The 115343-nt window shown below is 63.7% G+C and carries 94 protein-coding genes, 2 tRNA genes and 6 pseudogenes (2 of these 102 running past the window's edge); 48 read left to right on the forward strand and 54 right to left on the reverse strand.

The window, feature by feature from the left end; translation table 11 throughout:
* Positions 1–463: the end of a hypothetical protein gene (locus Pla108_RS06395; RefSeq protein ID WP_146444038.1), read on the forward strand. 536 nt of this gene lie to the left of the window's left edge; only the last 463 of its 999 coding nucleotides appear in the window; the start codon falls outside the window, past its left edge; the stop codon is at positions 461–463.
* A 3-nt stretch (positions 464–466) separates the two neighbouring features.
* On the opposite strand, the gene Pla108_RS06400 is transcribed toward Pla108_RS06395, so the two are convergent.
* On the reverse strand, positions 467–1081 hold the full coding sequence (locus Pla108_RS06400; RefSeq protein WP_146444039.1) for an ECF-type sigma factor: 615 nt from the start codon (positions 1079–1081) through the stop codon (positions 467–469).
* Positions 1082–1245: 164 nt separating this feature from the next.
* Entirely contained in the window at positions 1246–3180 is a 1935-nt protein-coding gene (locus Pla108_RS06405) for a DUF4914 family protein (RefSeq protein ID WP_146444040.1), read from the reverse strand.
* Positions 3181–3408: 228 nt separating this feature from the next.
* On the opposite strand from Pla108_RS06405, the gene crtI reads away from it, so the two are divergent.
* The 7 genes from crtI (at position 3409) to Pla108_RS06440 (ending at position 11253) form a co-directional block, all read left to right on the forward strand.
* Positions 3409–4926: a phytoene desaturase family protein gene (crtI, locus tag Pla108_RS06410; RefSeq protein ID WP_146444041.1), complete on the forward strand. Its 1518-nt coding sequence runs from the start codon at positions 3409–3411 to the stop codon at positions 4924–4926.
* A gap of 23 nt (positions 4927–4949) precedes the next feature.
* A complete protein-coding gene (locus tag Pla108_RS06415; protein WP_146444042.1) occupies positions 4950–5843 on the forward strand; it encodes a squalene/phytoene synthase family protein in 894 nt (297 codons plus the stop codon).
* Complete coding sequence (locus Pla108_RS06420; protein WP_146444043.1) at positions 5840–7315, forward strand: aldehyde dehydrogenase family protein; 1476 nt, start codon at positions 5840–5842, stop codon at positions 7313–7315. The genes Pla108_RS06415 and Pla108_RS06420 overlap by 4 nt, the downstream gene beginning before the upstream one ends.
* Complete coding sequence (locus Pla108_RS06425) at positions 7312–8865, forward strand: phytoene desaturase family protein (protein WP_146444044.1); 1554 nt, start codon at positions 7312–7314, stop codon at positions 8863–8865. The genes Pla108_RS06420 and Pla108_RS06425 overlap by 4 nt, the downstream gene beginning before the upstream one ends.
* A 113-nt stretch (positions 8866–8978) precedes the next feature.
* The gene (locus Pla108_RS06430; protein ID WP_146444045.1) at positions 8979–9785 is read left to right on the forward strand and encodes a lysophospholipid acyltransferase family protein; all 807 of its coding nucleotides are present in this window, start codon (positions 8979–8981) and stop codon (positions 9783–9785) included.
* 95 nt (positions 9786–9880) lie between these two features.
* Positions 9881–11017, forward strand: coding sequence for a glycosyltransferase family 2 protein (locus Pla108_RS06435; protein ID WP_146444046.1), 1137 nt, complete (start codon positions 9881–9883; stop codon positions 11015–11017).
* Entirely contained in the window at positions 11014–11253 is a 240-nt protein-coding gene (locus Pla108_RS06440; RefSeq protein ID WP_146444047.1) for a hypothetical protein, read from the forward strand. The genes Pla108_RS06435 and Pla108_RS06440 overlap by 4 nt, the downstream gene beginning before the upstream one ends.
* Positions 11254–11270: 17 nt before the next feature.
* Here the strand turns inward: Pla108_RS06440 and Pla108_RS06445 are convergent, their stop codons facing one another.
* From Pla108_RS06445 to Pla108_RS06480, 8 genes are all read right to left on the reverse strand, one after another.
* On the reverse strand, positions 11271–12449 hold the full coding sequence (locus Pla108_RS06445) for an ABC transporter permease (RefSeq protein ID WP_146444048.1): 1179 nt from the start codon (positions 12447–12449) through the stop codon (positions 11271–11273).
* Positions 12450–12468: 19 nt separating this feature from the next.
* Positions 12469–13422: an ABC transporter ATP-binding protein gene (locus Pla108_RS06450; protein WP_146444049.1), complete on the reverse strand. Its 954-nt coding sequence runs from the start codon at positions 13420–13422 to the stop codon at positions 12469–12471.
* 219 nt (positions 13423–13641) lie between these two features.
* Positions 13642–14841, reverse strand: coding sequence for a PEP-CTERM sorting domain-containing protein (locus Pla108_RS06455; protein WP_146444050.1), 1200 nt, complete (start codon positions 14839–14841; stop codon positions 13642–13644).
* A gap of 256 nt (positions 14842–15097) precedes the next feature.
* Complete coding sequence (locus Pla108_RS06460) at positions 15098–16579, reverse strand: hypothetical protein (protein WP_146444051.1); 1482 nt, start codon at positions 16577–16579, stop codon at positions 15098–15100.
* 52 nt (positions 16580–16631) lie between these two features.
* A complete protein-coding gene (locus Pla108_RS06465) occupies positions 16632–18665 on the reverse strand; it encodes a DUF1559 family PulG-like putative transporter (RefSeq protein WP_146444052.1) in 2034 nt (677 codons plus the stop codon).
* On the reverse strand, positions 18662–20857 hold the full coding sequence (locus Pla108_RS06470) for a double zinc ribbon domain-containing protein (protein ID WP_146444053.1): 2196 nt from the start codon (positions 20855–20857) through the stop codon (positions 18662–18664). The genes Pla108_RS06465 and Pla108_RS06470 overlap by 4 nt, the downstream gene beginning before the upstream one ends.
* 183 nt (positions 20858–21040) lie before the next feature.
* Complete coding sequence (locus Pla108_RS06475) at positions 21041–22351, reverse strand: type II secretion system protein (RefSeq protein WP_146444054.1); 1311 nt, start codon at positions 22349–22351, stop codon at positions 21041–21043.
* Between the two features lie 140 nt (positions 22352–22491).
* Positions 22492–23586: a DUF1559 family PulG-like putative transporter gene (locus tag Pla108_RS06480; protein ID WP_146444055.1), complete on the reverse strand. Its 1095-nt coding sequence runs from the start codon at positions 23584–23586 to the stop codon at positions 22492–22494.
* Between the two features lie 484 nt (positions 23587–24070).
* On the opposite strand from Pla108_RS06480, the gene miaE reads away from it, so the two are divergent.
* The 6 genes from miaE (at position 24071) to Pla108_RS06510 (ending at position 29725) form a co-directional block, all read left to right on the forward strand.
* Positions 24071–24646: a tRNA-(ms[2]io[6]A)-hydroxylase gene (miaE, locus tag Pla108_RS06485; RefSeq protein WP_146444056.1), complete on the forward strand. Its 576-nt coding sequence runs from the start codon at positions 24071–24073 to the stop codon at positions 24644–24646.
* Positions 24647–24852: 206 nt separating this feature from the next.
* Positions 24853–25794: a UDP-2,3-diacylglucosamine diphosphatase gene (locus Pla108_RS06490; RefSeq protein ID WP_146444057.1), complete on the forward strand. Its 942-nt coding sequence runs from the start codon at positions 24853–24855 to the stop codon at positions 25792–25794.
* Between the two features lie 225 nt (positions 25795–26019).
* Positions 26020–27399, forward strand: a complete 1380-nt coding sequence (locus tag Pla108_RS06495) for a DUF3419 family protein (RefSeq protein WP_146444058.1) — start codon at positions 26020–26022, stop codon at positions 27397–27399.
* On the forward strand, positions 27338–28075 hold the full coding sequence (locus Pla108_RS06500; protein ID WP_146444059.1) for a class I SAM-dependent methyltransferase: 738 nt from the start codon (positions 27338–27340) through the stop codon (positions 28073–28075). Before Pla108_RS06495 ends, Pla108_RS06500 begins: the two co-directional genes overlap by 62 nt.
* Positions 28076–28166: 91 nt before the next feature.
* Positions 28167–29279 carry a glycosyltransferase family protein gene (locus Pla108_RS06505; protein WP_146444060.1) on the forward strand — a complete coding sequence of 371 codons (1113 nt, stop codon included), beginning with the start codon at positions 28167–28169 and terminating at the stop codon, positions 29277–29279.
* Positions 29279–29725 carry a hypothetical protein gene (locus Pla108_RS06510; RefSeq protein ID WP_146444061.1) on the forward strand — a complete coding sequence of 149 codons (447 nt, stop codon included), beginning with the start codon at positions 29279–29281 and terminating at the stop codon, positions 29723–29725. The genes Pla108_RS06505 and Pla108_RS06510 overlap by 1 nt, the downstream gene beginning before the upstream one ends.
* Before the next feature lie 142 nt (positions 29726–29867).
* Here Pla108_RS06510 and Pla108_RS06515 read toward each other — a convergent pair whose 3' ends face one another.
* Together Pla108_RS06515 and Pla108_RS06520 are read right to left on the reverse strand one after the other, a co-directional pair.
* Positions 29868–30449 carry a GNAT family N-acetyltransferase gene (locus Pla108_RS06515; RefSeq protein WP_146444062.1) on the reverse strand — a complete coding sequence of 194 codons (582 nt, stop codon included), beginning with the start codon at positions 30447–30449 and terminating at the stop codon, positions 29868–29870.
* Positions 30450–30703: 254 nt separating this feature from the next.
* The gene (locus Pla108_RS06520) at positions 30704–31660 is read right to left on the reverse strand and encodes an endonuclease III domain-containing protein (RefSeq protein ID WP_146444063.1); all 957 of its coding nucleotides are present in this window, start codon (positions 31658–31660) and stop codon (positions 30704–30706) included.
* A 114-nt stretch (positions 31661–31774) separates the two neighbouring features.
* Here Pla108_RS06520 and accD point away from each other — a divergent pair, with 114 nt between their 5' ends.
* The gene (gene accD / locus Pla108_RS06525; RefSeq protein WP_197526378.1) at positions 31775–32689 is read left to right on the forward strand and encodes an acetyl-CoA carboxylase, carboxyltransferase subunit beta; all 915 of its coding nucleotides are present in this window, start codon (positions 31775–31777) and stop codon (positions 32687–32689) included.
* Positions 32690–32759: 70 nt separating this feature from the next.
* Here accD and Pla108_RS06530 read toward each other — a convergent pair whose 3' ends face one another.
* Complete coding sequence (locus Pla108_RS06530) at positions 32760–34010, reverse strand: plasmid pRiA4b ORF-3 family protein (protein WP_146444065.1); 1251 nt, start codon at positions 34008–34010, stop codon at positions 32760–32762.
* Between the two features lie 169 nt (positions 34011–34179).
* Here Pla108_RS06530 and Pla108_RS06535 point away from each other — a divergent pair, with 169 nt between their 5' ends.
* Together Pla108_RS06535 and Pla108_RS06540 are read left to right on the forward strand one after the other, a co-directional pair.
* Positions 34180–36075 carry an ABC transporter ATP-binding protein gene (locus Pla108_RS06535; protein ID WP_197526296.1) on the forward strand — a complete coding sequence of 632 codons (1896 nt, stop codon included), beginning with the start codon at positions 34180–34182 and terminating at the stop codon, positions 36073–36075.
* A 148-nt stretch (positions 36076–36223) separates the two neighbouring features.
* Positions 36224–37099 (forward strand): ion transporter, encoded by an 876-nt coding sequence (locus Pla108_RS06540; RefSeq protein WP_146444067.1) that lies wholly within the window; start codon positions 36224–36226, stop codon positions 37097–37099.
* A gap of 77 nt (positions 37100–37176) precedes the next feature.
* Here Pla108_RS06540 and Pla108_RS06545 read toward each other — a convergent pair whose 3' ends face one another.
* Positions 37177–39321: a retropepsin-like aspartic protease gene (locus tag Pla108_RS06545; protein ID WP_146444068.1), complete on the reverse strand. Its 2145-nt coding sequence runs from the start codon at positions 39319–39321 to the stop codon at positions 37177–37179.
* A 130-nt stretch (positions 39322–39451) separates the two neighbouring features.
* Complete coding sequence (locus Pla108_RS06550) at positions 39452–40378, reverse strand: DUF1559 family PulG-like putative transporter (protein ID WP_146444069.1); 927 nt, start codon at positions 40376–40378, stop codon at positions 39452–39454.
* A gap of 719 nt (positions 40379–41097) precedes the next feature.
* Between Pla108_RS06550 and Pla108_RS06555 the strand changes: the two genes are divergently transcribed.
* Positions 41098–41170: transfer RNA gene (locus tag Pla108_RS06555), tRNA-Lys, on the forward strand.
* A 127-nt stretch (positions 41171–41297) separates the two neighbouring features.
* Here Pla108_RS06555 and Pla108_RS06560 read toward each other — a convergent pair.
* From Pla108_RS06560 to Pla108_RS06580, 5 genes are all read right to left on the reverse strand, one after another.
* Positions 41298–42206 (reverse strand): ImmA/IrrE family metallo-endopeptidase, encoded by a 909-nt coding sequence (locus Pla108_RS06560; RefSeq protein ID WP_146444070.1) that lies wholly within the window; start codon positions 42204–42206, stop codon positions 41298–41300.
* 23 nt (positions 42207–42229) lie between these two features.
* Positions 42230–42718 carry a helix-turn-helix domain-containing protein gene (locus tag Pla108_RS06565; RefSeq protein WP_197526297.1) on the reverse strand — a complete coding sequence of 163 codons (489 nt, stop codon included), beginning with the start codon at positions 42716–42718 and terminating at the stop codon, positions 42230–42232.
* Positions 42715–43341 carry a hypothetical protein gene (locus Pla108_RS06570; RefSeq protein WP_146444072.1) on the reverse strand — a complete coding sequence of 209 codons (627 nt, stop codon included), beginning with the start codon at positions 43339–43341 and terminating at the stop codon, positions 42715–42717. The genes Pla108_RS06565 and Pla108_RS06570 overlap by 4 nt, the downstream gene beginning before the upstream one ends.
* Positions 43338–43553, reverse strand: coding sequence for a ribbon-helix-helix protein, CopG family (locus Pla108_RS06575; RefSeq protein ID WP_197526298.1), 216 nt, complete (start codon positions 43551–43553; stop codon positions 43338–43340). Before Pla108_RS06575 ends, Pla108_RS06570 begins: the two co-directional genes overlap by 4 nt.
* Before the next feature lie 359 nt (positions 43554–43912).
* The gene (locus tag Pla108_RS06580) at positions 43913–44686 is read right to left on the reverse strand and encodes a tyrosine-type recombinase/integrase (protein WP_197526299.1); all 774 of its coding nucleotides are present in this window, start codon (positions 44684–44686) and stop codon (positions 43913–43915) included.
* 214 nt (positions 44687–44900) lie between these two features.
* On the opposite strand from Pla108_RS06580, the gene Pla108_RS20885 reads away from it, so the two are divergent.
* The 5 genes and pseudogenes from Pla108_RS20885 to Pla108_RS06600 all read left to right on the forward strand — a co-directional run bounded on the left by Pla108_RS20885 (position 44901) and on the right by Pla108_RS06600 (position 50314).
* The gene (locus tag Pla108_RS20885; RefSeq protein WP_197526300.1) at positions 44901–45188 is read left to right on the forward strand and encodes a hypothetical protein; all 288 of its coding nucleotides are present in this window, start codon (positions 44901–44903) and stop codon (positions 45186–45188) included.
* Positions 45185–45952: an IS21-like element helper ATPase IstB gene (istB, locus tag Pla108_RS06585; RefSeq protein ID WP_146444074.1), complete on the forward strand. Its 768-nt coding sequence runs from the start codon at positions 45185–45187 to the stop codon at positions 45950–45952. The genes Pla108_RS20885 and istB overlap by 4 nt, the downstream gene beginning before the upstream one ends.
* Before the next feature lie 262 nt (positions 45953–46214).
* Positions 46215–47207: a C45 family autoproteolytic acyltransferase/hydolase gene (locus Pla108_RS06590; RefSeq protein ID WP_146444075.1), complete on the forward strand. Its 993-nt coding sequence runs from the start codon at positions 46215–46217 to the stop codon at positions 47205–47207.
* 1031 nt (positions 47208–48238) lie between these two features.
* The gene (xerA, locus tag Pla108_RS06595; protein WP_146444076.1) at positions 48239–49093 is read left to right on the forward strand and encodes a site-specific tyrosine recombinase/integron integrase; all 855 of its coding nucleotides are present in this window, start codon (positions 48239–48241) and stop codon (positions 49091–49093) included.
* A pseudogene (locus tag Pla108_RS06600) lies at positions 49090–50314 on the forward strand (IS91 family transposase). The gene xerA and the pseudogene Pla108_RS06600 overlap by 4 nt, the downstream one beginning before the upstream one ends.
* Positions 50315–50695: 381 nt before the next feature.
* On the opposite strand, the gene Pla108_RS06605 reads toward Pla108_RS06600, so the two are convergent.
* Positions 50696–51700 carry a tyrosine-type recombinase/integrase gene (locus Pla108_RS06605; RefSeq protein ID WP_231934304.1) on the reverse strand — a complete coding sequence of 335 codons (1005 nt, stop codon included), beginning with the start codon at positions 51698–51700 and terminating at the stop codon, positions 50696–50698.
* 73 nt (positions 51701–51773) lie between these two features.
* Positions 51774–51847: transfer RNA gene (locus Pla108_RS06610), tRNA-Val, on the reverse strand.
* Between the two features lie 212 nt (positions 51848–52059).
* On the opposite strand from Pla108_RS06610, the gene Pla108_RS06615 reads away from it, so the two are divergent.
* A complete protein-coding gene (locus tag Pla108_RS06615) occupies positions 52060–52242 on the forward strand; it encodes a hypothetical protein (RefSeq protein WP_146444078.1) in 183 nt (60 codons plus the stop codon).
* Positions 52243–52361: 119 nt separating this feature from the next.
* On the opposite strand, the gene Pla108_RS06620 is transcribed toward Pla108_RS06615, so the two are convergent.
* Complete coding sequence (locus Pla108_RS06620; RefSeq protein WP_146444079.1) at positions 52362–53183, reverse strand: CAAX prenyl protease-related protein; 822 nt, start codon at positions 53181–53183, stop codon at positions 52362–52364.
* A 385-nt stretch (positions 53184–53568) separates the two neighbouring features.
* Between Pla108_RS06620 and fusA the strand changes: the two genes are divergently transcribed.
* The 3 genes from fusA to Pla108_RS06635 all read left to right on the forward strand — a co-directional run bounded on the left by fusA (position 53569) and on the right by Pla108_RS06635 (position 57137).
* Positions 53569–55683 (forward strand): elongation factor G, encoded by a 2115-nt coding sequence (gene fusA, locus Pla108_RS06625; protein ID WP_146444080.1) that lies wholly within the window; start codon positions 53569–53571, stop codon positions 55681–55683.
* Between the two features lie 173 nt (positions 55684–55856).
* The gene (locus Pla108_RS06630; RefSeq protein ID WP_146444081.1) at positions 55857–56627 is read left to right on the forward strand and encodes an NIPSNAP family protein; all 771 of its coding nucleotides are present in this window, start codon (positions 55857–55859) and stop codon (positions 56625–56627) included.
* A gap of 90 nt (positions 56628–56717) precedes the next feature.
* Positions 56718–57137 carry a hypothetical protein gene (locus Pla108_RS06635; RefSeq protein WP_146444082.1) on the forward strand — a complete coding sequence of 140 codons (420 nt, stop codon included), beginning with the start codon at positions 56718–56720 and terminating at the stop codon, positions 57135–57137.
* Between the two features lie 47 nt (positions 57138–57184).
* Here the strand turns inward: Pla108_RS06635 and Pla108_RS06640 are convergent, their stop codons facing one another.
* Genes Pla108_RS06640 through Pla108_RS06650 form a run of 3 tightly spaced genes read right to left on the reverse strand, consistent with a single transcriptional unit; the run spans position 57185 to position 59438 of the window.
* Positions 57185–58510, reverse strand: coding sequence for a M48 family metalloprotease (locus Pla108_RS06640; protein WP_146444083.1), 1326 nt, complete (start codon positions 58508–58510; stop codon positions 57185–57187).
* Positions 58486–59178: a TIGR00266 family protein gene (locus Pla108_RS06645; protein ID WP_146444084.1), complete on the reverse strand. Its 693-nt coding sequence runs from the start codon at positions 59176–59178 to the stop codon at positions 58486–58488. The genes Pla108_RS06640 and Pla108_RS06645 overlap by 25 nt, the downstream gene beginning before the upstream one ends.
* Positions 59179–59222: 44 nt before the next feature.
* Positions 59223–59438, reverse strand: coding sequence for a hypothetical protein (locus Pla108_RS06650; RefSeq protein ID WP_231934305.1), 216 nt, complete (start codon positions 59436–59438; stop codon positions 59223–59225).
* A 237-nt stretch (positions 59439–59675) separates the two neighbouring features.
* Between Pla108_RS06650 and Pla108_RS06655 the strand changes: the two genes are divergently transcribed.
* Positions 59676–61037 carry a PQQ-binding-like beta-propeller repeat protein gene (locus tag Pla108_RS06655; protein ID WP_146444086.1) on the forward strand — a complete coding sequence of 454 codons (1362 nt, stop codon included), beginning with the start codon at positions 59676–59678 and terminating at the stop codon, positions 61035–61037.
* A gap of 13 nt (positions 61038–61050) precedes the next feature.
* Here Pla108_RS06655 and Pla108_RS06660 read toward each other — a convergent pair whose 3' ends face one another.
* On the reverse strand, positions 61051–61980 hold the full coding sequence (locus Pla108_RS06660; RefSeq protein WP_197526301.1) for a mechanosensitive ion channel family protein: 930 nt from the start codon (positions 61978–61980) through the stop codon (positions 61051–61053).
* A gap of 220 nt (positions 61981–62200) precedes the next feature.
* On the opposite strand from Pla108_RS06660, the gene uvrA reads away from it, so the two are divergent.
* The 6 genes from uvrA to Pla108_RS06690 all read left to right on the forward strand — a co-directional run bounded on the left by uvrA (position 62201) and on the right by Pla108_RS06690 (position 71834).
* On the forward strand, positions 62201–65206 hold the full coding sequence (gene uvrA, locus Pla108_RS06665) for an excinuclease ABC subunit UvrA (protein WP_231934308.1): 3006 nt from the start codon (positions 62201–62203) through the stop codon (positions 65204–65206).
* 192 nt (positions 65207–65398) lie between these two features.
* Positions 65399–66820 carry an alkaline phosphatase PhoX gene (locus tag Pla108_RS06670; RefSeq protein ID WP_146444088.1) on the forward strand — a complete coding sequence of 474 codons (1422 nt, stop codon included), beginning with the start codon at positions 65399–65401 and terminating at the stop codon, positions 66818–66820.
* Positions 66821–66950: 130 nt separating this feature from the next.
* Positions 66951–69119, forward strand: a complete 2169-nt coding sequence (locus tag Pla108_RS06675; protein ID WP_197526302.1) for a hypothetical protein — start codon at positions 66951–66953, stop codon at positions 69117–69119.
* A 188-nt stretch (positions 69120–69307) separates the two neighbouring features.
* Positions 69308–69928, forward strand: a complete 621-nt coding sequence (locus tag Pla108_RS06680) for a sigma-70 family RNA polymerase sigma factor (protein WP_146444090.1) — start codon at positions 69308–69310, stop codon at positions 69926–69928.
* Entirely contained in the window at positions 69925–70716 is a 792-nt protein-coding gene (locus tag Pla108_RS06685) for an anti-sigma factor (protein ID WP_146444091.1), read from the forward strand. Before Pla108_RS06680 ends, Pla108_RS06685 begins: the two co-directional genes overlap by 4 nt.
* Positions 70717–70913: 197 nt before the next feature.
* Entirely contained in the window at positions 70914–71834 is a 921-nt protein-coding gene (locus Pla108_RS06690; protein ID WP_146444092.1) for a hydroxypyruvate isomerase family protein, read from the forward strand.
* Between the two features lie 21 nt (positions 71835–71855).
* Here Pla108_RS06690 and Pla108_RS06695 read toward each other — a convergent pair whose 3' ends face one another.
* Positions 71856–73073, reverse strand: a complete 1218-nt coding sequence (locus tag Pla108_RS06695) for a baeRF3 domain-containing protein (RefSeq protein ID WP_146444093.1) — start codon at positions 73071–73073, stop codon at positions 71856–71858.
* A 175-nt stretch (positions 73074–73248) separates the two neighbouring features.
* Here Pla108_RS06695 and Pla108_RS06700 point away from each other — a divergent pair, with 175 nt between their 5' ends.
* A complete protein-coding gene (locus Pla108_RS06700; protein ID WP_146444094.1) occupies positions 73249–73968 on the forward strand; it encodes a 4'-phosphopantetheinyl transferase family protein in 720 nt (239 codons plus the stop codon).
* Here the strand turns inward: Pla108_RS06700 and Pla108_RS06705 are convergent.
* Positions 73965–74798: a hypothetical protein gene (locus tag Pla108_RS06705; RefSeq protein WP_146444095.1), complete on the reverse strand. Its 834-nt coding sequence runs from the start codon at positions 74796–74798 to the stop codon at positions 73965–73967. The two genes, Pla108_RS06700 and Pla108_RS06705, sit on opposite strands and share 4 nt — an antisense overlap.
* A gap of 678 nt (positions 74799–75476) precedes the next feature.
* Between Pla108_RS06705 and Pla108_RS06710 the strand changes: the two genes are divergently transcribed.
* From Pla108_RS06710 to Pla108_RS06725, 4 genes are all read left to right on the forward strand, one after another.
* On the forward strand, positions 75477–76922 hold the full coding sequence (locus Pla108_RS06710; protein WP_146444096.1) for a DEAD/DEAH box helicase: 1446 nt from the start codon (positions 75477–75479) through the stop codon (positions 76920–76922).
* 473 nt (positions 76923–77395) lie between these two features.
* The gene (locus tag Pla108_RS06715; protein ID WP_146444097.1) at positions 77396–79024 is read left to right on the forward strand and encodes a hypothetical protein; all 1629 of its coding nucleotides are present in this window, start codon (positions 77396–77398) and stop codon (positions 79022–79024) included.
* Positions 79025–79045: 21 nt separating this feature from the next.
* Entirely contained in the window at positions 79046–80236 is a 1191-nt protein-coding gene (locus Pla108_RS06720) for a hypothetical protein (protein WP_197526303.1), read from the forward strand.
* A 520-nt stretch (positions 80237–80756) separates the two neighbouring features.
* Positions 80757–81311 carry a dihydrofolate reductase family protein gene (locus tag Pla108_RS06725; protein WP_146444099.1) on the forward strand — a complete coding sequence of 185 codons (555 nt, stop codon included), beginning with the start codon at positions 80757–80759 and terminating at the stop codon, positions 81309–81311.
* A 102-nt stretch (positions 81312–81413) separates the two neighbouring features.
* Here the strand turns inward: Pla108_RS06725 and Pla108_RS06730 are convergent, their stop codons facing one another.
* From Pla108_RS06730 to Pla108_RS21225, 3 genes and pseudogenes are all read right to left on the reverse strand, one after another.
* On the reverse strand, positions 81414–82154 hold the full coding sequence (locus Pla108_RS06730) for a class I SAM-dependent methyltransferase (protein WP_146444100.1): 741 nt from the start codon (positions 82152–82154) through the stop codon (positions 81414–81416).
* 535 nt (positions 82155–82689) lie between these two features.
* A pseudogene (locus Pla108_RS21220) lies at positions 82690–83668 on the reverse strand (IS256 family transposase); the annotation flags it as partial.
* A gap of 45 nt (positions 83669–83713) precedes the next feature.
* Positions 83714–83851 (reverse strand): annotated as a pseudogene (locus tag Pla108_RS21225) (transposase); the annotation flags it as partial.
* 51 nt (positions 83852–83902) lie between these two features.
* On the opposite strand from Pla108_RS21225, the gene Pla108_RS21590 reads away from it, so the two are divergent.
* The 4 genes from Pla108_RS21590 to Pla108_RS06765 all read left to right on the forward strand — a co-directional run bounded on the left by Pla108_RS21590 (position 83903) and on the right by Pla108_RS06765 (position 86773).
* Entirely contained in the window at positions 83903–84175 is a 273-nt protein-coding gene (locus tag Pla108_RS21590) for an EndoU domain-containing protein (RefSeq protein WP_390615422.1), read from the forward strand.
* Between the two features lie 12 nt (positions 84176–84187).
* Entirely contained in the window at positions 84188–84445 is a 258-nt protein-coding gene (locus Pla108_RS06750; protein WP_146444103.1) for a MafI family immunity protein, read from the forward strand.
* Between the two features lie 127 nt (positions 84446–84572).
* On the forward strand, positions 84573–85985 hold the full coding sequence (locus tag Pla108_RS06755; RefSeq protein WP_146444104.1) for an IS4 family transposase: 1413 nt from the start codon (positions 84573–84575) through the stop codon (positions 85983–85985).
* 332 nt (positions 85986–86317) lie between these two features.
* On the forward strand, positions 86318–86773 hold the full coding sequence (locus Pla108_RS06765; protein WP_146444105.1) for a hypothetical protein: 456 nt from the start codon (positions 86318–86320) through the stop codon (positions 86771–86773).
* On the opposite strand, the gene tnpC is transcribed toward Pla108_RS06765, so the two are convergent.
* From tnpC to tnpA, 3 genes are all read right to left on the reverse strand, one after another.
* Positions 86764–88314, reverse strand: a complete 1551-nt coding sequence (gene tnpC, locus Pla108_RS06770; protein ID WP_146444106.1) for an IS66 family transposase — start codon at positions 88312–88314, stop codon at positions 86764–86766. The genes Pla108_RS06765 and tnpC overlap by 10 nt on opposite strands.
* Before the next feature lie 42 nt (positions 88315–88356).
* On the reverse strand, positions 88357–88686 hold the full coding sequence (tnpB, locus tag Pla108_RS06775; protein WP_146444107.1) for an IS66 family insertion sequence element accessory protein TnpB: 330 nt from the start codon (positions 88684–88686) through the stop codon (positions 88357–88359).
* Positions 88687–88808: 122 nt separating this feature from the next.
* Complete coding sequence (gene tnpA / locus Pla108_RS06780; protein ID WP_146444108.1) at positions 88809–89018, reverse strand: IS66 family insertion sequence element accessory protein TnpA; 210 nt, start codon at positions 89016–89018, stop codon at positions 88809–88811.
* An 83-nt stretch (positions 89019–89101) separates the two neighbouring features.
* Here tnpA and Pla108_RS21230 point away from each other — a divergent pair.
* Positions 89102–89308 (forward strand): annotated as a pseudogene (locus tag Pla108_RS21230) (transposase); the annotation flags it as partial.
* A 21-nt stretch (positions 89309–89329) separates the two neighbouring features.
* On the opposite strand, the gene Pla108_RS06790 reads toward Pla108_RS21230, so the two are convergent.
* The 7 genes from Pla108_RS06790 to Pla108_RS21595 form a co-directional block, all read right to left on the reverse strand.
* Entirely contained in the window at positions 89330–90238 is a 909-nt protein-coding gene (locus Pla108_RS06790; protein WP_146444109.1) for a DUF1559 family PulG-like putative transporter, read from the reverse strand.
* Positions 90239–90286: 48 nt separating this feature from the next.
* Complete coding sequence (locus Pla108_RS06795) at positions 90287–91234, reverse strand: carboxylesterase family protein (RefSeq protein ID WP_146444110.1); 948 nt, start codon at positions 91232–91234, stop codon at positions 90287–90289.
* A gap of 2 nt (positions 91235–91236) precedes the next feature.
* Positions 91237–91584, reverse strand: coding sequence for a hypothetical protein (locus Pla108_RS06800; RefSeq protein WP_146444111.1), 348 nt, complete (start codon positions 91582–91584; stop codon positions 91237–91239).
* Between the two features lie 101 nt (positions 91585–91685).
* The gene (locus tag Pla108_RS06805) at positions 91686–92561 is read right to left on the reverse strand and encodes a glycosyltransferase family 2 protein (protein ID WP_231934310.1); all 876 of its coding nucleotides are present in this window, start codon (positions 92559–92561) and stop codon (positions 91686–91688) included.
* Complete coding sequence (locus tag Pla108_RS06810; protein ID WP_146444112.1) at positions 92558–93469, reverse strand: DoxX family protein; 912 nt, start codon at positions 93467–93469, stop codon at positions 92558–92560. Before Pla108_RS06810 ends, Pla108_RS06805 begins: the two co-directional genes overlap by 4 nt.
* A 377-nt stretch (positions 93470–93846) precedes the next feature.
* Positions 93847–94647, reverse strand: coding sequence for an IS5 family transposase (locus tag Pla108_RS06815; protein ID WP_146444113.1), 801 nt, complete (start codon positions 94645–94647; stop codon positions 93847–93849).
* A 431-nt stretch (positions 94648–95078) separates the two neighbouring features.
* Complete coding sequence (locus Pla108_RS21595) at positions 95079–95168, reverse strand: transposase (protein ID WP_390615310.1); 90 nt, start codon at positions 95166–95168, stop codon at positions 95079–95081.
* Positions 95169–95680: 512 nt separating this feature from the next.
* On the opposite strand from Pla108_RS21595, the gene Pla108_RS06820 reads away from it, so the two are divergent.
* From Pla108_RS06820 to Pla108_RS06835, 4 genes are all read left to right on the forward strand, one after another.
* Positions 95681–97294: an ArnT family glycosyltransferase gene (locus Pla108_RS06820; RefSeq protein WP_197526304.1), complete on the forward strand. Its 1614-nt coding sequence runs from the start codon at positions 95681–95683 to the stop codon at positions 97292–97294.
* Between the two features lie 133 nt (positions 97295–97427).
* Positions 97428–98378, forward strand: coding sequence for an Ig-like domain-containing protein (locus Pla108_RS20890; RefSeq protein WP_390615312.1), 951 nt, complete (start codon positions 97428–97430; stop codon positions 98376–98378).
* 301 nt (positions 98379–98679) lie between these two features.
* Positions 98680–99585, forward strand: coding sequence for a hypothetical protein (locus Pla108_RS06830; RefSeq protein ID WP_146444116.1), 906 nt, complete (start codon positions 98680–98682; stop codon positions 99583–99585).
* 591 nt (positions 99586–100176) lie between these two features.
* Positions 100177–100812: a transposase gene (locus Pla108_RS06835; protein WP_231934314.1), complete on the forward strand. Its 636-nt coding sequence runs from the start codon at positions 100177–100179 to the stop codon at positions 100810–100812.
* Here the strand turns inward: Pla108_RS06835 and Pla108_RS06840 are convergent.
* The 12 genes and pseudogenes from Pla108_RS06840 to Pla108_RS06905 form a co-directional block, all read right to left on the reverse strand.
* A pseudogene (locus tag Pla108_RS06840) lies at positions 100787–101573 on the reverse strand (IS256 family transposase); the annotation flags it as partial. The gene Pla108_RS06835 and the pseudogene Pla108_RS06840 sit on opposite strands and share 26 nt — an antisense overlap.
* 150 nt (positions 101574–101723) lie before the next feature.
* Positions 101724–102820: pseudogene (locus Pla108_RS06850) on the reverse strand (IS3 family transposase); the annotation flags it as partial.
* Positions 102821–103453: 633 nt separating this feature from the next.
* Positions 103454–104071 (reverse strand): hypothetical protein, encoded by a 618-nt coding sequence (locus tag Pla108_RS06855; RefSeq protein ID WP_146444119.1) that lies wholly within the window; start codon positions 104069–104071, stop codon positions 103454–103456.
* Positions 104072–104167: 96 nt separating this feature from the next.
* Positions 104168–104767: a sigma-70 family RNA polymerase sigma factor gene (locus Pla108_RS06860; RefSeq protein ID WP_146444120.1), complete on the reverse strand. Its 600-nt coding sequence runs from the start codon at positions 104765–104767 to the stop codon at positions 104168–104170.
* Positions 104768–104835: 68 nt separating this feature from the next.
* Positions 104836–106344 carry a serine/threonine-protein kinase gene (locus tag Pla108_RS06865; protein ID WP_146444121.1) on the reverse strand — a complete coding sequence of 503 codons (1509 nt, stop codon included), beginning with the start codon at positions 106342–106344 and terminating at the stop codon, positions 104836–104838.
* A 35-nt stretch (positions 106345–106379) separates the two neighbouring features.
* Positions 106380–107420: a vWA domain-containing protein gene (locus tag Pla108_RS20895; protein WP_197526306.1), complete on the reverse strand. Its 1041-nt coding sequence runs from the start codon at positions 107418–107420 to the stop codon at positions 106380–106382.
* A 117-nt stretch (positions 107421–107537) separates the two neighbouring features.
* Positions 107538–108464 (reverse strand): hypothetical protein, encoded by a 927-nt coding sequence (locus Pla108_RS06880; protein ID WP_146444123.1) that lies wholly within the window; start codon positions 108462–108464, stop codon positions 107538–107540.
* Between the two features lie 11 nt (positions 108465–108475).
* Positions 108476–109153 carry a hypothetical protein gene (locus Pla108_RS06885; protein WP_146444124.1) on the reverse strand — a complete coding sequence of 226 codons (678 nt, stop codon included), beginning with the start codon at positions 109151–109153 and terminating at the stop codon, positions 108476–108478.
* A gap of 97 nt (positions 109154–109250) precedes the next feature.
* Positions 109251–110159, reverse strand: a complete 909-nt coding sequence (locus Pla108_RS06890) for a MotA/TolQ/ExbB proton channel family protein (RefSeq protein WP_146444125.1) — start codon at positions 110157–110159, stop codon at positions 109251–109253.
* A gap of 49 nt (positions 110160–110208) precedes the next feature.
* A complete protein-coding gene (locus Pla108_RS06895; RefSeq protein ID WP_146444126.1) occupies positions 110209–111066 on the reverse strand; it encodes a GYF domain-containing protein in 858 nt (285 codons plus the stop codon).
* Between the two features lie 30 nt (positions 111067–111096).
* Positions 111097–113967, reverse strand: a complete 2871-nt coding sequence (locus Pla108_RS06900) for a hypothetical protein (RefSeq protein WP_231934316.1) — start codon at positions 113965–113967, stop codon at positions 111097–111099.
* Positions 113968–113971: 4 nt separating this feature from the next.
* Positions 113972–115343, reverse strand: the 3' portion of a protein-coding gene (locus Pla108_RS06905) for a GAP1-N2 domain-containing protein (RefSeq protein WP_231934318.1). Its footprint extends 1322 nt past the window's final position; the window shows 1372 of its 2694 coding nt (coding positions 1323–2694); the start codon falls outside the window, past its right edge; it ends in the stop codon at positions 113972–113974.

Consider the following 115343-nt stretch of genomic DNA (forward strand, 5'->3'; position numbering starts at 1 on the left):
GGTCGATTTGCACCTGCAGATCGGCGATCGGGGCGTCGCCGAGCGGACGCTGGCGCCGGGCGACTACGATCTCGAGGGAGAAGTCGCGATGCCGGACCACGCCGTCTGGGCAGCCGGCTACGGGGCCAAGGGAATCCACGCCGCCGACGGCAACCTCGACGGCGTGGTCAATGCGGCGGATTACACGATCTGGCGAGACCACGTGGGCGACTCTTCGGTGCTGTTAGGCGTTTCGGCGACGGAAGTCCGGTTCGGCGCCGACGCGATGGCGGGCGACGAGCCTGCCCACAACGCGTTGACCGATCGGGAAATCAATCTGCCGGGAGACGACGCCGACGCGACGTTCACGATCGCGGCGCCGGCGCAGTCGGTCCCCGAACCCGCGGCGGACTTGCTGACGGCCGTTGCCCTTACGCTGCCAATCAGCAACGGCCGGCGCCGCCCGACAGGTCGCTCGAGATAAGACTCAAACCTCGGCCGCCGGGGCCCAACTGGCCCGGATCAGCGCCAGCTTCCGCTCGACGGTTCGCTCGACCACGCCGATCTCGTTGGCGATCTCGGCGCTCGAATAGCCCTCCAGCTTGCGGCCGGCGATCAGGCGGAGCGTGTCGTCGGGGAGCACGCCCATCAGCCGCCGCATTTCTTCCTGCATCGCGACGACGAACTCGGGGCCCAGGTCGTCGTCCGAGGGGTCGCAGCCGGCTAGGGAGTCGTCGCCTCCCGATGGGCCGACGGTGATCCGCGGCCTGCCGCCGCCGCGTTTCTTCGCGTTCTGCTTGTGGCGTTCGTTAATCGCCTTGCGGGCGGTGATCTTCGCCAGCAGCGACCAGAGGTTGTGGCGGTCGCACAGGTCGGGGAAGCGGTCGCGTTGGAAGCCGTGGAAGAGGCTCTGCATGGCGCTGATCGCCACGTCCTCTTCGTCGGCCGGGCCGCGGGGGAGGGCGCCGAGCTTGGTCCGCGCTAGCGCCACGATCCGCCGGAAATAGCGGTCCCACAGCTCACGCTGCGCGTCGGCCGTCTCGCCGTCCCGGAGTTCGGCGATCCAGTAAGTGACGGAGCCGTGGGACGTGTCGTCGTCCATCGCTCGGGCTCTCAAGGGGGGGACCGCCAAGACAAGCGGATTGTAGGAGGCGTCTGGACGCCGATTACGGCATCCTTACCGCAAAGGGATTGAATGCGTAATCGGCGTCCCAGACGCCTCCTACAGCTTATTCGATCCCTGCCGCGATTGCCGCACTTGGGTGACTAAGTTCCCAGCTTGGCGTAGTCGTCCGGCGTCGCGCCGCCGAGGCAGGCGTCGATAATCCGCTGGCCCAGGGGCTGCAGGTCGGGCACCGTGAACTCCCGCAGCTGCTGGTGGAAGAACTCGGTGAGGATCCGGGCGCCTTCGTCGTAGGCTTCCTCGCCGACTTCTGGCTGCTGCGAGACGTCCATAAACCACTTGCCAATGATGTGGCCTTCCACCTGCAACGTTTCCTTGTGGTAGCCCAAGAGCGAGCAGCGCGCCGATTTCAGGTCGCCCGGCTTGAACTTCGCCGAGCCGCGGCGAGCCAGATACTCGCGGGCCACCCATTGCGGAGCGAACCCGACCTTCCAGCACCCCAGGTTCTGATTCGGGATCAATACGAACTGGGTCTGGTCCGTCTGCATGATCTGGTCGAGCAAGATGTTCGCCTGATCGACCTTACGGCCGGTCGCAAACGGCCAGAACGAGCCAACGCCTTCCGACTGCATGCCCCCCTGGTCGACGATCGACGGGTTGCCGTGGCCGCGCGGGGCGACGAGGCGCCACAGCCACGCCAGCGAGGGCGGCAGGACGTGGAAGAGGCCCATGATGCCGTACGTCGGGTTCTCGCGCGTGCAGGGGGGACAACGGACGCCGAAGCTGCGGATGTCGACCGTCACCGGTCCGTTGATAACGTCCGGCACGTACTTGCGGGGCACGACGACGCGGGGGTTCGGACACGGCTTGCCCGGCGCGTCCATCGTGTGCTCCCAGATCAGCGCCGTGGCGCCCGGGTGCGCGTCGATGTTGAGGAACAGCAGGGGGCCCGGGGGATCGACCGTGAGGCGCTCGTTGTAGGGGTCGGTGCCGTACCGGTCGATGTGATTGACGCGGAGGAACCAGGCGTTCTCGGCGTCGATCAGCGACAGCTTCCGCTGCTCGGTCTTCTGCAGCGACGGGTGGCAGAGCGCCATGTCGTCGGTCACCGGCCGCAGGTCGCAACCACGCGGCAAGACGAGCTTCCGGGCGTCGCCCGTGACGGTGTTGGTCCCCAGCAGGAGGGTGCCGTCCGCCTCGCGGTGCATCTGTTCGAGCATCTCGCTCTTGCCGCCGCCCGAGGCGCCCTCGTGCATGATGACGGTGGCGTTCTCGTAGGGGGTCATCACCTCGACCGTCGAGCAGTGAGCCGTTGTCCAAGGCTGCTCGTGCTGCTCGCCCAAGGTAAGCAGCATGCCGTAGACGCCCTTCTTGGCCGAGGGGCCGGGGTAGAGGTTGTAGCTAAACAGCTCGTGGAGCCCGATCTCTTCCTCAAGACGGCGGTTGTGTACGACCACCTGCTTGCCGTCGAAGTGGGTGTGCCGGAACGGGGGGGCGACATAGACCACGGCGCCGTGGTGGTAGTCGGGGCCGTCGAGGCGGATCTCGTCGAGCGGCACAATGCCTTGCAGCATCGCGAGGCCAAGGGCGAAGAAGCCGGCGTTCGCGGGGGCGATCGCCACCGCGTCGAGCGGCTCGTCGGGCAGGCCGGTGCGGAAGAAGAAGCAGGCGATCGGCTGGGACTTCAGCCAGTCGAGCGTCTCGCTGCGGAGCTTGTCGAACGGCTCGCCAAAGCGGCCCTCGAAGGTCGGCTTGTCGGTCGCCCGGTGGTCACCGACGACCATGCAGTCGGGGTCGCGGCGCCGCATGTAGGCTTCGAGGTAGTTGGCGGCGACGCCGTTCTTGACTTGGCAGACCTCGGCTTCGGGGACGAAGCCGCGGCCCGGCACGTCGTAACCGACGGTGTAGAAACCGTTTGGGGCGACTTCGCCCAGGCCGAGCGAGGCGTCGGGCGTCGCCAACGCCACCAACTCTTCGACGCTGCCGGCCAGGTGCAGGCGGCCTTCCGCCTCGGCCGTCTCGAGGATCGACATCGCGCTGTGAGAAAGGGTCAGCCCGGGAAGCTGCTTCAAAGGCATAGCGGAATCTCGAAGAGCGGGGAAAACGGCGCCTGGTCTGCCCCAAAGGCTAATCGGCTTTGGCCTTCTGGTGAAGGATGCGAGGGGACAACTTGGTGGCAAGAGGCCCCTCCGTGCCGTAGTTTCGGCATTCTGACCTGTGCATCTGGCTGGTAGGTTCTACGAATACCGTAAGCTCGACGTGCTGCGGTGGCCTGCCGAGCGCCTTCCTCCGAGGTATTTCGATTGGTGAGCCGTCCTTCCCAGCGTGAAGTCGCCGTCATCGGCGCCGGCCCAGGGGGCCTCGCCGCCGCGATGCTGCTCGCCAAGGCGGGCTGCCGGGTCCGCGTCTTCGAGCGCCACGCCACGCCGGGGGGCCGCACGTCGAGCCTCCGCGAAGGAGGCTACCGCTTCGACCTCGGTCCGACCTTCTTTCTGTACCCACGGGTCCTCAGCGAGGTCTTCGCCCAGTGTGGCTACGACCTGGCGCAAGAAGTCCCGATGAAGCGGCTCGATCCGCAGTACCGGCTGGTGTTTGGCGACGGCCCTCGCCAACAAGGGGGCCAGCTCGACGCGACGCCCGACATCGACCGCATGGAGGCTGAGATCGCCCGGCTGTCGCCCGGTGATGAGGGGGGCTTCACCCGGTTCCTGCGAGAAAACCGCGGCAAGCTCGACGCCTTCACGCCGATCCTCGAGTCCCCCTTCGACCGGCTGACCGACCTCCTGCGGCCCGAGGTGCTGCGTTCGGCCCACCTGCTGCGGCCCTGGCGGTCGCTGCACAGCGAGGTCGGTCGCTTCTTCAAAGACCCGCGACTGCAGTTGGCGTTCACGTTCCAGGGCAAGTACCTAGGGATGTCGCCGTTCCAGTGCCCCAGCTTGTTCTCGATCTTGGCGTTCCTCGAGTACGAGCACGGCGTCCACCATCCGATCGGCGGCTGTGGGCAGGTCTCCGAGCGGATGGCTGAGATTGTCGGCGAGTTGGGGGGCGAGGTCCGCCTCGGCGAACCGATCGAACGGCTCGTCTTCGAGGGGCGCCGGGTGACGTGCGTCGTCACGGGCAAGGGGACCTACAACGCGGACGCCCTGGTGATCAATTCCGACTTCGCCCAGTCGATGACCGAGCTGGTGCCCGACAACCTCCGGCGGCGGTGGAAAGACCGATCGCTGGCGAAGAAACAGTACAGCTGCAGCACCTTCATGATGTACCTCGGCCTGGAAGGCGACCTCCCCGGCCTGGCGCACCACACGATCTACCTGGCCCCGGAGTACCAGAAGAACCTGGACGACATCGCCGCGGGTCGGCCGCTGGCCGACGACTGCAGCGTCTATGTCCAGGCCGCCACGCAGACCGATCCGTCGCTCGCCCCGGCTGGTTGCAGCACGCTCTATGTCCTAGTGCCGACCGCAAACCTCGGCGCCAGCGAGGGCAGGGTCGATTGGCAAGAAGAGTCGGCCCGCATGCGGAGTGTCGTCTTTCAACAGCTGGAACGCCTTGGCGTTCGCGACGCCGAGAATCGGGTCCGGGTCGAACGCGTTGTGAAGCCGACGGATTGGCGAGACGAGCACCATATCTATCGCGGCGCCACCTTCAACCTCGCCCACAACTTGGGGCAGATGCTCTGCTGGCGGCCGCACAACCGCTTTGAGGACCTGTCGGGCGTCTACCTCGTCGGCGGTGGCACCCATCCCGGCAGCGGACTGCCGACGATCTACAGTTCCGCCCGGATCGCGACCGACGCGTTACTCAGTGACCTCGCCGCCTAACCGTAGTATTCCGCCCTTTTGACGTGAACGACCGTCGCGAGCACATCGCCGACCTGCTCCAACGCACCAGCCGCACCTTTGCGCTGGCGATCCCCCTGCTGCCCGAGCCGTTGCGGCACGAGGTGGGGGTCGGCTACTTGCTGTTCCGCATCGCCGACACGCTCGAAGACGCCGAGCTGCTTGGCCGCGACTCGCGGATCCGCGAACTGGGCCGCTTCATCGAGTTGCTCGGTGACCCCTCCGACGCCGCCGCCGCAGAGGCGGCGCAGGTTTGGCGAGAGAGTCCCGTCTCGACCGAGACCGAGTACAACCGCCTGCTCGCCGAGACGGGCGCTGTCTGCGCCGAGCTACGCGGGCTCGACCCGGGCGCTGCCGAGCTGCTCAAACGCCACGTCGTCCGGTCGACGCTCGGCATGGCCGAGACGCTGCGACGCGCCGACAATGACGCGGCGTTCGAGTTTGGTACGCTCGACGAATTGCGGACCTACTGCTACTACGTCGCGGGGATTGTCGGCGAGATGCTCACCGGATTGTTCCATCGAAGCCTCAAGCCGTCGCCGGCGCGGGACGCCCTCGCGGCCGACGCCGCCGCTTTTGGCGAAGGTCTCCAGCTGGTGAACATCCTCAAGGACGCCGCCGACGACGCCCGCGACGGCCGTGTTTATCTCCCCGAGGCGATCGATCGCCGGCAGGTGATCGCGATCGCCCGCGAAAACTTGGCCGCCGCCGAGCGCTATGCCGATCATCTCACGGCCGCCGGCGCCGAGCCGGGCGTCGTCGCGTTCGTCACGCTGCCACGAATCTTGGCCGATGCGACGCTCGATCTGATCCAGCAAGGCGAGGGGGTCAAGGTTTCGCGCGACGTGGTCGCCGCGAAGGTCGCCGAGGCCCTCGCCGCGGCGGGAGCGGCGCCGTGACCGATGCGACGAAGAACGTCGCCGAAGTGATCGCGGCCGCGCGTCGGGCGCAGGCCGACTGGGCGGCGCTTGCGCCCCGGGTCCGCGTTAAGCCGATTGGCGGATTGCGTCACGAGTTGGCGGCCGACCCCTCGGGTTGGGCCTCGCTGATTCAAACGCCTCAGGACCGCACGACGGCCGAGAGCCTCGCCAGCGAGGTGCTCCCCTTGGCGGACGCTTGCCGCTGGCTCGAGCGTCACGCCGCCCGGACGCTCCGACCCCGTGTCGCATGGCGGTTTTTTCAGAGTCTTGCGTTGCGGGTCGAGAGAAAGCCCGCCGGCGTGGTGCTGGTGATTGGGGCGTCCAACTACCCGCTGTTCTTGCTGGCCGTGCCGGCGATCCAGGCGCTGGCGGCGGGGAACGCCGTGCTGCTCAAACCGCCGCCGGGCGGCGAAGCGATTGCGCAGCGACTCGCCAACGTGCTGGTCGGCGGCGGCGACTCACGGTTGTGCGTCGCGCTCGATAGCTCCACCGAGAGCGCTCAAGCGGCGATCGCCGCCGGGGTCGATCACATCACCGCCACAGGCTCCTCCGCCACCGGCCGCGCCGTTGCCCGGGCCGCCGCCGAGACGCTGACCCCGTGCACGCTCGAGTGCTCTGGCAGCGATGCGGTGATCGTCCTCCCGGGCGCCAACCTGCGACGCGTCGTCGACTGTGTCGCTTGGGGGCTGACGTTCAACGCCGGGGCGACCTGCATCGGACCGCGGCGTCTGATCGCGGTTGGCGACGCCGACGAAGTGCGACAACGCCTTGCCGATCGGCTCGCGAACGCCCCGCCACGTCGGGTCCCGAAACAAGCCGCCGAAGCCCTCCGCCGGGTGCTGGGCGACGAGCTCGCGGCTGGGGCGATGGCTAGCTGTCCCCACGGGTTCGACCGCGTGGCGCTCGACGCCGCGTGCGACGCCGCACTGATCCCGCCGATCTTGCTCACGTCGGCCTTGGCGTCGCCGCTGGTCGCTCAATCCGACCTCTTCGCTCCCGTGCTATCGCTCGACGTCGCCAAAGACGCCGAGCAGGCGATCGAACTCGCAAACGCCTCGTCCTATGCGCTGGGCGCGTCGGTCTTCGGGCCGGCCGGCGAGGCGGAGGAGGTCGCTCGGCGTTTACGGGCGGGCTGCGTGACGGTCAATGACTTGATCGCACCGACGGCCGACCCCCGCGTGCCGTTTGGCGGGGCGGGGGAGAGCGGCTACGGCGTCACCCGTGGCGCCGAAGGCCTGCTGGCGATGACCCGGCCGCAGGCGGTCGTCCGTCGCCGCGGCGGGTGGCTGCCCCACCTCGACGAGCCCACCCCGGCGCTCGACGATCTGGTCACCGGGCTCATCCAAAGCCAGCACGCCGCCAGCTGGTCGGGACGCTTTGCTGGACTGAAGAAAATCATCTCCGCGGCGACGCGTCGCCGGACAGAATCGTCACCGACGAGGGAACCATGATCGCACAAGCCACTTCAGGGAAGCGAGTCGCCATCGTTGGCGGCGGGCTCGGCGGGCTCGCCGCCGCTTGCACGCTGGCCGCCCGCGGCTACAAGGTCGCGCTCTTTGAGCGCAACGCCACCGTCGGCGGCAAGGCGGTGCAGCTCCGTCGTGACGGCTACCGGTTCGACATGGGGCCGACCATCCTCACGTTGCCGTCGGTCTTGCGTCGTATCTTCGCTGAGGCGGGTCACGACCTCGACCAGCGGCTGGAATTGGTCAAGCTCGACCCGCAATGGCGTTGTTTCTTCGAGGACCGCTCGGTGCTCGACCTTGTGGCCGACGTGCCGCAGATGAAGCAGACGCTTGACGCCTTCTCCGGGCGGCCCGAGGTCGCCGCCGGCTACGAAAAGTTCATTTCGACGAGCGCCCGACTGCACGAAATATCCGACCGCTTCTTCTTCTGGAAGAGCGTCGGCGGCATCGGCGACACGATGGATATGTCGACAACGTTCGACGCAAAAGTCTTGAGCGATCTCATGGCGCTGCGGATGGGCCGCACCGTCGCGGGGACGGTCCGTTCCCACGTGCCGGATGAACGGGTCGCCCAGATGATCGACCACTTCACCCAGTACGTCGGCTCCAGCCCCGAGGCGTCTCCGGCTGTGCTGTGCGGCATCGCCCACATGCAGACCGAAGAGGGCGTTTGGTACCCGATGGGAGGGACACGCGCCGTCCCCGAGGCGCTCGCGAAGCTCGCCGGTGAGCTGGACATCGAGGTCCATACCGACACGCCGATCCGCCGCATTCTCACCCAAAACGGGCAAGCCGTCGGCGTCGAGACCGAGTCGGGCGAGCGGCACGACGCCGACGCGGTCGTCAGCAATTGCGACAGCGTTATTACGCACAAGGAGTTGCTCGGCGAGGGCGCCGACTCACCGTTCTTACGCCGCCGCAAGTACGAGCCGGCCTGTTCGGGGGTGGTGCTCTATCTCGGCCTCAACCGGCGGTTCGACCAGCTGCTGCATCACAACTTTGTCTTCTCCGAAGACCCCCACGAGGAGTTCGACGCCATCTACCACCGCGGCGTCCCGGCGCCCGACCCGACGGCTTACCTCTGCGCGCCGGCCGTCACCGAGCCGGGCGTCGCTCCCGACGGAGGTGAGGCGCTCTATATCCTGGTCCACACCCCCTACCGGCGCGACGGCCAGGATTGGCGAGAGCTGTTGCCCGCCTATCGAGAGACGATCCTCGACAAGCTGCAGCGGACCGCCGGCATGGAAGGCCTTCGCGACGCGATTGTCGTCGAGGAAGCCCTGACGCCGGCCGATATCGAGAGCCGCTACAACGTGCTCCGCGGCGCCATCTATGGGCTGGCGAGTCACGGCCGGTTCTTCGGCGCCTTCAAGCCCGCCAACCGCAGCCGCGACGTGAAAGGCCTTTACCTCGCCGGCGGCGCCGCCCACCCGGGCCCCGGCATGCCGATGGTGCTGATGAGCGGCTGGATCGCGGCCGACTCGCTCGACGCCGACTACGAGCAGGTCGGCGAGCGGGCTTTGGCAGGCGTTTGAGCCGACTCTAACCGTGCCTTACTCTGGAACCACAAAGGAACGAAGGAACTTAGGCGGGTCCTTGTCGTTCCCGGTCCTTTGTTCCGTCGTTCCTTGGTGGTTCAAGCTGATCGATGAGTAAACGTGTCTCCGACGCTCCGCCCCGCGTCTCGGCGTTCTGGCTGCGCTGGTTTCGTTGGTACCTGCGGCGGTACTTGCGCAAGTCCTTCCATGCCGTCGCGGTGGGTGGTCCCGAGCCGGCGATCCCACGCGACGCGCCGCTGGTGGTCTATCTCAATCACGCCTCGTGGTGGGACCCCTTGGTGGCGATGCACTTGGCGGAGCGGATCACGCCCGCACGGACGCTCTACGCCCCCTTCGACGCCGCTGCGCTGGCCCGCTATCCGATCTTCGAGAAACTCGGCTTCTTCGGTGTCGAGCAACAAACCCGCCGCGGCGCGGCGCAGTTCTTAAGAACGGCGCGTAGTGTCTTCGCGACGCCTGACACGAGCATCTGGATGACGCCCGAGGGGCGGTTCGTCGACCCGCGGGAGGAGGCGCCTGCCTTCCAGCCCGGCTTGGCTCATCTGGTCGCCGATCTAGCGGAGCGGGCGCCCGACGCGGTCGTTCTGCCGCTGGCGATCGAGTACGTGTTCTGGGAGGAACGTCTCCCCGAGGCGCTCGTCTGGTTCGGCGAGCCGGTCCGCTTGAGAGAATCGCGGGGGGGCCTCGACAAAGCGGGTTGGGACGACCTCTTACGGGCGCGGCTACGGGCGGCGCAGGGGGAACTTGCGGCGCGGTCAATTGCTCGCGACGCGTCCGCGTTCCGTGTGGTGTTGGGGGGGACGGCCGGCGTCGGCGGGGCGTACGAACCGGCCCGTTGGCTTCATGCTAAACTGACGGGGCAAGCCTATCGCGCCGCCCATAGCGAGAAGTTTTGACGACGTGTTCGTTCATGTCGTCAGCGCTTATCCCCCGCCTTGAAAAGGAGGGGAACGGTTTCGCCGCTATCGATTTTGCCTACCTACACGCTGCTATGCCGGATGCCCTTACGCTCTTCGCCGCCCTTGGCCTCGTCGGTTCGGCGGTCCCGGCGTATTTCTATGGGCGGAATCGAACGGTCTTCGGGCGGGCACCTAACGGACTCGCGAGCGGCGCCTTGTCGGTCCTGATCCCGGCCAGGAATGAAGCGGCGAACATCGAAGCCTGCATCGCCGCGGTCTTGGCGGCGGGCGAAGGAGTCGATGTCGAGGTCGTCGCGCTCGACGACGCGTCGGAGGATGACACGGCGGCGATTGTCGAACGACTCTCCTTGGCGGATTCGCGCGTCCGGTTCGTGCGGGGTCGCCCCCTGCCCGTCGGTTGGAATGGCAAGCAACACGCTTGCCAGCAGCTCGCCGACGCGGCGACGCACGAGACGCTGCTGTGGATCGACGCCGACGTGCGGCTCGAACCCCACGCCCTCGGCCGCCTCCTCGCCGAACAGACCAGGACCGGCGCCGACCTGTTGAGCGGCTTCCCTCGCCAAGTCACCGTGACTTGGCTCGAGCGTCTGCTGCTCCCGCTGATCCACTTTGTGTTGCTTGGGTTTCTCTCGCTGCGCGCGATGCGGAAGTCCTTGGAGCCGAGCTTCGCCGCCGGGTGCGGCCAGCTCTTCCTGACCCGTCGCGACGCCTATCGACAGGCCGGTGGCCACGCGGCGATTCGCGCTTCGCGTCACGATGGGGTCACCCTGCCGCGGGCTTACCGCCGCGCTGGGCTCAAGACGGACCTGTTTGACGCGACCGATGTCGCCCACTGCCGCATGTACGACAGCGCTGCGGGGGTATGGAATGGCTTGGCGAAGAACGCGACCGAGGGCGTTGCGACGCCGGCGTTGTTGATTCCGGTCACGGCGCTCTTATTGCTCGGCCAGGTCATGCCGCTGCCGATGGCGTGCTTCGCTTGGTGGCGTGACGAGCCGCTCACGCTGGGGCTGTCGTTGGCGGCGATCGGTTTGTCGATCGGGCCGCGGATCGACGCCGCGTTGCGGTTCCGGCAGCCGTTTGAAGGGGCGCTCGCCCACCCGATTGGCGTGCTGTTGTTCCTTTTCATTCAATGGGAAGCGCTTGTGCGCGACCGCGTTGGCAAGCCGGTCGCCTGGCGCGGCCGCGGGGCGGTGAGCACGCCATGAACGACGACGAAGACTGGCAGGACGACCTCGACGAAGACGACGTCTTCGACTGTCCCGAGTGCGGCGCCGAGGTGCACGCCGAAGCGGAGGCGTGCCCCGCCTGTGGCTACTGGATCACCGACGCTGAGCACGAGGCGGGCTGGCGGGCCGGTTCGGCGTCGCAGCGGATCCGTTTGGTGGGTCTCTGGATCCTCGGCTTGGCGGCGATTGGCACGCTACTACTGTGGTGGGGATGAGACGACGCGTCGTTCGATCACGCCGACTCCCACCGCGTCGCCAGCCCGCGCGCCACGACCAGCATCACCACTGCCGAGCCCGCCATTACGGCCAACTCGGGCCACAACTCGACCGTTGGCTGATCGCGCCAGAAGAGTTTCGTGTAGCCGTCGATCGCCCAAGCGTTGAACGTGACCCGGCCGTACTGCTGCATCGACTCGCTCATCAGGTAACGCGGAATCATGCTGCCGCCGAGGGCGGACATCGTCAGCACCAGAATCACGGAAACCGCGTTGAGCTGCGCCCGCGTGCGGCACGCCGCCGCTAGAAGCAACGCCAGCGCCGCTGCAGCGGCCGCCGTCGTGACGGTCATTATCAGGAAACCATCGAGGCGTCGTAGCACGTCGAGCCCAAACGCGATCTGCGCCCAAGCAAACATCACCGACACCTGCACCGCCCCCACGAGCGTTAGCTGCAGCCACTTGCCGGCCAATACGTGCGACATGGTTAGCCGCGACGCCAGGAGGCGTTCGAGCGTTTGCGTCTCTTCTTCCTCCAGAAGCGACCCCGCCGCGCCGGTGGCGCTGAAGAGCAGAAACATCACCGCGATGCCGGCGGCGTACATCGCGACAGTTGGGTTCGCCTTGCCTTCCGCCAAGAGATCGATCGCATCGACTGCCGGAAGAGGCGGGGGCGTCGGGGCGCGCACCCCCTGGGCGGCGAGCGTTTCGGCCCGCTCGGCGGCGCGGTCGGTCAGGATCGCGCCGATCGTCTCTTGCACCAAGGCGGTCATGACTTTGGGCGCCACCTGGTCGGAAGAGTCGTAAAGCAAGAACAGCCGCTCCGGCGCGCCCGCCTCGAGCGAAGCCGTCCAGCCCTCGGGAACGACGAGCGACACCGCTGCCTGGCCGTGGAGCACCGCGTCGCGCGCCCGATCGAGCGGGTCGTCGGCCCCTTCGAGGCCGTCGACGATTCGCACCGCGTCGCTCGCCGCAAGCCGTTCGGTCAGCTGCTCTCCTACCGCGCCGCGATCGAGATTCTCAACCGCTAGCTTGATCTTAGTGGTCCGCCCCGAGCCAACCCCGCCGGTGAAGATCATCGCGAAGATCGTGAAGAAGACGACCGGCACGACGAACACGAGCAGCAGCTCGAGCTTGGCGTGCCACATGCGGCGCAGGCCGATGAGGGCGACTTCGGTGATGAGGCGTGCGGTCATTATCGGCGTTGCTGTGCCTTTACTCGCGGAGCTCGCGGCCGGTGAGATGGAGGAACACCGACTGGAGGTTGGGCGATTGGACCTCGACGTCGCGCACCTCGCCGCCGAATCGCGCGACCGATTCGAGCATCCGAGGAAGTTCGTCGGCAACGCTGGTGATCTGGGTCCGGAGAACCCTGGGCTCGGCGCCGTGACCGTTCGCCGAGCCGTTGACGGGCGACCACTCGAGTTGGATCGACTCCGTTGCGTGGAGAGGGAGCGGCTGGACGAGCCGCACCGTCGCTAGGCGGTTCGGACCGACCGTGGCGTCGATCAATTCATTGAGAGTCCCTTGGGCGATGACGCGGCCGTGATCGATGACGACGATCCGGTCGCAACGCTGCTCGGCCTCTTCGAGGTGGTGCGTCGTGAGCAGGACCGTCGTGCCCGCTTCGCGGAGGGTCTCGATCATCGCGAAGATGCGCTCGCGGCTCTGCGGATCGACGCCGACGGTCGGCTCGTCGAGCAGCAGGACCTGGGGTTCGTGCAACACACCACAAGCGATGTTGACGCGTCGCTTCATCCCGCCGGAAAAGTTTTTCGGCAGGTCGCCGGCGCGGTCGGCGAGGCCGGTCCATTCGAGCGCCCACGTAATCCGCTCACGCAGTCGCACGCCGCGGAGGCCGTTGAAGACGCCGAAGGCGTGGAGGTTCTCGCGCGTCGTGAGATCGGGGTAAACCCCCAGCTCTTGCGGCACGAAGCCGAGCCGCTCGCGACCGCCGCGGCGGGGCAGGGGCCTGCCTAGCAGGGTGATGATCCCGGCGTCGGGCTTCACGCGGCCGGTGAGGCAGCGGATGAGCGTCGTCTTGCCGGCGCCATTGGGGCCGAGCAAGCCAAGCAGTTCTCCCGGTCCGGCCTCGAACGACACGCCGTCGAGCGCTCGCCGCGAGCCATAGCTCTTGGCCAACTGTTCGACGGCTAGGACGTGCGACATCGAGGTGGATCGGCCGAACGGGGGAGAGGCGAAGGCGAGCCCCCCATCCTAGGCGATTCGGCGGACCGAGTCCGGGTCAGATCGTACGGAAGGGATCGCCGCCACCGTGGACCACCCTGCCTACGCACTTTGTGCAATCGCCAAAAAGTGAACCGGGCCGACCCGCGAGGGGTCGGCCCGGTTGCTGTCGTTGTGATTGACGATGATTCGTCGCGGGACTCAGCCCAGCCGGCGCCGCATCACGGCCATCGCCGCCAGACCGGCGCCGAGGAGGCCAAGGCCGGCCGGCTCGGGAACGCCGGCGATCGACTCGATCGCGTTGATGTCGATCACGCCGCTGAACTCGTTGGGGCCGACGCCGCCAACCCGGAGCGAGCCGAGGGCGTAACCCTTGTCCCAGCTGTGGCCGCCGTGGTCGAGGAAACTGACCGAGCCGCTGCCCTCCATCACAAACAACTCGCTACCGGTGGCGTAGTAGCCGGTCGAATCGGACGTGTCGACAATCTGGCGGATGCTGAAGATCAGGATGTCGCCGGCGTCGTTGCCAGACGGATCGCGGTCGAAGGTGTCGATGTCGCCGAACGTGTCGAGGACCATCATCGCATCGACGTTGATCGCGTTGCGGCTCTCCTGATTGTCGAAGGGGAGGTAAGCCGCCCCCGGGATTGGGCCGAGGAGGCTCTCGACAGCGCCAACGATCGCGGCGTGCGACAAGTAGGAACTTCCCGAGCCGTTCCACACCGAGACACCGCTGAGGAAGTCGAGATCGAGCGAGTACTTGTCGGTGTCGCCGTCCTTTGCCGGCTCGGGACCCCACACCTCGAGGCCATCGATGTCTCGCGGGAGCGGCATTCCGTTCACTTCACTCTGCGAAGCCCAGAGGCCTTGCGTCTCCGACCCGGTGTAAAGGCCGGAGGTCTCGATCGAGACCTCGCCGGCGCCGCCAATGACGTTGCCGTTGGACAACAGAACGGGGCCTCCGGCGGGTGTGCTCCCGGGGATGAAACCGCCGGCGGCGGTGCGGAAGGCGATCTCGTCGTCGTGCGAGAAGACGAGGTGCGACTCGTCACGGAGCACCTGACGGGTGAGGTAGTCGGCGTGGTTGGCGATCGCGTCGATCTCTTGATCCGGAGTCCAGCTGGGCCGCGTACCGGTGAAGTCGACGCCGTCCATGGCGCCGCCGATGCCGTCCCAGGCGACTACTTGCTGGCCGTCGGGGACGCCGCCGACGCCCGCCGTGCTGTGGTCAAAGTCGTGCGAGTACTCTTTGCCGATGACGCTGCTGGGAGGCAACACGGTGGGGCCGATGAGCGAGGGGGCGTACGGGACCGGAGTGTAAGGGATCGTGGCGAATGCGGTGGCGGGGAGCGCGAGGGCGAAACCAATGGCGACAAGCCAAGCCGTGCGAGTGACAGACATCTCAGTACCCTTTGTGACCGGGTGACAACGCCCCTGATGTCGACGGACGGGGGAGGGCGTCGGACCCCCGCTGACAAAGGGCCCATCAGCGGTCGGTCGCCACGCCCGACAGCAGTCCACCAAAAACCACAAGAAATCGAGACGCCCTGCTTTCGCGTAGGGGACGACTCGGCGCCGCGGGCGCTAGCCGCGGGCAATCAGCAAGATGGCGGCTCTCCAGGACCGCATCCGCTGGGGTTCGCAGACAGGCGGTTCGTCAGCTGGCGCGTTGCCGCCAGAGGGTTCCCAGGGTGACGACGAGAAACGCCGCTGCGCCGCCGGTTGGTTCCGCGACCGCTGTCGTCGCTGGCGAGGGGAGGACGGCGCCGTAGTTATCACGCCAAACGCCGTAGTCCTCGGGAGCGAAGTCTCCCGCGGCGTTGTCACGCCACACGGTGTAGTCCGCGGCGTTGACCGTGCCATCGCCGTTGTAGTCGCCTGGGAGGGTGATCTCGTCGTAGAGCAGCGTGACGTGATTGGCGTCAACCTCGAGTGACCAGAAGAACCCCGCGGCCGCGGTCGGCAGCACGACGGTGTCGAACGCTCCGAGGACCCCGCCGACGGCCGTCGCGAGCGGGAACACATCGCCCGCCGTGGGAGCGAAGGGACCCGACCCGCCGCCGGGCGTTGCGAGCGACACGGTCAGCGTTCCGTCAAGTGACAACGAACCGGCAATCGCCAACGAGCCAAACTCCGCGACGCCCGCTACCGGCAACTGCAGGTTGGCCGACGCTGCCAGTGCGACATCGCCGCCGAACGCGACCGTCTCGGCGCCCGGGGCGTAGCGGTTGTTGAAGCGGGCCTCGCCGGCGCCGGTGAATCCGCCCGCGCCGGAGACCACGCCATCGAAGACGGCGTCGCCGTCAACAAGGTCGGCCGTACCCGAGTGAGTCAGCGGACCGCGGAATCGTAGCGTGCCGCCATCGACGACCAGGTCGCCGGTGTTGTCGACGGCGCCGAGTAGTTCGAGCGCGCCCGACTCGACGCGGATCGCGCCGCTGTTCTGGACGGCCCAGCGCGAACTCAACGAACTGGTGTCGGTCCCGCCCGACTTCTTGAAGACGCCCGCATTGTCGAGCAGCCCGTTGGCGCCGACCGAGCCGAAGTCGGCGTTGCTCTGCAAGTCGAAGACACCGCCGGCGCTCGTTCGGACCGTGGCGCCTCCGCCGGTCGCTTGGAACGCGCCGACACCGATCAAGTTGGCGACGCCCTCGACCGTCAGTTCGACGGGGTCGCTGCTGCCGGGCTGGCCGAGGTTGCGTTGGCCCGAGCCCGTAATGTTGAGCGTCGCGCCGCTAGCGACCGTGACGCCCCCCGTGTTGCGGAACTCGGCGTTCTGTGTCGCGGCGCGCCACGATGAGACCGCCAGCGGGTCGCTCGGGTCCCCGACAAGCGTCAAGGAGCCGGCGCCGCTGACGAATGCGTCGGTGAAGGTCAGGTTGTTGAGCGTGACCCCGCCCGCGATATCTTGGACCACGTTTCCCGCCCCGATGACGGCGTCGTAGGTCGTGGCGTCGTTATTCGGCGGATTGACGGTCGACCACCGGCTCGCGTTCGACCAGTTCTCGACAAACGGCAGACTCACACCGTCCCACACCGCCACCTCGTCCGACGCCTCAGCGACCCCCGAAAGGCACGACACCAGGACAACAGCGACTCGCCGCGCGGCGCGCAAGGCGGTGAAAATTCGGTGGCGCATAAGGTGAGACCTCATCGGAGCGATGCTTGGAGGAGCGTGAGAAGGATTCAACTCAATCGTCGTCAACGGCGGCGACGCGCGCCTGGTTGCGGGCCGCTTCTTCAACCAGCTGCTCGGGGTCTTGCGGAGGGAGCCAGTCGCGGAGCACTCGCTCCCGCTTGCCCGCGTCGCCGAGCACGAGCGCCATCGCGCGTTCCTCGCCGAGCAGCTCTCGAAGCGCTAAGAGCACCTCCTGCGCGTCGACCAAGCGACGGCTGCGGTAGTAGCCGATCTCGCTGATGGCTCGCGGCGGGAACGGGTCGTTCGAGGCCCCGAGGGCGGTGACTCGCTTAGCAGCGATCGACTCCCGTAGGGTGACCGGCCACTCGCCCGGCGAAAGCCCGTCTTCGAGCAGATCGCGCCAGCTCCAGACGAGCTCTTGGTACGCCTTGCTGTCGCGGAGTTCTTCCCCCGGCTCGAGCGTCACCCGCGGCGCCCTTAACAGCGACTCGTCGCGGACGAGGTCGGTCACCGAGACGCGGAACTGCTGGCGTGGTTTTCCACCCCGCGTCGAGACCGACTTCTCCAGCACTACCAGCACGTCGCAGCCTTCGAGTTCGGCCAGCCGCTTCATCTCAGCGAGCGTTCCGCCGCCGAAGTAGGTGACCACCCGTGGCGTCTCTCGATTGCCACGACGCGGAGCTTGCCCCACCGCCGACGCGGGCGGAGCCAGTCGCACGAGGGCGACCCCTTCGGCGCTCCGTTCAACGGCTTCGAGAATCTCTTCGCCGAAGGGCGCCGTCCGGCGCAAGAACTCGGTGCGAGTTCGCGCGTCGGTCTTGACGATGGTCGGTTCGCGGTCGCCGTTGCGAGTGGCCCGTTCGGGCTCGATCAGGGCGACGCCGTAGTGCAGTCCGAAGGCGGGCCGACGCAACGCGGGGTACCACTCAAATAGGTCGGGCGCGACGTCGCCGAGGGCCGCGGCGCCATAGAACCAACGCCACGCGGGGCCGTGGTCCCCCCGGGTCAGGGCGAGCGAAGCGGCGCGACGGTACACGCCACTCAGTTTCGTGACTTCCGACGACGCGCTCGGCGGACTCGCGTCGCCGCCTGGTCGTCGTTCCTCTGGGTCGGCGACGGCGCTCTCAGGTTCGATGGCGGCCACCTCAACGGCGCCGGGGTCGATCGGGTGGTTCACGCTGGCGAAACCAAAGGGCTCCCCCGAGTCGGGGGTGAACATCGCCTTGAGGTCGGCCTGCCGCGTGTCGTCGGCGACGCTGCCGACCATCCCACTCGCCCAGGCGAGGTAAATCGATCCCGAACGCAGCGCGCCGAGTCCCGCGCCGGGATTCGCCAAGTCGATTTCCATCTCATTCGGCTCGGTCCAGGCGACCGCTTGATCGGCTTCGAGCAGCATGACCGTATTCGCCAGCCCGTCTTCGACACGCTGGGGCAGCAGACTCTTCCTCTCGGGAAAGAGGGTCCCGGAGCCGATCGGCAGGCGGTAGCAAGTCTTCTCGTCAAATCGCTCGGGCGCCTGAAAGACGGCCGGGATGTACTTCAGCAGCCGCTTATTAGCGGGCGCGTACCACGGCTGCTTCAGATCGAAGAAGCTGTAGAGACGTTCGTGACCGAGGTACGGCAGCAGAGCGACCCGCCAGCTCAACAGCGGCGCGCCCGAGGCGTCGTAGACGGCAGCGGGGGGGTAAACCCCCTTCGCATCGCGATACGCGACCATTGCCTCGGCGATTCGCTCGAGATTCGCCTCCGAGCGGCTCGCTCGTTCGACGGCCGACAGCGGCGCCGTTGGCGGTGGGACGGTGTCGCTGATCGCTTGGTCGTCGGTCGCGGCGACTTGCGACGGCCCCGCGGGTGCAGTCGCCGACGCCACTGGTAAAGCCGCCGGCTGGGAGTTCGGCTCTTCCTTCTGGGTCGCCGCCGCGGGCGGGCGTTCCTCGTCCTCTTCCGGATCGTCTACACGTCGAATGCCGAGCGCGCGGACGTCGTTCTGCGACCAGCCGCCACAACCGACGACGCCCGACAGAGCGACCGCGCCCAGCAACGCATACGTCGTGATCGCACTTGGCCTTCGTGGTGTTTGGCTCATTGCCCCGTCCTCAAGTAGCGGACTAACCCGTACGACTCGGCGCCGCCGCCGCACAATTGCAATCGCTCGATTGGGCGTCCGATTTCTTTCTGGAAGGAATCGATCGCGAGGAGCAGCCGCCGGGTGAACTCTTCCAGGGCAGGCGCCATCGCCTCGTCGACGAGGTGGGGACGCGGCGCCCGATGCAGCTGACGACGCAGGTTCGACGCGGTCTTGTTGTCGGTGGCGAGGCCTTTGGCGATCGCTCGGTCGAAATCGGCGGCCCCGCCGTACAGCGCCCGGAACCAGACGCAGCCGCGGTCGTGGACCGAGACGACGGTGACGGTGTGCCCCACATCGACGAGGGCTGTGACGGTCTCCGGGTCTGTCGGCGCCACGATCGGCAGCAGTAACGCGGGGCTGCCGAGCGTGAGGCTCGACGCGCCGCAGAGCTCCGCCAGTTGGCGTCGGTGTTGGGCGTCGATCCGCTTCGCCGCGAGGAGGGCGACGTACCGCCGATCAACGCCGGTCCGGTCACCCGCTTCGACGACGGGCCGATCGACGTAATCGATCACCGACTCCTCCGGCTTGAGCGGGATCCGCGATTGGGCCTCGAACTGCACGGCGCCGTCGAACTTCGCCCGCTTACCTTCGGGCGCGGGTAACTCGAAGAAGCGGCCGAGCGTTTGGATGGGGGGCATGCCAACAACGACCGCCGCCCCCTTCAGGCCGAGCTCCCCGGCCAACGCGGAGACGGCGGACGCCTCCTGGTCGGGCTCGAACTCCCGGACGATGGCCCGCACGACCGCCGGCGGTTCGCCCTCTGCTGCCGCCGACAAGCCAACCGCTTTGATCGCCTGCGAACCGATATCGAGACCCCAAGCAGGGGCCGAACGCTTGCGGCCGATACTGAAGTTCAGTCGCTTCGACCACGAGTTTCCGGTGCGGGGCGTCAGATCGACCGACAACGGCGCGGCGCCGAGCGCCTGTAGCGCCAAGCCGTACGCCCCCCAGAACTGGCTCGCCGAAGCCTTCTCGGCCCGCGCCGCCGCGTTGAGCGCCGCGGGGGGGGTCGCCAACTCAACGGCAAGCCCGAACGCCGGGGTCGCGGGCGGCTTGGCCCACGGCCGTGGCGGTTGACGCGCGTCGGCTTGCCATTCTTGGCGCCGCTGCTGCAGCTGGGCGACCGTCTTGGCGAGTCGCTCGTCCGTCGGTTGCTGTTTGGCGAACCGCGCGGCGAGTTGGGTGGTGATCCGGTCGGCGTAGGGCGCCTTCGCCAGCTGCCGGGCAAGCCAGACCGGCTCTTGCAACGCGGCAAGCGGTTCCTTGAGTTGGTCGGGGAGCACCGCCGGCATCGACTGAAGGGCCTTGGCGGCCGTCGGGTAGTCGTTTGCCTGAAGCGCCGCGGCCGCCTTGGCCATCAACCGCTGGGCCAGATCCCCGTCGGACTTCTGCTGCCGGTCGAGCAACTGATTGAGGAGCTTGCCGATTTGGTCGTCCGACGGCTCAAGGACCACCAGCCGTTGGACCAGCGGCAGGAGCCCGTCGAGCCGCTTCGAGGCGATCCGCTGCTTAATCTCGGCCCGCAGTCGCCGTGTTTCGTCGACCGCCGCGACGGCCTGGGCGTGCATCGCGGTTAACTTCGCGCTGCGGAGACTGGCGGGGATCTTCTCGATCTCGACAAGCGCCGCCGCGTGGTCACCGGCTTGCAGTAGCGTCTGCGCGCTTTGCTGGACGTGGTCTGCTTCTTGGATCGCCGTCTCGCGACGCGTCTTGTACTCGGCGGTCAGGTCGGCGACGCGACTCACAAGCGGGGCGAGCCGCGTGTGTTCGGGCGCTGGGATTTCAACGGCGGCGAGGGTCTCCAAGGCGCGGAGGACCCAGCCTTCCGCATTGAGGGAGATCGCGTCTACTACCGCCCGCTCAGCCGCCTCGCGGACAGCCGACAGCGTCGTGTCGAGGTCGGCGCCGCAGTCGCCACAGAACGCCTTGCCGACGGGGTTGATCTCGCCGCACGTGACACAGGGCTCCCACAGCCGCACGCCGCAACCGCCGCAGAACTTCGAGTCGGCCGTGCTCGGGGTGTCGCAAGCGGGGCAGGCTAGGGAGCCGCCGCTAATTCTTACGGTGTCGGAGCCGTTGTGGCGGGCAGGAAACGCCAGGGTCTCCCCGCCCGGTGAGGACGCGTCGTAGTCGAGGTGAGACGGTTTCATATGGTTCGCTGCGAGGGCGCTCGCCGGGTTGGCGGCGAGGCGATCAAAACAAACGGGCGAAAGACGGTCGGCCCGCAAACGCAGGCCGACCGCCGTTTCGTTCCGTAACGCAAGGTTCAAGCCGCTTCATGCCGCAAGGCAAAAGCCGCTTCATGCCGCAAGGCAAAAGCAAGCCACAGCCGATCAGTCCTCAAACGCACCGCGCTTCGAGTTGCCTTCGAGGAAGACGCCGCTGAAGATTTGCGCCGAGGGGAGCTCGACTTCGGAGCTGCGGTAACCGATCGACTGGTAGTCGGCGTCGGCGAGACCGCTGGCCACCGGGAAGCCCGGGTTGAGGAAGCCGTCCCCGTTGAGGTCGTTGAACGTCTTCACCGAGCCGTCGGCAAAGAGGACGTTCACGAGACCGGCGTGCCAGGCGTACCAGTCGCGGGTGTCCTGCAGGTAGATGCCGTTGCCGGCGTCCCCCTCGGGCGAGGCGGTGCACTGGCCGTTGGCGGTCTGCTCGCAAGCGGCCTGGTTGGCCAGGCTGATCTGCTTGCCGATGAGCTTCACACGGTTGTTGCTGTCCATATAGGCGGGGCCGTCGTTGAAGGCCTCGGCCAGCAGGTCGCCCGCCTTGAGGAAGACAACCGCCTCGTCCGAGCCGTTGGCGAACGGGTCCGAAGCGGTCATCTCAATCGTCTGGGCCAAGACCGCTTCGTCGATGTCGCCAGGGGCGGCGCAACCGAGGAGCGGGACGTTCGAGGTGACGATCCGCGATCCTTCCAGCTGGGCGACCGTCAGGGGGCCCTTGGTTCCCGCCAGACCCTTCAGACTGGAGAGGTTGTTCGTCTGGATGTCGGTCGGGTTGGCCGCGGCGGCGTCGAACAGCGGCGCCGAGCGGACGAAGTACCAGCTGGCTGCGTAGTTGGTGCCGTAGCCCTTGTTGAGGAAGGCGCGGGCGATCAGGTTGGCGCGCTCGGGCGAGTTGGCCGTGGTGCCACCGAACGTCGTGCCGCCGCCACCGGAGATTCCGTTGAAGGTCGGCGAGCCGGCCGCGCCCTTGGCGAGGCGCGCCGGGTCTACGCCGTCGCGGGCGTCGGTCGTGTCGTTACCGAGGAGGTCGTTGATCTTCTCGGCGCCCCTCAGCGGGCTGGTCGGGCAAAGCATATCGTTCGGCAAGGCGGCGCCCGTGTTCACCAGGTCGGCGACCCAGCCGTAGACATCGACCGCGCCGTCGCGACGGTAGTCGTAAGCGCCCGAGCACATGCGGCCCTGGCTGTCGCGGTCGGCGAACAGCGCGAAGCCGGTGCCGAACTGACGGAGGTTGTTCTGGCACTCGGCCCGACGGGCGGCTTCCCGCGCCCGGGCGGCGGCCGGCAGCAGCAACGCCACGAGGATGCCGATAATCGCGATCACCACCAGCAGCTCCACCAAGGTGAAGCCCGCGGCGCGGGTCGCTCGCGGCCGCAGCGAGCGGCCTAGTTCCATGCGAGTTGTCATCTCTTTGCTCATCGCCTCGTTGAGAAAGGGTTTGGACCCGGCGCCCTGACGCCTCGTCCAGGGAAAGGAAAGAAAGCACTAGGCCGAGCTCACGGTCGATCGACACCAGGTCGTCGCCACGGCTCTGCCGTTTCAGGTAAGTAGAAAATCGCTCAGATCGGCTTCACCGACGGCTTGCTAAAGAGGACCTCGTCGGGCGCCTCGACAACGTCGTCGGCGTATCCCGAGTCCCCTTCCACGCCGAATCCGTTGTTGATCAGTCCGTCCTGGTTGACGTCGTCGAAAGCGTGGACGCTGCCGTCGGCCATCAGCACGTTGCAGACGCCGGCATGGACCGGGGCGAAACCGCGGTAGTCTTGACGGGTCTTGTTCCAGACCGCCCACCAGCCGTCGGCGCCGGCGCGGGGTTTACCCTCGTCGAAGCTCGGCGGCTGGAGGTTCAGCACCTTGACCGGACCGCCGGTGGTGGCGCCGGCGGTGGGGAGGCCCGCCTTGAAGTCGCCGACGGTGGCGACCAGCGGCTTGGCTTGGCCCGCATCGGCGAGTAGCGGGACGCTGCTCGCGGGGATCTTCGCACTGTCAATCACAGCCAGACGCAGCGGTCCGTAAGTCGCCGGACGAGACTTCAGGGTCGCGGGGCAGCCCGGGTCGGACGACTCGAGATTGCCGCTCTTGTTGATCCGCGCCCGGGAGCGGACCAGCAGCCAAGTCGCCACGAAGTTGGTGTTGTAGAACGCCTGGATGACGTCTTTGTCGATGATCGCGGCCCGTTCAGGGCTCAGCGGTTCGAGGCCTTGCTCAAGGATGTTTCGGCAGGGCGGCGTCTTTTGAGTCCCGTCGGGCAGGGTTTGCGACTTGCCCCCTTTCGGATCGACGCACGAGGCGAAGTCCGCCTCGGTCATCTCTAAGAGCTGGTTCACCGTCGCCGAGACCTTGGCAGTATTCGAAGGGCAGAGCATCTGGCCGACGGGCGTCCCTTGGGCGACCTGATCCGCCACCCAGCCGATGTCCGTGATCGAGCCTTCGTACTTCCAATCGAAGGCCCCGCTGGTGAGCGTCCCGTGGCGCTGGCTGTAGGCGTGCATCCCCACGCCAAACTGCCGCAGGTTGTTCATGCAAGTGGTCTTGCGACTCGCGGCGCGGGCAGCGTTGACCGCCGGGACAAGCAAGGCGACGAGGATGCCGATGATGCTGATCGAGACCAACAATTCGACAAGCGTGAGCCCGCGCCGCGAAGCTCGACTCATGTCGAGCGTCGCTCCGCGCAGCGAATCGAAATGTCTGAACCGATCCGCAAGCTTTCCGTGCCCGCCGTTCGTCTTCACCGTGTGTTACCCCGTCGGTGACGTCGTCTGTTTCATTACAAACGGCGTCAGGGACATCCGACGACGCCTCTTAAATCGTCAGACGGATGTTGTTTCGAACCTTGTCTCTCTGTGTCCGGGGGAGAGATTAGCAATCCGATCGTCGGGTCAGGTGAAGCCAGTGCTAAGGTTTGATTAATATTGCGCAGACGATCCTCTCGTCTGCGTCGGGTAGCCACATTGTGTGCGCTGGGGGTCAAGCGACTTGCCGTTATTCATCGCATTGCCGCGACGCGCGGACCGCGAAGTGGTGGCTGGTTTTCCCGCGCAGGATCCCGGCGCGGCGGGAGGCACGGCCCTTGCCTCGGATCGAGCCGTGGGCTGCAATCGCGTTGACGCGATCCTCCCACTACCACACCCGTAGTCCATGCTGCATCTGAAGAGCGACACCGCCGCCCGCTGGTTTGAGCAAGTCGACGAGGACCTGAACGCCGTCCTCATCGACCACGCGCACTGCGAGAAGAAGGCGGCCGGCACGGCGTTGAACTTGATGTTCGCCTATGTCGAGGACAGGGAGCTCTGCCGTGAGATGACGGAGATCGTCAACGAGGAGCTCGAGCACTTCCACATGGTGGTCGATCTGCTCGAACGCCGCGGCGTGCGATTCCGCCGGCTGACGCCCAGCACCTATGGCCGCAAGCTCAACGACCTCGTCCGCAAGCAGGAGCCCCAGCGGGCGGTCGATCGGCTGCTCGTGGCGGGGCTCATCGAAGCCCGCTCTTGCGAGCGGTTCAATCGGCTCGCCGACCATGTCGACGACGCGGAGCTAGCGGAGTTCTACCGCAGCTTGTTCGAGTCCGAGGCCCGGCACCACACGACGTACACCCGGCTGGCCAAGCATTTCGCCCCCGCGGAGGAGGTGACCCGGCGGCTCGACGAGCTGGCCGAGCTGGAAGCGGAGATTCTGGCTGCTAGCGACGACCCGCCGCGGATGCACAGCTGACGCGTGGGGCCTATAAACCCGGTTTTTCGCGGACCGACTGGCGTCTTCACGGAATCTGCACGAAACTTTAACCGGGTATCCACTGAGGGCTCGCCAAGGCGTAACATGTTCTAACGATAAAGAAGAACGTGCGACCACCGCGGCCGACGGGCAGCTGAGCGTGACGCCGCCCGAGAGCCGCCTTGCCCCCTGGGGCCGAAAGACGCATGTTCATTGAATCTGGTAGCGATTTGCCGACCGCGCTGCTCGACCCGCCAGCCACCCGTCCCGGGGGCCGCCCGCCAGTCCCCCCGATCGTTGGCCCCCCGATCGAGGCCAGCCCGCGTGGCGCCCGACTGCACTGTCCCGAGAACCGCCAAGTGGTTCGCTCCCTGTTCGTCAGCGATATCCACCTCGGCTGCCGCCACTCGCAGGCGGGAGCCTTGGTCGATCTGCTGGACCGCTACCAGCCGGAGAAGCTCTACATCGTCGGCGACTTCATTGACGGCTGGAAGCTCAAGAACCGCTGGCGCTGGCGACCCGAGTACGACGCGGTGCTCCGCCGCCTGATGGAGCTGAAGCGCGAAGGGGTCGAGCTGTTCTATACGCCCGGCAACCACGACAACTTCCTCCGCGGGTTCCTCGCCAACTTCGGGCTGATCGACATCCAGGACCGCTTTGTCCACGTCGCGGCGGACGGCCGTCGCTTCGTCGTCACCCATGGCGACCAGTTCGACCGGGTTGAGCAGAGCGCCCAGTGGCTTTCACTGGTGGCCTCGTACGCCTACGACGGCCTGCTCACGCTCAACTGGCTCGGCAACCGCCTGCGGGGCAAGAAGCACGACCCTTACGCCTTCTGCGCCGGCGTGAAGGCCCGGGTGAAGCGGCTGGTGACGCACGTCAGCGAGTTCGAGGGGCAACTGATCGCCGACGCCCGCGGCGCGGACTGCGACGGCATCATCTGCGGCCACATCCATGTGCCGCGGATCGCCGAGCTGGGTGACGTCGCCTACCTCAACACGGGCGATTGGGTCGAAAACTGCTCCGCTTTGGTGGAGAACGCCGACGGCAGCTTCGAGCTGGTCCGGGGCGATGGCCGCGTGCTCGATCGGTTAGCGGCAAGACCGGCCCCGGCTTCGGCGCCGCGTCCGACGGCCGCGGCGGTTTGAGCGGGGGGCGAATGGTTGGAACCGGTCCCGCACCTGTCGGCCTGTTGCGTCCAACTTCCGCAGCTCACCAACCTTCTGTAGCCATCACTTTGTCCTCGAAAAAGACCAACACTGCGGTCACCCGCAGTGTGGCGTCTTTCCAACAAGCGACGCCTCGCGTACGTTTAGGGCTTCGCGCAGGCAGGCGCAAGGCCTGCGCCGCCATGGCGTCTTCGAGGACCCCCGATGCTGGCTACCCACATTAGCCGAGCTTTCTTCAAGCTCTGCCACGGGAACCAATTGGTTTACAACACCTGCTGGGAAGACCCGCGGCTCGATCGCGTTGCATTGCAGCTCGGCGAAGGCGACCGGTTGATTGTCATTACGTCCGCCGGCTGCAACGCACTCGACTACGCGCTGGACGGCCCGGAGCGGATCGACACGGTCGACGTGAACCCTCGGCAGAACGCTCTGCTGGACCTCAAGCTCGCGGCGATCCGCCGGCTCGACTACGACCAGTTCTTCGAGCTGTTCGGCCGGGGCAAGGTGAGCGACTGGTCAGCCGTCTACACCGACGCGCTACGGGCCGAGCTGCCCGAGGCGAGCCGCAAGTTCTGGGACAAGAACGGCAAGTTCTTCCTCGGCCAGGGCCGCCGACCGAGCTTCTACTTCCGCGGCACCGCGGGCATGTTCGCGTCGTGGATCAACTGGTACATCAACCGCTACGCCAAAGTCCGCGAGGATATCGACCGGCTGCTCGCCGCCGAGACGGTCGAGGAGCAGAAGGAAATCTACGAGAGCCGCGTAAAGCCGGCTTTCTGGGGCCCCTTTATTAAGTGGTTCATGCGGCGCGACGCGGCGTTGTCGCTCTTGGGGGTGCCCCGCGCCCAGCGGAAGCAGCTCGAGCGGTACTACCCGGGCGGCATCGCCAAGTTCGTCGAGGACAGCCTCGATACGGTCTTCAGCGAGCTGCCGCTCAAAGACAACTACTTCTGGCGCGTCTACCTGACGGGCGAGTACACCAAGGAGTGCTGTCCCGAGTACCTCAAGGAAGAGAACTTCGCGCGGCTGAAGGGGACCGACGGCCAGCCTGGGCTCGCTTCGCGCGTGCACACGCACACGACGACGATCCTGGAGCACCTCAAGGGCGCGGACTGCGACTACTCGCACTTTGTGCTGCTGGACCACATGGACTGGATGGCCGAGCACATGCACGACATGCTCGCCCTCCAGTGGCAAGAGATCGTCGACCGCGCCGACGACGGCGCAAAGCTCCTGTGGCGCAGCGCCGCGGTGATTTGCGAATTCGTCGATCCGATCGAGGTCGAGGTTGACGGCAAAAAGCGGCGCCTGGGTGAGTTGCTCGAGTACGATCGCCAGCTGGCCGATGAGCTGCACGAGATCGACCGCGTCCATACTTACGGCGGTTTCTCGATCGCCACGCTGCGGCGTCACGGCGTCTCGCTCGATGCGGCGCGGGCGAATACGGGCAAGGGGCAGGGCGGCTACGCCGCCGGCGGCCGGCTCAACAAGAAGATGATCCATACGACGGAGCAAGCGGCCGATGGGGGCGTTGAGTCAGCTAAAGACGCTGTATCACCTGACGCTCTCGCCAATACGCGGTGAGACGCACCAGGAACGCCTCGACAGCTTTTACGGCGGCCAGGCGGACGAGTACGACGCGTTCCGCAAGAAGATGCTGCATGGCCGCGAGGCCTTGTTTGATCGTCTTCCGGTGACGCCTGGCGGCGCGTGGCTCGATGTTGGGGCAGGGACCGCTCGCAATGGCGAGCTCTTCGGCGACCGCCTGGGCGACTTCGGCTCGGCCACGTTCCTCGACCTCTCGACGTCGCTCCTGGAGGTCGCCGACCGGCGGATTAACGAGCAGGGCTGGGCGAACGCCCAGACGCTGCATGCCGACGCCACGGCGATCGGGCTGCCCGACGCGTCGCTCGATCTGGTGACTTTCACCTACTCGCTGACGATGATCCCCGACTGGTTCGCGGCGATCGACGAGGCGCACCGATTGCTCAAGCCGGGCGGGGTGATCGGCGTCGTCGATTTCTATGTCTCGCGGAAGTACCCGGCCGACGGGCGGCGGAAGCACTCTTATTTCAATCGCAACTTCTGGCCGTACTGGTTCAATCACGATAACGTCTACCCGAGCGCCGACCACTTGCCGCTGCTCGAGGGGCGTTTCGAGACCGAACTGGTCGAGGAGTCGCAAGGCAAGCTGCCGTGGTTGCCGTTTGTGCGGGCGCCGTACTACCGGTTCATGGGGAGAAAGGAAGGGGGAAGTTAGAAGTCGGACGCAAGCAGTGCGACGGCCGTAGCCAACCCCTCAGCTTGAATTTGCTTATCCCAACTTCGCACTTCCAACTTCCCACCTACCCGTGTCCCTCCTGTACTACAGCGTGATGGGCGAAGGACGCGGCCATGCCGCGCGCGCCCGGGCGGTGGTGGAGCGATTGCGGGACCGGCACCGGGTGGTGCTGTTTACGTCGCACGACGCGTTGTCGTTTCTCAAGAAGCACTATGACGCCGACCCCGAGGTCGATGTCCGTGAGATACCGGGCCTGAAGTTCCACTACACGCCGGCCGGGATCGACAACCTCAAGACGATCCGCCTGGGGCTCGCGTTTTGGGCCTCGATGGGGCGCTACACGCGTCGGCTGGATAAGGTGATCGAGAGCGAGCGCCCCGACTTGGTGATCACCGACTTCGAGCCCCTGGCGCCGCGCGCCGCACGGCGGGCGGGCGTCCCGATCCTGAGCCTCGACCACCAGCACTTCCTTTCAACGTACGACCTGTCGAGCTTGCCGCGTGAGCTGCGTGACTGGGCGTGGCGGATGAGCTGGTCGATCTGGGCGTTTGGGATCCGCCAAGAACGGACCGTCGTATCGGCTTTCTACAAGCCGCCGCTGCGTCGCGGTTGTGAGGACATCGTCCAGGTCGGCCCGCTGATCCGCCGGGCGGTCGCCGAGCGCCAGCCGACGACCGGCGAGCACCTTCTGTCGTACGTGCGGCGTGCGACGCCGCAAGGGGTGATCGATCGGCTGGCCGGTTTGCCGATGCCGGTGCGGCTTTACGGCCTGGGGGTGCGGCCCCCGCAGGGTTCGGTCACGTTCTGCGAGATTAACGAAACGACGTTCGTTGATGACTTGGCGAGCTGCGATGCGGTCGTCGCCGCGGCGGGCAACCAACTGATGGGCGAGGCGCTCTACTTCGGCAAGCCGGTGCTCGCCCTCCCCGAGCGGCATCACTACGAGCAGCGGATCAACGCGACGTTTGTCGAACAGATGGGCGCTGGCGAGCAGCAGATCCTTGAGCGTCTGTCGTCCAAGGACCTCGCTAACTTCTTGATGCGGCGCGAGACCTACCGCGAGCATCTGGCGGCGACCCGCCCCTGCCAAGATGGGGCGGCAGAAGCGGTCGGCGTGATCGAGGCGATGCTTCTGAAGAGCGACGCCTCCGTCGCCGGAGCCGCCACAAGGGAGACAGCGTAGTGGCCGTTTGGTTGCTGTATGCCCAGCTGTTCGCCTCGATCTATATGACGGGGCTGATTTGGATGGTGCAGCTGGTGCATTACCCGATGATGGCCGAGGTTCCCGCCGAGAGATTCGTTGAATGGGAACGGGTGAACGTCGTCCGGACCGGCTGGGCCGTCGGGCCGATGATGCTCCTCGAGATCGGGACCGCCTGCGCAATGCTGGCGATGCGGCCGCCGGGCGTACCGATCTGGGTTGCGTGGTTGGGGATCGCGCTGTTGCTGCTGGTCGATGGCTCGACGGCGGTCTTCTTCGGGCCGCAGCACGGCCGGCTAGCGTCGGGCTTTGACGCGACGCTCCATCGCCAACTCGTCGATTGGAATTGGCTCCGCACGTTCGGCTGGACGGCCCGCGGGCTGCTGATGGTCTACGCCACGCACCTGTGGGCGATCCAGCGCGGTTAAGAGGCGTTGGGTTGGTCCGTCGCGCTGCCCGAGGCTAGCGCCTGCGGCTCAAGCAACGCACGCCGATCGTGAGCCGCAGGCGCTAGCCTCGGGTGACTCACCAAGTGGCTCCGCCATCCGATCGATCCATCTGCTGGTTGAATTAATAGCCGCGGCCGCGAAGGTCGATGTCGCCTGTCGGCCAGTCGCCGCCGGCCGGGTAACGCATCACGATGTCGTCATGAAAAGGATTCGCTTGCGGGTCGTCTTCGCTGAGCGAATTGACGATCCGGTTCTCGACCAATTGGCACCCGATCCGCTCGTAAAAGGATTGGATCGACAGGCTGGTCTGGAACATTGCAAACGGAAAATCGCCGTTGTCGATCCGCGCGAAGGCGGCGTGCGTCACGGCGGCGCCGAGCCCCTGGCCACGACAAGCGGGGTCCGAGGCGACCATCGCTAACGCCATGATCGGCAGGTCGCCCGCCGACGTGCCAACCACCCGACAGAACGTCATAGCGTGGGCGATCAGCTTGTTGCCTTCCCAAATCAGGTACGAGATCGGCTCCTGCTGGGACGAGCCGGAATAGTCGCGCCCGACCCGCTTGAGCTGTTCGGCCCGCTCGACCGGACCGCGGTCGGGCCGGGGCCATACCGCGGCGAGCAGTTCGCCTGCCGCCAGGGCGTCGTCCTCGCGGATCTGCGTCAGTCGACAGGCTTTGACTGGATGGGGCATCGTCTTCATCAAGAGCGGCTCATAGCGGAGGATCGAGGGTTAAGGCAAGCTTAGCTCACGCCTCTCTCCGAGCCGGTATTAGACCCCCGCACCGCAAAGAGGGCCACCTGTAACGATTTTAGGTGAACCACGTTGAATTGAAATAAAACAACAGCATTGCCCGAGGCGCAAGGGTTGACGGTGTTGTTCTGAGCCGTCGGCGCTAACCTCGGGTGGCGCCACGAGATCGCCACGCCACGTCTTCATGTCTTCGCCCCCTCCCATCAATCGAGTTGTGAAGCCGTAAACGAAGAGCCGACGGTCTCGGTGTCCCAGGTCCAGGCGTCGCCACGTTGCGATTCGTAGTCACGCCACAGCTCGAACCAGTACGCCAAGAACCGGTGAGGACGGTAGCGCTCGTAGTGGGCGACGATCGCGGGGTGGAGCGTCAATGGGTTCGCGGGGCGTTCGACACCCTGACGCTTGCAGTAGAGCCGATGAGTCTCGGTGTCGATTGGCAGCTCGTCGTCGTGGTCGAGTAGCTGGAGCACGTTCGCCGCGGAGTAAGGGCCAAAGCCGTCAAGTGCTAGCAAGGCTTCGCGGAGTTCTTCGGTTGAACGCTCGGGCGACTCGAACCACGCGGGGTCGAGGTCCTCTTTGGCGAACCGCCGCGCGAGCCGAATGATCCGCTTCGCGCGGTAGCCGACACGGCAGACCTTTTGCAGCCGGCCCGGCGTCCACCGGGCGAGCCGCTCGGCCGACGGGAACGCCCCGCCGCCGACGCGATCGACCAGCAACTGGTTCATCCGCACGGTGCTGGGCCAGCCGACGTTGCAGCTGGTGATCGTCTTGACCATGTCCTCAAGCAGCGTTGCCGAGCGGAAGAGCCGGCCGAAGCCACGCCGCTTGATCCCGGGGAAGGCCCGCTGCAGGGTGGTGAGGTCCTTCTCGAGGCGGAGCATCCGGACGACAGCCCCGCGGACCGCCCGGCGGGCCGGGGCCGAGACCGACGCGTCGCAGCGGACCCGCAACGGCGCCCCCCTGCCGGCGGGTTGGTCGATGTGGACGCTGAATCGTTCTTCCGGCAAGCCAAACTCGGCGGCGTCGAAGGACCGGACCAGGGCGAGCTCGGTTGGCAGCCAGCGGTTGGGCGCCAGCAAGAAGTAGCCGTACGAGCAAACGGTCGCGGGAAGCCACAAATCGGCCGGGACAGCGATCGAAAGGCGGCTGGAGCGGGGCATTTCGATCGATTTTCCGAGGGATCGGGGCGCCCGTCGGCATGGTGGCGGCCTGCGGCGACTGTTAAGATGCGCGTTGGCGCCCCCGGTCCGCAACGGCCCGGTGGGACGCCGACGATGTGCCGCGAGTCGCCCCTTCCCCCGATCCCCACCGCTATGTCGATCGGCCAGTCCATCCCGCCCACCGCCGCCACGCCCGAAGAGGCTGCCCCGGTCGCCGCTACGCCTCGTCCGAAGCGAGGGGTCCCCAGCGGCCTCTGGCTACGCTGTGACGAATGCGGCGAGACCGTCTTCCGCAAGGAAGTCGAGCAGCTGATGAGCGTCTGTCCGGTCTGTGGCCGGCACATGTACCTCAGCGCCCGCGACCGGGTGAAGTTCGTCCTCGACGAGGGGACGTTCGACGAGTGGGACGCCGACCTGATGCCGGCCGACCCGCTGAAGTTTGCGGACAAGAAGCCCTACGCCGAACGGGTCGTCGCCGAGCAGAAACGGACCGGCCTGAACGATGCAGCCCTCACCGGCGCCGGCATGATCCGCGGCCGGCGGGTGGCGTTTGGCGTCACCGACTCGGCCTTCATCATGGGGAGCATGGGCTCGGTTGTCGGCGAACGCCTGACCCGACTCGTCGAACGGGCCACCGAGCAAAACCTCCCCGTCGTGATCGTCAGCGGCTCGGGCGGCGGCGCCCGGATGCACGAGGGGATCCTCTCGCTGATGCAGATGGCGAAGGTCTCCGCCGCGCTGGCGCGCTACGGCGAAGCCGGCGGCCTGTTCATCTCGGTCCTCACCAACCCAACGATGGGCGGCGTCGCCGCGAGCTTCGCCTCGCTGGGCGACCTCGTGTTCGCCGAGCCAAAAGCGCTAATCGGCTTCGCCGGCCCGCGGACGATCAAGGCGACCCTCCGCACCGAACTGCCCGAGGGCTTCCAGACGAGCGAGTTCTTGCTTGAGCACGGCTACATCGACCGCATCGTCCGCCGCTCGGACCTGAAGAGCGAGATTGCTCGGACGATCGACTACTGCGGGAAGTGAGGCAGGTACGGTTCGTCGAATTGCGAGGCTGGACGCGCTAGTCGGCGGCCCATTCGCGTGCCAGCGGCTATTAGAGATCCTCCTCGTCGTCGTTCTCCTCGAACAAGTCGTACAAATCTTCGTTCGTTTCCTCGAGCGAAAAGTGATTCGGGTCAAAGCCCTCGGGTAGCCATTCGCGTAGCTCTTCGTGCCGCTCGTGTTTCGGATTGCCAAGCCCTTCTAGCAGGTCGGCGTAGCCCCACGGTCCGCCGCAGTCTTCTGGAGGACAGGCGCCGCTCCCCGCCAGGCAGAATAGTGGCATCTCGTCGAGGTCCAGCTCGAGCGTCTTCTCGATCTTGATCGTGTGCCGCCAGTCGTCGCCGAAGTCGTACACGTAGCTGAGCGTCTTGGCGCCCGATTCGACCAATTCCGCAAGTGTTACATCCGACTCCAATCGCACATCGTCGCTAAACTCCTCGAACTCCGCCGCGTCCTCGGCGACAATCCTCTGCTTCCCGACGTTGAACTCGTGCAGGTGGCAGTCGAACCAACCAAAAACGGCTTGGAGGACGTGGTGCAAATCTTCTAGCGTCATGTCGGGAACACGCAAACGCCGCCATACGAGGGGCTTCACGTCGTCGAGCGTCACTTTGATCTTGTAGACAACCTGCGGTTCGAGCGTCGCGCGGACAAACTCCGACAGCTCTTCCCCGACACCATCGATGCCTTCGATCGCGGCGTTGACAAGGTGCACCGGGACCGGGATTGGCAGCCGATTGTCGGCCTCTCCGTCCTCTAAGTGATGGACGAAGGGGATGATCCCGGCATCGACGAGCTTCTGCTGCTCACTGGGCGGCAGCATCCTCGTATCGACGATGAATCCGCCCTGCATCTCGACGAGCCACACGAACGGGTTGTCCTTCAGCCGGCTCGGAACCGACCAATCCGGATCGAGCTGGACGACATCAAGGCCCTCGCGCAGCACCTTTGCCTTGTTGTGCATCGTCGCCATTGAGACGCTAAACCTTTCGGCGATCTCTTCCGAGCGGACATGGGGTTGGAAGCTAGCGTCTTGCAAAAAATTGACCCAGCCCACGGTGTAGACAATGCCACACGCCCAGCCCTCGCGCTTGCCGCGGACAACCGGCGAACCCTTCTGGCAGAGCGCCACGGCCATCTGGCGGCACAGCTGTTGGTACTCGTCGTCGAGCCGCTCGTTGCAGAACTCGTCGGTGAGCCGGACCAGATCTTCGTAGATTGGGCGGAACGCCTCGGGAACGCCTTGCGGCCCGGCCACGGTAGGGGCGTCACTCGCCCCCGTGACAGAACGACTGCTAGCCATTTGTGAACCTCCTGTCCGCGCATTAAGGATCGACGCTAAAATCAGAGTGGATCGGATCGATAAATGCAAGCATCGTGATCGGTGGACGGCTTGATCCCGGGCGACGCCGCGCTACACTTCCACGTCCCGCCTGCCGCTCCCTCCTGCGCCCCCTCCCGCCGTGGCCCGATTGCGTTCTTCCCGCTCACGGTTCGAGCGATTCCGGCACGCGTATCTCGCCGGCAAGGTCGAGGCCGATCTGCCGTCGGGGTTAGACGACCCGAATGACATCAAGCGGGCGGCCGCCGACGTCCGTCAGCGCTACCTGCGGATGTACGTCGAATGGCTCTGGCCCCACCGCGGGGCGATCGCCTTGATGATGGGGCTCGCCCTCGCCGTGGCGGCGCTCGAGGTCGCTCAGCCGCTCTTCATGCGGTACGTCGTCGATAGCGTGCTCCTTAAAGAGGGGCTCACCCAGTCCGAGCGGCTGCACAAGCTGCATGTGGCGGGAATCGCCCTGCTGTTGGTTGTCATCCTCGATCGCTCGCTCGACATCGGCAAGAACTGCCAACAGCGGCTGCTCAACCTGCGGGTTATCCAGTCCTTACGTCGGGCGCTTTATAGCCGGCTGCTGCGGCTCCCGCTGGGGCAGCTCACCGACATGAAGACCGGCGGCATCCTCTCGCGGCTCTCGGGCGATATCGACCGGACGACGGGCCTATTGCAGTTGGCCGTCATCTCTCCGGGCGTTTCGGTCGTGCGGCTGACCATTGCCGTTGGCATCTTGCTGGCGGTCAACTGGCGGCTGGCGCTGACGGCGATGATGGTCATCCCCCCGGCGATGATTATCAGCCTCTGGGTCGCCAAGCGGATCCGGCCGATCTACCGCTCGATGCGGAAAGAGAACTCCGAGATCGACGCCCGCGTCAGCGAGACGTTCGGCGGCATCCGCGTCGTGCGGTCGTTCCAGCGCGAAACCCGCGAACTAGCCGAGTACCTCATTGGTCGGCACACGATCGCCCGCAAGGAGTTTTTCGCCCAACAGCGCGAGATGGTTCTCTGGGGCTGTTGGGCGTTGCTGCTGGCGATCGTGAACGTCGTTATTGTTTGGTACGGCGGCTACCTGAACCTGGCCGGCTCGGCGACCGTGGGCGACATCATGGCGTTCCAGTGGTACACGTTCATGCTGCTCAACCCGGTTTGGCAGATCGTCAACTCGTTCAGCGAGATGCAGCGGTCGCTCGCCGGGATGGAGCGCGTCTTCGAGGTGCTGCAGAGTCCGGCCGACAAGCCCGACCGGCCCGACGCGATCGAGGCGCCGCGGGTGGTCGAGGAGCTTTGCTTCGACGCGGTGACGTTCGAGTACGCGCCGGGACAGCCGGTGCTGAGCGATTTCAATCTGACCGCGAAGGGGGGGCAGCTCGTCGCGCTCGTCGGGCGGAGCGGCGCCGGCAAGACGACGGTGACCGATCTCGTGGCCCGGTTCTATGACCCGACCGACGGCGCGGTGCGGCTCAATGGATTCGACCTACGCGACCTGCGGCTCGACTCGTACCGCAGTCTTCTGGGAGTTGTGCAGCAAGACACGTTCTTGTTCGACGGATCGATCCGCGACAACATCGCCTACGGCCGTCCCCACGCTTCGGACGAAGAAGTCATCGAGGCGGCCCGCCACGCCAACGCCCATAGTTTTATCTGCGAGCTAACGGATGGCTACGAGTCGTTGATCGGCGAACGCGGCGTCAAGCTCTCCGGCGGTCAGGCGCAGCGGCTGTCGATCGCCCGGGCGCTGCTGGCCGACCCGCAGATCCTTATCCTCGACGAGGCGACGAGCAATCTCGACAGCGAGAGCGAGCAGCTCATCCAACAGTCGCTCGACGAGTTGATGCACACCCGGACGACTTTCGTCATCGCCCATCGACTCTCCACCATCGCGTCGGCCGACCTGATCGTGGTGATGGAAGAGGGCCGTATCGTCGAACGGGGCGGGCACGACGAACTGATGGCCCGCGGCGGGCCCTACCGCGAGATGGTCATCCGCCAACGCGACGCCATGCGCGACGAGGCCGGGTTGTCGGTCGATTGACAAGCCCACTGCTGGCGAGGACGCCGAACCCAGTTGCGCGCATCGCTTGTTGTCCTAGTCCACGGAACTAGGGACAGACCTCTCTGAACGCCGGATCTCGCCGTACTGCGGTTGGTTGCGGACTCGGGTGGGCGGTAAACTTCGCGGCATGGACCACCGCCCCCAGCCGGAATACCTCGAAACAGGCCTGAGACCGGGCCCACACGCTTGGCAGCACGCCTGGTACGAGGTGATCTTCGAGGCCGAGACGCCCGCCGGCAAGGCGTTCGACGTCGTCCTCCTGGCGGCGATCGTGCTGAGCATCGCCGCGGTAATGCTCGAGAGCGTCCGCAGCATCCGCGAGGCCTGGGGGCCGCTGCTGCTGGCGATCGAATGGGGCATCACGCTGCTGTTCACCGCCGAGTTCGTCGCCCGGCTGGCGTGTGTCGCTCGGCCGTTGCGGTATGGGGTCAGCTTCTTCGGGCTGGTGGACATCGTCTCGATCCTGCCCAGCTACTTGGCCCTCTTCTTGCCCGGGGGCCAATCGTTTGCGATCATCCGCACACTCCGCCTCTTGCGGGTGTTCCGTGTGCTGAAGATGGGCCGCCATCTCTCCGAGGCGAACACCCTCCTGACCGCCCTGCGGCACACGTGGCCAAAGATCACCGTCTTTCTCACGGTGATCTTTTGTTCGATCGTCATCCTCGGCACGTTGATGTACCTGATCGAGGGCCGCTCCGGCAGCGGCTTCGATGACATCCCGACGAGCGTCTACTGGGCGATCGTCACGATGACAACTGTCGGCTACGGCGACATCGCGCCGGTGACGCCCCTGGGCAAGTTCGCCGCGGCGCTGATCATGCTTTTCGGCTACGCGATCATTATCGTGCCGACGGGGATCTTCTCGGCCGAAGTGATGAGCGGCGCACGCAGCGCCGCGACGAAGTGCGCCGCCTGCGGCCAACGAGCGTCTTCCGCTGACGCCAAGTTTTGCTCGGCGTGCGGGGCAAAGCTTGAGGAAAGAACCGCTGATGAACGCCGATAGACGCAGATGCGTTCGCCACTTCTCTATCTAGCGGCGTGCAATCCGACATGAGTCAGCCGTAGAAGGGACATCCGCGTCTATCGGCGGTTCCCAACAGCAGCGGCGAGAGCGAAGCCGAGCAAGAGCAGCGCGGCGGGTTCGGGGACGCTCACCGAGACGCTCGGGACATTCGTGGCGCCATAGTTGTTCTTCCACGTCGTGTAGTCGCTCGCCGTGTACGTGGTCCCCAGGCCGTCACGCCAGACGGTGTAGTCGGCGGCGTCAACGCGGCCATCGACATTGAAATCGCCCGCGAGACCGAGGCCGACGACTTCCAGCAGCAGCGAATCAGCGCCGTAGGTGACGTCCCATTGATAGCCGCCGGGCAGGTCGAGCGTGGCGAACTCGCCGCCGTGCTCGTCGTAGGTCATTAGCTCGAAGACGTCGCCGATCGTTGGCTCAAACAAATCGACGAGCGCCACCGACAGGGCGCCCGCTAGGGCGACCGGCCCGTCTACGAGCAACTGGTCGTAAAGGGTTCCAGAGGTTGTCCCGCCGAGTTCGAACGCAAGCGTCGCGCTGTTGCCGGTGGAGAGCCGCCCGTCGATCGAAAGCGTGCCCACGCCGTCGCCGGGTGCGATCAACCCGGTCACCATTTCAACTTGACCGGCGATCGGGCCGCTGCCGGTGCGAATCGATCCCGATCCAGTCAGCGTGCCACCGCGGATATCGACGTACTGGGCGTCGAGCGTGCCTTCCTCGAGTTGAACGACGCCGCCGGTCTCGATCGTCACGCCGGAGAAGACGGTCAGCTTGCCGCCGCTGGCGACGCGGACCGTCATTGGGCCTGCGGTCCCCTCTACCTCGACGTCCCACGCTTTCTGTTCACCCGAAACGACCGCTTCCTTCGCCGCGCCGCCGGCGTTGCTGAGTCGCGTTTGGCTCAAGTAGGTCGGCGTCGCGGCGGCGTTCCACGAGCCGCCCGTGGACCAAGCGGCCGTTGCGGCGGCCGTCGTCCAATTGAAGGTGGTTGTCACCGGGTCGCTGATGTAGACGCCCGCACTGGGGCCCCCGGCGCCAGCTGAGGGGTTGGGGTCGATGACGATATTGCGTCCCGACAGGAGATTGGTGCCGATGATTCCTTCAACCACGTTGCCGGGGTCGGAAGGATCAGTCACATCGAGCACCAGCACGGGAACATTTGTCGCCGTAACATTGCCGCCAAGAGCGGGCAAAGTGATCTGATCGACGAAGAAGCCTGGAACGTCCTGCAGGGTTCCGCCCGAACCCACAATCGAGATGGTGAATTCGGGAGTGTCGGTCGTCACATCGAAGCCGAGCAACAAGGCGTTGAATTGTGACAAGACGGTGACGCTGGCGCCCGTGTCAAAGAAGAACTCTTTGTTACCGAGGCTCGATCCGCCGTTGGTCGCGTTGGCGTTAAGGAAAAGCCCGCCCTGGGTCACGGTTGGCAGGTAGGGGTCTTCTTCAGGGTTATCGATATCGAAATTGAGATAGTTCGGCAGGTAAACAGGCGCCTGGGCAAACACCGCACCGGGGTTGAGCAACAAGGGCGCCTTGCGAACGATACCGTTACCGCCACTCCCCCGCGGTAGAAAATCAACCGCCGGCGTGCGGACCGTTTTGCCATTGAGTTCGAATACTTGCGGCGAATCACTGCGGATTCGGGTCGCGTACTGACTAGCGAATGGCAGGCCAACAATGTTCGGCAGGTCAGATTCGGCAGGCAACGTGATGGTCGAAGTATTGGTCTGACCGCTGAGGGCGGAGTGGCTCATGGTCAACGACGACCCGGCGCTGCTACGGCCCTGCAGGCCGCCGACGTAGAGTCCAAAAGGGTCGTTGATCTGAGCGGTGAGTTGGCCGGTCGCGCCGCCGATGCCGATCGACTCGGTTCCGTAGAAACCGTCGCTCTCCCCCGGGTAGGGGCCGTCGAGGTTGAAGTCGTCGTAGGCCTTCGAAGTCAGGAGCGAGAAGCCGGCGCCCGTGTCGAGCAGAGCGATGTCGTAGTGGGCATTCCCGTTGGGGCCCAGCAGTGTGCCGCTGGGGGCAGTTGTCGCGAAGGGGAAGAAATTGAAGTCCTCATCGAACTCATCGGTCAACGCGATTCCGACCATCGGCAAGAACCCATCAACAGGCACCGCGGCGAGCGTCTCACCACCGATCGTGACCGAGAACGCCACGAGAAGCGCGTACCGATATCGCCATCCACCTTGCCGCATAACGCTTGTTCCGTCCGAAAGGATCGCTACGAGAGGGGCGGAAAACGCCGCAAACCTCTACCTGCAAACTAGATACGGCTTGCAATGCGGTCAATGATTTGACCTGCCTCGACGCCTCTTTCGCCCGCTTTCAGCGGGATTCGGGCGGAATCGCGAAGTTAAATCCCTCGTCGCACCAAGTCCCGACCTGATCGGCGGCGATGATCTCGACGTGGCCGTCCGCATAAAGATAGTTGGCCGTGCCGCCCTGGTGCCGATCAAGGGCGACCTCTCCTTCGACCGTGCGGTAGACCGCTCGATCGGTCGGGGTGTTGGCCGCCAGGTTTTCTTCGGAGAACCACTCGTCGGAGTGGACGTGGTCGTAGTTGAGCGCAAGCGCGATCTCGTTCGCCTCGACTGCCATCAAGGTGCGGTGCGTTTCTCGGAGCTTATTAAAGTTATCGACCTTGCCGACGTTCGTCTCAGCGACGTGCTCGCGCTCGTCCGCCGACATCTCGGCGGTGATTGGCGTCCGAGGGCGTAGGTAGCCGTTCATCGCGTAGCTGGTGTCGACGATCCGAATATCGTCGGCGTCGGACAAATGTCCCGCCTCCGCGGCGCGGAGGAACTCGTCACTCGTCATCACGGACACCGTCTTCGGCACGCCTCCCTCTTCCACCGTCATCTCCTTCGCGACGCGGGCCAGGTGGTCGGGGCAGAGCCGGATCGAATCGACTCCCTCGAAGTAGGGCGCCAGCGTGTTGATCCACGAGAACTCGGCCTCGTCGTGGGGGTTCTCGCCGTGATGATCATCGTCGTGGTGGTCATCGTCGTCTTCGCCCTCATGCTCCTCGTGGTGATGGTCGTGGTAGGCGAGGGCCGGAAACTTGCCCTTATGGACGCCGATGTAGCCGTGCACCGCCAGCCCGAGCTGCCGTAAGTTGTTAGAGCACTGGGTCCGCCGAGCCGTCGCCCGCGCCGCTTGGACCGCCGGCAGCAGCATCGCCACGAGGACACCGATAATGGCGATGACGACAAGGAGTTCAACGAGGGTGAAACCAAAACGATGCTTTCTCATGAGGGAGCCTCTCCCGAATAGACGCCGTACAGCGCCGGCAAACTGCTGAATGATACCGACGGGACCCCGCGGCCGCCGGAGGGCATACCGCAAGCATTCGTCGCCAACTTCGCTCAGCTAACCGAAGGGGGACCGCGGGAAGCGGTCGGTGGGAGAGGCGCCGGGAGAGTCGTCGGGTCCGACGCAGGCCGCCCGGCCGGAGAGGCCCAAATTACACGTGTCGCCGCCAGAGGCAGAGGCGAGGCGGTCTTCAGCTGAGCAAGCAAACGGCAGACGGCGCAGTCGTGATCGTGTCCCGGCGCTCCGGCGACATCGCTAGCGGGAGATGAGGTGTTGGCACGGAGGGCTGGGAGGCAGCTGCAACAGCAGACGGAGTCGCCGGAGGCCTCGCAGCTGGCGCCATCACCGGCGTGATTCGCTGAGTGCTCGAAGCCGTGCAGCCCCTCGCCGATCGCCGCCAGAGCCGCGTAAAAACCCGCCAGCGCAATCGCGATCCCACGCAGGACGTCTCGGCGACGGGAAAGCGAGAGCAGCATCGGGAAAGGCAGGGGGGAGGGCGTAGCAGCCGCACCGAGGCCACCGCACGCTGACAGAATAGACCCCCGCCTCCCTAACCGGCAATCACACCCGTCAAAAAACGCCGAACGCCGCCGCAAAAACCCCTTCCCGAGCAGGACCCGAGCCGATAAGCTACGGTGCTCAAGGCGACGGCCTTGAACGCTCCCTTAGCTCAATCGGCAGAGCAATTGACTCTTAATCAATGGGTTCTAGGTTCGAGTCCTAGAGGGAGCACTCTCTTAAGTCCTTTCTCAATATCGGTTTAGGACTCCTGGGTGGATAGCTCAATTGCTTTCCCACTCGCTTGGTCACCCTTTCTGGTCACCTCTTTCCAGCCTGACGTTCAGTTGGGCTACGCTCCTCAAACAGCGAGCGTCAGCACTCTTTTGCACTGGTGCATTCCCAGAGTGAGAGTCTCGTACGAATTGTGGAAGGCCTCGAATCGGAAGAGGTGCTCGTCTCCGTTGGCGTCAACTAGCGGCAATTCAAAAGTACCGAGCGGGCCATTTCGTGAGCTGCCGATGTTCTCGCGAAGTTGCTCAACGAGATACGTTGCTCCGACGTGCGAGAATTCGTTTCGGAACCTTGGTGAAGAGATCAGATACCGAACCATAGGCTTCTCTGGATCTGGCCGACGGGCCGGATGTTGGCTAATAAGGCCGACCGCAGGGCACTGCACAGTTTCAATCGTGCGCCACAACGTTGTCGAGATCGTGTTCCCGAAGGTCTTTGCAAGCTGTCGGACTAAGGAACAATCGATCGGACTGCTCAAGAGTCGCTCATCGAAATGAGTACGCATGAAGAGAAGCCGGCCACTCGCATAGTTCGCCTCCGCCTCAATCCGCTGCTTGGAGGACGGGGCAAGTGTGCTTCTGTCATCCCCCAACATCACAGCCTGATGCCATGGCAGTAGACTGTGGCCGATCTCGTGCCCCTCATTCCATCGCCACTTGAGCGGTGGTATGTCGCGGTCGAGTAGAATCCGCTTTCGATCTGGAACCCAGAGGGCTCGCAGGTCCATTTTTCGGATTACATCCAGCAGGAGGCCAGGGCGTTTGACCACCTGTTTTCCTGCAACCTTTAGGCGGCTTATCGTCTCTTGCAGACATCCCGTGTCAGACGACGAGTAGTAGTGGAGATCTAGCGTGAGCAGTTCACGGACATCTTCCAGACGTAACGGCGGTTCCGGATCGCCAAGACCCCGAAGGACTTTGGCGACCCGAGCGTCAATATCTTGCACGTCCTGCAACGTGAGAGGGGTGCTTTGCAAAACGTCCGCCTTAGAGTTGGATGTTAGTCTGTTGATTCCACCAGCACCTTAACAAATTCATTAAGCAGTTCGTCTTCTTGAGGGGTCAGGCGAGCCGTAGGCTCAGAACGCGCCGCAAAGAGCACTGCTGCCTTTTGTAGGCCGCCACTTTTTCTAGTAGTAATACCAGCGACCTGCATTAGGCGGTCCTGAGGAAGCTTGAAGTAGTCCGCAATCTGGTAGACGGTTCGCGGACTCGGCTGAGAATCGGCGCACCGCTCGATCGCCACTAGCTCTTCAAGGGCAATTCTAGCCTGCTCAGCTAGCTGCTCGACCGAGAGGCCATTCCGCCGCCGATAGAGTTCAACGAACTGTCCAAAGACACTCACGCTCGGTCCCATTGGAGCCTTCGACTTCTCAAGACGGACTGCGATACCGCCCACTCCAATCGGGCCGTTCTGGTCCTCTATGTCACCCATCCGATCGATCCAGTCTTGGTCTAAGGATGGAAATTGGTTGGTTTTGATCTTCATATTGTCTTCCCCCATTTAGTTGCGGCGGCTCGCGTTAGCTCGAAATACGAGAGCTGACAAAAGCTGGGGTCTGGTCCAAAAGCCTCCAGGCCCCACGCCAAGTAGGTTGCCTCTGCTGTTGGCAGAGCGTGGAGACCAACTCTTCCATGGTATTCCTCATTCATGCTGTGGTTGACAGCGGGTTCAAACAGCCTTACGCCCACTGACTTGAATTCGCCTTTTTGCCCAATCGAGTCGACCAGCCAGTTCCACGGCGCCGACTCGATGTAGTCGATATAAACCAGCGGCTTTCCGCGGTCAGCAGGGTCCTTAGCAAAATGGCTTGTGTCGTCATAAAGCATTGCGCCTTGCCAGCGGCCTTCGCAGCGGATTGCCCATCCTTGAGTTCCCAAATAATTGAGCTTTCCGACCTTGTCCCGCCAGTCCCAGTGAAGTGACTCAGGCCAACCCGGCCCGTTCGGCTGCACACCTGCGACGGCAAGCTTTTGACGAATCTCATCCCGAACGGAACGCCATTCTTGTTCTATTTCGACGAGATCTTGCGGCCTAATCCCATCGACGAGTTCAGCGTCGATCAGTTGGCCATCTGCCCGGCGTCGGAGTTGGATCGGATAGCTCGTCACAGGACCATCACCTCTGACTTCTTCTTCTTGGCTTCGTCCTCAAAAAAAAGCTTTTCGCCTTCCGCGACCCGCACGTCCACCATCTGGTAGAGCCGCAGAGCCTGTCGCATCACAGCGGTTTTTGACAAATCCTTGCGAGCCGAAAGCTCCTCAAGGGCTTCCATCTCCGCCGCCGTCAAGTTGAGCGTCATCGTCCGCTTATCAGTTGCCATGTTTTTTCTCCTCCACGTCCGAACTATATCACTCATCGGATTGACAGTCAATAAAAATTAGCTAACATTTGGCTGTGCTGCTGCGGGGGGGCCGTGGCGGTTTTAGCGACTTTAAGGAGGATAATGGATGGCTACTCAGATTCAGTCGAGTGTCTCAGGCACTCTGAGCGAGTTGCGGTTCGAGAACCTTGGGGCAGAAATGCCCGGGGCTCCCAGCCGGTTCCGAGCGACCGCCGCAACGCTGGCCCTGGTCCAATCACTGCTCGATGAGAGCCGGGTCATCGAGGTAGGTTCGGGAGGCGAGATAGCCTTCGATCGGGCTACGTAGACCCCTCAATTTCGCGACCCGCCAGCCCCACTTACTGGGGCTGGCGGGACTTTGTGTTGTCCGCTGCCCAACCCTCAAGGTGCCTAGCTACTTCATTCGTCTGGACACCTACGTAATACCGCATCGTCGTCTCGATCGACTGATGTCTCATGAGTTCCCTTAGAATTGCTGGCTGCACACGGCCAGCCCACCGCGTACCGAAGGCTCGTCGGAAGTCGTGAGCCGATGCCGATTTCTCAAGCTCTCGGTTCACCAACACACGCGCTGCCTCGCCGACGAGACAGATGGTGCGGCTCACCCCGTGCAGCTTCCGGGAACTCTTCGCGAGCGAGAACACCTTGCCTTCCCGGCTATCCCCAGGCGTTGCCAGCAACCATTCTGCGAACTCGGGTGCAACCGGTAACACTCGATCCTGGAAGCCCTTCTCTGCTTCCGCTGCAATTCGCAGAACTACGAATTCCCCGCTGCAATCGACCGAGAGCGGCGCGTGCTCATCCCAACTGAGTTGAAGAGCCTCGCCTAGGCGAAGGCCCGACAACCAGAGTCCCTGCAGCAACTCTCGCCAGGGTTCCGGGTCCTTCGGTCGAACCTTGGCGCAGGCTTCGAGCATCCGCTCGTACTCTTCGGTCGTGATCGGTCGACCTTTCATCTGCCGGGCACGCCTGGCCCGCTTGGGCATCTGGATCTTCGGGAGCTTGGTCACGAGTCCCAATTCGTGGCCCCATGAGAGAGCCGCCCGGAGGTGCCGCAGGTAGGTGGCGATCGTCGTCTCCCGCATCCCGCTAGCCCGCATCTTGGCCTGCATCCGACTGATTGCCGCCGCATCGACCTCCACAACCCGCGTTGGCCGTAGCCACCGCTCTACGTGGTTGAGAGCCGCCCGATAGGTGCCGAGGCTGTTGGCAGCGAGTGACGGCAGTTTCTCGGACTCGAAGACGAGCCGGAAATCTTCCCAGGTGAGTTTCGAGGGCGCCTCGTAGCGTCCCTCACGCAGGTCGGCCTCAAGCTGCGCGGCGAGCTTGTCCGCCTCCTTCCGGACCTGGGTCTCGGTGATGGGGACACGCGAGTACGTCCGTGTGCTCCGCCTCCTCGAAACGTTCTCGCTCTCCGAGCTCACCGCAGCGATTGAGTACGCGCTGGACATCGGCGTCATCGACGCGGCCGCCGTGCGGGTCATCGCCGAGCACCGCAAGGAATCGCCCGTCGCCCTCTTCTCGCTCGACGGCCGCCCCCACCTGCGGCTAGTGAACTTCGAGGCGACCGACGTCTCGGCCTACGCCTCGCTCCTCTCGGGAGGTCAGCCATGAAGACCGAGACTAAGAGCACCGTGCTGGTGAAGCATCACCTCAAGCAGCTCAAGCTGCCAACGATGCACGCCGAGTGCGAGAAGGTCGCGCTGCGCTCGGCCAAGGAGAACCTCGACCATCTGGCGTACCTGCTCGCGCTGTGCGAATTAGAACTGGTTGATCGCGAACGCCGCGCAGCCGAGCGGCGGCTCAAGGCGGCCCGCTTCCCCTCTCCCAAGACGCTCGACGCGTTCGACTTCGATTCCCGACCCTCGGTCAACAAGTCCCTCGTCTTGGAACTCGCCAAGGGGGACTGGATCGACCAGCGTGAGAATCTCTTGCTTGTCGGTCCATCGGGGACCGGCAAGACGCACCTCGCGACGGCGCTGGCGATGGCCGCCTGCCTACAGGGGCGCAAGGTGCGCTTCTTCCGCGTCACCGAGCTGATCACCACGCTCTTGGAAGCACGCGATGAGAAGACCCTATTGCGTTTACGCTCGCAGCTCGGTAAGCAGGACCTGCTGGTGCTCGACGAGCTAGGCTACGTCCCGGCCAGCAAGGCGGGCGCCGAACTCTTGTTCGACCTGATCGGTCAGGCCTACGAGCGGCAGAGCCTGGTGGTGACCACCAACCTCCCCTTCGAGAACTGGACCGAGGTCCTCGGCTCGGAGCGCCTCACCGGCGCCGCGCTGGATCGGCTCACCCACCGCTGCCAGATCCTCGAGTTCACCGGCGAGAGCCACCGCCTCAAGGACGCCCAGCGCAGACGCCGATCCAAGAACTAGCAAGCCCTCCGGGCCCACGCGGGGAGGCCCAATCCAAACTCCCCCAACCAACCAGCGCTGCACTTTCTCGGCGCCGGGCGCTGCACTTTTCGACTGCCGATCACAGGCGCACCGAAAGTGCTGAGAAGTTTCACTCCGACGCTTCGTAGCCCCGGGGCCCGTGATTTTGGTGCGCCCCCTGGGTGATTCGAACTCTTGCTACATCGACGGCACCTGCTGGTCGGTTGCGAGGGCTACTCGATATTCAATACACGGAGATCCTATGAGCACTCTGAGCGACATTACTGTTGACCTAGCAGCTTCGCCGCGAAACCGCTGGTCATTTGCTGATGCGCACGTGCGTGCCGCTTCGGAGCTTTTAGCCGTCTACAACAAGGACCTTGGGGTAGATGAGGAGACAATGGCTTACGTCGCGTCTCTTGCTTCTGCGATTCTTCCTGTTGGCATAGCGGAAGAACTGGGGGCGGTCGCGTCCTCGCTCGGAGCTACGTTTCCGCAGGCGCTGCTTGGCAACCTCCACTACGACCTGCTAAAGGTCGTTCTGGGCTGCACGGCCTTCGCCGTAGATACTCCAGATGGGCCCGTCCATGCTCGCAATCTCGACTGGTGGACCTCCGCACGCGCTCTGAACGACGGTACCGCCGTTACCCACTTCGTGAACGGTCCATGTGGTGAGTTCCTCACGGTTGGTTGGCCAGGATTCGTGGGCGCCTTCTCCGGCGTGGCCAAGGGTCGCTTCTCGGTGACTTTGAATGCGGTGCTGAGTGACGAGCCGGGGCAGATCGCTCTCCCGGTCGTCTTTCTCATCCGCCAAGTGCTCGAGGAAGCGGGAAACTTCGATGAGGCAGTCTCGAGATTGTCTGAGACCACCATCGCGACGGACTGCCTTCTTCTCGTGACTGGAACCGTTCCGGGGCAGATGGTGGTCATCGAGCGTACCCCGACTAAGTTCGCCCACCGTACGCCTACAACCCGCGAGCCGCTAAGCGTCACCAACGACTACCACCTCATCGACGCTGATTCTGGAGAGCCCGCCAACGAACTCATGCGAACCTCGTGTAGACGATACAAACGCATCACCGAGTTGCTGGTCGATGAGCCTCCGTTGACACTGGAGCGGTGCATCGACCATCTAAGCGACGATCGCGTCATGATGGGGATCACCGTTCAGCAGATGGCATTCAGGGCAAGCTCGGGCGAGTATCTCGTCCGCATTCCACAGCTGCATGAGCGTGAACCTTCAACGCCTATTTGACCAGTTTGGTAGCGGCACAGGAGGCGCCGCCCTGGGCACTTTGGCGGCTCGCCAGACTTTTAACGGTGCAGCTCGCCTCGGATAGTTTCGGAATCGCCAAACCCGCGTCGGCTTCATCGTTCTCAGCAAGTTCGAGTGTCCGGGGAACTGCGGTCAATGGACACCGCTTCGCTCAGAAACGGCTCGTAGTAAGTCGCCGAGGTTGGACCAACCGCTGAGCTTACGGCTTCCGTCGAACTGCGAACGGTTGCGACGACCTCTGAGGCTGGGCGGTCGATTCGACCGCATTGTAGCGGCCCGGCCGGCGGGGTAGCCGAGCGGGAGAGAGTGGCGTTTCGCCGATCAGCCAGAAGCTGCGTAGAACGTAAACGGCCTTCGCGGCCTTCGGCACCCGCCAAACCTGCAAAGGCTTCATCGCTCTCAGCAAGTTTGAATACCCCGAGAACTGATGTTGATGGGCCTCGCATCGCTCAGAAGCGGCTCCTAATAAGTCGCCGATGATGGACCACTCGAAGCACAAGTGCAGCTTCGCTGTTTCTCAAAAGTCGGACCGTCTGCTGTCGATAGCCGATCAGCCGTACCTGCTGAGACCCGTCCTGTTCTACGTTTTGTTATCTGGATCGGGCTCATCGATCGGTGCAATGCGCTCAATCGGGGGAGTGTGTCCTAGCGGTCGCATGCCTCCAGGACGGTCTCAATGCTCTAAGCCCAAAGTGATAATTTATCTTGGACTAAACCGCTTCGCGGTGGGACGGCGTGGATGCCGTCATAGTCGAGCGGATCATCGTCACGCACCGCACGGTGGTTTCCATATTGTCGAGCGTTGAGTCACGCCGAGATGTCAATCGAATCAGTCGGTTGCCGTCCCCTATTTTCCCTATTACGCGTTATCACACTGGCGACATGAGGCGGCGAGTCGTCCCCTTGTACGGCTTTTTCGCGTTCTCGTGAGGCGATTCGCATTGGCATTCTCCATTGCCCAGGATGGCGGGGTTTCCCACCCCGTCCCCTTATTGGCAGGAGGAGTAGCGATGACCGAGTTGCGCCAGCGGATGATCGAGGACCTGCGTCTACGGAACGTCGCGGAGAACACGCTCACGTGTTACGTTCGTGCCGTGCGGCAGTACGCCGAGTTCTTCGGCAGGTCGCCCGATCGGCTCGACGCCAAGCACCTGCGGCAGTACCTGCTACACCTGCTGGAAGTCCAGAAGGTGGCCCAGGGAACGTACAACCAGAAGGTCGCGGCGCTGCGGTTCTTCTACCGTGAGACGCTGAAGAAGCCCGCGTACGTCGAGGGCGTCTGCTTCACCAGGAAGGAGCGGAAGCTGCCGGTCGTGCTGAGCCACTACGAGATCCGTCGGTTCCTCGAAGCGCTCGACAGCCTGAAGTCGCGGGCCATCTTGATGACCTGCTACGGCGCCGGTCTGCGAATCTCCGAAGCGTTGTCGCTCGGCGTCGGCGACATCGATAGTGAGCGGATGATGATCCGCGTGCGTCAGGGCAAGGGCCGCAAGGACCGCTACGTCGCGCTGCCCAAGACGCTGCTGATCGTGCTCCGCGAGTACTGGAAGGCGGCCAAGCCGGTGGACTGCTTGTTCCCCGGCCGTGACGGCGTTAAGCCGCTGACGCGGCAGTCCGTCGTCAACGCGTGCCACCGCGCGATGAAGGCGGCCGGCATCAACAAGAACGTCTCGCCCCACACGATGCGTCACAGCTTCGCCACGCACCTGCTGGAAGAAGGCGCCGACGTGCGGACGATCCAGGTGCTGCTGGGTCACCGCAGCGTGACCACCACGGCGCTCTACACGCACGTCTCGCAAGCGACGATCCGCAAGACGAAGAGCCCGCTCGACCGCCTCAACGAGGAGCCGGCCGCCACGGCATGACCGAGCGGCCTCGGCTCGAAGCGGCCGAGGTGTTCCGGGGAGGTGGATCGAGGTTCCTCGATCGGTACGGCAAGACGCTCTCGCACGCCCAGCACCGCGCGTTGCGCGCTATCGTGGCCTGTCGCACCAAGGTACTGGGCGGCCACGCCGATCGGTGGGGGGTGCGGCGACACGCGGCCGAGCTACAACTCGTGCCGCAATCGGCACTGCCCGAAGTGTCAGGCATCGGCTCGCGCTGCTTGGCTTGAAGCGCGGGCGACCGAGCTGCTGCCCGTACCTTACTTCCACCTCGTCTTTACGCTCCCCGAGCAACTCGGCCCGATCGCCCTACAGAACCCGAAAGCCGTTTACGGAATCCTGTTCCGCGCGGCCTGGGAGACGGTGCGCGAACTGGTGAAGGACCCGAAGCACTTGGGCGCAAGCGCCGGCATGCTCAGCGTGCTGCACACGTGGGGGTCGAACCTCTCGCATCACCCCCATCTGCACTGCGTCGTGCCGGGCGGCGGCCCGTCACTCGACGGCGAGCGGTGGGTCGCGGTCGAGCGGTCGCGTAAGCGGAAGGCGTTCTTCGTGCCCGTGCGGGTGATGAGCCGCGTCTTCCGAGGCAAGTTTCTCCAGCAGCTCAAGGCCGCCTACCGGAAGGGCCAGCTCACGTTCCACGGCAAGCTGGCGCCGCTGAGTGACGTTCGCGTCTTTGAGTCGCTCCTCAATGCCTCGGTGAAGACCGACTGGGTTGTTTACGCCAAGCGTCCCTTTGGCGGTCCGCGGCAGGTGCTGAAGTACCTGGCCCGCTACACCCACCGCGTCGCCATCGCCAACAGCCGGCTGGTGAGTTACGAGAGCGGCGTCGTCGGCTTTAACTGGAAAGACTACCGCCACGGCGGGCAGACCAAGGTGATGCGGCTGAGCGATATCGAGTTCATCCGCCGGCTCTTGCAGCACGTCCTCCCCAACGGCTTCGTTCGCATCCGCCATCATGGCTTCCTCGCCAACCGTGACCGCGGTGAGAACCTGCGGCGTTGTCGCGAGCTGCTCGGCGTCAAAGAATCGCCGTCGATCCCCGAAGCGACGGGAGAGACTTCGACCGATTCGCCCCTGAGCGTCTGCTCCGTCTGCGGCGCCGGCCTGCGGTCGAGGGAGCTGAGGCCGCTCCGCGGCCTGTCCACCCGGCAAGTTCTGGCGCTCGACGCCGCCGGACTGGGCTTCTTCGATTCATCCTAGAGGGCAACCCTGATGAATGCCTCCGAGATCGCCGCGTCAGCCTCGCTGAACCACTGCCGGTACGCGCCGAATGAGGTCGCACGCGAGCAAGACCTCCTTCTTCGACGCTTGTCAGCGAATGACGGTCTCTCTATCCCTAGCGACGAGGGGTTCGACCGCGGTCGGTCCGAGGCGCTGATGTCCCCGGTTAGGCAGTGGCGACAATAGAATCACCATAGCCGACCGCCCCCGACGGTTTACTCCAACGCGTTGTATCGGAAGTGCCGAGACGCGTGTTGGCGGGGCTACGTCGCGCGAGCACTGCCGATACAACAGTAAGCGTTACGGAAAAGGGGGCGTTCTAAGCGGCCCAGCTCCAGCATCAATCAGCGGCGAATCGCTCTAACTTGCTTCTCGTTTCCCTATCGCCCGCTTGGCTTGCTGACGCAGGTACTCAGGGTTCTTCGCGAGGTGCGAATAGACCCGGCTGACCATCGTCGTGTCGCGATGGCCCATCAGGTGGGCTACCGAGATCGGATCCACGCCGCCTTCGGAGAGAGCTTGTGTGGCCCACGAGTGGCGCGCGCCGTACGCGATGACCCGGAAGCCGACCTTCTCGCTGATGCGGTTGAGGCGGCACTTGATCGCGTCCTTCGTCCAGGGCCGGCCGAGGGCGTTACGGAAAAGCGGCCCTTGAGGATGCTCTTTCGCGAGAGCCGCGAGGATGGCCTTGGCTTCAGGCACGAGGTAGATCACCCGAGGCTCTAGCTGCCCCTTCGACTCGTCGGCCGGAAAGATGACGAGGTCGTCGTGGAGGTGCTTGGCTTCCACCGTTCTCGCTTCCAAAGGGCGACAGCCCGTGAGCGTCAGAAAGTCCAACAGGGCGATGAGCGGTCCCTTGGCATGCTCGCGGACGAGGTCCCACTGCTCGGTGGTGTAGTAGACATCGCGGCGGCTGGCCCGAGGCTTCTTCATTCCCTTGACGGGGTTACGCGACAGGTACTCCTGCTCGACGCCCCAGTTGAGCATCCGCTGTACGACCGCCACGGCCCCGTTCTGGGCGGTGGACCCGACCCCCAGGCCTTCATGCCATTTGACGACGTGGTGGACCTTCAGCTGACTGGGCCGCAGCCGCTTGCCGACGTTCTCGATGAAGAGCTTGAGGAAGTGGCGGTGGAGGGTGTAGGTGGCCGGCTTCCGGTTGGTCTGGACCCAGTCCAGATAGGCCTGGGAGAGGTCGTAGAGCGTTGTCAGCTCCCCTTTCACCTGCTCCTTGTCCGCCATCAGGGCGTGGAACTTGGCGAAGGCCGCTTCCCGGTCTTTACCGAGGGAGACCTGCCTCCCCGCGATCGAGCAGTACCAGCTGAGGGTCTGCTTGCGGAGGTACGGCTTGGCTGGACGGGGCACAGGTGGGCTCCATTTCGTGCATCTGACGAAACTATCCTTGGAGCCGCCGCAAAAAAGTCCAGGATTTATAGAGTGGGCACGACAGAACTCGAATCTGTGACCTCTTGCATGTCAAGCAAGCGCTCTAACCAACTGAGCTACGCGCCCTTCGGCCGAGGCGGTAAGACGCTCCGGCGAGCTTCGTAGTATAGCGGCGGGCGGCGGGCACGCCAGCCCTGCCCGGGGGATGATCGGCGGACGCTGTCGGGGCTCCGCTAGCAAGGGGGGAAGGGGGCGCCGGTCTTGCTATTGCTGGTTTTCCGGCGGCGCGGTGTAATTGCCGCTTACCGCTGATCGCTTCCCCCCATCTGCCCCCCGCCATGTCTCGCCCCGCCGCCGCCAGCCCCCGCTGGATGAGTTGGAACGGCCTCGTCTATTACGGCGAGACCATCGGGTTCGTCCTGGCCTGGATTACGGGCATCGCGGCGATCGCTTACAGCTCGGCAGGTCCCGAATCGCAGCCGCGCGTTGGGCAAGTCGCCGCCGCGGATGTCAGCCCGTAGAGAACGGCCGCTTCGTGAGCGAACGCCTCGCGCGAGCCTGAACTGTTGGAACGACCACGGTGTCCTGTCGGGGGTACGACCCCCAGAAGTCGGTTGGGGCGCCCCGCTCGTGGAGGGGTCTACCACAGATGCCAGGCCCCGGCCCACAGCACGTAGAGGCCGAGGAGCAGGTTCGTAATGCTGTGGGCGGCGACGCAGTCCCAGTAGTTCTTGGTGCGGACCATCAGCCATGTCACGAGGCTGAACCAGACGAGCGACGCCAGTTTCTCCGGGTGGTAGAGCATCGGGAACGCCGTGCCGACGACGACCGACGCGGCGGTGACGCGGCCGAAGGGGACCCGCCAGAGGTTGGGGCTCACCATCGTGCGCATCAGCCAGCCGCGGAGCATCAACTCCTCAAAGATCGGCACCAGGATGGCGAGGCCGAGGAACCGGACCGCTAGGAAGCCGTAGCGTGTCGCCGGGTTGTCGATCCGCTCGAGCGGGTTGAACGCCGGCCGCTCGGCGCCGAGCCCCAGGAGGCCGAGCACCCCCATGGCGGGGCTCTCGGGGCCGCCGACCGCTTCGACGAGCTTGGTCTCGACGCGGAGTTCGCAGCAGGCGATCCAGAGAACCACGCCGACAACGCCGACGCCGATCGCGGTTGGCGAGACGTTCAGCTTTCCATTCTTAAGCAGGGGCCATTGCCCCCAGCTGGCGCGGCAGAGCCAGAGGACGCCGGCGGTGATCGCCAGCTTCACGGTGTAGATAGCCGGATAGTGGTCGTAGGTCAGGCCAAAGACGCCCGGCTCGGCGGGCTGTCCCGGAGAGGGGGCGGCCGGTTCGAAGCTGCTAAGCCCCAGGTAGACCGCCATGGGGAGGAGGTAGGTCCAGGCGTTCTCGGCGTCGAGCCAGCGGCCCGACGGCGGGGGGGGCGTGTCGAGTTCGGCGTCGTCGTGCATGCAGAATCTGGGGCCGCTGAACTTGGGGCTGTTGAACGGTGGACTGGGGAGGAGCGTAAAGAGTAGCTCACTCCGGACGCTGGCGGTGAGGGTTCCCGCGGACGCCTTCGCGGGTACGCGGGCAGGGAGCCCTCACCGCCAGGGCCCGGGGAGTCTCCCGATCGGCCCGTTTTCGCCGCCAGATGCCCTATCCGCGGCGGGCTAGGTCGCTAAGATACGGGGCTCCGGCCCGCTTGGCGGCCTGCGCTACCGGTGCGCGGGGCCGCCAGCGACTCAGCAGGCCGGCCCATCCCGGCCGGCCCGGCCCCGTTTCTTCCCCCCCACTTAGCAAGTTGTTTGAGGCGTTCCCGCTAGGCTGCGGGACGCTGTCCAAGGACCCCCGACCATGAACCTCGCGAAAGTCCGCAACATCGGCATTTCGGCCCACATCGACTCGGGCAAGACGACCCTCAGCGAGCGGATCCTGTTCTACGCCGGTCGGATCCACAAGATCGAAGACGTCCGCGGCGGCGGCGACGGCGCCACCATGGACCACATGGAGCTCGAGAAAGAGCGCGGCATCACGATCACGTCGGCCGCCACGTCGCTCAAGTGGAAGAACTACGCCATCAACCTGATCGACACGCCGGGCCACGTCGACTTCACGGTCGAGGTCGAGCGGTCGCTGCGCGTGCTGGACGGCGCCATCCTGGTGCTCTGCAGCGTCGGCGGCGTGCAGTCGCAGTCGATGACCGTCGACCGCCAGATGAAGCGTTACAACGTCCCCCGCTTGGCGTTCATCAACAAGATGGACCGCACCGGCGCCGACCCCTTCAAGGTGGTCAAGCAGGTGCGCGACAAGCTGGGCGCCGACGCGGTGCTCTTCCAACTGCCGATCGGCAAGGAAGAGAACTTCCAAGGCGTCGTCGACCTCGTCGCGATGAAGGCCTACTACAACGACGGCGACAAGGGCGAGACGATCCGGGTCGAGGAGATCCCCGCCGAGCTCAAGGAGCAGGCCGAGGAGTACCGCCACGAGATGCTCGAGGCGATCTCGATGTACGACGACTCGCTGATGGAGAAGATCCTCGGCGAGGAAGAGATCACCGCCGATGAGATCCACAAGATCGTCCGCGAGGCCGTCATCAACCAGTCGTTCACGCCGGTCTTCATGGGCTCGGCGTTCAAGAACAAGTCGGTCCAGCCGCTCTTGGACGGGATCACGCGCTACCTGCCGAGCCCGACCGAGGTCACCAACTACGGCAACGACCCCGCCGAAGAGGGCAAGAAGATTCGTCTTGAACCCGATCCCAATAAGCCGCTCGTGTCGATGGGCTTCAAGATCACCGACGACGAGTACGGCCAGCTGACCTACACCCGGATTTATCAAGGCGCGATCGAGAAGGGGAACTCCTACTTCAACCAGCGGACCGGCCGCAAAGAGCGCTTCAGCCGCTTGGTGCGGATGCACTCGGACAAGCGTGAAGAGATCGACCGCGCCGAGGCGGGCGACATCATCGCGGTGATGGGCATCGACTGCGCGTCGGGCGACACCTACTGCAGCGAGCCCAACTACATCTCGCTGGAGAACATCTTCGTCGCCGACCCGGTGATCAAGATGTCGGTGACCCCCAAGAGCCGCGATAACACCGACAAGCTCTCGAAGGCCCTGCAGCGCTTCCGCAAGGAAGACCCGACGTTCCACGTCTTCACCGACGACGAGACCAACGAGACGGTCATCGCCGGGATGGGTGAGCTGCACCTTGAGATCTACGTCGAGCGCATCAAGCGCGAGTACGGCGTCGAGGTCGAGGTCGGCGCCCCGAAGGTCAGCTACCGCGAGTCGGGCCGGCTGGCTTTCGACTTCGACCACAAGCGGAAGAAGCAGTCGGGTGGCTCCGGCCAGTACGGCCACATCGTCGGCAGCATGCGACCGATGTCGGACGAGGATCGCGCGACGATCGTCGAGGCCGGCGGCGAAGTGGGCGAGTTCTACTTCCTCGACAAGGTCACCGGCGGCCGGATCCCCAAGGAGTACATCCCCGCGGTCAAGAAGGGCTTCGAGGAGATGATGGACAAGGGCCCGCTCGCCGGGTACCCGGTGGTCGGTCTGACGGTCGAGCTGAAGGACGGCTCGTACCACGACGTCGACTCGTCTGACATGGCGTTCAAGCTGACCGCCCGCGAGTGCTTCCGCGAGCACTTCGGCCGGATGAAGCCGGTGCTGCTCGAGCCGATCATGAAGATGGAAATCGAGTGCCCCGAGGACTTCCAGGGCTCGGTCGTCGGCCAGGTCAGCTCGAAGCGTGGCATGATTGTCGAGACCGAGACCAACGGCGGCATCTGCAAGATCATCGCCGAAGTGCCGCTCGCCGAGACCTTCGGCTACTCGACCGAACTGCGCAGCCAGACGCAGGGTCAGGGGACCTTCTCGATGGAGTTCGCCAAGTACGGCGAGGTGCCATCGAACATCCAGACCGACATCGTCGAGGCCCGCAAGAAGGAAGAAGAGGCCCGGTGAGCCTCGCGGCGTGATTTCAGAACGACGACAAGCCCGGCGGGAAACCGCCGGGCTTGTTTTTTGCGACGCGCGGTCGGCTAACTGTCAGCGCTCCGGCGTTGAGCGGGCTGTTATAAAAACCTAGCGACACGAGTCACCCCCCAAGTCATCCCTTCCAGCGTCAGAGAATCAAAATGATTTCACGCATGCTCTTCGCCCTCACTCTGACGGGTGGCTTGGCGACCTCGTTGGTCGCCGCCGACAACCAGGTCTACGAGTTACGCACCTACACGCTCGTCGACCAAGCGGCCGAGGCAAAGCTCGATGCGCACCTTGAATCGGCGTTGGTCCCGGCATTAGAGCGGCAGGGGCTGGGGCCGATCGGCGCGTTCGATCAGGCCAACGCCGCGCCGGACGCCCCGATCGAAGTGATGCTGCTGATCGCGGGCCCCGACACCGACGCGGTGACCGGCGCCGCGGCGAAGCTGGCCGACGACGCGGCTTACCAGCGGGCCGCCGCCGACTACCTGGCGACGCCGTTCGACAAGCCTCTGCTTCGCCGGATCCGCAGCGAGCTGTTGCTCGCTTTCGATTGCTGGCCGACGGCGGAGGTCCCCCAGCAAAAGGCCGCCGGGCGGGATCGGTTGTTCGAGCTACGGACCTACGAGAGCCCGACCGAACGCACCGGCGACCTGAAGGTCGAGATGTTTAACTCGGGCGAAGTACCGATCTTCCTCGCCAGCGGCGTGGCGCCGGTCTTCATGGGCCGGACGATGGTGGGGGAGCGGATGCCGAACCTCACCTACCTGACCGTTTACGACGACGCGACGGCCCGCGACGCGGCGTGGAAGAAGTTCAGTTCCCACCCCGAGTGGCTGAAGTTGCGCGTCGTTAAGAAGTACGAGGGGACTGTCAGCACAATTCATAAAAGCGACTGGACGCCGAAGCCCTATTCCCGGCTCTGAAGGCAGGACAGCAGTTCTTTTGAGGGGGGCGTCGCTAGCGGCCCCGGCGACTTTTTGCGGTCTCGCGGTCGTCGCGTTATGCTGAAACCTATGGGGATTCCGCATATCGACGAACTGCCGGATCGGCTGAGCCACGCGGCCCCGTGGTGGATCGCGTTGGGCGTCACCGGTGTGGCGATCACCCTGACGTCGGGCTCGGGACCGCTGCTTTCTAGCGTCGCGCTAATTGGCATCGGGTCGGACGCCGACATCTCACGCCGCTTGCGTGAAGCGATTGCTTCGGATGTGAACAACGCGTCAAGCGACTCGCAGGCCGCTGCGGTGGCCGGGTTCGTCCGTCGGGTCCATGTGGGGATGTACCTGCTGCTCTTGGCGTTCGCCTGGGCGTCGCTGCTGCACCTCTCGGGGCAGTCGGTCAATGCGGGCGAGGCGCGGTGGTGGTTGGCGGGCGACCTCGCCGCCAGCGCGGTGCTGGGCCTCGGCTACGCCCGGCTCTCCCGCCGGATGTAACGCCCGGCGCGCGGAGCGGCGTCCCTTTCTGTGAGAACGCCTGCGTCTTATCGCAGGTAGGGATTCCCGCGGGCGCCATCGCCGGTCGTGTCGTTGGCGGCCGCTTTGATGGCGTCGCGATTCTGCCAGAGGTAGAGGACCCGCTTGCGCGTCGTGGGGTGCGTCGTCTCTTCGGCGAGCTCCTCGGGCGTGCGGCTGAGGACCGCGGCGGGATTCGCCGCGAGCGCCGCGACGACCCGGTCGATCTGCTCTTCGGTCAGCTGCTTGGCGCCGGTCTCGCGGAGTGGCTTGGTCCAGTCGATCGCTTGGACTTCGTCGAGGCGTTTCCAGAGGACCCGCAGCTCGTCGAGGGCGTCTTCGTCGACTTCCGAGTCGTTGAGGTAATCGAGCATCCCCCGCAACGACAGCCCCTGCTTGCGGCGTTCGACCTCTTGCAGGCTGGCGGCGAGGAAGCGGTCGGCCTCGGCCGGGTCGAGTTTGCCGAACGGCGCCGCCTTCTCGTACTCGGCCATCAACTCCAGCGGGTCGATATCGCCCCGTTGGCGGCCGACCTCGAGGCAGAATCGCGTGACGCGGTTGGCCGCCTCCGACTCGGAGGCGATTTTCAGCAGCGCGTTGACGCCATTAACCACACCAGCGGCGCGGGCGCCGTAGTCGTCGCAGAGGTGCTCGATCGTGCGGATCGAGGCGAGCGACTGGCTCCGCATCGCGTAGAGCACGGCGACCGCCAACAGGCCAAGGCCGAACACCCCCAACCAACCCCAACCGCTCGCGAGCGGCACGGCCGCCAACCCGGCCGCGGCGACCAGCAGCAGGTTGAGCAGCTCCCAGCGGGACGACTTCAGGTAGTAGCGGTGGCAGTGCCCCAGCTCGTGTCCGATGACGAACGCGAGCTCGCGCGGCTCGAGGACGTGCAGCGTCTGGCGGTGCAAGTAGACCCCATCGACCCGACCAAGCAGGCTATCGAGCCCCAGCGACACGGCGGCCGCGTTCAGCGATTTTTCGCGCACCAGGTAGACCGGGTAGCGGTTGGCGGGGATGCCGAGCCGGGCCTCGACATCGCTCACGAGCGAAAGCAGCGACTGCCGGTCGTGGACGCCGAACTTGGTCTCGGGTCGCAGGTCGCGGATCTGTTTGCGTTTGCGTCCGGCGAGCGGGACGAGGTCCGCCAAGTAGCGGCCGAGCATGACGGCGAGGAAGATTCCGGCCGGCAGCGGTTCCGCCGACAAGCCGCGCCAGTCGATCAGAACGAGCGCGGCGATGAGCGCGCTGCAACGCAGGGCGAACGCCATCGAGGCGCCGGCGTTGTCGCGGGCGTGGCGAGCGAGCAGCTCGTCACGCGTCGGGCTTAGGTCGCGGCCTGGAAGATCCACGCCAGGAGGCCTCCCATCGAGGGGCGGCTGCGTGTCTGGTAGTAGACCGTACCGGGCCCTGTGTAGCGGTTCACCAATCCCTCGCCGGAGAAGACGGAGTCTCTCAACGAGTCGGTCGCCTTGACCAGTTGGTACTCGACGGTGTCGCTAAACGCGACGACGTACTTGTTATCGACGACAAAGCGTTCCCCCTCGGCTAGTTCGCGGCGGACGATGGCGCCGTGGCTCGAGCAGAAAACGGTCCCCTCGCCGGTGGCGTGCATCAGGAACCACCCCTTGGCGGCGAGGAAGCCACGCACGCCGCCGTACTTCACGGCGAGAAGCACCTCGGGAGAACTCGCGAGGTAGGCGCCGCGCGTGAGGTAGTAGCCACGCCCCTCGCCGAGTGGCAGCGAGAAGACCTCGCCGATCGTCTCGGGGGCGAGCACCACCTGCTGCTCCGCCGCTTTGGCCATAAAGATCGCGGCGAACAGCGACTCGCCGGTGAGCAGGTTCTTCAGGCCGCCGATCCAGCCGCGGGTCGCCTGCTGGGCGCCGAGCTTTGCGCGGATCTCGACGCGCGGCGTCATCGACACCATTGCGTGCGGCTGCGCGTAGACCGTCTCGCCCTCGTCGAGAGAGACCGTCAGGACAGAGAACGTCGGGGCGTGCTCGACCTCAAACTGCATGCTGTCGCGCCGGATCGGCCACGCCTCTTACTACGACGGCTGCGTCAGTCTTCGACGCCCGGGCTGTACTTCTGCTTCATCACATAGCCGACCGCGCCGATGGCCATGAGGATCCCGAGGAAGATGAACAGCGCCACCATCCGCGACACGCCGAGGACGTCCGCAATGCCGGTCACGATGATGTCGTAGATAACGATCCGGATGAACCAGCCGATGATCTGGCCAAAACCACCGCCCCGGCGGGCGAGGAGGGGCGTCATCCCGACTAACGAATTCAAACCAGGCATGGCGTCGCGGCTCGGTACGGGGAGGATCGGTACTGGGAGCAAAACGAGGGATTGGCCGTTCGGCTTCGGCCGGCAGGCGCTCGACGTGGCGGTTATTGTGCCCGCAGAGCATTGCGGCGTGCAACCATAATTACGGCGCTTGCCCGATCGAATGCCGGTATAGAATCCTCGGTGTTCCGCGTTCCGCCGCTATTCTGGGAGAAAACCTCTATGTCACGCCGTGCTCGATCCGCCGCATTGGTCGCTGTTTTGTTGCTCTCGGGCTCGCTGGCGGGGGCGGACGACTGGCCCCAGTGGCGTGGCCCGCAGCGGGACGGCGTCTGGCGCGAGGAAGGGCTCGCCGCGACGTTGCCCGACGAGGGGCTCGACTATGCGTGGCGTACGCCGGTGAACCTGGGCTACGCCGGCCCCGCCGTCGCGGAAGGCAAGGTCTATCTCTTCGAGTACGAGCGGACCGACGGCGAGATCACCGATCAGCCCGGAGCCCGTGACAAGCTGAAGGGGATCGAACGCGTGCGCTGCCTCGATGCTACGAGCGGCGACGAGGTCTGGCGCCACGAGTACGAGCGGGACTACGACATCTCGTACCCCGGCGGTCCCCGCTGCACGCCGACGGTCGATGGCGATCACGTCTACACGCTCGGCCCCGAGGGGGACCTGCGCTGCCTGCGGACCTCCGATGGAACGGTTGTCTGGTCGAAGTTCTTCCCCGACGACTACCAAGCCCCGACGCCGCTGTGGGGGCACTCCGCCCACCCGCTGGTCGACGGCGACACGCTCTATTGCTTGGTGGGGGGCGACGGAAGTGTCGTCGTCGCCTTCAACAAACTGACCGGGGAAGATAAGTGGCGGGCGTTATCGACCCCTTCGATGAAGAACGAGGTGGGATACTGCCCGCCGATGATGATCGAGCACAACGGGGCGAAGCAGCTGGTGGTGTTCGACCCCGAGGCGACCTGCGGCCTCGACCCGGCCACCGGCGAGACGCTCTGGAGCGTGCCGATCCTCTCCTCGTACGGAATGTCGATCGCTCAGCCGCTGCCGATGGGCGATCGGCTCTTCGTGACCGGTTACGGCGGGCCCTCGGTCTTCTTCCAACTCCCCGCGAAGGGCGCCGAGCCCAAAATCCTCTGGTCGGGTGAGGCGAAGACCTCCGCGTCGGCGGCGAACGCCTCGCCGATCGCCGACGCCGATGGCCGCGTGATCTACGCCGTCGACGCCAACAGCAGTTCGCTCGTCGCGATCGACCCGGCCAACGGCGAACGCCACTGGGAGTCGCAGCTGCCGACGCGTGGCAAGGCGGAGCGCCGCAGCCGCGCGCGTCACGGCACCGTCTTCGTCATCCGCCAGGGAGAATCCGACCGCTACTGGCTCACCAGCGAGACCGGCGATCTGATCCTCGCCCGCCTGACGCCCGAGGCGTACGAGGAGATCGCCCGTCAGCCGCTGCTCGAGCCGACCGGCAACGCCTTCGGCCGCCCCGTGCTGTGGAGCCACCCGGCGTTCGCCGAGCGCTCGGTCTTCGCGCGGAACGACAAGGAGATCGTCCGGGTGAACCTAGCGGCCGAGTGACGGCGTCGCGGGCTCACTCCTCCGCACGGGCCCGCTCCAACGCCAAGCCGTTCTTGAAGGTGACCACCTGCTGCGGCCATGGGATCTCGATATCGGCCTCGCCCAGCGCGCGTTTGACAGCGGTGAGCACCTCGTCGCGCGACGAGCGTTCGTCGACCGGACGCGCGCCGCTCCACCAACTGACGGCGAAATCGACGCTCGACGACCCCAAGCAATGGAGGAAGACCTCCACCGGCCGGTCGTCGACGACCGATTTACACGACGCCACCGCGTTGCGGATCACTTCGCGCGCCTGGTCGGCGTCGGCCTCGTAGGCGACGCCGGTCATCTCGGTGTTGCGTCGGACGGGCTGCGAGGTGCGAACCACCACGGCCTCCTTAAAGACGCGCGCGTTCGGGAGCACGACGAGCTCGCCATTGACGTGCCTGAGAAACGTCATCCGCACCGTGACCTCTTCGACGGTCCCCTCGACATCGCCGCAGACGATGTAGTCGCCGGGATCAAACGGGAATCGCCACAAGATCAAGACACCGGCCAAGAAGTTCTCGACGATGTCTTTGAAGGCGAAGCCGAGGGCGACCGATCCGATACCGAGGCCGGTGATGACCTTCGTCGGCGTCATGCCGGGAAAGATAATCACCGCCGCGACAGTGATCCCGATGACCCAGACCAAGACCCCCGTCAATTGCAGGATCAGGTCGCGGAGGTTGCGACGCACCCGCGCCGTCACCAAGACGCGGCGGACAACATACTGCACGAGGCGGACGACTCCGGCGGTTACGGCGAGCGCCAGCAGCCCCGCCACCAAGAACGGCAGTCGGTGCAAGAAGCTCTCCCACAGGTCCCCGAGGCTCGACGTGACCGCGGCGGTCATTTCTTCGGGGGTATCGGGGGCGTTCTCGAACAGGGCGTCGGCGGTCGCAGCGTCGGATGGTTCGGCCATGCGGGTCTTTGGCTCGGGGTGGGAAGGCAGCGGGTGACAGGTTGGTCGGAACGGGACCGGCCAGGGTTCCTCGCGACCAGCCAGAGGGAACGGCGGGCGGGGATCGCGTCCCTCCGGAGAGGGTTGCAACTGCCGCGCCTCGCGGCGTCCGGCCTTTGAGCGGGGGGCGACCGCAGGGTAGGCTGACGTGATTCGCCGCCGGGCGCCGGGGGCTGGTAAGGTGATTCTCTCCGCTAGCGACGCCGCCACGCCTGTGATTGACGCCCTGAAGGACGACACTCCGAAGACTAGCGTCGCCGGCTCCCGGACCAACGGTGAGTTATCCGGCGGCGCGATCCGCATCCGCGGCGCGCGGGTCCACAACCTGCGGAACATCGACGTCGATCTGCCTCGCAATCAGCTGGTGGTGATCACCGGCGTCAGCGGCAGCGGCAAGAGCTCGCTGGCGTTCGATACGCTGCTCGCCGAGGGGCAGCGGCAGTACGTCGATTCGCTGAGCGTTTACGCCCGCCAGTTTTTTCAGCAACGGGCGCGGCCCGACGTCGATCGGATCGAGGGGCTTCAGCCGGCCGTCGCGATCGACCAGAGCCAGGGGTCCCACAGCCCGCGGAGCACCGTCGGCACGATCACCGAGGTGCACGACTACTTGCGGCTGCTCTACGCGCGGGCCGGCGAGATGGCGTGCCCCGAGTGTGGCGAGGCGATCACGCAACAGACGCCCGGCGAGATCGAGCAAGCGGTCGCCTCGCTGCCGGTCGACTCACGGGCGATGCTGCTCGCGCCGTTGGTGCGGGGCCGCAAGGGGAAGCACTCCGACGTCGTCGAAACGGCGCGCAAGGCGGGCTTCGTCCGGCTGCGGATCGACGGGCTCACCTACCCGATCGAGGACCTCCCGGAGCTGACCGCCCAGAAGCTGCACGACATCGAGGCGGTTGTCGATCGCGTCGTCCTGCGTGAGGGGATCGAGACACGCCTCGCCGAGTCGGTGCGGCTGGCGATCAAGCACGGCGACGGCGTCGTCCGCGTCGTATTCCAGACGCCCGAGGCGAAAGCCGCCGCGACTTCGAACGGCGACGGCGCCAACGGCGCGGCGGCCTACAATGCCGAGTCGGGTTGGGAAGAGCGGCTCTTCAACACCCGCTACGCGTGCCCGACCTGCAAGGTCGGTGTCGCCGAGGTCGAGCCGCGGACGTTCAGCTTCAACAGCCCTTACGGCGCGTGTCCCGAGTGCGATGGCATGGGGGTCGTCGAGGCGTTCGACCCCGACCTGGTGCTGCCGGACCTGTCGCGGTCGCTCGTCGGCGGCGCCGTGGCGCCCTGGCGGACCGCTTCGGACGCGGGGAAGAAGAAGCGACTCGCCGTGGTCGCGCCGCTGCTTGCTGCACTGAAGGTGACCGACGACACGCCGCTCGCCGACTGGCCGCGGGGCGGCGTTCAGAAATTGCTCACCGGTGACGGCAAGGAGTTCCCCGGGCTGCTGCTGTTATTGGAGCAAGAACGTCTCGCCACGACGCGCGAAGCGTCGCGCGACCGGCTCGACGCCTTCCGAGACGCGATCGTCTGCCCCGACTGCGAAGGGACCCGGCTGCGGCCCGAGGGGCGGGCGTGCCGCATCGCCGGCAAGCGGATATTCGATGTCGGGGCGATGCCGATCGCCGATTCGGCGCCGTGGTTCGCGGGGCTCCTCGCCGCCGGGGAGTTCGACGACGACCGCTTGCCGATCGCCGAGCCGCTGGTCCGCGAGATCCACCGCCGGCTTGAGTTTCTCGAGAAGGCGGGCGTCGGCTACCTGACGCTCGACCGCTCCGCCCACACGCTCTCTGGCGGCGAACTGCAGCGCGTCCGGCTGGCGACTGGCGTCGGCAGCGGCTTGGTCGGCGTTATGTACCTGCTCGACGAGCCGTCGATCGGCCTCCACCCGCGCGACAACGACCGCCTGCTCGAGGCGATCCGCGACCTCCGCCGCCAGGGCAACACGGTCATCGTCGTCGAGCACGACGAGGCGGTGATCCGCGCCGCCGACTGGGTCATCGACATCGGACCGGGCGCCGGCGCGCGGGGCGGTTATCTCGTCGCCGAAGGGACCCCGGACCAGATCGCGGCGTGCCCCGAGTCGGTGACCGGCCGCTACCTGTCGGGCGCCGAGCGTATCGCAACGCCGACCCAGCGACGCATCACGACGAAGTCGAACGGCAAGGCGGTCGCCGCCTGCCCGGCGCCGATGCTCGCGCTACGCGGCGCGACGCTTCACAACCTGCGTGGCGACGACTTCGAGCTGCCGCTCGGCAAGCTCGTCTGCGTGGCGGGCGTTAGCGGCAGTGGCAAGACGTCCCTCGTGGTCGGCACCCTGGCGCGGGCCTTGGCTCGGCAACTCAACGGGGCGGGCGCCAAGCCGGGCCCGCACACGGCGCTCGAAGGCCTGGAGCACCTCGACCGCTTCGTCGCGATCGACCAATCGCCGATCGGCCGGTCGCCCCGCTCCAACGCGGCGACCTACACCGGCGCGTTCGATGAGGTCCGCAAGCTGCTCGCCAAGACCAAGCTCTCCCGCCAGCGTGGCTACAAGCCGAGCCGCTTCAGCTTCAACGTGAAGGGGGGCCGCTGCGAGGAGTGCCAAGGGCAGGGGCAGCGGAAGATCGAGATGAACTTCCTGCCCGACCTCTACGTGACCTGCGACGCCTGTCGCGGCGCCCGCTTCAATCGCGCGACGCTCGCGGTGCGCTACAAGGGGCTCACCGTCGCCGACATGCTGAGCCGACCGATCGAGGAAGTGCTGCCGCTGTTCGTCGACGCCCCGTCGATCGACGCGCCGCTCGAGGCGCTCGCCGCGGTCGGCTTGGGGTACCTGTCACTCGGCCAGCCGGCGAACACGCTCTCGGGGGGCGAAGCGCAGCGGGTGAAGCTCGCCGCCGAGCTCGGCGGCGCCGGCAAGGGGGGCGTCCCCGCGCGGACGCTCTACCTGCTCGACGAGCCGACGACCGGCCTCCATGCCGACGACGTGCGGCGCCTGCTGGGGGTGCTCGGCCGGTTGGTCGACGCCGGCGCCACGGTGCTCGTCATCGAGCACCACCTCGACGTGATGCGCCAGGCCGACTGGATCGTCGACCTCGGCCCCGACGGCGGCGCGGGGGGTGGGCGCATCGTCGCTGCCGGGACGCCCGAGCACGTCGCCGCCAAGGGCCCCGGCCCCACCTCCGAGTGGCTCCGTCGGGCGTTAGAAGCCTGAGTCTTAGGAAAGGGACTGCCCGCGAATATCGCGAATAGGCGGGAATCTTGAAGTTGGCATTCGCGCCGATTCGCGTCATTCGCGGGCAATCTTTTATGAACGAATCGTGAAGAAACCAGGAGGCAGACGGACCGCCGATTCAGCGTATAATCCAGCCACTATCCCATCCTCGCTGACCACTCTGTCGCCGCCATGCCCGCCTCTCGCCGTGATTTTCTCCGTACTTCCGCCGCGTACGCCGCCGGGTTCGCCGGGCTGCGGTCGTTGGTTCACCCGTCGCTGGCCCGCGGCGACGCGTTGCTTGGCGCCATCGGCTACGGCGAACTGACGCCCGACCCGTCGGGGCTTCTCGATCTGCCGGCTGGCTTTTCGTACCGCGTTGTGAGCCGCACCGGCGACGCGATGGACGATGGCCTACTGGTCTCTGCTTCTCCGGATGGCATGGCGACCTTCGCCGGGCCCGACGGGCTGACGATCGTCGTCCGCAACCACGAGACGAAGCCGGGCGACGCCGGGCCGTTCGGCGAGAACTATGAGCGGCTCGACAAGATCGCGCTCGATCGCCTCTTCGACGACGGCGCCGGCCGCACGCCGGGCGTCGCCGGCACAACGACCTTCGTCTACGACACCAAGCGGCAACGCGTCGTCAAACAGTTCCAGAGCCTCGCCGGAACCGAACGGAACTGCGCCGGCGGGCCGACGCCGTGGGGCAGTTGGGTCACCTGCGAAGAGACGACCGACACCCCGGGCAATCTGCTCGACGCCTCGGACGACTTCACGCTGGTGAAGGAGCACGGCTACTGCTTCGAAGTCCCCGCCACCGCCGAGCCGCGGCTCGCCGATCCGACGCCGCTCGTGGCGATGGGACGCATGCGGCACGAGGCGATCGCCGTCGATCCGCGTTCCGGGGCGGTCTACGAGACCGAGGACCTCGACGAGAGTGGCATCTACCGTTACCTCCCCGACCAGCCCGGCAAGCTCGTCGCCGGCGGCCAGCTCCAGGCGCTCGCCATCCGCGGCCAGCACGCCCTCGACACCCGCAATTGGGAGTCGCACGCCGTCTCGGTCGGCGACCGTTTCGAAGTTGATTGGGTCGACCTCGACCACCCCGAGTCGCCCGACAACGACCTGCGTGTGCGGGCGTTCGCCGCCGGCGCGGCGCGGTTCGCGCGGGGCGAGGGGATGTGGTACGTCGGCGAAGATCAGACTGCCAATTCAGAGGGCGCGATCTACTTCGCCTGCACGTCGGGCGGCATCAAGCGGATCGGCCAGATCTGGAAGTACACGCCGAGCCGCTCCGAAGGCCAACCGGGCGAACGCAGCGAGCCGGGCGTGCTCGAGCTGTTCCTCGAGCCGAACGACTCGCGGCTGATCGAAAACGCCGACAACCTCACCGTCGCCCCGTGGGGCGACCTCGTGGTGTGTGAGGACCGCCAGGGCGACGTCGTGCGACTGGTCGGCGTTACGCCAACGGGGCAGTGCTACACGCTGGCCCACAACCACGTGCAAGGCGAGTTCGCCGGCGCCACGTTCAGCCCCGACGGCTCAACGCTGTTCGTGAACCTGCAGACCGCGGGGATGACGGTCGCGATCACCGGGCCGTGGCGCGGTTAGGCGGACCGCGCATGCACGAACGGTCCGTGATGGCGGAGTCGCCGTTCGGTTTGTCTGGACGTCGCCCTGAGATTAGGCTGAGGGCCTTCTCAGTTGGGCCGATCGATTACCTAGCTTACGCAGGACCTCCATGGCTTATCGACCAACAGTCCTTGCCTTGGCCGCAAGCCTCGGGCTGTTGGGAGGGACAACGGTTAAAGCGCAGTTCGCAACGGTCTACAACGTCCCACCCGACTCCTTGCCCACGCGGATCGACGCCTTCGGCCGGCTCACCAACCGCGTGCTGACGTCGGACACCCAGGTGAACATCGCCGACGGCGCGTCGTTCTATGACGCCTCGTCCGGAACGATACGGGGGATCCCTGTCTACATCGGCGACTCGTCGATCTCGCTCACCAACACCGAGGTCAACGTCGCCGGCGGCGAGGTCGATGACCTTTGGGTGTATGACGGCGTCGCGGTCTCGGTGAGCGGCGGGGCGGTCGACACGCTGATCGTCGAAGACGGAGCAATCGCGTCGGTCACCGGGGGTGACCTCGGTTCGCTGACCGTCCGATCCGGTGGCCACGCGGTCGCCTCGGATGGCGTCATCCGTCGATACGAGATCGACGGGGGGACGGGCGTCCTCGCCGCAGGGGCCGACGTTGAATTCCTCGACGTCAACGAGGGGAGCCTCGTCGTGAACGGCGGGGTCGTACGGAGCCTCACCGACGTTCTGGCGTCGGGAAGCCTGACCGTCAACAGCGGCCGGTTCGAAGACTCGGTTGCGGCTCAGGCGGGAGCGACACTCGACATCCGCGGGGGCGAATTCCTCGACGGGATCGGCATGCCCTCGGGGGTGCAGGCGATTCTTTCCGGCGGGTACTTCGATAAGACCTTCGGCGGGGGGCTCTCGGCGTACGGCGCGACGACGCTGGTCGGCGCCGAGTTCGTTGTCGATGGCCAGCCGATGAGCATCAACCAGGCGACACCGATCACCGTTACCCGGGACATCGCCGGGGTGTTCCCCAACGGAACCCCCTTCGCGTTTTCCCGGAGCGATGGCGACGGCTTCCGGACCTCGGGCGTCAGCTTCACGCTGAGTCCCGCGGCGCCGCCGGCGCCGATAGCGGGCGTTTATTTCGCGTCGCTGTCCCCTACGTTCCGATCCGTGCGTGCCGGTCAGACATTGATCATCGATGCCGGCGGTATCGTGCCCGGGCCTCTGGGCATCGTCGGCGGCGGCGCCGTGGTCCAGCCGGGCGGAGTCGTCAACGACGACGTCGAGGTGAGCCTTGGCGAGCTGATTGTCGAGGGAGGCCTGCTCAACGGAACCCTCAAGGCCTTCGGTGGCGGCGTAGTGATTTACCGGGGCGGGGAGCACGAGAAACCCATCTTCGACGCGAATGCTCGCGCTCTGGCGGGGGGCGCGGTGCGGGTTGAGGGGGGCGTGATCGATCGCATTCAAGCCGTCGAGGGAGACCTCGCGATCACAGGCGGCCAAGTCGATTTTGCCTCGGCGGAAGCGGGGTCGGTCGATCTTGCCGGCGGAGCCTTGCGACGACTCGACCTCCGCCGGAGACAAACCGCTACCTCGGGGATTCAGGGGTCCAAACTGGTCGCTGCGGGGGGAACGATCGACTCCCTGACGATTGAGCACGGGTCCTCCGCCTGGATCGGCAGTGGAGTCGTCGGTGAAGCAAAACTGATTAACGGCTCCGGCGGACCGCTCGTCACGACGTTGACGGTTGCGGGGGGACGCATCGAAGGCGATGTCTCGATGCGACAGGGATCGCTACGAATTTTGGGTGGCGAGTGGATCGGGGGGATCGTCGCGCCGTCCGATCCGGTGTTCCTCTCGCCCGCAACAATCGACCTCTTCGGCGTCAAGTTTTCGATCGACGGCCAGCCCGTCGCCCTCAACCCGGGCGAGTCCCTGGCGGTCCCGTTTGGGGAGGGCCTGTTGACCGCGACGCTGACGGACGGCGAGGTCTTTACGCTAGACCTTGCGGCCGAGCTCCCCAACACCGACGCGGTGTCGATCCATCTTGTTCCGCAATGGCAGGGGGACTTCAACAACGACGGCGTGGTCGATTCGGCGGACTACACCGTCTGGCGCGACGCGGCGTCGTCGGGCGACTCGGTCGCCGACGCCGACTACGACGGCGTCGTTGATCACCGCGACTATACGCTGTGGCGGCTTCGCTTTGGGACTACATACGGCGATCCAGCCATGACTGTTCCGGAGCCCGCAGCCGCCGGTGCGACGCTGCTCGGCTTCTCCCTGCTGGCACGGCGCGCCAGGCGGAATCGATTCTGAGGGGCGTGAAGCGAAGCGCCTTGGCCCTACGACGATCGCACGCTGGCTGAGGGTGTCATCAGCCGGAACGGGACGGTAATCTCGCCTCGGAAGGCCTTTGCGATCCGCGGCTGCATCCGGCCCGCGCGATCCTGCGAAAGCCCCATTCCTCCGAGAATTCCCCGCCTCTTCGAGCCCTGCGAAGCCTGTTGTCCGAAGCGGTCCTCCCCAGCGTCGCCGCCGGCGATTCCGATGCGGTCGAGCGGTGTCTCGACCGTTACGGGGGGCTCGTTTGGTCACTCGCCCGGCGGTACTTCGCTCGGCCGGCGGACGCCGAGGACGCCGTCCAGGAGGCGTTTCTGTCGGTGTGGGAGAACGCCCGGCGGTTCGATCCCAGCGTCGCTAGCGAGACGACCTACGTCGCCATGATCGCCCGGCGGCGGATCATCGACCTCGTGCGGCGTGGCAAAGCGGCCCGGCGGACGATGACCCAGAACGACGTCAGCCGCCTCGACGCGCCGCCCCCGATTGAGGAGCTGGCGGACCCCGGCGCCACGACCTTCGAGGCGGACGGCGTCGCCCTCCTTGGGTTTGAGGTTGCCGAAGAGGCCCAACGGGTCCGCGTCCAGCTGGCCCGGCTCAGCGAAGACCAACAGAGGGTGCTGCGGCTCGCGCTGTGTGAAGGGCAGAGCCAGACCCAGATCGCCGACCTCACCGGCTGGCCGCTTGGCACCGTGAAGTCGCACGCCCGCCGCGGCCTGAGTCGCCTGCGTGAATTGCTCGCCGAAGAGACCCGTCCCGTCACCACCAAACAGGAGGCCGACCGATGAACGCGACGCCTGCTAGTGGCGGACCGTCGCCCCACGACGCCCAGCGGCTCGACGAGTTGCTCGCCGACCGCGCGCTGTGGGGACTCGACGCGGCGGAGACAGCCGAGCTGGAACGTCTGCTCGCCGGCTCGGCCGACGCGGACGAGGGCTACGACCTGGTCGCCACGACGCTCGCCGCCGCCGGCGCGAGCGAGTCGTTGCCCCCACTGCTCCGCGAGCGGCTGCTCGACGACGCGGCGGAGTTCGACTTCGCCGCGGCGCGCGGCGGTTCGGCCGTTACGCCGGTGACGCCACGGCGCGCCGAGTGGCCTGTCTACACGATGCTCGCCATCGCGGCGGGCCTGCTGCTCTCGTTCTGGATGGGCCGGCCCGCGCCGTCGCCGCTCGATAATCGCCAGGCGCTGGTCGCCTCCGCCGATGACTTGGTCGAAGTCGCTTGGGCGCCGCAAGACGACCCCTCGCTTGAAGAGCTTCCGGAGGAAGCCGCCTACGGCGACGTCGTCTGGAGCGACGCGGCCCAGCAAGGCTACATGCGGTTCCGGGGACTCAAGGCCAACGACCCGGCGGTCGAGCAGTACCAGCTATGGGTCTTCGACGCCGAACGCGACGAGCGCTACCCGGTCGACGGCGGCGTGTTCAACATCCCGGCGGGCGAGGGGGAGCACGTCGTGCCGATCCGCACGACGCTGCCGGTGACCAAGGCGACACTGTTCGCGATCACCGTCGAGAAGCCGGGCGGCGTGGTCGTGTCGGACCGCTCGCGGCTGCCGCTGCTGGCGTCGCGTTAGGCGGCTTGAGCGGGCAACCAATTGCATTGTGGGAGGGGTCTCCGACCCCGATGACGCACGCCACTCCGTGGCCCTCCGCGTCGACCGCTATCGGGGTCGGAGACCCCTCCCGCAACCTTACGACCTGCCGGTTCCGGTGATTATGATGGGCGTCTTCCCGCCCTCTTCCCGTCCTCCTCACCCCCCGGACCGCACCGATGAAACGCCGCGACTTCTTGACCGCCGCCGGGGCCGCCGCCGCTGCTTCGACCCTCTCGAACGCCATTGCTGCGGATGACGCCGCTGGGGACGAGCCGCAGCCGTTCAAGCTTGGCTACGCGCCACACTTCGGCCTGTTCGAGAATTTCGCCGGCAAGGACCGCGTGGCGCAGCTCGAGTACGCCGCCTCGGTCGGCTTCCGCGACTGGGAAGAGAATCAGATGGCGAGCTTCCCGGTCGAGGAACAGCAGCGCCTGGCCGACGCGATGCAGCGACTCAATATCCGCATGGGCGTGTTCGTTGCCTACGGCATTGGCGCGTTCGGCAAGGTGTCGTTCACCGGCAGCGACAAGAAGCTCCGTGACGAGGCGGTCGAGCAAGTGAAGGCGTCGGTCGAGGTCGCCAAGCGGGTGAACGCCAAGTGGATGACCGTTGTCCCCGGCGCGTTCAACAACGGGCTCGAGCCGGGGTACCAGACCGCCAAGTGCGTCGACCTCCTGCGTCGCTGCGCCGAGGTGCTCGAGCCGCACGACCTCGTGATGGTCCTGGAGCCGCTCAACTGGTGGGCGAACCACCCGGGGCTCTTCCTCAACAAGATCCCGCAGGCGTACGAGATCTGCCGCGCGGTCGACAGCCCGTCGTGCAAGATCCTCTTCGACATCTACCACCAGCAGATCCAGGAGGGGAATCTCATCCCCAACATGGCGATGGCGTGGGACGAGATCGGTTACTTCCAGTCGGGGGACAACCCGGGCCGTAACGAGCCGGGCACCGGCGAGATCAACTACCGCAACGTCTTCAAGTACATCCACTCGAAGGGTTTTGACGGCATCATCGGCATGGAGCACGGCAAGAGCCTCAGCGGCGTCGAAGGGGACGAGGCGCTGCTGGCCGCTTACCGTGCGGCGGACGACTTCTGAACCGAAGCGTCGTTCGAATCCTTAGGGCGCCGCGTAACGGAGGATCGCCGCGAGCCCCGATGGCGGTAGCTCGAAGTCGTCGCGCGGCACGACGCGTGTCTGCCCACCCGTCTGCAGCGTCGCGGCGATGGCGGCGGCGACAAGGTCGTCGCGTTCCGAGTCGGAGGCGCGCTCGCTAACCCGCCGTGTTTCGGGGTCGTAGGCGCCCTCGAGCTGGGCGTCGGCGGCCACCAGCAGCGTCTCGATTCGCCCGTCGTGCGCCGCCTTCATGACCTCCTCGATGTCGGACGTTGCGACCTCGGTGTGGGCGGCGCTCCGCCAACGGCTAAGGACCTTCTCCGAGGTTTTGGTGAGCCGGGCGTCGATGAGAGGCCAAGCCAACTGGTGCAGTTCCTCGGCGGTGGAGTGATCCGGCGCGATCGCGACAGGCTCTTCGACGAGCGCCAAGGAACAACTTTCGGCCGCCTCGCGGAAGAGATGAAAGTGCTCCGGAACGCCGGCGAACACGACCGCCCGCTTGGCGGCGGAATCGGCATGGTCCGAAGCCTCCTCCTCCAAAGCGGCGGCGATCTCGCCCAAGTAGCGTTTGACGGCCTCGGCATCGTCCTTGTCGACGTGTCCATGAGGAACGGCCGCCGCATGGTTGCCAGAGGCCCCTCGATTGAAGGAATGCAATGCGAAGCCTTTCTGGTGGGCCTTCTCGTGGACGGCGTAGAGCGACCCCGGGGCGTCTTCCAGGTTGACCTCGCTCAGGCCGCTCGAGTCGCCCTCAAAGTAGCGGAGGTCTCCTCGGCTGACAGCCACGAGTGCGTAGCGCGCGTCGTGTTGGATGTCCGTCAGAAGGGGCCGAAGATCGAAGCGCCGCCCGACCCGAGCCATCTCGCCCGGTTGGTTGCGGAGGCTGTAGACGTGCATCTCGTCAGTGGTCGCTAAGATCGCCAGACCGGCGCCGACACGGCCCCAGAACTCCTGCCCGTCGACCTCATTGTCGCCCCCAAGCGTGTGCAGCCGTTCACGAAGGGCTCGCACGTCGCTCGTCGAGACGCCCTGCTCGGAAAGACTCTCGCCTGCTTCATCGGCCAAGCCGCGGAGACGGATGGGGTCTTGGCGTCGCTCTCGGCTGCCCGGGTGGGTCGGCATCGAGAGGGACACGCACCCGCGCTCCGTTCGCTGGCTTAGCGACTCGAGTTCGTCACGAGAGACCTTTGCGGCCTCTTTGATCGTTAAGCTAGCGTTCATGGGCTGGATTCTCCGTTGGTCGGTTCGCATAGTGCATTCAAGAACGACTGATGTCGCGCGGTAAAGACGTTGGGGCAACTTCCGCGCCTTGGGCCGCGGACGGCCAAGTTCTTCACGTTGAAGCCCCAGGCTGGTTGATCAGCGTCCAGGCCGACCATCGTCCAACCGAGTCGCCATGCATCCGACCTCAACGGGGCCGCCGGCGTCGCCGCCGTGCCGAGTCCTCACCTGGCGTCTCGACGCCGACTCGCAGCGCGTCGCCCAAGCCCAGCAACTGCTGAGCGAGGAGGAGCGTGCCCGCGCAACGGCGTTCTCCCGAGAAGACGTCCGCCGGCGCTTCGTTCTCGGCCGGGGCGAGCTCCGTCGATCGCTCGGTGAGCTTGCCGGAGCGCCACCGCAGACGCTCGCGTTTTGCTATGGCAAGGCGGGCAAGCCGGCGCTCGTCGGCGATGGAAGTCTGCACTTCAACCTCGCGCACACCGGCGACCTGGCGATCTGCGCCATCGCCGGCGAGCCGGTGGGCGTCGATGTCGAGCGGGTCCGGCCGATGAAGAACGCTCTGGGGCTCGCCGAGCGGTGGTTCCACCCCGAAGAAGTCGCGCGGCTCGCCGCCGCCACCGACCCGCTGGCCGCGTTCTTCGGCGTCTGGACGATGAAAGAGGCGGCGCTCAAGCTCGTCGGCCTGGGCGTAGGCGAGTCGCTCCCCCGGACGCTGACGCCCGCCGATCCACGCGGCGGCTGGGTGACGGGCCTGCCCGCGAACGAGCTCGGCATCGAGGCGTGTTGGGTCACGCCGCTAGAGATCGATTCGGCTCACGCCGCGGCGCTGGCCACAGCGATCGAGACCTCCCCGCCGACCCTCATCCCTCAAGCCCCAAACCTCACGCCATGCTAGCGGCGCTCGACCGGCGCCGCCGCCGTCTGCGGCTCTTCGACGATCCGTGTCCAACCCCACGGCGTCTTCGGCGCGGCGAACAGGCTGTTCCACAGCGAGGTCATCCGGCTGTTGATCGACGCCTCGGCGAGCTTGAACGTGTAGGTCGTCTGACTGTTGTCGGGCGCCGTGACGCGCATTGCCGTCGGCAGCATCCGTTGCGAGTCGAGCATCAATTCGACCGAGCGGTAGTTGGCAGCGTCTTGTTGGCGTTTGGGCATCGCCGCCAGCCAGATCGAACCGGTCGGCGCACGCGGGTCAACGCGCAGCCAGTATCGGGCCTTGAGCTTGTCCGCCTCGGCGCCGAAGAGGAACGGCAGCGGGCCGTCGGCGATGTTCTTGCCTTGCATCTCGGGCGGGATCGGCCGAACCACGAGCTGCTTCTGTTCTTGCTTGTACTCGAAGACGCTCTCGCCGTCGCAGACCCAGTGCTCGCCGACGACGTTCGGGTTGGCGACCCGCTTGCGCTCCTTGGCGTCCCAAGTGAGGAGCTCCTTCACGTGGAAGCTCCCCTTGTCGGGCCTCTGGTAGCTGACGGCGCCGTAGCCCTCGCTCTTGGCGATCGGCTGGCCGCTCTCGTCGTTGCCGGGGCCGAAGACGTTGTCGTAGACCAGCTGGGTGAAGTCACAGCTGAAGGTCTCGATCTGGCCCGATTGGGTCTCCCACTGGCCGAGCACCTGGTCGAGGTAGGCCTGCTCGATGGCGGTCAGCTCGAACCCCTCGGGCGCTTGCGCGCGGGCGGCGGCGACAGCGGTGAGCGACAGAACAACAGCAGCGAGGCGAAGGAGCATCGGGCGTTCCCTGGGAGGACGCTTAGGGGGGCGGTGACGGGGCCGCGGAGCTTAGCAGCGGCGCCGGATCGACTCCATGCCGTTTGCGGCGCCGTCCTACAAAGAGCCGGGAGACGTCAGTCTCCGGAGTTTTCACGGTCTCGTATTCGGACGAATCGGCGGGGTTCCTCCGGGGACTGACGTCTCCCGGCTCGCTGCCCGACGGGCTGGCAATCCTCCCTATCGCCAGCATCCCTCCTATCCCCTGCGGCCGCTAGCAACCCGCCCCTCCTGCCCGGATTCCGCCTAGGTGACCCCGCTCCCGTGTGGTACGCTGTTCCCACAAGTACAAGGTGTGAGACCTTCCGGCGGGCTTTTCCCCCGGTTGTGGTCATTCAAAAATCGAAGAAAGCGGCGACCCGGCCCGGGCGTTACCTCTGTTAGTCCTGACCTTCTTGGTCCTGGCGACACAGCGGCCCCACCTGCCCCCCGGTTTCCTGGCTCTCGACCGCGATTGATTCTCTTGCCCCTTGCGGCCGCCGCCGCCCATTGCCGGTATCCACCGTGCTCGGGCAGCGCTCCCCCGGCGTCGCGTGACGCCTCCCGCCGGCCGTCAAACAGGCAACCGCTTTCCCTTCGACTGCCGAGCACTGCGCTCCGGCTGCGCTGGGGGAGCCTCCCTCCCCAGGCATTTTTTCGATGAAGTTTTCTGACCTCGGCCTCGCCGAACCGTTCTCCCGCGCCGTCGCCGACCTCGGCTACGAGATCGCCACCCCGATCCAGGCCAAGGCGATCCCGATCGTGCTCGAAGGCCGCGACCTGATTGGCTGCGCGCAGACCGGCACCGGCAAGACCGCCGCGTTCACGCTGCCGATGCTCGACCTGCTGATCCGCTCGCTCCCCGAGAGCGAGCAGAACGAGCAGCGCCAGCCGAAGCGGCCGCCCCACCCCAAGGGCTCGCGCCCCAAGCCGCGTCCCATCCGGGCGTTGGTCCTCTCGCCGACGCGCGAGTTGGCCGCCCAGATCGGCGCCAGCCTCGACCGCTATGGCAAGCACACCGCGCTGCGGAACACGATCGTCTTTGGCGGCGTCTCGCAGTTCAACCAGGTGAAGGCGCTCCGCCACGGCGTCGACGCCCTGATCGCCACGCCGGGCCGACTGCTCGACCTAATGAACCAGGGTCACATCGACCTCTCGAAGGTCGAGATTCTCGTCTTCGACGAGGCGGACCAGATGCTCGACATGGGCTTCCTGCCCGACCTAAAGCGGATCGTTAAGAAGGTCCCCGCACGTCGCCAGACGCTGATGTTCTCGGCCACGATGCCGGACGCGATCCGCGAGCTGGCCCAGGAATGGCTCACTCGTCCCGCCTCGGTCGAGGTGGCCGCTGTCTCGACCCCCGCCGACCGGATCGCCCAGTCGACTTACCTGGTTGACCGCAACCGCAAGCTCGACTTGCTGGTCCGCTTCCTCGGCGACACGCCGCGCGGCCGGACGCTGGTGTTCAGCCGCACCAAGCATGGCGCCGACAAGATCGTCAAGCACCTCGAGGTGAAGGGCTTCGAGGCGTCGGCGATCCACGGCAACAAGAGCCAGGGCGCCCGCAACCGCGCGCTCGCCCAGTTCAAGGGCAAGAACCCGCCGGTGTTGGTCGCGACCGACATCGCCGCCCGCGGCCTCGACATCAACAACGTGACGCACATCGTCAACTTCGACCTCCCCGAAGTCGCCGAGACCTACGTCCACCGCATCGGCCGCACGGCCCGCGCTGGCGCCGAGGGGTCGGCGGTTTCGTTCTGCTGTGGCGACGAGCGCGGCCTGCTGCGGCAGATCGAGCGGCTGATGAAGATGTCGATCCCCGTCGAACCGACGATCACCGGCTTCGAGCCGACCGAGCCGGTCAACAATGGCCCGCTGAAGAAGAAGGGCGGTGGTGGTGGCGGTCGTGGCCGTCAGGCCGGCCCGCGTGGCCCGGTCAAGCTGCAGACCAGCGGCAAGCCCCGCCGTCCGCGCAAGGCGAAGCCTTCGGGCGGATCGGGCAGCTCCGGTGGCAACCGTTCAGGCGGCGGCGCCACGGCGACCGCTCGTCCCGCCGGCGCGAAGGCCTCTGGCGCCAAGAAGAAGCGGCATCGCGCCGCGGTCTGAGTCGAACGATCTCATAAAGACGAAGCCCCGACCGGGGCGACTGCCAATCGGTTCGCCGAAACGCCGTCGCCCCGCCGGGGCTTTTTCTATTCCCCCTCCCTGAAAGGGAGGGGCCAGGGGAGGGTCTTCGCGCTCAGCGTACTCGGTCGTCCTGTCCCGAGTCGCTGGACCGATCGATCACAGGGAAACTCTCCTGTCCTGATCGCGTAAACCCTCCCCTCACCCCTCCCTGAAAGGGAGGGGGATTTGGCGCTCGTCGCTTTCGTAGTTTGCCCAGCCGTCACGGTTGGCGCCACGCAGGGGGCCTTCGTGCCCTTTGTGTCTTCGTGGTTCACCTCTTCGTACTCCGACGACTCACGTCGCCGGCTCGCCAAAGGGGTCGCTTGCCGGTTGCTTCGCGGGCCGCTCCCCGCGATAGTGAACCGCTGTACGCATTGCCACCCCAATGCCTGCCACCGCACGGAGCCCGATCGATGCCGCAAGAAGCCCAGCACGCCTTTTCCTTTGGCAGCCAAGTGGACGACGCCGACGACACCGCCCTCGACGACGGCTCCTACGCCTGGACCCCCGGCGAGGCCCCCCCGCTGCTGCGGCTCGAGCTCGACCTCCGCGACCCGGCCGTGATCGACGCTCTCTGGGCGCTGCCCGAAGGCCGCGCCCGCGACGAGTTCGCCGCTGACGCCCTGCGGATCGGCGTCGCCGCGTTGCGGCACGCCTCGAGCCGGATCGACACCGAGCAGGTGAAGTCTGCCGGCGAGCAGCTCTTGTCGCAACTGAAGGACGCGCTGAACGCCCACGCCGACCACGCCCAAAAGCAGACCGCCACGGTCCTTAAAGAGTACTTCGACCCCAAGAGTGGCCGCCTCTCCGAACGGGTCGAGCGCCTCGTCGGCAACGACGGCGAGCTCGCCACGCTGCTCCGTTCGCAGCTGCACGGCGACGGCTCGCCGCTCGCCCGGCTCCTCTCAACGCAACTCGGCCGCGAGAGCCCGCTGATGCGGCAGCTCGACCCCGAGCAATCGAGCGGCCTGCTCTGCCGCCTCCAGAAGACGGTCGACGAACAGCTCCGCGCGCAGCGCGAGCACGTGCTGCGTGAGTTCTCGCTCGACGTCCCCGACAGCGCCTTGCGGCGGCTGGTGGACGAGCTCGCCGGCAAGCATGGCGACCTCCAGAAGGGGCTCGGCGACAAGATCGACAACGTCGTCAAAGAGTTCTCGCTCGACAAAGAGGACTCGGCCCTCAGCCGGTTGGTGCGGAATGTCGATCGCGCGCAGCGCACCATCAGCAGCGAATTCTCACTCGACAACGACGACTCGGGACTGTCGCGGCTGAAACGCGAGCTGCTGACGATCCTCAGCGCGCACGTCGACTCGAACGCCAAGTTCCAGGAAGAGGTGAGCGTCACGCTCGCCAAGCTGGTCCAGAAACGCGAGTCGGCCGCCGTCAGCCCCGAGCACGGCCACGAGTTCGAGGGCGCCGTCCTGGCCTACCTGGCCAATCAGGCGGAGCAACGCGGCGACCTCTGCGAGGCGACCGGGGCGACAACCGGCCTCGTGAAGAACTGCAAGGTGGGCGACGCCGTCCTACGGCTCGGCCCCGAGACGCCGGCGCCCGGCGCCCGCATCGTCTTCGAGGCGAAGGAGGCCCGTGGCTACTCGACGGCCAGCGCAATCGACGAGCTCGAGACGGCCCGCAAGAACCGCGGCGCCGATTTCGGCGTGTTCGTTTGGAGCCGACAGACGGCGCCCGAGGCGGCCAAGCCCCTCGCCCGTTACGGCCAAGACCTGTTGGTCGTCTGGGACGCCGAGGACCCGTCGACCGACCCTTACCTGCTGGCGGCGATCGAGATCGCCCGCGCCTGTGTCGTCGAACAGCACCGCGGCGACGCGGTGGAGGACATCGACGTCGAAGCGATCGACCGCTCCATCAACGCGATCGAGAAGACAGCCCAAGGCCTCGAAAAGATCGGCAAGCCAGCCGAGTCGATCAAGCGCGCGAGCGAGACGATTCTCGATCGCGTGCGGATTGAGCAGAACGAGTTAGAACGCCAAGTCGCGACGCTGCGGCAGAAGCTGGCGGGGTTGCGAGGCGCGGAGGCGTGACCGTCGTGTAGGATGGGTGCCATGCCCACGCGCGTCGGCGTGGGCATGTGCGTCACGGAGAAGTCGCTTGACAGTTCGCATGCCCACGCTAGGGCGTGGGCATGGCACCCGGCCACCATATCATCGCAGTCTAAGAGAATGCAGCACACACTGATTGTAATGGCGGCCCTGGTCGGCTTGTTGGGGTCGTTCGCTCAGGGGGGGAATCTCTACTCTTACTCCGAACCTGTCAGTTTTAGTTATCCGGACTATCGGATGATCACATTGAGCTATGAAACGGTCGGCGATGAAGTGTTCCGCGGTTTTGACGCGACGTTTACTGGGGAAATGTGGCAAAACACCCCGTTCGGACTGAGCACCATATTCGCGGACAACAACATTCTCGTCTATACCTCCGATGCAATCATCAACCGCGACTCACAGTTTCTTTTCAATTCGCGTGAGGTTGTTTCGGCAGGCGTTGCCGAATCCAACACGCTGCTGACGGGTAGAATCTCCGGCTTGGAAGCATTGAATCGGCCGAACCCGTTTCCCTTCGCCGTGATCGTTACAAACAACCCCGCCGATGTAGCTATCAACCTCCAGATCGACAACGGGCAAGGTGGACTGGACTTTGGTGGATCTCTTGATGATGTAACGGATTGCCTCACATGTATTCCATATTCCGTTTTCGGCGATGTCCAAGTGTCGATCACATCGGTCCCTGCTGAAGGGCTCCCCGGGCATCGGACTTACACGGCCATGCTCAGCCTTCAGACCACGTCTCCCAGAGTGCGCATCAGCGCAGAATTCAATGGAGCCATGTACCAATCCGACGGCCAGGAGAAGACAGTTTTTCAATCCGATGTCTCTGATGATCAAAGGTCGCTGGATTCGCATTTTCTGTTCAACCGAGGCTTCGTACGAGAAGTCATGGATTCAAATACTGTTGACGATTCCAGCTCCCTCGTCGCCAGTTTCACCTTTGTGCCTCGCCCTACTTTTCCCATCGGTTATGAGTGGCCACTCGGATACGTGACGGTGCCGATCGCCCAAGTCACTACCGACGATCCAGCCAATGTAATGTACGAATTTTCCCTCGACGTGTGGGGGCAGCCGACGCCCGTGGTATTACGTGGCTGGCTGGTCCCCGAACCTCAATGCGTCACTTTGGCGGCTCTAGGATTGGCGGCATTGACCGGAAGCCGCCGGTTGCGAGTTCGTACGCGCTGAAGTGCAACGCACCTCAGCCAAAATTGTGCGCGCGATCCACCTCAATATTCGGCGTAGACGAGTTGGCGCCCGCCTAAAGAGAGAGAGCCGGGGATAGAGGACTCGCAAGCGAGCCACACGGCATGCAGCCGAATTTTGTCCCACAGCTCTTCGGGAAGTCGACCCCAGCCACGCTCGCTCTTGGCTTGAAGAGGGGGACCTCACGGCATGCCGGCGGGTTACTTTAACCTCGCTGGTCCAGGCGTCCCGTTTAAGGGCCTTAGGCGGCCGCGTAGCGAGCGCCGGCGTGTTCATGCGTCCATCCATCGATTCGCGTTGCGACGCACGAGGCGATGGCTGCGGAGCGCTCAGCGGGGGCCGTCTTTTCCAGCCTTTCCTCCGGCTTATCACTTGCTTTTGGCCACCGACAATCGCCCCGTAGGGTCCGCTGGGCGGACCGTTCGTTGGATTCACCGTCGCGAGTGGGTTTCTCTTTCCAACCGCTCACCACGGTCCGCGCAGCGGACCCTACAATGCCCCTATGAAGACCCAGTACTACACCGCGACGAGCCTCGATGGCTTCATCGCCACCGAGGACGACTCGGTCGACTGGCTCTTCCCGCTCGGCGACCCCGAGGAGACGAGCTACCCGGAGTTCATCGCCGCGGTCGGCGCCCTGGCGATGGGGTCGGCGACCTACGAGTGGCTGCTGCGGAACGTCGATAAGGTCGCCGAGCAGACCGGCTCGGCGTGGCCGTACTCGCAGCCGGTGTGGGTCTTCACGAGCCGTGAGCTGCCGAGGTTCGCGGGCGCCGACCTCCGCTTCGTCCAAGGGGACGTGCGGCCGGTGCACGCTGCAATGGCGAAGGCAGCCGGCGGCAAGAACCTGTGGGTCGTGGGCGGCGGCGAACTGGCGGGCCAGTTCTTCGACGCGGGCCTCTTGGACGAGATCATCGTCCAGGTCGGCTCCGTAACGCTCGGCAAAGGAGAACCGCTCTTCCCGCGACGCCACACCAACCCGCCGCTGCGGCTGGTCTCCGTCCGCCAGATCGGCGCCTCGTTCGCCGAGCTGCGCTACGACGTTGTTCGTGCGTGACGCCTGCGGCTCCGAGCTAGCTCGCTCGGCTCAAGCCCGTACACATACAACCGGGGGCTAACGCCCTGCGGCTGATGGCGCGCCGTGATCAGCCGCGACGCGTTAGCGTCCGGTTCTTATCGTTCCGAGGATGCGGCGTAGCGACATCTTGAGGTTCGCCAGCATCCCGACGTCGCGGCCTCTCGGCCGGACGATCGCGACGCCGCGGCCGATGAACGGCAGATCGACGACGTCAAACCGGCGCGACGCGCGCAACTCGGCGACCACGCGGTGGACGCCGCACACCTTTTCTTGGAGGTGTAGCGATGTGTCGTGCAGCGTCATCACTCCGTGCTCGGCCAGGAGCGGCAGGCCGCGCTCGAAGTCGCTCTTGCAGCCCTCGTAGCTGTGGTCACCATCGATGTGGAGGTAGTCGACCGAGCCGGCGGCGAAGGTGGGCAGAACCTCCTGCGAGCGCCGTAGATGGACGATCACGTCGGGGAATTGCTGGCGGAAGAACGAGTCGTCGTCGAGCCACTGCGGGCTCCCCCACCCGCTCTCGGGGAGGTTGGCGTCGATGAGATGCGTTTCGTATCCCTCCGGGTCGGCTCCTAGAGCGACCGCTTGAGCTAGCAAGTCGCGCTGCGCCTGACGCATCATCCGCGGGACGAAGCCCCCGCCCGACCCTATGCAGACACAGCGGCGGGCGCGGAAGGCGTACGGCAGGGCGTAGTAGAGAATCCCGCCGCCGAGAAATCCCGGCGACGCCCCATGCCCCTCGGACCACGACGCCTCTTTTAAAAAGAGCGTCTCGACGAGGCCCGCATCAAGGAGGGCCGCCTCAAGCCGGGTGGGGGATGTCATCGCCGCCTCTGCGTTGCCGTGACGCCAGCGCGCCGCTCTCTGAGTGGTCCGAGCAGCCTAGCCAACCGAGCGTGTCTTGAGGAGCACACCGGCCGGAGTGCTGCGGCAATCCACGGTCCGGGAAGAAAGCTGCTTCTCGGGGCTCGACGCCCTCGTGATGAACGGACGCCTCAGGAAACCCTCCGAGACGCACCGACATCCGACGACGCACCGACATCCGGGGCGGAGTCCTGCGGGAGAAACCCGAAAAAGAAAGTCGGGCCGACAGGATTCGAACCTGCGACCTTTTGACCCCCAGGCTGGTTTCGGCGGAGTTGCGAACGTGATCGAAATCACGAAAACACTTTGTATCAAAGGGATATTCGTTGATCAAGGCGTCTAGACAGGGTGCACAGATACGCACCTAGTCGCACTGAAAACAGTATTGAAAACAGTGTCTGGACAACCCGCACCACTACCGCAATCCTGTATCAGCAGCAGTGCAAGGATGGCCTCTTACTTGAGATATCGTCAAGAGTTGTGGACGGCGGTTGAATCAGGCGGCGGTTTCTTGGAGAGGGAGTCCGTCTTGGAATCGGGTTCCTCGGAGCACGTCGGGCAGCCGCTCGCTGCCGTTGAGTGATCGCCATCGCTTGGCGGCCGACTCGGCCAGCTTGAACATCATCGTCAGCGAGGCGAGGCGGCTTCCGCAGCCCTTGGTCCGCTTGTGACGCAGGCGGATCGTCGCGAACGTACTCTCGATCGGGTTGGTCGTTCTCAGATGCCTCCAGTGCTCGGCCGGGAAGTCGTAGAACGCCAGCAGCTCGTCCCGGTCCTTCACGAGGCACTCGACCGCCTTGGGGTGCTTCAGCTCGTAGTCCTCGACGAATGCGTCGAAAGCGGCGCCCGCTTCCTCGCGCGTCTCCGCCTGCCAGATGTCGTGGATCATCCGCTTGGCCTTGGGCTGCTTCCCCTTGGGGAGCTTGTCCAAGACGTTAGCCGTCTTGTGGACCCAGCACCGCTGCTCTCGGGTGTTGGGGAAGACCTCGCGGAGGGCCTTCCAGAAGCCGAGGGCGCCGTCCCCCACGGCCAGCTTCGGCTCAGCCGAGAGGCCGCGACGCTTCACGTAGGGCGTCGGTGAAGTCGCCGCTGGAGACTCCCTTGAGGTACAGGTACGGGATCAACTCCTCGACGCTCTTCGCCTTGCGGAGGTAGGCCAGCAGCAGCTCACGCCAACTCTCGGCGCTCTCGCGGTGGCCGTCGGTCATGGCGATCAGCTCCTTCTTGCCCTCTTTCGTAGCCCCCATCAGCACCAGCAGGCACTGGCGGTCTTCTTCCAGGCGGATGTTCGTGTGGATGCCGTCGGCCCAGACGTAGACGTACTCCTTGCCCTCCAGCGAACGCTTGCTCCACGCGTTGTACTCCTGCTCCCACACGCCCTTGAGCCGCGTGACGGTCGACGCCGAGAGGCCCGGGCAGCCGGTGCCGAGGATCGCCTGCAGGGCGTCGGTGAAGTCGCCGCTGGAGACTCCCTTGGCGTCCTCGCCGCACGGCTCGATCGGCGGGCCGAGCTTCTTCCGCCACTCACGCAGCGACTGCTCGCTCACCCCCACCGCCTCGGCCGCACGGGCGAGCGAATAGTTCTCTTCGACCACCAGACGCACCGCTTCTCGCTTGAACGCCTCGTCGTACGAACGACGCTTCCTCGGTTCGCTCATCTCGGACCTCCTGAAGGGCCATTATCCCGGCCCCGCCGCTGTCCGAAAGTACTGGGCTATCGCAGCCACCTTTGGCCTGGAAAACCGGGCAAGACTCCTTTCCCCAAGGAATGGGATGGCAGTCGCATCATGCACGAAGTGTCCGATATTGCCACTGATCCCTCGCTAACTTGGATTCAACAGACGGGCAAGCCCGGGGCCATGTTCACAAAGTCTGGCAAGCCGACGCGGTGGTATGTTATTGGTGAACGGGGTGGGGTGAAGATTAAGGTCGTGATTGAACCCGCCGGTGAAGGCATTATTACGGCTCATCCGCAGTATTGAGGTGAATTTGGCATGGACATGCAAGCAATCGAAGACGAGCTCGTTGCAATCATCGTTGGTTTTGAGCGGGAGTTGCCGGCCGCTCAAGTCGCCGAGATGCAGGAGCTCACGAAAGCCGGGGAGCCTGGCATTGCATTAGAGAACCTCTGTACGCAGCTCTACGAGTACGACGTTGCCGTCGATACAGTACGCCTGCAGCAGATTGCCGCCGTTGGTCACTTGATGGGCATCGATGAGAACTATTGGCAGGCCTTAGCTAGCCACGAGTGATGTGTCCGTTCCGCGGACCTTTCAATTACCCACAACTTCGCATAGCCGGGAGATACGGTCGAGGCTAACCTCGATCGTGAAAGCGAGCGTTGCTTGCTGACATCATGGATTGCGGAGGGCCGGGGCCATGGAGGGCTGGGTCGAACGCGAGGTGGAGGGTTGCGAGTTTCCCGACCAGCGGCTGAAAGCACGATTCGTTCGAGTGCTCGGCTGCCTGGGCGAGAAGATCGGCGCGACGCTCCCCTCGGCGTGCCAGGACTGGGCCGCGACGAAGGCTGCCTATCGGTTCTTTGACAACCCGCGCGTCGATGAGAGCATCCTCCTCGCCGGCCACTTTGCGGCGACGAAGTCGCGGATGGCGATGGCTAAGGGGCCGATCTTGGTTCTGCACGACACGACCGAGTTCAGTTTCCAGCGCGAGCGGCCCGAGGCGATCGGTAAGACACGCACGCTGCCGGCCAGTCGGATCGGCCAGAAGCCGATCACCAAGTGCGGGCTGCTGATGCACTCCAGCCTAGCGGTCACCACGGCGGGCAAGCCTCTGGGGCTGACGGCGATCAAGTTCTGGACCCGCAAGAAGTTCAAAGGGACCAACGCGCTCAAGGGTGGTGTCGCCGGCGGCAAGCACTCGGTCAACACCACACGGATCCCGATTGAAGAGAAGGAGAGCGTCCGCTGGCTGGAGAATCTCGAGCAGTCGACGCGGCTGGCCAGCCCCGACCGCTTGGTTCACATCGGCGACCGAGAGAGCGACATCTACGAGTTGTTCTGCCTTGCGAAGGAGCAGCAGACGCACTTCCTCGTGCGGACGTGTGTCGATCGACGCGCCGGCACGGGCGCGACGACGATCGCCCGGAAGATGGAGCGCGAGCCGATTCAGGGGACGCACGTCGTCGAGGTCCTCGACGCCAAGGGCCGGCCGATCGAGGTCGAACTGCAGCTGCGGTTCAGCCCGATGACGGTGCACCCGCCAATCGGCAAGCACAAGAAGTACCCGCCGTTGTCGCTGACGGTGATTCACGCCTGGGAACGCGGCAAGCCCGAGGGACGCAAGGCCATCTGCTGGAAGCTCCTCACTGACCTACCCGTCGAAAGCCTTGATGCGGCCGTCGAGAAGCTGGGTTGGTACGCCCAGCGGTGGAAGATCGAGACGTTCCACAAGGTGCTCAAGTCGGGCTGCCGTGCCGAAGACGCCAGGCTCCGCACGGCCGAGCGGCTGACGAACCTGATCGCCGTCTTCTGCATCATCGCGTGGAGAGTGTTCTGGCTAACGATGGTCAACCGAACCAATCCCAAATCCTCAGCCGACAAGGTGTTCACCGAGACGGAAATCGCGATCATGAATCACATCTCCGGCGATCCGGAACAACCGCCTCTGAAGAACGTTGCCCACTATCTGATCGTCGTCGCCAAGCTCGGCGGCTACCTCGCCCGCAAAAGCGACGGACCGCCGGGCAACATAGTAATTTGGCGAGGGCTGTCGCGACTGACCGATATCCACCTCGGAGTTGAAATCGGCAAAAGATTTGTGGGTAATTGAAAGTCCGCGGACCACAGGCGGGCCGGCTTACAGGACGTGGAACCAGTTCCAGTCAGGTACAGCCGGCCAGTTTGCGAGTCGGGCTGAGGCGGCGAACGCATGGAGGATCTACAAGGAAGCCAACGGGATCGTTACGGGTTCCACACGAAGCCAAGCGGTGGCTCGCCAGTACTTGAAGTCTCTGGCGGATGACTACCGGACGCCTTCGTGGATGAAGCCGTGGCTGCGAGAAGGGCGGCGGCCTCCCGGCTACGAGATCGACCACATCAAGCCGTTGTCGATTGGTGGCGACGATCTTCCGTCAAACATGCGGCTGCAAGGAATTGACCTGCATGACACTCACCACAGATACTATCGTCCATGGGAGTGGTGAGAAGATGAGTGAAGCAAAGCCAACCGCGAAGAAGCTGCTGACGTCATTCGACCCTTCGAATCCCGAAGGGCGTGGCGGCGGGTTCGTCGTCCCGGTTGTCGAGAATGGACGAGTTTACTTCTTCGATCTGAAGTCGAGGCGTGTTGTCGAGTACGCGATGATGGTCTTTGTTGGCCGACAGATATCCGCCAACGACCTATTCGCCAAGCTTGTCGATACGGGTCGTCAGATTCCCGACGTTGAAGAAACGATGGCGGTGCTGTCGCGGTACGTCCTCGAACTCTCCAACTACAAAGTTGGCAACGTGGTATCGATTAAGGTGAGCGAAAGCGGCAACGGTGCTTTCCAGCTCGTGAAGCTTGCCGACACCCCATCGGCAGCGAGTCGGACGATTGGCTGCGGCGATCAAGATTGATCCATCGGCTCCGCCGCGTCCTCGGCCTTCCATGCGTCGGGCAGGAACTGCCCGAGTTCCTCCTTCGGCGTCGAGCCGATCTTGGCTAGCACGCTGGTGAGATAACGCTGCGGATCGATCTTGTGTCGCTCGCAGCTGGCGATGAGCGACCAAAGCCGTGCGTGGTTCTCGGCCGCGGCGTCGTTGCCGGCGAAGAGCCAGTTCTTGCGGCCGAGGGCCACGCGCTTCAGCGCCCGCTCGCTGGCGTTGTTGTCGATGTTGAGGAAGCCCTGCGTCGCGTACGTCGTGAGCGCCTGCCACTGGTTCTGGGCGTAGGTGATCGCCGTGGCCATCGGGCTGCGGGGCAGCACGACCTCTTGCTCGGCGTCGAGCCATCGCTTGATGCGATCGAGCACCGGCACGCTGCGATCTTGGCGTAGCGCGAGTCGCGCAGCCTCGTCGGCGTCCTTCGCTTCGCGCTCGACGGCGTACAGTTCGGCGATCAGCGTAAGCGCCTGCCGAGCACGCCGCTCGTCGGAGTCCTGCGCGTCGTAGAACTTCCGCCGCGCGTGCGCCCAGCAAGCGACCTCGGTCACGTTCTGCGAATGATAAACGCCGTCGTAACCGCCGTAGGCGTCGGCTTGCAGGTAGCCCTCGTAGCCCGAAAGCCACTTGGCCGGGCCGTCGCGAGAGCGATTCGGCGTGTAGTCGTACACGGTGTAGGGGTGGGCCGCGTCGCCCAGGTAGCACCAGACGCGGCCCTTGCGGCACTGCTTGGAACCGGGGCTCTGGATCGGCACGACCGTGTCGTCCGTGTGGATCGCCTGTGAATTGCGAACCCGCTCGGTCATCAACTCAATCAGCGGCTGGACCAGTTCGCCCGCGTGCCGCATCCACGCACACATCGTGCTGCGGGCGATATGCACCTGCTGCCGCTCGAAGATCCGCTCCAGCCGATACAGCGGCAGGTGGTCGCCCAGCTTGCTGGCAATGACGTACGCCAGCAGGCTCGGTCCCGGCAGGCCCTTGTCGATCGGCTGCGGCGGCTTGGCCGCCGTGGCGATGTTCGGGTTGTAGCCATCGTGGTCGCACTTCTCGCAAGCGTACTTGTAACGCACGTGCCGCAAGACCTTTAAGCTGGCCGGAAAGTATTCGAGCTGCTCGCTGATCTCCGCACCGATCCGGCACCGCTCGCAGCCGCATGCGGGGCACGCCTTGTCGTCGAGGTCGTGTTCGATCTCGATGCGTTCGAGATGCTCTGGCAACTGCTGCCGGCCGTGCTTGTGACGCGGGCGACGAGTCGTGAGCGGCTCGCCTACTTCTTCTTCAACGCTCGCCATATCGAGCGGCGAATCGACGACCTGCTGGCCGAACAAGAAGAGCTGCCGCGGGTCGAAGCTCTCGCTGCGAGGCCCGTAATAGCGACGCAAGATCGCGGCGACCGCCGCCTTCACGGCCTCGTCAACGGCGGCAGCGATCTCTGCCTGATGGCGTTCCTGCTGCTCGATGATGATTCGCTTGAGGGCTTCCACATCGTTCGGCAGTTCATCGACCGTGGCCATGCACGTGATTCTACCGGTCGCCGAATCATCGCGCTACCGCAATCAAGCCGCGGATCGCTTCTTCACGTCGAGCCCCGACAGCAGCCGCAACAGCTGGTCACGCGTGATCTCGACGGCGACGTGGTTCGACCGCGGCCAGCGGAACTCGCCGCGTTCCAGCCGCTTGTAATAGATCGCCAGCCCGTCGCGGTCCCACCACAGCACCTTCACCAGGTGCCCGCCCTTGTTACGGAACACGAACAAGCTGCCCGACAGCGGGTCGTGGCCAAGGAACGAGCGGACGACTTCGGCCATGCCGTCGAACGACTTCCGCATGTCGATCGGCGTCGTCGCCACCCACACCTGCGTGTTCGCCAAGTCGGCCGCAATCATCGGACAGCCCCGCCTTCCAAGCCAAGCACCAACTCCGCGACCCAAGCGGCCGGAGTCGAAGCCGGTAGACGCAGCACGTGACCACCGCTCAGCTCAATGGCGATTGACGATTCACTCGTCCCTTAATCGGTCACCACCATCGGCACGAAAGACGGCGCCTCCGTGGTCTCACCGTCCCGCTCGCCGATCGTACGCCGCCAGGCGTAGAACGCCGATTCGGTCAGCCGCTCACGCTGGCAGAATTCCCGCACTGATAGCCCGCTCGAAGCGTGCCGACCGATCACCTGACGCCAGTGCCGCTCCTTCTCCGCATTCCGCTGAGTGTTCGCCATGATCTCCCTCCGAAAGCGAGAAAGTCAAAGCTTGACCCGCTAGCTGCCAGACAAGAAGATGCGTTTCGCGGAACGCACACCAACCGTACGCCTCGTGGCAACGTGGCTTGAATGAAAACACGAACGGGCTGCTCAGGCAGTTCTTTCCAAAAGGCACTGACTTCGCTCGGATCAGCCCCCGCCGGGTGGCTCGGGCGGAGCAACTACTGAACGACCGACCTCGAAAAAGCCTCGGCTACCGCACCCCAAGCGAAGTCTTCAACAAAAAATGCGCCGCTATTGAAGTTTGAATCCGCCCGTTAAAAAACAATTCAATTGTCCACGTCGGTGAGGCTCGTCGTCTCTCCACCAGCCCTCGTCACAAGGCTTTCTAGCACCTTAATGTCCACATCCTTCCGTACCGGCCTAACACTCCCATCAACCATCGTCATCGTCACGGTGTCGGGATGGGCGCTGCCGATGCAGGCTTTAGGCTGGGACTCGGACTCGGCGATCGGATGAGGCAGAATGCGCGGAGCAATATCAAGATACTCTTCTGGGTAATCGTCGTCACCTAGAAACGCTCCGGTATTATAGTTGCCGTCGTAAAGAGCCGTGCGTTGAATCATCCACAGGCTCCCCTCGCCCAGTAGGAATGTCTTGGACGTGCCATCCGTGATGTCTTTAAAGTGCGTCCGCGATTTCCAGTTGGAAAGGGTGCTACGTGGGTATCGCTCATGCGGCGTAGAGTCAGCCACAATCAATGATCCATCAAAGTACCTCCCGTCATTGCCAGTCAGCAAGAAAGTGCTCGTGACCGCAGCGTAATCACCAACGATGCCCGGAACTTTTCGCACATTGCTGACTAGACTATCGTGCGAACGCGTCGGACACAGGAAGGCTTCAATAGGGGTTAGCCGTACTTGATCGGACTGAACCGAAAAAACCCGCATCGGATCCATCTGGTCGTAGATCGTCTGCTGCTCCAAGTACGGAAGCACCAGGGCAGCCCAGGTGAGATACCGGTCGCTTATCCGACTTGGAGGGAGCTCGTTGGTTGCCCCATGGTACTGCTGGATGGCAAGCCCAAGTTGACGAGACCGGCTCAGGCAATCCACCTTGCGAGCCGATTCCCGGCTGGACTGGACTGCTGGGAGAAGCAGCGAGAGCAGCATCCCTATTATCGAGATAACGATTAGCAATTCGATTACCGACACGCCCGTGCTGCGAATGATGCGCATGAACTGGACTCCTCAGTTTGCTTATAGACCGGTCCGCAGAAGTTATCTCTATCGCTCTTGATGTGACGACATTGCCCTTCGCCTATTCTCGAATCGCCAGGCGGCACAGCACAGCCCCACGGCCCCGCCCAGAACCACCCAGTTCCACCAAGGCCAGGGCCGGAATCCTGCGGATCTCGCAAAAATCGCCCCCCTTCGTTGTGAAAACAACCATCCAAGGGCGTCGTAATAAATAATGGCGCCTGTCCAGCAGTCGTGCTCGTGGAGCACACTCTTGATGCCATGGTCGGCGTTGTTTACCAAGGTAAGTTTAGCGCAGCCTCCAAGGTCTTGTAGCCGCTGCACTGTACGCTGCACGCCCTCGTACGACAGCTTGTCGCGTAGCGAATGGAACGCCCAAACAGGGGTGCTTTTCATGGCGGCAATCCGCGACCAATCACTCCCACTGGAGGCCATCGGGAGGATTGCCGCGAATTGGTTTGGGCGCCGGATGCCCAGTTCCCAGCACGCCGTCCCGCCGCTAGAGACCCCGGCTGCGTAAACCCGGTCGGCATCAATCGGCTCGTTGGACAGCGTCCAATCAAGAGCAAGCATAGCGTATTCCAGCATCTCAGCAGGCACGCCATCTCTTACCAACTCGTCATCGTTCACATCGTCCAGGAACCAAGGGGTGTCATCAGATGGACATTGGAGCGCGAGGACGTAATAGTCTTGTTTTGAGGGCGGCCGAGCCTCAAAGACGAGCTCCATCCAACGTAGCTGCTGTTCGTTATCTTTCCCTCCTTCGTTTGCGCCATGGAGCCAAAGCACCAGCGGGTATCGACGCCCTGCAACGATCCGAACCGGCCGGTGAAGTTGGCACCGGAATGAGTCGTACTCTATATCGTCTATATGTACTACAATTTCGTCAAATTGATCGATTACTTCCTTCTCGGCGTAAAACACGTTATCCATAGCACCAACGACGCCAAACAGTAAGACTATTGCCGCGGTCATGTTCAGCTCTGTCGTTTGCGAGCTTCGTTCATACGTTCATATAGCGCCCGCTCCTTCTCATACTCCTTCCGCTTCCTCATTTTCTCTTCGGATACAGTCAACTTAAACTTCCTATCTTGAGCAACAAACCCCTTTGCCACTTCCGGACCAAATCGGACGCCGCAGAGCACTACGAAAACCAGCGCGAAGGCGAGGAACCATACTCCTCCGCTCCAGGTTCTCATGTCCATGGCTGTATACAACCGTGTTGCGGAGACATTGAACAGCTGCAGCAGGAGCGAAACGATCGCTAATGCAAGTAGCAATTCGAGCCACGCAAACCCCAGCCTACCTGCATACAGCTTTCGCATGATTCAAGACCTTACTAAAAGGAGTTCTCATCCAGGATTCGTGGGTGAATACCGGTAGCTTGTCGGTCTTGGCGGAGGCGTAAGAATCGCATCGCCAAATGCTATCTCCAGCGTGTCCTTCCGATCCTTATTGAAAAAATCTGCCGCACTGAAAACCCATTCATGCGAAGATGCGACGGGGTCTGCTCGTCTTGGCCGGTCAATTCGCCATAGGCCGGAGCACGCCTTGCACTTCGTCGCCGTGAGTAAAGTGCGATGCACCAGACCGCTCTCAGCCCGTCTCGAACGCCGATTTTCTTGCCCTCTTGGTAGCTGCGTGGAAGGTAGCTGATCGGCTTCTCGGTGACGCGGCACCCCATCGCGGCCACTTTGGCGGTCAGCTCTGGCTCGACGCCAAAACGGTCCTCTTCGATTGTCAACGTGTCAACAACTTCACGCGAGAACGCCTTGCATCCAGTTTCCATGTCAGAAAGATTGAGGCCGGTCATCCGATTCGATAGCCACGTCAGCGATCGATTGGCAGCCTTGCGTAACCAAGGGCTGCCATGATACCGACTTCCTAGTTCGCGGGACCCGTAGACGACATCCGCCTCTCCGGAGAGGATTGGCTGGATGATACTAGGAAGGTCCTCGGGGCGGTATTCAAAATCGGCGTCCTGGACTGCGACAACTTGGCCTGTGCTTGCGGCGAATCCCGACCGCAGTGCGGCCCCTTTGCCACGATTTTGGTGGTGATGGAGCACCCGCACTCGCCCGTCCGTCGAGAGTTGGGTAAGTGCTTGCCTTGTCGCTTCAGCGGAACCGTCATCGACAACGATGACTTCGCCGACAACCTCCAACTTGAGCAATCGATCGACAACCTGGGTGATCGTTTGGTGTTCGTTGTAGGCAGGCACGACGACTGACAAGGGGCCAGGCGTAAAACGTTGATTGCGACTCTCGCCTTCAAGAGTACCTTCTTGCGATATAGCGTTCACAAGTGAGCCTCCCGTGCTTCCGAGAACTCACGATTAACGGATACGACGACCCCATCACGGGCGACAATCTCAACGGGCGTCTGGACAAACCATTCACGATCATCCGGCAGTTGGGTATGGCCGAGTTGGTTTGGACTGAGCACGGAAGAAAATGGCGGGGTCTCAACGAGCAGCACCTTCTCTCCTTGGCTAAGGCGGTCCTCGTAACTGGGTCGCACCCGCTCACAATCGGGGCAACCGTGGTGATGCAGTAGCAATGTCCACTGACCGTTTGCCAGATCCTGGGTGCCCTTCAGTACGCCAAGCAAAGGCAGCTCATTACCTACCCAACCCTCAGGCTCTAGCAAGACGAACTCCTTTGCGGAGGCGGCAGCGTCGATACCACGAGCCGGAGCAAAGCTCAGCTTAGCGAATCCCAATGGGGCTCCTACAAGGATCGCGGCGGCAGTAGCACCAATGGCGGTCCGGTTGCCTGCCGAACTGGAGTTGGCGATCCGATCACCAGTCGGCCGGGTAGCGACCAAGGCAAAGACAGCTACAAGGTCGATAAGCAGTGTCAACCTTGGATCGACCGCGATCGCCCCAAAGCAGCCGCAGGACGCCGTCCCAGAAGCGACACTTCGCAGAGCGATCACCGCAAACACCGTGAAGACCGCCAAAGCGACATAGTGGGTGAGCCTTCGCTGCATTCCAAGGACGAGCAGTATGCCAAACGCCAGCTCGGCCTCAACGACGACTAGCTGCAGGACTGGCGGCCAACCTTGGAGGACGGCTGTCGCTGAATCGGCTGCCGAAAGCCCTTTCGCGAAGGCGGCTACAATCAACAGAACGCCAAGTGCCACCCGTACATAGTCGCCAGCATGAATGCGGCATAGTAGTGATTCCTGGCTTTCACTACGGGCGTTCATACCTCCTTCTCCTCAGCATTTGCTGCAATCAACTCTCTCCACTGCTGCGAGTGTCTGATGTTGACCACTCGCATCGAGACGCCACCAATCGCCGCCAATGACACTAGGGTTATCTGAACCACGGCTTGGTCCGACGTTACAGGAGGACCGTTAACGAGGTAGAGCATGGGAGCCAAGCCAACAACCACCCAGCAGACAAATTCGATTGCGGGAGCAAGCTGCCAAATTGGAACCACCTCCTCTCTCGCTACGGCAGGAGGCCGGCAAGCGGGAGTTATTTCATCCATCGGATGGGGACGCCCGCGATCAAGATTAGCCTGGGGGCCATTATATCTATCCGAAGACGCCAAACCAAAGCAACTACTCTTTTCCCCTTCTCAACGACAGCAGGCCCGCCTTTTCCCGCACCGGTGACAAGCTTCTGACACCGGCTGTCGCGGAGGGGCGCCCCATCGGCATAGCTCGGCCGATATTTTCTTGACACCACGCTGGGGACCCGGTAGAAAGCGGCGGCTTTGGGGAGATAGATGGGGCAGGCCCGCTCCGGAGAAGACGCTTGGCTGATCGTTTGCGCTACAGCCCCGTCGCCGTAGAAGGTCTCGATTCTCTTGATCGACCCGCTTCAACAGCGGCTTCGCCGCGGTGGCGTCGTGCGTCCGCGAGTCGGTCATCAACTCCGCGAGGATCGCGTGCGAGTCGGGATCGACCGCGAAGTGGACCTTTCGCCAATCGCGACGCTTGCCCACGCCGTGCTGACGCACCTTCCACTCGCCTTCGCCGAAGACCTGCAGACCCGTGCTATGGACGACCACGTCGATCGGGCCTTTCACGTTAGTCAATTCGGTGTCGATGTCGAGCTTGGCGGCTCGCTTCACGAGGCTGGTGTGGTGCGGGATCGCCACCTCAACGCCCATCAGCTTCGCCAACGCCCGGTCCAGTCCTTCGGTCTGGCGGTAGGGCAAGCGGAAAAGTTCTCGCAGGGTCCGCAGCGTCTCGATCGCCAAGTCGCTGTAAATGAACGGATGGCCTCGACGGGCCTCAGGATTGTCGTGATCCCAAGCGGCGAGCACCTCGACGCTGAACCAGAACGTGATGTCGCCCCGGCGGACCAACGACTCGTTGTACTCCCGCCAGTTCGTCACCCGGTGCGACTTCTTCTTCGCCTTGCTAGCGGCCATCGTTCGCTCCGTCAGAGAAAGAGAGACTCCGTCCGGGCCGATCTACGCCGCTTCGTCGATTAGTTCAGCAAGGCCCCTCTACGAGGTTAGCAGACATGGCGTGGCATGCGAGCAAAACACCCTGACTATCCGCCACTTCCACCAGCTTCGTACCCTTTCCGCGTTCGGTCTTTCCAACTTTGAGGCCCCTTTTCTTGCCGGGGGGAACGTCCCGTCGATGAAGAACTCTTCCCATTCCAATAGGCCCTGCTCGACGAGCGACTCTAGCAAGGCCGTCCAGATGTCCTCCCTCCAGGACCCCCTCAGCGTCCCACTCGTATAACCGTCTCCAACAAGTGCCTGGGCGATGGGTACAGGTTGGGTAAGTCCCTTCAATTAGCGCCAGTCCGCAGCACCCAGAAGGAGCCTTCCAAGCAAGCCCGGTTGTCCGCCTACCCGCACCCCAGATCGGGCTTCAGCAGCAGGGGCTCAACCCGTTTCCACTGCTCGTCGGTAATCTCAACAATCGATTTCCGGGCCATTTCGGCCTACTGGTTGAAAGCCTTTCCAACGCAAACACTGACAGAGGCCAACCTTAAATTAAGCGTGCTATAAGACCGGGTCCAAAGAAGCTCTGCACGTAAGCGTGACGGCACTTCTTTTCCCCGAACTTCTAAAACTCCTGTGTCGGCTATGCGTCTCGTCAAATAACGCCACTCACAACATGTCAGACATGACCGGCGTCGCTCGCAGCTATAGCAGGCTCCTCCTCCTCATATTAAATCGGCCTCGAATTGCACGTGGGGTCGTTGCGGCTGCGATTCTGGTGCACTCTGCGATGCTAATATACTCAGCTTGCGTTCACAGCCCGACCCTAAATGAGCCCGCTCATTTAGTCGCTGGGCTCAGCCATTGGGAGTTCGGGCATTTCGCCCTTTATCGTGTGAACCCACCGCTGGTCCGACTCGTTGCCTCGCTGCCGGTAATCGCCACTGGGTATGAATGCGACTGGTCGGGATTCTACGATGGCCCCGGAGCTCGCCCCGCCCAGTCGATGGGTGCCGACTTCGTAGCCGCCAACGGGCAACGCTCGCATTACTTGATCTCGATTGCACGTTGCGCGTGCATACCGTTCAGTTGGATAGGTGCAATAATCTGCTACCTTTGGGGGAAAGACCTGTACGGCCGTCCGGCGGGCTTGCTCGCTTGCCTTCTTTGGTGTTTCGATCCCAGTATTCTTGGCCACGGTGCACTGATCACGCCTGACGCGCATTGCGCAGCACTTGGTGTCGCAGCTAACTACACATTTTGGCGATGGCTCATTAACCCGACGTGGTCGGGGACACTACTCGCTGGCGCCGTACTTGGAGTAGCGGAACTATCGAAGACCACTCTCCTTCTCTTATACCCTATCTGGCCTTTGGTTTGGGTTGTGTACAGGTGGAACTCTAGGAACCAGATGAATGCAAGACGCTGGGCACGCGAAGCGAGCATGTTGCTACTGCGGATGGTCCTTGGAGTCGCCGTATTGAACTCCGCCTACGGTTTTAGCGGGTCATTCCAAAGGCTAGGCACGCTAACGTTCGTAAGCGCATTGCTCTCTAGACAAACACACGACGTTCCGATCCAAATCCCCCAATCCTCGCTCGTCGATGTTCCCGAGCCCGGCAATCGGTTTCGGAACACATGGCTTGGTGCGCTCCCCTTGCCCTTACCACGGGACTATGCGCTGGGCATCGATCTGCAGCAGAGGGACTTCGAGCATTATGGCCGACCGTTTTATCTTGCTGGAACTTGGAGCAAAACAGGGTGGTTTTATTACTATGGCTACGCTCTTCTTGTCAAAGAGCCTGCCTCAACGATCTTGCTAATTATGCTATGCATTGCAGATTCCCTGGGTTGCTTAATTAGGCGGTCTGCATTCGGTTTTCCAAAGAATCGCGAGCTTATATTATTACTTCCAGCAATCGTCATTTTCTTTACGGCAAGCCTCAAGACCGGAATAAATGAGCACACTCGATATGTGCTTCCGGCATTGCCATTTTTGTTTATATGGACCGGCAGGCTAACCTCCTTCATCGACGTCTCGCAATCCGGCACGACCTCTCACTTAAGTTTTCGCTCGACTGCGAGCTCGACCCGCGTCGTACCTGCCTTCACCTTGATGGTGCTTGCCGCGTGGTTGGTAACAAGCAGTTGCTGGATTTTTCCGCATAGCCTAAGCTTTTTCAATGAGTTTGCCGGCGGTCCACTAAATGGCGCGAACCATCTCCTCGGCAGCAATCTAGACTGGGGCCAAGATCTCACCTACCTGGCGGCTGAGCTCGAGGCTGAACGCGAGCACGCGAATGCCCTCTGCGTCAGCTCATTTAATCCAGCGTTAGTTTATGGGCCTGCGCTAACAGTGAACGCAGATGTCTTAGACAGCTTCGGTCGGCCCCAATGGCCCCTGCTGCCCAAATCGCCGCTCTACATCAGTCGGAACTACGAAAGAGGCGCGAATGGGTTCGTCTACGACAGCAGAGGTGCCAAGCATCCGATCTACGACGGCGCACTATCTTTTCTTACGACTCAGTCTGCTGACAAATGCGTCACATACGCCATCAGTCGCTATAACGCTGTCATACCGAGAAATGTCGAGACGTCGACGCAACAGTTTAGCCGTTAGAGCTTCTATGCCCTGCAATGACCACACCTCTAGGACACGATGGTTCCACGCGATCAAGGCTATGCCGTGTATCTTTTATATCGCATCACTTGGATGTATCGAGTCAAACAGTGTTGAACAGAATAGCGCTCTGATGATTAGCGAATCCGACCTCGATCTCGGCCTATGCTGGGAGGGGAGCTCGGAAAAACGCTTGTTGCATATCCATAATCACTCGAACGACGACGTTGACATCGAATCGCTAGAATCTAGTTGTATCTGCACGTCATTGTCCCCTCGGCAAGTAACGATACCCACGGGCCAGACGACCGTCGTGGAAGCCGATATACAAGTCCCCACTTCTGATTCAACCTCTATCGACCGACCTTTCTCCGTACAGATCGTCGCAAAGACCACGACCTCCGATTCTGCCCCATATCAATGGACACTTTCTGGCCGATCTCGTTCGCTGTTGGAGTTTGAACCAGAAAACTTAGAAATATCTGAATCCGACGCCAAAGTTCCGAAGACCGGCGGCAGCACTGTCCGCATCACGTCTTTGCTGCCACTGCGATCAATTCGAGCTCTCAGCACAAACACGGTGGATTGCAGCGTATCGCGACATTCCTCAACATCCTTCAAACTCGATATTAGCCCTTGGGATGCACTCGACAGCCGCACCGACTCTGTAAGGAAAGTCGGCGTGATCTGCACGCTTGAAGACGGAAGTGTCGTGCGCCTTGCAGAGCCTCTCAGCGTTCGCTGTGACAGCTGCTGCCGCCTTAGAACTATACCTGAGGAGGTACTTCTGGGCTGGGTGCAACTCGGAACAAAAGTGGAAAGAGAAATCGAGGTAATCGCAACCCACAATGAGCAAATCAGTGATGTCAGTCTGAACTGCTCTGACTCGTCGTTATCTGCTGCGCTCGTGACTTGTGACGCGATGGACAGAGTGCGAGTCTCGATATCGCAAGAATGCGATATCGGTCGCCACGCAGTAGGCCTTGCAATTGCTCTGCGAATCGGCAGCGACGAGGACCGCAGTCAAATAGTTATTCCAATAAAATACACGGGCGTCAAGGCCGTAGCTTTACAAACACGTTGAACGTGAAAGCACTTCGTTTTAGGCGCTGCGCGACACTTGGCTTGCAAACGCAACTATTATTTTGGGAGTTTTGTCTATGCTTAATCTCCGGAATCGCTATCTAGTGCGAAGCGATGGCTGTTTACCCTTTTTGTTGCACATTCCCCTCGGGCTCATCCTAACGCTCGCCATCTTTCCAGCTAGAGCTTCTGGTCAGCCTGCAGTAGACGAAAGCACTATCCAAAGGTCTTGGTCTGAGTATCGAGATTCGCTTAAAACACTCGTCTTAGAATGTCGCACTTCGCGGATTCAAAAATCCCGTTTGAAGGATCACAGCGGCTCAGCGTTAGACCCCTACAGCAGCGAAGCCGATCCGGCACCCGAGGTCGAAACGCTTCACCGAACAATGAGAGTAGTGGTTTCTGGGGGCCGCGTAGCGTGGTCGCGGCAAGGTGACGCATGGGACACAAGAGCGGGCGGTATAGTCCGGAAGGACCGTGTCGCTGCCTTCAATGGCGAGGAAAGTCGCATTCTCTACCGCAACGCGAAGCAGCCCATTGGCTTCCAAAACGGTAGCGGTAAGCCACATGAGATTGTGGCTAATCACGGCGAAATCAATCCAATCTACTACGCCACAGACCCACAGTCGCTTTTGACGCTCAAAGGGTATATCCTGCCTCGTTCAAGAATAACATCACATGCATCTGTCAGTAGCAACGTAAAGACCGCCGTATTAGAGGTGCAGAACACTTATCCTCAGTTAGCAGTAAAAATCGTTGTGAATCCTGAAGCTGGAGGTCGAGTTGAAAGCCTGAGGGAGGTGCTGGATGGTACTGTCCTTAGAGAAGTGTCTCTTCAGTACAGGGAAGACGCGCAGGTTGGATGGATCATTGATTCCTGGACAACAGATTATTTCGATTCAGAGGGCGAGCCAACTCTCAAAATCAGCGGTGAAGTCACCGAGGCTTCCGTAAATGTCCCGATCCAAGATTCAGAGTTTGAAGTTCTGTTCCCAGAGGGAACTCACGTCAAGAAAGACGGCAAATACTACGAAGTTGCGGCCGACGGGTCTTCTTCCGAAATAACCCTGGACCGGTACGGCACGTCGGATCATAAGGACGCCTGGGAGCAGGGGTCTTTCTTGAGAAAAGCCTTGATCGCCGCAACACTAATTGCTACCGTAGCGCTCGCCGGAGCAGTAGCGGCAAAGCGATGGCATCGCTTGTAGCGAAAAGTACGCGGATACGCTCGACCAATCTCGATGTGCGGCGTTGGAATGTCTGTCTGTTTACGATCCCAAAACTCATTTTGCATTGGGGGTATTTCATGGTTGGAAAGCACACAGCGATCGTATACTCAGTCTTGTTGGCGTTCGTGTTTTTTTTCGCGGCAGCGCCTGTCTGCCGAGCCGTGTGCACGAAGGGCTGCAATGTTTTTAGCCTAATTTGCAAGAACAACTCGACCTTTCATGAGTGGGAAAGGCCTATCGCGAGCCGGTATGTCTGGTCAGTGTCTTCCGGGGGTGGATGGCCTTTCGATTATAGATTTGTTTGGTTTAAAAGAAGCGATTGCCCATGTGGAGTTGCCTGCACGCAATACCCATCAATTGATCTCGGGAATATTGGCCCGTGCGAGATCAATGACGATTTCGACGATGAAGTGCCCACTCGTTGCCCGGCAGGTGGCGCTTAAAGCTACTTGGTCTCACGTGTGATTTGCGAGTTAGGCTCTGACACAGAGATATCGTCAAGAGTTGATGCGTCGGCAAAAAGTCGTCTCTCCCTCTTGCTCAGTGAGGGTCTGGCGCTAATCTGGCGGGATGAGAACCCTCCGCGATCACACGAGCGAACTTCTCTTCGACCCGTGGGAGTACCTCGGACCCCAACGCCGAAGGCTGTTGGAGCAGAGCTGGGCGGGCGTGTTCCGCGACTACTTGCTGGAGCACCTGCCAGTGAAGCAGCTCGCCGCGGCGTTCCGAGAAGACTTCGGCCGGCCGAGCAAGGACCTATATGTCGCGTTGGGCGCCCTGATCCTGCAGCAGCTGCACGATCTGACGGATCAGCAAGCGGCCGAGGCCGTGGCGCTCGATATCGCCTGGCACTACGCGCTCGACATCCAACGCGAACCGGACGCTTACCTCTGTGAGCGGACGCTGCGGAACTACCGCCGCCGGATTATCGAGCTCGGTCTGGAGGAGGTGTTGTTCCGCACGCTCACCGACCAACTCGTCCAGCGGGTGGGCGTCGATACGTCCAAGCAGCGGCTGGACTCGACGACCGTGAAGTCGACCATCCGAGGGCTTACGCGGCTGGGGATCCTCGTCGAGGCGGCCAGCAAGTTCTTGCGAGAGCTGCGCCGTAAGCATCCGACTCTCTACGCCCAGGTTGATGCCAGAGCTATGTCAAGAAGTTTTGTTTTGATTGCAGATTTCAGGCGGCGACTTCGGTTTGTTTGACTCCATCGATGAAGGGGATTCCTTGGATGACATCAGGCAGGAGGGCGGATCCGTTGAGGGCTCGCCACTTGTTGCTGGCTGATTGGGCCAACTTAAAGACCATCGCGAGGCACGCGGCCCGCGAGCCGTTGCCGCGGGTCTTCTTCTGGCGGTGCTTGACCGTGGCGAACACGCTCTCGATCGGGTTGGTGGTGCGTAGGTGGCCCCAGTGCTCGGCCGGGAAGTCGTAGAACGCCAGCAGCTCGTCCCGGTCCTTCACGAGGCACTCGACCGCCTTGGGGTGCTTCAGCTCGTAGTCCTCGACGAATGCGTCGAAAGCGGCGCCCGCTTCCTCGCGCGTCTCCGCCTGCCAGATGTCGTGGATCATCCGCTTGGCCTTGGGCTGCTTCCCCTTGGGGAGCTTGTCCAAGACGTTAGCCGTCTTGTGGACCCAGCACCGCTGCTCTCGGGTGTTGGGGAAGACCTCGCGGAGGGCCTTCCAGAAGCCGAGGGCGCCGTCCCCCACGGCCAGCTTCGGCTCAGCCGAGAGGCCGCGACGCTTCACGTAGGGCGTCGGTGAAGTCGCCGCTGGAGACTCCCTTGAGGTACAGGTACGGGATCAACTCCTCGACGCTCTTCGCCTTGCGGAGGTAGGCCAGCAGCAGCTCACGCCAACTCTCGGCGCTCTCGCGGTGGCCGTCGGTCATGGCGATCAGCTCCTTCTTGCCCTCTTTCGTAGCCCCCATCAGCACCAGCAGGCACTGGCGGTCTTCTTCCAGGCGGATTGGCCTTCCCCCGATTTATGTACCAGCCGTTATGAGAGAATCGGGATGTTTGGATCCTACTCCGCTGGCCCTCCGTAGCGGAGGGGCCTGCTGAGGCGTAGCCGAAGCAGGCCCCGGAGCGGAGGAGGGCCAGCGGGCGGCGAACACGGCCGGGGGGATGTACCCCAGTGAGCTGTGCGCCCGATGGTGGTTGTAGTCCAGACGCCACCTATCGACGCACCAGCGGGCATCCTCCAAGCCTAAGAACAGCTCACGGTCCAAGAGCTCTTGCCGGAAGCGGCTGTTAAAGCTTTCGATGTAGCCGTTCTCCCACGGGCTTGCCTTGGCGACGAAGAGCGTCTTCACGCAGGCTCGGTCGAGCCAACGACGGATACTCTTGGCGACGAACTCTGGGCCATTATCCGAGCGGATGTGCTCGGGCGCTCCACGCACTGCGAACAGGTAACCCAGCACGTCTTGAACCTGTCGGGCCGCGAACGACCGCTGCACCTCGATCGCTAAGCTCTCCCGAGTGAACTCGTCCAGCACGCACAGCATCCGCAGCTGGCGGCCACGCTCGGTGTAATCCGTAACGAAGTCGTAGCTCCAGATGTGATTCGGATACTGAGGCGCCTTGCGCACGCAGCTGTTCTCGCTCCCGCCCAGCGATAAGCGCTGCCGCTTATGGCGTTTCTTCGCCACCTGCATCCCGTGCTCACGCCACAGCCGCTCCACTCGCTTGTGGTTCACCTCCCAGCCACGCCTCCGCAGGGCCTCGTACACCTGAGGGCTGCCGAAGCAGGGCCGCTCGGCGGCGATGCTCCGCATCTCTTCTAGCAACTCTTTGTCTTGCTCCGACCGCTTCGACTCGTAACGCTGCGTCCCCCGCGGCTGCCCAAGCACGCGGCAGACTCGCCGCTCCGACGCCTTCTTGGGCCCCAAGCGGCGGCGGACGGCCTCGACCGTCCGCCGCTTCCGCTCGGGGCCTACCAGTTTCCCTTCGCGGCTTCCTTCAAGATCTCCATGTCGAGCGCTTGATTGGCCACCAGCCGCTTTAGCTGGGCGTTCTCCTTCTCCAGAGCCCGCAACTGCTTCGCCAAGTCGGGGGCCATGCCCCCGTACTTCTGACGCCAGCGGTAGTACGTCTGCTCGGTGATCCCAAGCGTCTTGCAGACCTCGGGGACCTTCTGCCCTTTACCAAGAGCCACATCGGCCTGACGCAGCTTCTCGATGATCTGCTCCGTCGAATGCTTCGTTCGCTTCATCAAAGAACCTCCATGCCGGGGGACCGCCCAGCTCGGGATTCTCTCATTCAGAATGGCTCAGTTTCAGGGGGGAAGACCAGGTAGGTGCTATGAATGAATATCGCTAACCCTTCCGATCCAACGCAAATCGCTATCGCACCAATTCGATTAGCAGCGTTCCGCTGCTCGACACCAGACGCGATAGAGTGCAACCAGGATGTCGATGGTCTAGTTGTTCGGCGATGAAAAGTGGCCCTAACCCCGTACACCAGTGTTAGCCAAAGTTCGACAGCAATTTGCTTGGAAGCGCCGCCTCGCCAACTGCTTGTCTTCGTCGCGTTGTTTGTCTTCACGAACCAAGATGACGCTCTTCGTCAACCGTCCGAGGAATCGGGGGAATAAACAGGGGGTCGCGTTAGCTCGAGGTCGCAGAGCGGACTGACTGCGTCAGGACCTCCAGTGGGAAGATTTGGCCCCCGCGGCGAGGTACCCGAAGAGAGACGCGATATCGGCGCCCCGCAGACCCTGTGAGGGGGTCTGCGGGTCGCTCCCCTACCAAGCCAGGGCACGGCTGAAAGCTATGTGCGCAACTTGACGGACACTACCGACCGGTTGTCGCATGTCGCAACCCACACAGGACCGTGAGAAGCCCCTCTAGTTGAGCACTGTACTCGACAACTGTTTGATAGCGACCAGCCGCTCCAGTAAGACGAGAACACGGAACGCCCGATCCCTTTCTAGCCTGCTGTCGGCTAACTGCCCCTGTGACAGGGCGCTGCGAATCTCGGATAGTTGCTCCTTGGCGCCCAGCGTTGCATACGAGTTTCCTAATGCGTCGCAAACGTCGCGCAGACGTCGCTTAGCCCAAGGGTTCTGGAAAGCCGTTGGCCAAACCACCTTGGCGTCCTCGATCGCTTCGAGGAGTTGAAGCGCCTTCGCGTCTTGACGGTGGCGGCGGTCATGGAGACGCTCCCTAGCTTGGGCTGTGCGAATCTCGCGATTTGCATCGCGGTTGAATCTGGCCTCTGACCGCACGGTCCCAATCTCAAAGCGATTGAGTTCCGCAGATAGCTGGTTTTGGCTGCCGAGAGCATGGTAGAACTCTCGCACCGACTGGTCGTACCGCCAGGCGCCAGTCGCAGAAAGAGGACGCTGTGGTCCGTAGTAGGGTTCGTTGCTTGGCCAGTAAGGACCCGATTGGGTCGACTGCCCGACGGTGCTAGAGCAGATGGCGGTTGCGAGAACTAGAGCAATACGAAAGTGGGTGAACATAGGGTCATCCGGTCGTTAGGAGGCGTGTGCGGCTCGACAAGCCGCTTCCCTCATGTCCTCGCCGTCTAACGGCGGGTGCGACACGGAAAACCGTCGCTAGACAAAAAAGTTCTCCCATCGGCAGCGGACTTTCAGCAGGTCGCGTTGAATGGTTCGCTCCGACTTGCCCAGTCTTGCGGCGATCTCCTTGGCCGTCAGCCCCTGGAGCCGTAGTAGTATCACCTCCGCTGTCTCACTCCCCTCGAAAGGTTGGAAGGCCTTCTGGAAAGCGTCAATGAACTCCGTGACGGTCTCCTGGGTCGCGGGTTGGCTGAGAAACTCACCAATCCCGCCAGAGTCTTCATCCTTGCGGGCGAACGCGGATTCCCCGCGTACCTTTCCGCCCCCCCGTTTGAGTCGAGACCATCGTCGATGCTGCGACGTGGCGTTGCGAGCCAATAGGACCAGCAAGATCTGCCAGAGATCGCCCCGGTTGTCGAGCTTGTGGAACCGCTCATCCGCGATTCCCTGCAGGAGCTGTAGTAGTGTTTGATTGACGACGTCCTCCTCGTCGGCGACGCGCCGCTGCGTCGATAGCAGTCTCTTCCTTGCCAGGGGCACCAGCTGCTGGTAGTAGCGTCGGCAAAGGTCTGCGGCAGCGTCGGCGTCGCCTAGTTTGGCTTCACGTAGGAGCCGGGTGACAGAGTTCTCTTCCATGTCGCCTCACTTGAAAGCGTCTAAGTTCCAATGTCCGCCATCTCTCCGTTCCGCTGCGACCGGGCCTTTCAAGAAGGCATCTCACCGCGACGCACTCGAGAGTAGCGATCACGCTCGTCGCGACAGTGTCTGAACCAGCGAGCGATGCTGGGGTTCAGGACAAGCAGGTACAAGGTGACAACGGACGTCAAACCGAAGAAGGCCAGAGAGCCCAACGCCAACGCCCCACGATTGCGAAAGGCGGGGTCGTCGGGTGCGTAGAAAGTTGCCCAGGTGACCACGGCCTGTAGAAAGACAAAGGTCCACGCCAGCGCGACCACAAGCCGGCGAGCCCAAGCGGAGCCACGCAAGAGCCGCCAGCCGATGTAATAGCCAGAAAATCCACAGGCCAAGGGCAAGAATGCCGCCCCAAGCACGATCGGCAGCGGACCCGGCGCGACGGCGATGGTTTCAATCGCCAGCGCCACCGAACCTGTCGACACGAGATAGACGAGCAGCGTGACGAAGGCGACGCCCCAGGGACGCGAAACGACGACCTCTCGTTCGTTCCGTTGAAAACGGTACGGTCTTGCTGCCACCGAACCGCCGTCTACCGCGGCGCGGAGGTCGTCCACAAATCCCTGCATGGTTTGATATCGACTCTCGGCTGCCTTGCTGGTGGCCTTGTGGACGACACTAGCGATGCTTTTCCCGACGGTAGGGTTGAGTGGTTCGAGTGGAGGGATTGGGTCCTGAAGGATCGCCTTCATCATCTCGCCCGAAGTCTGTGCAGTGAACGGACGTCGGAGGGCAAGCAGTTCGTAGAGGGTCAAGCCGAGAGAGTAGATGTCGGTGCGATGGTCGACATGACGCGCATTTGCCGCCTGTTCCCAGCTCATGTATTGCCAGGTGCCGAGTGGGACGAGCTCGGGCGTCAACGAAGTGTCATCGATTGAGCGAGCCAGGCCGAAGTCGACGAGGTACGATTCTCCCGACGAGGCGAGGATGATGTTCGCCGGTTTAACGTCTCGGTGAACAACCCCGGCATTGTGGGCGTACTGCAGCGCCTCGCCGATCTGACAGATGAGGAGACAAGCATCTCGGACGTAGCCTGGTCGTAGCGCCAGGGAGTCTGTGGAAAGGGCGCCGTTCCGTACTTCTACATAATCGGCGCTCGCGCTGACTGTGTGGCCACCTCTCGATTCAGCGATGGTCGTCGCTAATTGGCGGAGAGACCCCTCTGATCCCGACTCCCCGCTGGCCTCTCTGATTAGGTCGCGTAGGCTGACTCCTTCGATATAGTCCATTAGGAATAGCCAGATGTCCCCCTCATAGCGGCCGCCATAGTGGCGGACGATGTTAGGGTGATGCAGTCGGCCCAGCAGAGTGGATTCACGCTCGAACCGAAGCATCGCCTCGGCGTCGCCAGCGAACAGGTCGTTGCGGATCGTCTTGACGGCGAACACAGCGCCCGAATCTGGCTCGACGATTCGGTAGACGGCCCCCATGCCTCCGCGGCCGATTAGCAAACCGAGATCATCGTTGCCGCGGATGGCATCGAGCGCTTTTGCCGCTGCAACTTCGGTCGTTGTTTGCATTGATGCGTTTCGCGAGACGATCGACGACAGGATTGTCAGTCAACGCGGCTGAAGGTGCCGCGGTTTCTCTCCGCCAGTTCTTGCAAAGTGGTGGCGCTCGTCCGGAATCCAATGGTATGGATTGGCACCCGGTCCTTGTTTGCGGCCGTGACTTGGTCGACGACCATGTTCCCAAACTCTCCGTCTGAGAGAACGAACACGGCGTCCGGGTGCTTTGAAACGGACCGCGTAATCGCCTCTAGGGGATCGGTGCCCCCTTGAGGCGTCGCCAGGGCAATCCATTCCTTTAGTGCATTCTTCATCTTCTGAGTTGCAACGCAAAGTTTGTCCCTCGGCTGCACAAAGGTCTGGTCGTTGTAGAAGACGACGTAAACGGACTGCGATTTCTTTAGCCGCTTGATCGACTTCAACAGTTCCTCACGGGCCTTCTCAAAGCGTTCGCCCGCCATGCTGCCGCTGACGTCGATTACGTAAGCGAAGCGATTGCCCTCGGCGGACGCGCCAAAGAACTCGGCGGAGCCCGCCTCTTCTCCTGCCCTGGCCGGACCGCTCGGCGTAGCCGCCTGAGGAGAGGGAGTTACAAAGAAAGCGTTCTGGTCCGATCCGTTCTTTTTAAGGGGGATAGGCTCGAGATCTTCCGATGATTGCGAGTCGGCCTCCCCCCCCGCCGATCCCGAAGACTTCGAAGAATCGACACGTTCGAGGTCGTCACCACGCGACTCGCCGTCGTCTTCAGGGGCGGCCGATCCGCTGCCGTCATTCTTGGCCGAGGCTCCGTCGCCCGCGCCATCGTCTTCGGCGTCTTTGCCGGAGCCACCACCGCCGCCCGCTCCGGAGCCCGAGCCGCCGTCACCTCCATCGCCGCCATTCCCCGCAACGGTTCCTGTACCGGCGCCAGTTCCTCCTCTTCCCACGCCGCTAAGGTGGTCCGCGAGAAGCCAGGCCAGCAGCAAGAGTATCAGAAACGCGATGATCACCGAAACGATGACCACGACTTTGGTCGTAGGGAACGACTCTTCTTCGTCCAGAGGCAGCGGTGGCGGGCCGTTCCGAGCGGGTATGGGAGGCGGGTTCATCTTGATGCTCTCATATAGCAGTGTCGGCAGGCAGCAGCGGTTCGTATCCGCCTCGAAATAGCCAACGCAGTCGCAAGCACTGCCGCGCCCCTTACCAAGTATTCGCCGGATTCGAATTCACTGCACCAATGCGTCGCCAGTTCCTCCCGACCCAACGGTGGAAGTCTTATCCTGCGGCATCAATCGGTACTCGAATCCGAGGTCCACGACCGCGTTGCGCAGGCTTCCGAAGGAATCGAACGAGTCTTCCCAAACCGCGATGGCGAGGTAGACCTTGGAGGCGTCAAGACTTCGCAAGACACCCCCGAGTCCCTTCTTGACGGTCGCCTCATCTAGCAGCAACATCCCCGAGTTACGCTTTGGGGTAGCGACTACAAGCGAGCCGTCGTCTATAGGCAATTGCACGCTTGCGACGCCAGGATTGGCTTGGTCTGGGGCCGGCTCGAACTGCTCCCATCGTGGAGCTCCGAGCGAGCCGCCACGTCTTGGTTCGTAAAGCCAGTACAGTCGATCATGGGTCACTATCATCGGAAACTCCGACTTCACGGTCTTCCTCATACGAGGAAGCTTTGCCGAGCGAGCTTCTTGCTGCTGCAGTGCTTCGACCTCGCGCCTCAAGGCGTTCAGGGTCGATTGCGCTCGAACTGCATCGACGGTCGACTCTAGTCGTTGTCGCCGCAACTCGCGTTGCTGGTCGGAATCAGCTTCAACACCCAATCGCTGTGAGAGGCTCTCCGCCTCGCTGGCGAGCGCCGCGATTTGCTTGGCGATCTCGATCTGCTGTTGATTGCCGAAAGCGGAAACCATCGCATTCTGCCGTTCGACCTGTCGCTGCAGAAGCTCCAGGGCCTGCTGGCGGCGCTCCACGACCTCAGGGGCCTCCGGTGGTTCCGAAATCGACGCATCGTTGGTCTGCGTCTCTCCCGTGAATTGCAACAGAATCACGACAAGCACCGCGATAAACAGAACACCACCAAAGGTGTTGGAGATCGCGTCCAACAACAGGTCGAGGCTCTCGTTATCATCGCTCGCATTGCGACGCATGGATCCTTCTCTTACGGGCCAGCCTTCACGACGACGGCGTCGCCGCCTACGACATCGAACCCCAAGTCGAAGCCGAGGTCGTCCAATTGGTCGCGTAGAGTAATGAACTGGGCGATAGCACCGGGTCTGACTGAGAGGACAAAATACTCCTTCGCGTTGTCATGCGACCGGGCCCACTTGACGATTCTTGCGAGGCCCAACTCATCCGCAGGGGCTGAAATCGTGGCTTTCTGCATTCCGCCGTCTAGCCTTGCGATCGAGATTGTCGTCGCGCCGACGTCGACCACCCACCCGTCCTTGGAAGTGGTCGGGTCCTTGTTGTAGATGACCCGCTTGGCGCTCTTTAAGGCCTCCAGTTCCTTCCTCAACTCCTCAATCTCCCCCTCCATCGCCTCGGTCGACGGGCGGTCCGCCGCATCCGTTGGCGCGATATCAGAATCGGCGGCGCGCTGTAGCCGTAGCTTTTCAATCGAATCCTGGAGAGATTGACGTCGCTTGTCGAGTTGTTCAGCCGAAGCATTCGTCAATTCCGCAAGGACGAGTTCCAATTCTCTTGAAGTCTTTTTGAGCTGCTGCAGCTGCTCCTCCGCCTGATCGGGCGAAATCGATTCGACCGTCTGGGCTTCGCTCCCCGCTTGCCCAGGGGTCTCCGTAATCTTGTCCTTCTGGATCAGTTCGAGCGCCAGCATAAGGGCGATCAACAAGATAATTCCGGTGACCGACGTGATGATGTCCTGGAATGCAAACAGCGAGAAGGCGCCGCTCGACTTTTTACGTCTCATGGCGTCACTCGGCGGCAGTCTCGAAAGGGGTCATACGCAGACGATTGACGATGTTTCGGTGGCAATAGTCTCGGGTGGCGTCGAGGAATTCTTCCTCACTCTTCCGCAGGAAGGTGATCAGCATCTGCACGGTGAGCGCGGCGACCAACCCTTGCAGCGTCGTCTCGAAAGCTACTGAGAGTCCTCCCGTGACCCCTTTCAGTTCGCTCGCGATCTTCGTCATGTCGGCGCCCTCCTGAGAGAGAACGTTTCCGAACCCGCCGATGGCCTGCGACAGGCCCAGCACAGTCCCGATGAAGCCCAGTACGGGAATCGCCCAGACGAAGCCTTTGAGCAGGGAATAGGAGGTGTCCATCGCGAGCTCGTCGTTTTCGGCCTGGGACCTCAGGATCTCGTCCACATCGGTCACTCGCCCGAGGTTCTTCAGATTAGACAACGCCACCTGGATGCGATTGAGGACGACGAAGTGCCGCGGGTCGTCGACGCCGCGGTAGAGCCGCGCCATGAGGTCGTCGACGGTGCTGGGAGACACCACAAAATGATCGTCGGGGAGAATCCGCAGCGTTAGAGCCTTGCGCTGAAATACGAGCTTCCTCCATTTGATGAAGAGGATCGCGATTGACCAGTTGAAAAAGAAGACGATCAGAAGCGGGATGTGGCCTTTGGTCAGCGAGAGCTCGAACATCTCCGCGAAGAATGAGCCATCGGTTGCCGCGACGATCAGGTAAAACGCAACCGTCATCAGCACCGCGAGCACGAAGCTGAGCAGGCTGCTTACGGCCGTGTGCCTTGCGCCCGGGAAGGCGAGCCGCCGTTCGATGTCCGACTTTCTCCACGACAGGACTGGACCCGTGGGGGCGGCGTGACCTGGCGTTGCCCCCGGTGGTGGGTAAGCCGTTTGATAGCGTTCCATGGCGGCAGTGCTTTGAAGTTGATTTCTGAGGGTCGTTCCGGGCTACCACCTAACTCGGCGCCAGCGAAATCCCCGCCGACAGTGAGATGATCAGAGCCGCCAAGCCGAGCACATAGCCGATGATCAACAGGATACTCGTAAAAACCCACACTGCCCGATAACTTCGGAGCACGGCGTCGAGGCGGTTCTGTCGCGGCTGTTGCAGGTATTTCCCGATCCGCAAAATGCTGGACGCCATCAGCTGGCCCGCCCAGAAGCAGACCCCGGCGCCGACGACCGAAGCAAACCCTGACACCATGGTGGGGGTGCTGCTGTACTTGGCGCCGAGCACCACAGTCACAGCGCCGAGCACCAATTCTATAGCCCCGCCTAAAAACAGGCAGACGGCTATGCAGATCAGCCACGAACGGCTGTCGCTGAGAGTACGCGCCAGATCCGAGTAATCGGAGGACGCCTGGACGTCAGGGCGGGGCGAGCCAGTCACTTTCCCAGCGAATTCCGGCATCGAGCTGGCCGGAACCCAATTCGCCAGCCCCTCCTTCCAAACAAGGGCCGCCGCTTGGACTCGGCCTGACGCAATCAACTGCTGAAGCGAACTAAGAGATACCGGGCCGTTCTGAGTGTTCGCGTGCTCGTAGTACCACCCCTCTCCGCCTGAGGCGGTTGGAGCTTCTAGCTTATAACCCGTGTCTGCGTTGGAGGATTTCTTGCGGTTCGAACTTTCTGCTTTCGTGTCGATCGGTGGAAAGAGGTCGGGGAACTCACCGGCCGTACGCCAGTCTTTGCCATCGAACGATATCTGATGGGAACGACTGAGCTGGCCTCGCTGCACGAGCAATCGCACCTTCTCGATGTCGAGAGGCCCTTGAACGCGTCCTCGCATCCGGATGTAGAGAGACTGTTGCACCGAAAGGTCTCCGATCGACGTGATGCAGGGTCATCTTCTGAGAAAAATGGCTCGCCCATCGGCGAGAAGTCGCTCACTCAGTAGGCGTGGCGCTCCTCTTTGGAAGTCGCCAACCGCTTCTAGGCGAGCGCCCGATTCGCCATCGGGCTTGAGTATTACAATCAGCTCGCCCGTTTGCACCCCACCGAATTTGCCACGTAGCTCCCACTCCTTGCCCCGGCGTTGATGCGCCCAGCCGATCCATTGGAGCTGATAGTCCGGCCGCTTCTGCAATTCTTGAACCGTGGCGAATGCGTCTTTCACGGCTTGTTCATCCGGCAACGCCAACCCCATGAGAACGACCTCGGCTTGCGCACGCTCTTGCACCAGCAGGGGGTCTTCGGGATTGACCCAGACGGCGCCGCCAACCCGGGCAGCGCCAAGCTCCGCAACCGTCTTGCGGTAAAGGTCCTCCAGCACGCTGCTTCCGCTGGAGCCCCATTTAAGCAGATCTTGAAGCATCATGACCTTAACGACGGGGTCAATTCTCGAGTCGCTGCGTAGCCGGTTGAAAGCCTGGACAAAAAAGCGTTCCCAGCCATAGGCGTCGATCGACTTCAACGCGCGGTGCGCCTTTTCAGCGAATTCCGACTGCGGGGCTTTGCCGAAATAAGCCACTTTATCCTTGCTGATCGCCTTCTCTTGCTCAGTAAGCTGCATGTCCAGAAGACACTTGAACCGCACGATCCGTCCGTCGCCTTTGGGGGCCTTTCGGCAGTAGTAGCGCTTGGCGCCGTCCTGAACCATGTAGAGCCCAGCGGTGAGAGGGTCCGCGCGGTACTGCCGCTCCATGTCCTCTAACAACCATGTCCCGTCCGCCAATCGGCGGTTGGCGACGGACTCGTAGAACGGTCGCCGCGTGGCGAACCAATCCGAGAGCGGGATGTCCGAGTAGTTGGCGGCGAGTAACTCGCCGTTCTTGAGCAGTTCGCGAGAAGCCTCCGGGGTCAGCCGACCACCCTCCACTGGTGCGGATTGAAGGGCGGCATTCCATGCGAGCAGCCCTTCCCAGAGTCGCGACTCCGCCAGCACGGCTGCAGCCTGCTCTTCGTCGATGGCGTCGCCAAGCGCCAGATAGTAGTCTTGCAGCGCCTTTCGATAGCCGTCGATGTCGCCGATGGACTCGGTTACGTCCGCCAACGCCTCGCGGCTGCGAACGTCGAGGTCGCACTGCTGGAGTAGCTCGCCTGCTCGTTCTCGCAATCCTTTGGCCAGGGAGGAAAGGCCGCTCGCTCGGGGATGGGCGCTAACGGCTTCATCTAGCTTGCTCTGGACCGAAAAGAGCCGCCGAGCCACCTCCGCCAGGTCGTCGCTCAGCATTGCCCTCTCGGCTCCACCCAGTTCTGCCCGAAGGTTTTGCAGTTTGACCTGCAGCGATTTGGTGTCGGCCTCCTCGACGGCGCGTCGCCACGCCTCCACGCGGTCTTTTTGCTTCGCAAGTAGCTGCTGCTCTTCGGGAGACTTCGCTAAGCTAGCCGCACGTGCGATCAACGTCGTGTCTGGCGGTGCTGGCGAAGTCCACGCGCGCAGCTGCGCGAGGGTCGCGTTGAATTGCTCTTTCCGACCCTCTTCGGCTTGGATCGACCCGACGGTCTTGGCGTGCTCGGCCCGCACTTCAGAGGCGGAGGCCACGTCCGGAGACTCGCGTTCGAGCTTCTCGAAATGTATTTGCGCCTCGCCGATCGCGCCGGTCTGGTTGAGATTGCGCAGGATACTTACTGCGTTCGCGACTTGGCTGCGATGCTGTTGCCAGTTGAACAGCACCGCCAAAACGGCGCCCACGACAAGGACCGTCCCCCCGACTCCCATGAGTACAAGACGGTGTTTCCGGCTAGCGGCGAGTTCTTCCGACGCAACTCGGTCTGCGAATCGGCGAGCGAGCGTCTCCGAAACCGGAATGTCATACGTCAATAGCTCATTGTACAGTGGCCCGATCTCCGCCAGCGGAGCGCCGTCGTCCAGCCCTTGTTCGATCGAGATGATGAGCATCTCCCGGTCTTGCTGCTTCGCCATTTGTTGACGCTGCCCGCGGACCCAATCTAGCGCCGGCTGCACTCGGTCAAGCAAAGGGTCGTCAGGCGATATCGCGGCGATCGCCGCCGCCTTCGCCCAATGCGCTTCTAGCTGTGCTGCGCGCTCGACCTCGAACGCGCCATGGGCTTCGTTCAGGGCAGGCTCGAGCGCTTCGAGCTCTCTGCGAGCCGCTCGAATGGCCACCGAGCGCAGCAACGAATCGACCGTGCCGGTAAGGACCGAGGAAGGCTGGACGAGCCACGCCGTCGAACGGAGTTCGGCTGCGAGGGCATCGAGTGTTCGAAGGTCGTCGGTCGCGGCAGCTTCGCGAGCCTGTTTCTCGACCTCAGAAAGGCGAGCCGATTCCATCTGGCGGAGGTCGTTCTCCCAGGCCTGAGCATCGTCGTCGAGCGCGATGAGACGGCGGAGCACGGCGATCCGGGCGGATAGAGGGCCGCGCCCCAACGCGAGCAGGCGGTGCTGCTTGAGCAACGCCTCGATCGGCTGCTGTGCGGCGTATGCCTCGTCGATTTCCGCCGCGATGTCGCCCAGCAGCGGCGGCGGTGGCGCCATCTTCCACTTCCGCAGCAGGCCCAACCACTCGGCCAATTCCGGGAAGTCCAGCAGCGCGTAGACGTCAAGGACGTGCGGCTCCTCTTCCGCCTTTTGGATCGCTTCGCTTCGCAGACCCTGACGCAGCAGCTGGCCGATCTGCCGGAGCCGGTGGTTGAGCTCGGCGCAAGCTTCGGCGTAGAGCGCGGCCGAATCGCGTAGCAGCTCTCGGTCGGCGGTCTGAGGCGAGTTGACCGCGGCTTGGATGTCGTCGACGTAGTACTGGTAGGTTTGCATCGCCTCAGTCACGCTCGCTTGGAATAGGATCAAACGGCGGCGGGTTTCCGAGCACGAAGACGTTCGCGTAAGGCGGGACCTTAAAGCCAGGAGCGTCTTGGGCACGAAGTTGCCGTGTCGCCCTAATGTGAATTTCCATTCTTGGAATAGCGTCGGCGAGGACGTTCCACGCCTCCAGCCGCTCGATCGGAAAGTTCTCTTGTTCCCAGGTAAGTTGCTTTTGTGCGCGGGCGTTTTTGCCGTTCTCGTAGAGCGGGGGAGCATTTTTCGGAGCGCTCGGTTGACGAATTTCCCAGTCGCCTAGACGGAGCCAACGCTCGTATCGCTCTTTCTCCGCAATAGTGGTTCCCTGCGCCAATCCGCCTGCCAATCTACTCAAAGCTGAGCGGAACACCTCTTGATCGATGTTTCTGCCTAGCTTTTGCAAAATCGACTTGTAATGGTAGTCCTCATGCTTACGTATCGCCGCATCGACGGATTTGTGTCGAGCCTCCAATCGTTCATCGAGGAACTTTCGATCAAAGTCTTTCCTCCTCTTTTGACTTTTTGGGACACTTGTCTGCAGGCGGATATCAATTTCGAGGCTATGAAAATCTGATTTTGGCGTCCTTGTTTCGATCACTAGAATGATGTTCTTATCCGCGTCGAGCTGAAGTTCCCATGACCCACCCGCCACGATACGAAACGCTGTGGGACCAATGGGCATTGGCAAGCCGGTCACCTCGCCCGTGTAAATCAACTGTTGCTGGTCAGGTATCTGGATCAGCGGTGTGTTCGGCTTGCTTGACGGCGCGAAATGTACAGCGGCGAGGTCGTCTGAGAATCCCAATGCTGATCCTTCGGGAAACGGAAGCTGCAGAGCGATTGCAAAGCGCTGTCCAGGAGGATCGGAGTCAAGACTTAGGAAGGCTGTTCGCAGCGCCATCTCTTCCTTTAAATTGGGCTTCCTGCGACCCTCGATCCAAGCAATCTTTGCGTTGCCATCGGTGAGATCGACTTCGGCGATGTGCTCGAATCCCCCCCCCGCGGCAACGTTCCATCGCTTCGCGTTAGCAATCGACTCAAGCCTCAACTCTGTATTCGACAAGGGCGCAAGCAATAGCGTCGGTCTGACCCCCCATTCTCCGTTGTAGTCACCAAGCTCAACTGACGATAAGTAGCCTTTATCGCCCACCTTACTCGAAAAAATGGGTAGTGATACTTCCTTACGGAGACCATCAAACAGTCCAGGCGGCGGAGTGGGCCTATCCGGAGTCTGCGGAAGTTTGCGCTGCGGAGCAGGTTGCGGCGGCGTCTGATCCGGTGCTTTCGGTACTAGGGGTTTGCTTGCCGTATTCTGCGAGTCCGATTTGTAGTCCTCTTGCTCTGGCTTAGAC

The sequence above is a fragment of the Botrimarina colliarenosi genome, assembly GCF_007859955.1.
Taxonomy (GTDB): Bacteria; Planctomycetota; Planctomycetia; order Pirellulales; family Lacipirellulaceae; genus Botrimarina; species Botrimarina colliarenosi.

What these genes read in the sequence shown, in the direction of transcription:
- Pla108_RS06790 (WP_146444109.1), bottom strand. Translation starts at nt 90,238, where the DNA reads ATGCGCATCATTCGCAGCACGGGCGTGTCGGTAATCGAATTGCTAATC.
- Pla108_RS06460 (WP_146444051.1), bottom strand. Translation starts at nt 16,579, where the DNA reads ATGCGCCACCGAATTTTCACCGCCTTGCGCGCCGCGCGGCGAGTCGCT.
- Pla108_RS06575 (WP_197526298.1), bottom strand. Translation starts at nt 43,553, where the DNA reads ATGGCAACTGATAAGCGGACGATGACGCTCAACTTGACGGCGGCGGAG.
- Pla108_RS06675 (WP_197526302.1), top strand. Translation starts at nt 66,951, where the DNA reads ATGGCTTATCGACCAACAGTCCTTGCCTTGGCCGCAAGCCTCGGGCTG.
- Pla108_RS06695 (WP_146444093.1), bottom strand. Translation starts at nt 73,073, where the DNA reads ATGAACGCTAGCTTAACGATCAAAGAGGCCGCAAAGGTCTCTCGTGAC.
- Pla108_RS06655 (WP_146444086.1), top strand. Translation starts at nt 59,676, where the DNA reads ATGTCACGCCGTGCTCGATCCGCCGCATTGGTCGCTGTTTTGTTGCTC.
- Pla108_RS06565 (WP_197526297.1), bottom strand. Translation starts at nt 42,718, where the DNA reads ATGAAGATCAAAACCAACCAATTTCCATCCTTAGACCAAGACTGGATC.
- Pla108_RS06515 (WP_146444062.1), bottom strand. Translation starts at nt 30,449, where the DNA reads ATGAAGACGATGCCCCATCCAGTCAAAGCCTGTCGACTGACGCAGATC.
- tnpA (WP_146444108.1), bottom strand. Translation starts at nt 89,018, where the DNA reads ATGGCGAACACTCAGCGGAATGCGGAGAAGGAGCGGCACTGGCGTCAG.
- Pla108_RS06620 (WP_146444079.1), bottom strand. Translation starts at nt 53,183, where the DNA reads ATGCACGACGACGCCGAACTCGACACGCCCCCCCCGCCGTCGGGCCGC.
- Pla108_RS06455 (WP_146444050.1), bottom strand. Translation starts at nt 14,841, where the DNA reads ATGTCTGTCACTCGCACGGCTTGGCTTGTCGCCATTGGTTTCGCCCTC.
- Pla108_RS06490 (WP_146444057.1), top strand. Translation starts at nt 24,853, where the DNA reads ATGTTCATTGAATCTGGTAGCGATTTGCCGACCGCGCTGCTCGACCCG.
- Pla108_RS06755 (WP_146444104.1), top strand. Translation starts at nt 84,573, where the DNA reads ATGGAGGGCTGGGTCGAACGCGAGGTGGAGGGTTGCGAGTTTCCCGAC.
- Pla108_RS06900 (WP_231934316.1), bottom strand. Translation starts at nt 113,967, where the DNA reads ATGCAAACCTACCAGTACTACGTCGACGACATCCAAGCCGCGGTCAAC.
- Pla108_RS06685 (WP_146444091.1), top strand. Translation starts at nt 69,925, where the DNA reads ATGAACGCGACGCCTGCTAGTGGCGGACCGTCGCCCCACGACGCCCAG.
- Pla108_RS06580 (WP_197526299.1), bottom strand. Translation starts at nt 44,686, where the DNA reads ATGCAGGCCAAGATGCGGGCTAGCGGGATGCGGGAGACGACGATCGCC.
- xerA (WP_146444076.1), top strand. Translation starts at nt 48,239, where the DNA reads ATGACCGAGTTGCGCCAGCGGATGATCGAGGACCTGCGTCTACGGAAC.
- Pla108_RS06500 (WP_146444059.1), top strand. Translation starts at nt 27,338, where the DNA reads ATGGGGGCGTTGAGTCAGCTAAAGACGCTGTATCACCTGACGCTCTCG.
- Pla108_RS06520 (WP_146444063.1), bottom strand. Translation starts at nt 31,660, where the DNA reads ATGCCCCGCTCCAGCCGCCTTTCGATCGCTGTCCCGGCCGATTTGTGG.
- Pla108_RS06750 (WP_146444103.1), top strand. Translation starts at nt 84,188, where the DNA reads ATGGACATGCAAGCAATCGAAGACGAGCTCGTTGCAATCATCGTTGGT.
- Pla108_RS06435 (WP_146444046.1), top strand. Translation starts at nt 9,881, where the DNA reads ATGCCGGATGCCCTTACGCTCTTCGCCGCCCTTGGCCTCGTCGGTTCG.
- Pla108_RS06715 (WP_146444097.1), top strand. Translation starts at nt 77,396, where the DNA reads ATGCCGCAAGAAGCCCAGCACGCCTTTTCCTTTGGCAGCCAAGTGGAC.
- Pla108_RS06860 (WP_146444120.1), bottom strand. Translation starts at nt 104,767, where the DNA reads ATGGAAGAGAACTCTGTCACCCGGCTCCTACGTGAAGCCAAACTAGGC.
- Pla108_RS21595 (WP_390615310.1), bottom strand. Translation starts at nt 95,168, where the DNA reads ATGGCCCGGAAATCGATTGTTGAGATTACCGACGAGCAGTGGAAACGG.
- Pla108_RS06540 (WP_146444067.1), top strand. Translation starts at nt 36,224, where the DNA reads ATGGACCACCGCCCCCAGCCGGAATACCTCGAAACAGGCCTGAGACCG.
- Pla108_RS06530 (WP_146444065.1), bottom strand. Translation starts at nt 34,010, where the DNA reads ATGGCTAGCAGTCGTTCTGTCACGGGGGCGAGTGACGCCCCTACCGTG.
- Pla108_RS06855 (WP_146444119.1), bottom strand. Translation starts at nt 104,071, where the DNA reads ATGTTCACCCACTTTCGTATTGCTCTAGTTCTCGCAACCGCCATCTGC.
- Pla108_RS06545 (WP_146444068.1), bottom strand. Translation starts at nt 39,321, where the DNA reads ATGCGGCAAGGTGGATGGCGATATCGGTACGCGCTTCTCGTGGCGTTC.
- Pla108_RS06810 (WP_146444112.1), bottom strand. Translation starts at nt 93,469, where the DNA reads ATGAACGCCCGTAGTGAAAGCCAGGAATCACTACTATGCCGCATTCAT.
- Pla108_RS06720 (WP_197526303.1), top strand. Translation starts at nt 79,046, where the DNA reads ATGCCCACGCGCGTCGGCGTGGGCATGTGCGTCACGGAGAAGTCGCTT.
- Pla108_RS06495 (WP_146444058.1), top strand. Translation starts at nt 26,020, where the DNA reads ATGCTGGCTACCCACATTAGCCGAGCTTTCTTCAAGCTCTGCCACGGG.
- Pla108_RS06765 (WP_146444105.1), top strand. Translation starts at nt 86,318, where the DNA reads ATGACACTCACCACAGATACTATCGTCCATGGGAGTGGTGAGAAGATG.
- miaE (WP_146444056.1), top strand. Translation starts at nt 24,071, where the DNA reads ATGCTGCATCTGAAGAGCGACACCGCCGCCCGCTGGTTTGAGCAAGTC.
- Pla108_RS06550 (WP_146444069.1), bottom strand. Translation starts at nt 40,378, where the DNA reads ATGAGAAAGCATCGTTTTGGTTTCACCCTCGTTGAACTCCTTGTCGTC.
- Pla108_RS06800 (WP_146444111.1), bottom strand. Translation starts at nt 91,584, where the DNA reads ATGCGAAAGCTGTATGCAGGTAGGCTGGGGTTTGCGTGGCTCGAATTG.
- Pla108_RS06475 (WP_146444054.1), bottom strand. Translation starts at nt 22,351, where the DNA reads ATGAGCAAAGAGATGACAACTCGCATGGAACTAGGCCGCTCGCTGCGG.
- Pla108_RS06470 (WP_146444053.1), bottom strand. Translation starts at nt 20,857, where the DNA reads ATGAAACCGTCTCACCTCGACTACGACGCGTCCTCACCGGGCGGGGAG.
- Pla108_RS06480 (WP_146444055.1), bottom strand. Translation starts at nt 23,586, where the DNA reads ATGAGTCGAGCTTCGCGGCGCGGGCTCACGCTTGTCGAATTGTTGGTC.
- Pla108_RS06725 (WP_146444099.1), top strand. Translation starts at nt 80,757, where the DNA reads ATGAAGACCCAGTACTACACCGCGACGAGCCTCGATGGCTTCATCGCC.
- Pla108_RS06425 (WP_146444044.1), top strand. Translation starts at nt 7,312, where the DNA reads ATGATCGCACAAGCCACTTCAGGGAAGCGAGTCGCCATCGTTGGCGGC.
- Pla108_RS06700 (WP_146444094.1), top strand. Translation starts at nt 73,249, where the DNA reads ATGCATCCGACCTCAACGGGGCCGCCGGCGTCGCCGCCGTGCCGAGTC.
- Pla108_RS06705 (WP_146444095.1), bottom strand. Translation starts at nt 74,798, where the DNA reads ATGCTCCTTCGCCTCGCTGCTGTTGTTCTGTCGCTCACCGCTGTCGCC.
- Pla108_RS06880 (WP_146444123.1), bottom strand. Translation starts at nt 108,464, where the DNA reads ATGCGTCGCAATGCGAGCGATGATAACGAGAGCCTCGACCTGTTGTTG.
- Pla108_RS06630 (WP_146444081.1), top strand. Translation starts at nt 55,857, where the DNA reads ATGATTTCACGCATGCTCTTCGCCCTCACTCTGACGGGTGGCTTGGCG.
- tnpB (WP_146444107.1), bottom strand. Translation starts at nt 88,686, where the DNA reads ATGATTGCGGCCGACTTGGCGAACACGCAGGTGTGGGTGGCGACGACG.
- Pla108_RS06645 (WP_146444084.1), bottom strand. Translation starts at nt 59,178, where the DNA reads ATGCAGTTTGAGGTCGAGCACGCCCCGACGTTCTCTGTCCTGACGGTC.
- Pla108_RS06710 (WP_146444096.1), top strand. Translation starts at nt 75,477, where the DNA reads ATGAAGTTTTCTGACCTCGGCCTCGCCGAACCGTTCTCCCGCGCCGTC.
- Pla108_RS06885 (WP_146444124.1), bottom strand. Translation starts at nt 109,153, where the DNA reads ATGCTGGCGCTCGAACTGATCCAGAAGGACAAGATTACGGAGACCCCT.
- Pla108_RS06590 (WP_146444075.1), top strand. Translation starts at nt 46,215, where the DNA reads ATGAGCACTCTGAGCGACATTACTGTTGACCTAGCAGCTTCGCCGCGA.
- Pla108_RS06450 (WP_146444049.1), bottom strand. Translation starts at nt 13,422, where the DNA reads ATGTCGCACGTCCTAGCCGTCGAACAGTTGGCCAAGAGCTATGGCTCG.
- Pla108_RS06615 (WP_146444078.1), top strand. Translation starts at nt 52,060, where the DNA reads ATGTCTCGCCCCGCCGCCGCCAGCCCCCGCTGGATGAGTTGGAACGGC.
- Pla108_RS06405 (WP_146444040.1), bottom strand. Translation starts at nt 3,180, where the DNA reads ATGCCTTTGAAGCAGCTTCCCGGGCTGACCCTTTCTCACAGCGCGATG.
- istB (WP_146444074.1), top strand. Translation starts at nt 45,185, where the DNA reads ATGAAGACCGAGACTAAGAGCACCGTGCTGGTGAAGCATCACCTCAAG.
- fusA (WP_146444080.1), top strand. Translation starts at nt 53,569, where the DNA reads ATGAACCTCGCGAAAGTCCGCAACATCGGCATTTCGGCCCACATCGAC.
- Pla108_RS06430 (WP_146444045.1), top strand. Translation starts at nt 8,979, where the DNA reads ATGAGTAAACGTGTCTCCGACGCTCCGCCCCGCGTCTCGGCGTTCTGG.
- Pla108_RS06730 (WP_146444100.1), bottom strand. Translation starts at nt 82,154, where the DNA reads ATGACATCCCCCACCCGGCTTGAGGCGGCCCTCCTTGATGCGGGCCTC.
- Pla108_RS20895 (WP_197526306.1), bottom strand. Translation starts at nt 107,420, where the DNA reads ATGAACCCGCCTCCCATACCCGCTCGGAACGGCCCGCCACCGCTGCCT.
- Pla108_RS06440 (WP_146444047.1), top strand. Translation starts at nt 11,014, where the DNA reads ATGAACGACGACGAAGACTGGCAGGACGACCTCGACGAAGACGACGTC.
- Pla108_RS06690 (WP_146444092.1), top strand. Translation starts at nt 70,914, where the DNA reads ATGAAACGCCGCGACTTCTTGACCGCCGCCGGGGCCGCCGCCGCTGCT.
- Pla108_RS06635 (WP_146444082.1), top strand. Translation starts at nt 56,718, where the DNA reads ATGGGGATTCCGCATATCGACGAACTGCCGGATCGGCTGAGCCACGCG.
- Pla108_RS20890 (WP_390615312.1), top strand. Translation starts at nt 97,428, where the DNA reads ATGATTAGCGAATCCGACCTCGATCTCGGCCTATGCTGGGAGGGGAGC.
- Pla108_RS06815 (WP_146444113.1), bottom strand. Translation starts at nt 94,647, where the DNA reads ATGGCCGCTAGCAAGGCGAAGAAGAAGTCGCACCGGGTGACGAACTGG.
- accD (WP_197526378.1), top strand. Translation starts at nt 31,775, where the DNA reads ATGTGCCGCGAGTCGCCCCTTCCCCCGATCCCCACCGCTATGTCGATC.
- Pla108_RS06865 (WP_146444121.1), bottom strand. Translation starts at nt 106,344, where the DNA reads ATGCAAACAACGACCGAAGTTGCAGCGGCAAAAGCGCTCGATGCCATC.
- Pla108_RS06820 (WP_197526304.1), top strand. Translation starts at nt 95,681, where the DNA reads ATGGGTGCCGACTTCGTAGCCGCCAACGGGCAACGCTCGCATTACTTG.
- Pla108_RS06400 (WP_146444039.1), bottom strand. Translation starts at nt 1,081, where the DNA reads ATGGACGACGACACGTCCCACGGCTCCGTCACTTACTGGATCGCCGAA.
- Pla108_RS06660 (WP_197526301.1), bottom strand. Translation starts at nt 61,980, where the DNA reads ATGGCCGAACCATCCGACGCTGCGACCGCCGACGCCCTGTTCGAGAAC.
- Pla108_RS06670 (WP_146444088.1), top strand. Translation starts at nt 65,399, where the DNA reads ATGCCCGCCTCTCGCCGTGATTTTCTCCGTACTTCCGCCGCGTACGCC.
- Pla108_RS06890 (WP_146444125.1), bottom strand. Translation starts at nt 110,159, where the DNA reads ATGGAACGCTATCAAACGGCTTACCCACCACCGGGGGCAACGCCAGGT.
- Pla108_RS06795 (WP_146444110.1), bottom strand. Translation starts at nt 91,234, where the DNA reads ATGACCGCGGCAATAGTCTTACTGTTTGGCGTCGTTGGTGCTATGGAT.
- Pla108_RS06835 (WP_231934314.1), top strand. Translation starts at nt 100,177, where the DNA reads ATGAGAACCCTCCGCGATCACACGAGCGAACTTCTCTTCGACCCGTGG.
- tnpC (WP_146444106.1), bottom strand. Translation starts at nt 88,314, where the DNA reads ATGGCCACGGTCGATGAACTGCCGAACGATGTGGAAGCCCTCAAGCGA.
- Pla108_RS06465 (WP_146444052.1), bottom strand. Translation starts at nt 18,665, where the DNA reads ATGAGCCAAACACCACGAAGGCCAAGTGCGATCACGACGTATGCGTTG.
- Pla108_RS06445 (WP_146444048.1), bottom strand. Translation starts at nt 12,449, where the DNA reads ATGACCGCACGCCTCATCACCGAAGTCGCCCTCATCGGCCTGCGCCGC.
- Pla108_RS06650 (WP_231934305.1), bottom strand. Translation starts at nt 59,438, where the DNA reads ATGACGCCCCTCCTCGCCCGCCGGGGCGGTGGTTTTGGCCAGATCATC.